This window comes from Pseudomonas sp. C 49-2, assembly GCF_003970195.1.
In the GTDB taxonomy this organism is placed as follows: Bacteria; Pseudomonadota; Gammaproteobacteria; order Pseudomonadales; family Pseudomonadaceae; genus Aquipseudomonas; species Aquipseudomonas canadensis.
Window position 1 is genome coordinate 461,003 of sequence record NZ_RXYG01000002.1, and the last position, 115,343, is coordinate 576,345.

The window sequence follows — 115,343 nt, forward strand, 5'->3', positions numbered from 1 at the left end:
CACTAACGCTCATCGTGATTCGTTGTCATTGAAGTTGGAACGCATTGAACTGGCGCCGTATTTCGAACGATTGATCAGCTCCCATGATTACGGTTTCGCCAAGGAAAACCCGCAGTTCTGGGATGCCCTGCAAGCCGACATCCACTTCGACCCGGCCCGCAGCCTGTTTATTGACGACACACTGCCGATCCTTCGCAGCGCCCGGGACTTTGGCGTGGGGCATTTGCTGGCGGTGAAGGAACCGGACAGCCAGAAGGGGCCAAAGGACACGGCGGAGTTCGCAGCAGTCGAAGACTATCGAGATCTTATTGCCGGACTCTAAACCCATGTGGGAGGGGGCTTGCCCCCGATAACGGTGGATCAGAGACACATTCAGTGACTGACACACCGCCATCGGGGGCAAGCCCCCTCCCACATGTCGTCCTGCGTTTTACTCAGGAATACGCAGAGTCTGCCCAGGGTAAATTTTGTCCGGATGCGACAGCAGCGGTTTGTTGGCTTCGAAGATCTTGTTGTACAGATTCGCATCACCGTAAACGGTTTTGGAGATAGCGCTCAGGGTGTCGCCCTTTTTCACAACGACGAAGGTGGCTGCAGCGACTACAGGGCCGGATACGGTGATCTGGTCATCAACACTGGCCACACCGGCGATATTGCCCAGCGCCAACAGGATCTTCTCTTTCTCTTCCTGGGTGGCGACTTCACCGGTCACCGTCACCTTGTCGCCATCCACTGTGGTCTGCACATTCGGATTACCCAGACCCACTTTGGACACGTGGTCCTTCAACTGCTCGCTGGCGTTTGCATTACCCGGCGTCAACAGGTCGACAATCTTTTCGCCGGCTTCCTTGATAAAGCTGAAAATGCTCATAGTGCGCTCTCCTTGGGATTTGATTTCCAGATGCCCAAGACTAGACCAGTCCTACAGATTTGGGTTCCAGCCCGACCAAAGACCCAAACGCGCTAGAATCCCCCCGCCATTGGAATAAGCCCTGGAGCGAAGATGGACATCAAACAGCTGAAATTCCTCATCGCCCTCGACGAAACCCGTCATTTCGGCCAGGCGGCGGCGCGTTGCCACATCACCCAACCGACGCTGTCGATGCGCTTACGTAACCTTGAAGAAGAGCTTGACCTACCGTTGGTCAATCGCGGCCAGCGCTTCGAAAGCTTTACCGCACCGGGCGAGCGCGTGTTGGCATGGGCACGCACGGTGCTGGCCGCCTATGACGGCTTGCAGGCCGAGGCGGCAGCCTGTCGCGGCAACCTGGTGGGTACGTTGCGCCTGGGCGTGGTGCCGCTGTCGAGCTTTGATCCTTTGGCATTGATGCAGCAACTGCATAAAGAACACCCAAGCCTGCGCTTCGAGCTGTCGGCCCTCAGCTCGGAGCAGATTCTTGAACAACTGGCGAGTAACCGGCTGGACCTGGGCGTGTCTTACCTGGAGCGTCTGGATAACGAGCGCTTCGACTCGCTGGCCTTGGGCGAAACCCGTATGGGCCTGCTCTACGACCAGCGCTTCTTCAGCTTCGGTAATACGCCGTTGAGCTGGGAGGCGCTGATCGAGTTGCCGCTGGGCATGCTCACCAGCGGCATGCACTTTCGCCAGTCCATCGACCACAACTTCCACAGCCGTGGGCTCAACCCGCAACCGCTGCTGCAGACCGACGCCGTCCATCAATTGTTACAAGCCGTGCACGGTGGATTGTGTTGCGCGGTCATGCCGCTAGATGGCGGCCTGGACGCACTCACCGAGCACCTGCGGCTGCAGCCGATCGAAGACGCCCACACCCTCGCGCGCCTGGGGCTGATCATGCGGCGCAGCGCCCCGCGCTCCGCACTGGCCGAGGCGTGTTTCGCGCTGTATCAGAAATCGCAAAACGAACCTTGATCGACGTCATCTATCGGTAGATCAGTACTGGCAATTAGACGCGACGCTTTGTCGCGCCTAGTCTAAACACTGATCAATCCGCCGGTGGTACTGCCCCATGAACGCCAAGCGCCCAGTCTGCGCGGCGCCCGCTCTCGAAACGCCAGCGCCCGCCGCCAGCCAGAGCTACCAGTATTGCAATCTCGAACACACGGAATCCGCCACCACCGCCTTGGCAGAAGAAGTGGCGTTGGCGATTGCCTACAACGACATCAGCCAAGCGGTGATGCTCGTAACGCCGACGGACCTGGAAGACTTTATAGTCGGTTTCAGTATCGGTAGCGGCATTATCGCCGACGTAAGCGATATTTATGACCTGAAACTCAGCGGTTCGGGCTCGACCCAATACGCTCAGGTGCAAATCTCCAGCCGCGCCTTCTGGAACCTCAAGCAGCAGCGCCGCCAGTTGGCCGGCACCAGCGGCTGTGGCTTGTGTGGCGTGGAAGCCGTTGAACAGGCCCTCCCAGACCTCCAGGTATTGCCCGGCGCGCCCTTGCCGCCCGCCGAATGGCTGGATGGCCTGCGCCAACGCATCAGCGCCTTTCAACCCCTGGGCCAATACAGCGGCGCCGTGCATGCAGCGGTGTTCATGAACGGCCAAGGCGAGTTGTTGCTCGGCCGTGAAGACATCGGCCGGCACAACGCCCTGGATAAATTGATCGGCGCCTTGATCCGCCAAGAGATTCCGACCGAAGGCGGCCTGGCGATTGTCACCAGCCGTTGCAGCCTGGAGTTGATCCAGAAAGTCCTGCGCGCGGGCATCCAGACCCTGGTCAGCCTGTCGTCACCCACCGGCCTGGCCCTGCAATGGGCCCGCCGGCATAACCTCAATCTCATCCACCTGCCGCAGAAAAGTGCGCCGCGGGTCTACAGTCCTGCGATGGAGAATCAGCCATGAGCCAGCACCACCAAGCCGACCAAACCCCAACCCCGCGCTACAAGCCCTACAAGGGCCCGGCCGGCGGCTGGGGCGCACTGATCAGCGTGGCGCAGGCCTGGCTGACCAGCGACAACGCGCTGAAAAACCTGCGCATGATGCTCAAGACCAACCAGAACGGCGGCTTCGATTGCCCTGGCTGCGCCTGGGGTGATTCCCCGGAAAGCGGCATGGTCAAGTTCTGCGAAAACGGCGCCAAGGCGGTGAACTGGGAAGCCACCAAGCGCCGCGTCGATGCGGCGTTCTTCGCCAAACACAGCGTGACTGCCCTGCTGGAGCAAAGTGACTACTGGCTGGAATACCAAGGCCGCCTGACCGAGCCGATGCGCTATGACGCCGAAACCGACCGCTACCAGCCCATCAGTTGGGAAGCGGCCTTCGACCTGGTCGGCAAGCACCTCAACGCCCTGCCGAGCCCGGACATGGCCGAGTTCTACACCTCGGGCCGCGCCAGCAACGAAGCGGCGTACCTGTATCAGCTGTTCGTGCGCGCCTACGGCACCAACAACTTTCCCGACTGTTCGAACATGTGTCACGAAGCCAGCGGCGTTGCCCTGGCGCAAAGCGTGGGCGTCGGCAAAGGCACCGTGACCTTTGATGACTTTGAGCATGCCGATGCGATCTTCGTCTGGGGCCAGAACCCCGGCACCAACCACCCACGCATGCTCGAACCGCTGCGCGAGGCGGTCAAACGCGGCGCCCAAGTGGTGTGCATCAACCCGCTGAAAGAGCGCGGCCTGGAACGCTTCCAGCATCCGCAACATCCGCTGGAAATGCTCACCAACGGTGACAAACCGACCAACACCGCCTACTTCCGCCCTGCATTGGGTGGCGACATGGCCATCCTGCGCGGCATGGCCAAGTTCCTGCTGCTGTGGGAGCGCCAGGCCCAGGCCGAAGGCAAAGAAGCCGTGTTCGACCACGACTTCCTCAACGAACACACGGCCAACGTGCTGGAGTACCTGGGCAAGATCGACGACACCTCCTGGGATGAAATCGTCGAACAGTCCGGCCTCACCCTGGTCGAGATCGAGCAAGCGGCGCGCATGTACGCCAAAGGCAAGAACGTGATCATGTGCTGGGCGATGGGCATCACCCAGCACCGCCATTCGGTGCCGACCATCCAGGAAATCGCCAACCTGATGCTGCTGCGCGGCAACATCGGCCGCCCAGGCGCCGGCTTGTGCCCAGTGCGTGGCCACAGCAACGTGCAGGGCGACCGCACCATGGGCATCAACGAACGTCCGCCCGTGGCGTTCCTCGACTCCCTGGAACGTCGCTTCCAGTTCCAGGTGCCGCGCGTCAACGGCCACAACGTGGTCGAAGCGATTCACGCCATGCTTGAAGGCCGCTCCAAAGTGTTTATCGGCCTGGGTGGCAACTTCGCCCAAGCCACGCCGGACAGCCCGCGCACCTTCGAAGCCCTGCGCAATTGCGACCTGACCGTGCAGATCAGCACCAAGCTCAACCGCAGCCACCTGATGCACGGCAAAGACGCGCTGATCCTGCCGTGCCTGGGCCGTACCGACATCGACATCCAGGCCGACGGCCCGCAAGCGGTGACGGTGGAAGACTCGTTCAGCATGGTCCACGGCTCCAACGGCCAGTTGCAGCCGCTGTCGAAGCTGATGAAGTCAGAGCCTGCGATTCTGGCCGGTATCGCTGCCGCCACCCTGGGCAGTAAGCCTGTGGATTGGAACTGGCTGGTGGCCGATTACGGCCGCATCCGCGACCTGATTGCCGATACCATCCCGGGTTTCAAGGACTTCAATGAGAAGATCAAGAATCCGGGTGGTTTCTACCTGGGCAACTCCGCCGGCGCACGCCGCTGGAACACCCCGTCGGGGCGCGCCAACTTCCGTCCGAACATCCTGCCCAAGGACCTGATCCACGAGCGCACCCACGCGACGGGCAAGGTGCCGGACCTGATCATGCAATCGATGCGTTCCCACGATCAGTACAACACCACCATCTATGGCCTGGATGACCGCTACCGTGGGGTCAAGGGCCAGCGTGACGTGCTGTTCGTCAACGAGGCCGACATCATCCGCCTGGGCTTCAAGCCGGGGCAGAAAGCCGACATCGTGTCGCTGTGGGAAGACGGCCGCGAGCGCCGGGTGAAGGGCTTTACCCTGCTGGCGTTTGATATTCCGGCCGGGCAGGCTGCGGCCTATTACCCGGAAGTGAACCCGCTGGTGCCGCTGGAAAGCACCGGGGATGGCAGCCATACGCCGACGTCGAAGTTCGTGGCAATTCGGTTGGAAGCGGCAAGTGACAATGGCCTGATCATGGCGCGCTCTGCATAAACCTTCGGGCACAAAAAAGGCCGCTTTTGCATAAAAGCGGCCTTTCCGAAGTAGTTAAAGACTCACAAAAACCACTTAAGTTCCACAACAAAAACAGTAACTTAGCGAATTGTGTACAACTCGTGTTACTGGTCGGATTTCTGTTGTCACCCTCCCGATACAGCCTCAGGATCGCGCCGTCATCCCCTTGAGGTTTCCCCTAATGAAGTTCTCCTCGATTCTCTTGTTGTCCCTTGGCCTGGTCAGTGGCGCAGCCATGGCCGGTGGCACCACCGAAGCCGGTGTGGGCGGCGCATTGGGCGGGGTTTTAGGTTCGGTAGTCGGCCAGTCGATCGGCGGCAACACCGGCTCGACCATCGGCGCAGCCCTGGGCGGCGCAGGCGGCAGTGCGGTGGGTGCGGACAAACGCAGCCGTGGCGAAGCGGCCATTGGTGGCGCCTTGGGCGCGGCCGGCGGCAACGTAGTGGGCCGCAGTGTCGGCGGCAGCACCGGTGCTCTGATCGGCTCAGCGGCCGGCGGCGGTGCAGGTGGCGCGCTGGGCAACTACATGGGCAACAAGAGCGATGACGATGATCGTCGCTCCCGTGGGCGTGATAACCGTCGTTATGACCGCGATGATCACCCTGGCCGCGGGCATGCCTATGGCCATCGCAAGAACAAGCATCACTACCGTCACCGCTAAGGCCTGAGGGTGTAGGCGTTCGCGCCTACACCACCAACCGCTGCAACGCCTCGCGCAACATCCCCGGAATCGTCATCGGCTGGTTCGAACCCCGATCCACAAACACATGCACAAAGCGCCCCGCCGCACACGCTTCTTCTTCGCCTGCCTTGAACACCGCCAATTCGTACTGCACTGAACTGTTGCCCAGCTTGCCCACCCGCAGGCCGATTTCGATGCGCTCGGGAAAGGCGATCGACGCAAAATAATCACACGCCGAACTCACCACAAACCCCACCACTTCACCGTCATGAATATCCAGCCCACCTTGCTCGATCAGGTAGGTATTCACCGCCGTGTCGAAAAAGCTGTAGTAGGTCACGTTGTTCACATGGCCATACACATCATTGTCGTGCCAGCGCGTGATGATCGGTTGGAAGTGCGGGTAATCGCTGCGTTGAGGCACTGAGTCAGGCATCGGGTCATCTCGTTAAAGTGAGTTACAGGTCATTCAAATGGGCCTGGGCCCACTCGCGTACCTCGGCGTACGGATAATCCTCCAACGCAGCAAAGCCCGGAATGCCCCGCGCCTTCAACTTGGTGAATAACGGCACACTGATGCCGCCGAGGAAACGCGTCAGGCGTTCCGCTCCCGGCAAGTGGCCGGTGTGTTCATGATGCCTGTGGATAAAATCACCGCAAAGCCCCATGAAGTTTTTATCCACAAGCGGCGGCAAATCTGGCGGCGGTGGAAGGTGCGCAACGTTGCCGTGGCACACCGAGCAGTGCCCACAGCGCTGGGGCGCGTTCTCATCGCCGAAATACTGCGCCAGGCGTTGACCCAGGCAGTGTTCGGTGGCGAACAGATCGAGCATTGCGTGAATCCGTGCGACTTCGCCCACCTCATGCTGCTTGAAGCCTGTGTATAACTCTTTGCTCAATACATCAGGGTCAAACGCGGTATCAAGCAAGCTATAGACCTCCGTCATCTGCTTGCTCTCAAGCTCGATCAGGCCTTGCTCCTGGAAGTAATCCAGCGCCTTCACCACCCTGCTGCGTTCGGCATTGTGCTGTTGATAAAGCGCGTCAAAATCCACCGTCGCCCAGGTCTTGGCCCGCTTGCACACCTGGATGATCGCCGCGACGAACTGCTGCCGCTCACCAGAGAAGCGCGCGAGCAAAGCCTCAGGTTCGATCAGGTACTTGAAACGGTACTCTGCATAAAACGCATAGCGCGGCGCAATCACGCCCTTGAGCTCCAACTGCACCAGTAGCGTCTTCAACGGCAGCTCGCGGATGTTGCTGTGGTCCGACAAGGACCTGAGCAAAAACTCCCACTGCCCATCGCCTCGAGCGACCTGCAATTCTTCGAGCACCCGCCGAATGCCCTCCTGCTCCGGCGTATCGCCGTACACGAAGTTTTCCAGCACATTGAGGCTGTCGCGGTTGGCCAACACCAAGCAATCGGACGGTTGCCCATCACGCCCCGCGCGGCCGATTTCCTGGCTGTAGTTCTCGATGGACTTGGGCAGGTCGAAGTGCACCACATTGCGGATATCACTTTTGTCGATGCCCATGCCAAACGCGATGGTCGCGACGATGCAATTGGCGCGCCCGCCCATGAAACGCTGCTGGATACCCTCGCGTTTATCGTGAGGCAAACCGGCGTGATACGCCTCGGCCTGGATGCCGTTGCGGTTCAAATGATCGGCAATCTGCTCGGCGGTTTTCTGCAGGGTGACGTAGACGATACTCGGCTGATCGGCACGCTCGCTCATCCACTGCACCAACCGACGACGCTTGTCCGCGCCGCTGACCGGCTCCACCAACAGGTTGAGATTGGGCCGGTAGAAGCCCGTGGTGACCACATCGTCCGGCGCAATGGCGAACTTGGCCTGCATGTCGGCAATCACCTTGGGCGTCGCTGTAGCCGTCAACAGCAGCGCTTGTGGGATATTGAACTGACGCTGGTAGTCCGGCAGCTTCAAATAGTCCGGACGGAAGTTGTGGCCCCACTCGGAAATACAGTGCGCCTCGTCCACCACCAACAGCGAGATCCGCACGCTTTGCAGGAAGTTACGAAAGCGCTCGTTCTTCAGGCGCTCAACGGAAATCATCAGGATCTTCAACTCGCCCGAACGCGCGCGGGCCATCACCTCATTGGCGTCCTCGCGGCTCTGGGCCGAATCGATACTGCCCGCCGAAATGCCGTGGCGCTGCAGGAAACCCAACTGGTCCTGCATCAGCGCCAACAGCGGCGACACCACCAGCGTCAGGTGCGGCAGCAACACCGCCGACAATTGGTAGCACAGGGACTTGCCCGAACCGGTTGGGAAAATAGCCGCTGCCGAACGGCCGGCCAGTACGGCACTGACTGTCTCTTCCTGGCCCAGACGAAACTGTGGATAACCAAAAACCTGCTGGAGGGTGTCGTGCATAGGCTGTCACTCCGTTGACCGCTGAAGGAATCAAAAACATAGATCAGGGATCAAGAAAAGGTCGGGGATAAACGCTACAAACTGATACAGAGAAAACCAGCAAGCCCGCGCAAAAACGCAGACAGTAACACGCCAGATCACCTACCCCCGACAAGGAGTCGTGGATGTCTCGAAGCGCACTGTTTTCACCGCAACACCTCGCCATGTTCACGCTGCCGCTGTTGCTGCTTGGCTGTGTCGCCGCCCCCGCCCCAATGCCTACCGAACTGGACACACAGCATTTTGAAACGCCCGAATACTTCGAGCAAAAAGCCCTGCCCATTGTGAAAGCGTCCTCCCTATACGCGCGGGGCGGCACCGGCCAGGGCGTTAAAGTCGCGCTGATCGACTCAGGGCTCAACCAGGCACTACCTGAGTTTCATGGGCGCGTGGCCGATCCGGGCTATGACTTTGTGACACAACAGCCAGGCACCCTCGACATAAAGGGCCACGGCACCCAGATGGCCGGTATTCTCGCCGCCAACAAGAATGACCAGGGCATCCACGGCATCGCCTTCAACGCCCAGTTGATCCCCATGCGCTTTGGTGATGACAAGGAGCCGTTCTACTTCGACAGTGAAATCGCCCAGGCCTGGGAGCTCGCCTATACCAAAGGGGCACGCATTTTCAGTAACTCATGGGCGAACCCCATTGAAGCCAACACCAACGAGGTTCCCATCTACGAGCGCCTGATGGGTGACTCGTTGGGCGTGGCAAAAAAACGGGTGGCGGAAGGGGCCGTATTCGTTTTCTCAACAGGTAACGAGGTCAAGCGTGAGCCGCTCGCAGAACCCGGCCTGCCCGCGCTGGTGCCGGAACTGGAGAAAGGCTGGATAGCCGTCATGGCCCTCAAGAACGACGGCACGGCCATCAATCTCAAATCCAATTATTGCGGCCTCGCGGCACGCTGGTGCATCGCGGTGCCAGGAGGCGATGGTGGTGCTGGGTTGTTGACCACCAACAAGGATGGCAGCTACGGACCCACCGCCGGCACATCGCCGGCCGCTGCGTTGGTCAGTGGCGCCTTGGCGGCATTGCAGAGTCGCTTTCCCGAAATGACACCGCAACAAGTGCGTGAGCGCCTGCTCAGTACGGCGAATCGAACCGGAATCTATGCCAACAGCGAAGCCTATGGACGGGGATTGATGGACCTCGACGCAGCCTCGCGACTGTAGCTATCCCCCCAAACAAACAACGCGCCACTGGGGCGCGTTGTCGGTAAACGTGTTGGCTATCGATCAGCGGTTCTGCACCCGCTCAATCGCCGTGTCGTACACCGGGTTGGCCTTTTGCTCCTTGGCCAACTGGTAGTGACGCAACGCATCGGCAAACTGCCCCGCCGCTTCATAGATCCGCGCAATGTTGTAATAGGCGCCAGCACGCACCGTCGCAGCATTCGCACCGGTTGCCAGGGCGATGGCCTTGCGATTGGCCCAGATCGACTCGGCCGTGTTGCCAGCCTTCTGATACGCCAAGCCCAGGTTGCCGTAGGCCTTGCCGAAACCATTGTCCAACTCGATCGCCTGACGGAACAGGTCGATGGCCTGGTCGAGGTTACCCGCCTGGTAGGCCGCTTCACCTTGGACGTTCAGACGTTTCGCATCGGTTTGTGCGGAAGAGCTGACCGCAACAGCGGTCAGGGCCACGCTGTCATCCAGCAGCGGTTTGACTTCGTTCAGCACATTCGCGGCATTCACGGTCACGCCGCTGAAGGTGTTGATGTCCTGGAAGTCGCCGCTGCCAGTCATGCGGAACACGGTCCACAGGTTACCGCTGCGGTTTTTCGGCACGTAGTAGGTGCGTACCAGGGATTGGCCCATGTACACAAACACCTTGGCTTCGCTGTTGGACAGTTGGCGCGAGCTTGGATTGCCGCCGTTGGTGAAGTCATGCACGGCATACACGTAGCTTTCGCCGTAGTGCTTTTTCTGCAGAGTGATGGTTTCCGGGCCGTAACTGTCGACGTCGTCCACATCCAGTTCGGCGTCGGTGCCGGTCTTGTTCTCGAAGTAGATATTGTTGCCGGGGAAGATCATGTGGGAGTCGAGGTCTTCCGGGGTTTTGCCCCAGGTCAGTACCACGCGCAGCCCGTCGAGGTTTTCCATGACCGGGCTGATGGCGTAGGTCATGCCTTTGCACGGGCACTTCACCACCAGGTTGGAGTAGCCGGGTTTCTTGATGATCAGCAGGCTGGTGGCGTCGTCAGCAGCTTCGCTGGTCAGCGTGACCTGGCCCTGGGCGTTGGTGCGGCCCACCACGTTTTGCGCGCCGTTGCGCTGCAGCAGCACTTCGGCGTCGGCGATTTTCTGGTCCTTGACCACCGCACTGAGCACTTCAATCGGCAATTGCTCGGCCTGGACCGAAAACGCCACCGCACACAAAGACATCGCCGAGGCGACACGCAGCAAACCCATGCTTAACTCCCTTTAAGTAGTGGACGGAATCGCCCTACAAGATTTTGCGGTGAAACATACGCTGAAATCCGGCCGCTGGCGGAATTTTTGTACAGAATGTGACGTGGTTTTTATCACGCCTACCTACTGAAGCATTGCGCTACAATCAAGCCTTGCTACCCAGGAGTACGCTGCCATGAGCGAACCGACGTTTGAGCAAAAACAGGATCACTACCACAAGATCCGCCGTTCCAATTACCTGGCCAGCCTGCGCCTCGAAGGGTTCGACACCCAGCCCGCCGACGTCGACAAACCCCTGCCGACCCGCGAAGCCGTCCTCGCCAAGTACCGCAACACCCCACGCTGATGCTCGACAAATACCGGGTGGGCCAGGATCCGTACTGCTATCCCGGTAGCAGCGTCCTGCGCAACCGCCTCGATTTGCACGACGAGACCCGCTTGCACCAGGCCGAGCGGGAGTTATCCGAAATCGCCGTAGGCAACCTTCCCCTCTTCCCACCGCCCTACGACCTCGACCGCCTGCAACATATCCACCGCACCCTGTTCGGCGACCTCTACGACTGGGCCGGCGAATTGCGCAGCGTCAATATCCAGAAAGGCGATACCCTGTTCTGCACCCCGGAACGCATCCCACCGGAAGCGGCAAAGATCATCCGGCGTATGCAAGCGTCCAACTGGTATGTCGGTGTGAGTCAGGCTGAGCTGATCACGCAGATTGCCGAGGCCTACGGCGACCTCAACGTCATCCACCCCTTCCGCGAAGGCAACGGCCGGGCGCAACGGATCTTGTTCGAGCAGATCATCGTCAACGCGGGGTTTTCGGTGAATTGGTGGCTGGTGAAACACGCGGCGTGGATACCGGCGAATATTGATGCGGTGGCGTGTGATTACCGGGGGTTGGAGGCGATTTTTGAGCGGTGTGTGACTCGGCCTGTCGGCAACTGATCGAACCCTGCCAGTTAAACCATCTGTTTATTGCCCGGAAACTGACTCACTTCTAGGGTTCGCTTCGTCGCTGCCAAATCAGCGACCGGGCTTGGTCACCCGAAAAACAGCAGAGACAAAACATGCCAACTCATTTGGCGTATTTCTTTGAATCTGTATTGGAACACTGCAATGACAAAGCCTAACGTTTCAACCAATCGCTATCGCGTTCTTCGCACCAACTTCACCGATACCCATCCGCTTATCATCGACACTCAAGCCAAAGCCGAAGACATCCAGTCCGCCGCCCATCAACGCATCCGCGCCGCTACGGACCTGCTTGAAACCTTTTCCGGCCTGACCTTCGAACACGCCGACCTCAAAGATATTTCCCACATAACCAACGCCTTGTACCTTCTGGTTCAGGACGGCTGTGATCTGCTGGAAGCAGCGCAGCACGTGCAGCTGCAACCTCAACAGCCGTACACCTAAGCTGTAACCTTTCGTAGGAGCGAGCTTGTTCGCGAAGATCGTCAACGATGACACGGTAACTCTGTATAACCGTAGCGTAATTGAGTTCTTCGCGAGCAAGCTCGCTCCTACAACTGAACGCTTTAACAACCGAAAATCACTGCCGACCCAAAAATCCAAGAAAGCCCTGTAAGAAACCTCCAAACACCACGACATCCCCTTCCGAAACTGCTTAAAATTCCTGCCCGCCCCTCTACAAAACTCACCTTTCTCTGACTGAAACTAGCGCCCTTTCAACAGCCCCCGGCAAATACCCGTGAACATCGAAAGGACTCAACATATCAGCCACTACGGGGTTACCTTCACGGTGCTGCGTTTTGTCGTCCTGCCTGCCAATCACTCTGCACTGGTAAACCTCTGCCTGCTGGAAGCAGGTACGTCTGCAAACGAAGTGCGCCAAGAACTCCTAGATCTCTACAGAAAAATGCTTGCTCGCGATCTGCCTTGCAAAATGACGGTTGCGATCTCCAAACCGCTTACCCGGCAACAAGCTGACTTACTCAACACTCGTGGGGAGATCGTTGCAGGATTAATCAGCAGCGCCGTGTCAGCCCCCATGAGCCTGGCATCGCCTGCCGTTGGGTTCGCCGCTGGCGCAGCTGCTGGCCTGATTATTAAAGGGACCATTCGCAGCTATCACGCAGGTGATGTGGTAGTTGGCCTCGACGCCCAGGTCAACGGCGGAATTGGCCCCCAGCGATCACTGTCGGCTATGGTCCGGCAGTTCCAGGGTGGCTAATGCAATGAATGAATACCTTCAGTGGATCAACTTACTGCCTCTTCTCGCACTGGCCATCATAGTCGACAGAATAATAAAGCTGCCTTTACTCAGAAGATGGCTTGGACTCTGCCTATTGGCAGCTGGCCCAACACTCCTGGTATATGCCACCTCTTGGATCAGAGAGGCACGGCTTGAAAGCCTGCCGATAGTCGCCTTCGTGACAGGCATCGGGTTATTGAGCACCCAAAATATCTATCGCAGGGCTAAAACCACGCACCCTTTACTCATCGCCCCGACCTTGAACCTTGCGCCGGACTTTCCTGATGACCCGCTCATGCTCCACCTCTTGCAAATTTTGCATGAGGGCATCGGTCTGCCCAAACACAAAACCATCTCCCTCGAGACGTCAGTCAACCACGATCTCGGGTGTAATCGTGCCGAAGCCAAGCAATTGATGGCCCTCCTGAAGCTGGATTTCGGTTTAAGACCAGGTGACTACAACAGCAACCGCTACTTCAAGCGTCGCGGCTTTGATGCCTATTTGCGATATGTGGAAAAAGGCAGCACGGGAAAGCGCCCTCTAACCATCGACATGCTCTACAAAGCCGTCAAAGCCAAGTACTGGGACACCCGGACACTCGAAGCTAAGGCGTACCAGAAACCATGAATTTCTGCCTGCAATTAGTGTGTTTTCTCGGGTTCTACCTGTTGCTTCATTATCAGATTACCGACCGCACCCTCAGAATGCCCTTCCTCCCTGTCTTCATATTCTTGATAGGCTTGGCACTCTTCATCACTCGAAACAAATACCCGCTTCGCCGCAACCGTTCCCCTCACCCACTCCTGCGTGCCCCCACCATGAACCTCGCCCCCAACTTGCCCGAAGACCCCGTCATGCAGCAACTCCTGCAACTGCTGCACGAGGAAGTCGGCCTGCCAAGACACAAGACGATCCGCTTGCAAACCTCAATCAACTTCGACCTCGGCTGCGACGGCAGTGAGGCCAAGCAACTGATGGAAGCACTGGAGCAGGAATTTGCGCTCGACCTGGGCGACTTCGACACTTATCGTTACTTCAATCCGCCGACGTTCGATGTGTTTCTCAAACGCCGCGCCAAGGGCCGCGGCGAAAAAGTGCCGCTGACGCTGGGCATGCTCTACCTGGCCATCAAGACCCACAGCTGGGACACGCAGACGCTGGAAAACCTGAGCTAACTGTAGGAGCCGGCTTGCCGGCGATGGCGGTCCTGAGGGCCTCCTCGCCGGCAAGCCGGGCTCCTACTGGAAATTGAGCCTTCGAAAAGGACCTTACATGGACGTAATGATGGGCCTGCTGGCCGCCCTGCTCTGGGGTGGTACGGATTTTCTCGTGGGCCTCAACGCCCGAGCCGTGGGCGTTAAACGCGCGGTGTATTTCGGTCAGGCCTTGGGCTTTCTGATCATGACCCTGCTGTTGGTCATTCTCCCAAGCTTGCTGTTCAAATCCCTCGACGCCCCGCTGAGCGTCTGGCTCCTGGGCGTCGCCGCCGCCCTGCTCACCGTCTCCGGCGCCCTTGCGCTGTCCAAGGCCTTCGCCCTTGGCAAAGCCGCCATCGTCGCGCCGCTGGTGACGTCCTACGGCGTGGTGACCACACTGCTGTCCTGGGCCAGCGGCGAGCACATTAGCCTGACGCAACTGGGCTGCATCGCCGTGTGCGTGATCGGCGTGATCCTCTCCAGCATTCATAAGGACAACGGCGCCCCCCACAACAATCCACGCCTGTCCATCGCCTACGCCATGCTCGCCGCCTTGCTGTATGGCATCAGTTTCTGGCTGCAAGGCCGCTACACACTGCCGGCGCTGGGACCGATCACCATGCTCTGGCTCGGTTACCTGGTGGGGCTATGCGTATTGGTGGTGATGGTGCTGAAGGTCAAGGACGGCCTGAAAATCCCACCGCTGAAAAACTGCGCGACGCTGACCGGTGCGAGCTTGATGAACCTGGGTGGGTTCTCGGCGTTTTCCTGGGGGGCGATGGCGGGGTCGGTGTCGGTGGTGACGGTGATCAGTACGTTGTCAGGTGGTATTGCGGCGATTTTGGGGTTTGTGTTTTTCAAGGAGCGGTTGTCGGTGGTGCAGGTATTGGGCGTCGTGCTGGTACTGGTCGGCGCAGTGGTTCTGCACATCGCCGACTAAGCGTTCGCGCACAAAAAAGCCGCCTGCAAGAGGCGGCTTTTTCACAACGCTCGAATCTTACAACTTAGGACCCGCAGCCTTGATCGCATCGCTCACTTCAAACTTCTTGAAGTTCTCGATGAACAGACCCGCCAGTGCCTTCGCCGCTTCGTCGTAGGCAGCCTTGTCAGCCCAGGTGTTACGTGGGTTCAACAGGCCGGTTTCAACGCCCGGTACGGCCAGTGGCACGTCGAGGTTGATCGTGTCGAGGTGTTCGGTTTCTGCACCGATCAACGCGCCGCTCTGGATCGCTGCGATCACGCCGCGAGTGGTCGGGATGTTGAAGCGGTTGCCGACGCCGTAGCCGCCGCCGGTCCAGCCGGTGTTGACCAGGTAGACCTTGGAGCCGAAGCCGCGGATGCGCTTGATCAGCAGCTCAGCGTATTCGCCAGCCGGGCGCGGGAAGAACGGTGCGCCGAAGCAGGTGGAGAAGGTCGACTTGATGCCGCCGCCGGAACCCATTTCGGTCGAGCCCACCAGTGCGGTGTAACCGGACAGGAAGTGGTAGGCCGCTTGTTCTTCGCTGAGGATCGACACAGGCGGCAGTACGCCGGTCAGGTCGCAGGTCAGGAAGATCACCGCGTTTGGCTCGCCGCCCAGGTTCTTCTCGGAACGCTTGGCAACGTGCTCCAGCGGGTAGGCGGCGCGGCTGTTCTGGGTCAGGCTGACGTTGGTGTAGTCGGCGTGCTTGGCCTCGTCGATCACCACGTTTTCCAGCACGGCGCCGTGCTTGATGGCTTTCCAGATGACCGGCTCGTTCTTCTCGGACAGGTCGATGCACTTGGCATAGCAACCGCCTTCGATGTTGAACACCACGCCTTCGCCCCAGCCGTGTTCGTCGTCACCGATCAGGTAACGGCTTTCGTCGGCGGACAGGGTGGTTTTACCGGTGCCCGACAGACCGAAGAACAGGGTCACGTCGCCGGCTTCGCCGATGTTGGCAGCGCAGTGCATCGGCAGCACGTCGGAAGCCGGCAGCAGGAAGTTCTGCACCGAGAACATGGCTTTCTTCATCTCACCGGCGTAACGCATGCCGGCGATCAACACTTTCTTCTGGGCGAAGTTGAGGATCACGCAACCGTCGGAGTTGGTGCCATCACGTTCTGGCACGCACTCGAAGTTGGCCACGTTGAGCACTTGCCATTCTTCACGACCGGCCGGGTTGTACTGGGCCGGATTGATGAACAGGCAACGACCGAACAGGTTCTGCCAGGCAGTCTGGGTGGTCATTTTCACGGCCAGGTAGTGGTCTTCAGCCGCCCCTACGTGAACGTGGGAAACGAAATGCTCTTGCGCGTTGTTGAATGCCTCGACGCGAGCCCACAGGGCATCGAACTTGTCGGCAGGGAACTTGCGGTTGATCGGGCCCCAGGCGATGGAAGCCTGGGTGGAAGGCTCTTCAACGATGAAACGGTCGACCGGCGAACGGCCAGTACGGTGACCGGTTTCGACGACCAGCGCGCCAGTATCGGCGAGCACGCCTTCACCACGCTGCAGGGCTTCTTTAACCAGATCGTCAACACTCAGATCGGTGTATACGGCGTTGTTGGCTTGCGTCATGAGGTTCCCCGTCGGCCTATGGCCGAGTGCTCCAAACGTTTTGTAGTAGAAAGTTGCGCACTACTACCGCGAAAAAAGTGGGCCGGATTATGCCAGAAAAGCCCAAAAAGAGTAGGGCCCTCCCGTCAGAACTGCGCTAATCCGGCGTTTGTCAGGTGATTTACCTGTGCTTAAACGTTTTAGTGGCGGGTGTCGGAAGGGGTGTCGATGCCTGCGCCCGCGAACAATTGGGCGACATCAGCCGCGTCGAACAGGTAGCGCTCGTTGCAGAACTGGCAGTCGATCTCGATATGGCCGCCGTGCTCCACCACCAGGTTTTGCGCATCTTCCAGGCCGAGGCTGACCAAGGCATTGGCCGAACGCTCGCGCGAGCAGCTGCAATTGAAGTGCAGGCCTTGTGCGTCAAACAGTCGCACGGCTTCTTCGTGGTACAGGCGATGCAGGATGGTTTCGTTGTCCAGGCCCAGTTGCTCTTCAGCGGTGAGGGTGCCGGCCAGCGCCGTCAGCTTGCGCCAGCTGTCGGTGCGCTCGTCTTCGTCCTTGATGCGATCTGGTGGCAATTGCTGCAACAGCATCCCGCGTGCGCGTTTGCCGTCGGCGTTGAGCCAGAACTTGGTGCCGACCTGCTGGGACATCACAAAATAGTTGGTGAAGCAGTCCGACAGGGTTTCGCCGTCCAGGTCGACGATACCTTGGTAGCGCTGGCCCTCAGTCGGATCGACGGTGATCGCCAGCACGCCGTTGGCCATCAGGTCGGACAACGTGGCGTCCGGGGCAATCTGGTCGGCTTCATAACGGGCCAAACCACGGATTTCGCGCTCGCTGGAGCATTCGATCATCAGCATCGGCACCGGCCCTTCGGAGCGTGCCTGCAGGATCAACAACCCGTCGAATTTCATGGTGCCCACCAGGAGCGCCGCCGCCGCCATCAGCTCCCCGAGCAGTTGCGCGACCGGCTCCGGATAGGGGTGCTTGGCAAGGACTTCGGCATAGCTGCGCTCCAACGAGACCAGCTCGCCGCGGGCGTCGCTCTCGTCAAAGATGAAGCGTTGGGTGAAGTCGGTATCCGGTAGATCAGTCATAGGTCTGGGTATCTGAATTGATGACAAATTGATTACAAGGTTTATAGAATTAAACGCTTTAGCACCGTTTTGGTGCGGTCTTCTAGAGCCGTGAGGGACAGTTTATGAACAATCCGGGTTTGTTCCAAGCCAAGTGGAACCTCGGGCGATGGGCCTTCTGCAATCTACTGGCTATCGGGCTGCTGTGTTTCTGGCTGTGGCCCACGGGCCAGATGCTGTGTGTGCTTTTCGACGAGTGGCTGTTTCATCTGCTCAATGACCCGCTGGCCAGCAACTCGACCTGGCTGCACGTATGGGCGGTAGCCAGTCTGCGGCCGTTCGATGCGGTGGTCGGGGTCATCCTGCTGGCGCTGTTGATTCGCGGCGACTGGGTGTTCAAGGCCGTGCAGGTGCGCCAGGCACTGTTCGGTTTTGTCGGCATTCTGCTGCTGTTGCTGTTTATCCGCATGCTGTTTTCCAAATTCGCGGCGCACATGGGCTGGCAACACAGCAGCCCATCGATGGTGATCAGCGGAGCGATCCAGATGAGCGACTACTTCCCGGGGCTGGAGAAGACCTGGGAATTGAAGGATCGCTCGAGCCAGAGTTTTCCAGGGGATCACGCATCGGTGCTGTTGATCTGGGGGATGTTCATGACGGTGTTCGCCAAGCGCATCGGCCAGTTGCTCGTGATCTGGGGCCTGGCGCTGCTGTTTATGATGCCGCGCCTGGTTGCGGGTGCGCATTGGGGGCAGGACGACTACATCGGCGGTGTGTTGTTGGCGCTGTTGGCGCTGGGGTGGGGGTATTACACGCCGTTCGCAGCGAAGGTGTCGGCTGGGTTGCTGCGGCTCACGGCGCCGGTGTTCGGGCTGGCTGCACGCCTACCAATCGTCGGGCGAATGAGCGTCGTTAGAACTGCGCAATAATTTGTGGTGAGCGAGCTTGCTCGCGCTAGGCTGCGGAGCGGCCTCAAAAAAGCGGGAGCGCTGCGCACTCCAGCGCGGGGCAAGCCCGCTCACCATAAAGGCCCATTCGACTCAGGCTAGTCGTCATTGCCGCTGTCGCGAAACTTGAACAGATCGCGGCGCTGTTTCTTGCTCGGCTTGCCATCGATGGTCATACCGGTGGCGCCCGCCTTGCGCATGGCCGCCGCGTTTTCGCGCTTGGCGATACTGGCCTCGGTCTCTGTGTACAACGCCTGTGCTTCAGGCGCACCACGGCGCACGATGGAAAGCGCCTGAACCACGACCGTCTTTTCATCAAATCCAACACGAATCTGGAACTCGTCGCCGACACGCGGTTCCTTGCCCGGCTTGCAGCGCTCGCCACGATGATGCACCTTGCCGCTCTCGATAGCGGCCTTCGCCAGGGCACGGGTTTTATAGAAACGCGCCGCCCATAGCCACTTGTCCAGACGGACCTTTTCTTCCTCTTCCTGCTTTTGAGCCACTTGAATTCCTCGCTCTGAAAAATGTCGCAACTTTACCGTTGAAACCCTTCGACGCATAAACCCCAAGGCTCACCTAAGATACGCCAGGTAGTACCCTGTTTTCGCGAGGATATGCTGTGACCGAATTCCCCCTTTCACTCACCTCGCCCAACCAGCGCTGCGTGGGTTGCCAGCAAAGCGAGCCCCTCGGGTTCGATTTTGCATTCGCTTACCAGCCTATCGTAGACCTGCGGGATCATTCGATCTTTGCCCACGAGGCCCTGGTGCGTGGCCCCCACGGCGAAGGGGCTCTGTCGGTGCTCGACCAGGTCAACGAAAGCAACCGCTACCGCTTCGACCAACGCTGTCGAACCCAGGCAATTGCCGGGGCAGCGGCCCTTGGCATGCAAACCCACCTTTCGATCAACTTCATGCCCAACGCCGTGTACCGTCCGGAACTGTGCATCCGTAGCACCCTGGAGGCGGCTCGCGCGCATAATTTTCCGTTGAACCAGCTGATTTTCGAGACCCTCGAAAGCGAGCATGTAGATAACTATCGCCATTTGACGAATATTCTGCGTGAATACCGCGAATTCGGCTTCAAGACCGCCATCGACGATTTCGGCGCGGGCTATTCGGGGCTGAACCTGCTGGCCGATTTCCAACCTGACTTGATCAAACTCGACATGGCGCTGATTCGCGATGTCGATCAGGATCGTGTTCGTCAGGTCATCGTTCAGGGGATTGTCACAATCTGTGAGCAGTTGGGGGTTACTGTCATCGCCGAAGGCATCGAAAGTGCCGGCGAGCGTGACTTCCTGTCCGACTGCGGAATTTTTCTGATGCAGGGCTATTGGTTCGCCAAGCCTGCATTCAAGGCCCTGGCCGAGGTTTCCCCTCAGGCCTGGGCGAATTGATCGGTTACCCATATTGAAGACATTTGACCATTTGACCGTTGTGGGTCTGCGTGAGTGGGTGGCACTTCCCGACTTGGGAGTGGCAGGCCTGCGCGCAAAGATCGACACCGGTGCCAGCACCTCAAGCCTGCACGCTACCGATATCGAGCCGTTTGAGCGCGACGGTGAGAAGTGGGTGCGTTTTACCGCGCACCTGGGCAGCGTTGTGCAACTGCGTCACCGCCGCTGCGAAGCGCCCCTGGTGACGATGAAAACCATCAAGAGCTCCAACGGGCATGCGCAGGTGCGCTATGTCATCAGCACCACCCTGGCGCTGGGTGATCGGGTATGGCGGGTGGAGTTCACCCTGGCCTGCCGCAAAGCCATGCGTTACCGGCTGTTGCTGGGTTCCAAAGCCTTGATTGACGGCCAACTGGTGGTCAACCCCGGCATCAAGTACGTTCAAGACAAGCCGGTGTTTCCGGTCTCTACTCTTTCTGTCCCAGGTGCTGCATGAAGATTGCTGTGCTGTCGCGAAACCCGCGTCTGTATTCCACCCGCCGCCTGGTTGAGGCCGGCACCGAACGTGGCCACGAAATGGTGGTGATCGACACGTTGCGGGCCTATATGAACATTGCCAGCCACAAGCCGCAGATCCACTACCGGGGCAAGCCGCTGGAGGGGTTTGATGCGGTGATCCCACGCATCGGCGCTTCGGTGACGTTCTATGGCTGCGCAGTGTTGCGCCAGTTTGAAATGATGGGGGTGTTCCCCCTCAATGAGTCGGTCGCCATTGCCCGTTCACGGGACAAGTTGCGCTCGCTGCAGTTGCTGTCGCGCCGGGGTATCGGCCTGCCAGTGACGGGCTTTGCCCACTCTCCCGACGACATCCCCGACCTGATCGACATGGTCAACGGCGCACCGCTGGTGATCAAGGTGCTGGAAGGCACCCAAGGTATCGGCGTGGTGCTGTGTGAAACCGCGACAGCGGCCGAATCCGTGATCGAGGCGTTCATGGGCCTCAAGCAGAACATCATGGTGCAGGAATACATCAAGGAAGCCGGCGGCGCGGATATCCGCTGCTTCGTGGTGGGCGACAAGGTGATTGCAGCGATGAAGCGCCAGGCGAAGCCAGGGGAGTTCCGCTCCAACCTGCACCGTGGCGGCAGCGCCAGCCTGATCAAGATCACACCGGAAGAACGCATGACCGCACTGCGGGCCGCCAAGGTGATGGGGTTGAGTGTGGCGGGTGTGGATATCCTGCGCTCCAATCACGGGCCGCTGGTGATGGAGGTGAATTCGTCACCGGGCTTGGAAGGCATTGAAACCACCACGGGCAAGGACGTGGCGGGGATCATCATTCAGCATCTGGAGAAGAATGGTGGGCCGAATATGACCAGGACCAAGGGCAAGGGCTGACACCACCGTAATACCTGAAGGAGCCGGCTTGCCGGCTCCTACACAAGGTCAGACCGCGTCGCGGGGCAACATCAGCCCAAGCGGCAAACGCACGCGCGCCTCCAGGCCACCTTCTTCGCGGTTGCGTAGCTCAACGTTGCCCCCATGCATCGAGGCTATACGCCGCACAATCGCCAACCCCAGGCCTGTCCCCTTGCCACCTCGGGCACGGTCGCCACGGGTAAAGGGGTTGAAGATGCCTTCCAGCTCATCCGGGTCGATGCCCGCGCCACGGTCCATCACGCTCAGCACCACATACGGCGCAGCGCTGTCGCCAGACACATACGCCGCCACTTCCACATCGGAACCGGCGTGGTGCAGGGCGTTGCCGATCAGGTTGTTCAACAGGCGCTTCATCGATACCCGACGCAACGCAAACGGCTGGATCGGCTCCAGGCGCATGCGCACCTGTTCACCGTTCTGGTTATAGGGCGCCACCACCTCTCGCACCAGGTCGGTCAGGTCGACTTCTTCCACCACTTCATCGCGGCCATCGCGGATAAACGCCAGGAACTGGTCGAGAATCGCGTCCATGTCCTCAATGTCGCGGACCATGTCGTCGGTGAGGTCGGTATGGTTGCCCATCAACTCCAGCGACAAACGCAGTCGCGTCAACGGGGTACGCAAGTCGTGGGACACCCCCGCCAGCATCAGCTCGCGCTCGCGGCCGGCCTGTTCGACGTCCTCCGCCATCTGGTTGAACGCGCCGTACACCTCGGTCATCTCACTGGGCGTGTCGCTGACCGGCAGGCGAACGCTGCGCCCCTGGCCCAATTGACGGGCGGCAAACACAAGGCGTTTTAGAGGCTGATTAAGCTGGCGCACGAAAATCCACGCCGACGCCGTTGAAAGCAAACCGATCGCCAGGAACCAGCCCAACACGTTCCAGATCTTCTGCCCCCGCAGCGGATGCGGGTACAGCGGCACTTTCAGCCAATCCTCGCCCAGGCTTGGCGCACGCACCCACAACGCAGGCGACACGTGCATGCGCAGCCGCACCTCAGTGTCTTCACCGAGTTCGGCCTGCATCTGGCGCTGGTAGATCTCACTGTAGGGCCAATGCTGCTCGCCCTCCGGCACTCCCGCGCCGGCGACACGCACCAGGGTCGCGGCCTTGGCGATCTTCTCGCGGTTCTCTGGGTCTGCCGCCCAATAGGCGCGCAGCGTCAGGGCGACACCGTGGCTGTATTGCCGGTCCACCAGCACGTCCTCGTTCATCAACAGATAAACCAGCGTGAGTGCCTTGGAAAACAGAACGACGATCAGCACCAGCCAAAGGGTGCGGGAGAAGAAACTTTGGGGGAACCACAGCGGGGTTTTCATAGAAGACTGCTAGATACCTTGCAGAAACGAGCGGCGCTCGCAGAATTGCAGACGCCGGACACCCCGCCGACTCTTATGGAGTCAAACGCCAGGATGCCCGCCCCTGCAAATCACCGATCAACTGGTTTTATTGCCGTCCGGCACAAACACATAACCCACGCCCCACACCGTCTGGATATACCGCGGCTTGGACGGGTCCGGCTCGATCATCCGACGCAGACGGGAGATCTGCACGTCGATGGAGCGCTCCAGCGCATCCCATTCCCGGCCACGGGCCAGGTTCATCAGCTTGTCGCGGGTCAGCGGCTGGCGAGCGTTCATCACCAGAGCCTTGAGCACGGCGAATTCACCGGTAGTGAGCATGTGTACTTCATCGCCACGCTTGAGCTCACGGGTCGCCAGCGACAGTTCGTAGTCGCCAAAGGTGACACTCTCGTCTTCGCTACCTGGGGCACCTGGAACCGGCGGTGCCTGGCGACGTAGTACGGCTTTGACCCGAGCCATCAGTTCGTCAGGGTTGAACGGCTTGGCCAGGTAGTCATCGGCGCCCAGTTCAAGGCCCTTGATGCGGCTCAGCTCATCGCCCTTGGCGGTGAGCATGATAATTGGAATCTGGTTGTTTGCGCCGCGCAGGCGTTTGCAGGCGGTCAGGCCGTCTTCGCCGGGCAGCATCAGGTCGAGTACGACCAGGTTGAACACCTCACGCCCCAACAGGCGGTCCATCTGCTCGGTGTTCGGCACCGCGCGGGCACGGTAGCCCTTGGAGTTGAAAAAACGCTCCAGCAGGCTACTCAGCCCCGGATCGTCATCAACGATGAGAATTTTTTCGCCTTCAGCAGTTTGTGCAGTGCTGCTCATTAGATGCTCCTCTTATCTCGGCGCGCATTATGGCCTAGCTGCCGTTATACGCACCGTGTGCATTGTTAGCAGATTTTTCCTCTACTGCCAGCGAACCCGCGCCGTACAACCGTTGGCGCAATCCCCCCCTAGGGCAGAACGCTGGTTATAATGCGGCGCCGTCGTGCAGGGCAACGTCCGATCGTTACCGTTTGATGCCGAGGCTTTTTTTACCCGCTTGTGTGATTTTTTCGATTTCGAGGGTCAATAGGCTGCCTCTTGACCCAGGCAGCGGCGCCAGTCGGGCCGCTCAACCAGCCTCCCAGGGCCTTGTTTTCCGGGCCTGCGAGCTGCTTTTCAGAATTTCAGGTGGTTTTATGGACAGCATCAACAGCCGCATCGCCGAGGAACTCGGTGTACGCCCACAACAGGTCGAAGCGGCCGTCGCTCTACTGGATGAAGGCTCCACAGTGCCTTTCATCGCCCGTTACCGTAAAGAAGTGACCGGCAGCCTCGACGACACCCAGTTGCGTCACCTGGAAGAGCGTCTGCGCTACCTGCGAGAACTCGACGAACGGCGCATCAGCATCCTCGCCAGCATCGAGGAACAGGGCAAGCTGACCCCACAGCTTGAGCGCGACATCAAACTCGCCGACACCAAAACCCGCCTCGAAGACCTCTACCTGCCGTACAAGCAGAAGCGCCGCACCAAGGGCCAGATCGCTCTGGAAGCTGGCCTGGGCGAGTTGGCCGACGCCCTCTTCAACGACCCATCGCTGACTCCGGACACCGAAGCCGCCCGCTTCATCGATGCCGAAAAAGGCGTTGCCGACGTCAAGGCCGCCCTCGAAGGTGCCAAGTACATCCTCATGGAGCGCTTCGCCGAAGACGCTAGCCTGCTGGAAAAACTGCGTACTTACCTGAAGCAGGAAGCGATTCTCAGTGCCCGCGTCATCGCCGGCAAAGAGGAGGAAGGCGCCAAGTTCCGCGATTACTTCGAACACGACGAACCGCTGAAAAGCATGCCGTCCCACCGTGCGCTCGCCATTTTCCGTGGTCGCAACGAAGGCATTCTCAGCTCTGCGCTGAAGGTCGGCGACGAGTTGCCGGGCACCATGCATCCCTGCGAAGGCATGATCGGTCAACAATTCGGCATCCAGAATCAGAACCGTCCTGCGGACAAGTGGCTTGGTGAGGTGGTGCGCTGGACCTGGAAGGTAAAGATCTACACCCACCTGGAAACCGACCTGCTCGGCGAGCTGCGCGACGGCGCCGAGACCGAGGCGATCAACGTGTTCGCCCACAACCTGCACGACCTGCTGCTGGCCGCGCCGGCCGGCCCGCGCGCCACCCTGGGCCTTGACCCGGGCCTGCGCACTGGCTGCAAGGTGGCCGTAGTCGACTCCACCGGCAAGCTGTTGGACCACGCCACGGTGTATCCGCATGTGCCGCACAACAAATGGGACCAGACCCTCGCGATCCTGGCCGCCCTGTGCGCCAAGCACGCGGTGGACCTGATCGCCATCGGCAACGGCACCGCCAGCCGTGAAACCGACAAGCTGGCCGCCGAACTGATCAAAAAGTATCCCGCCATGAAGATGACCAAGGTCATGGTCTCCGAGGCCGGCGCTTCGGTGTACTCGGCGTCGGAACTGGCTTCCAAGGAATTCCCGGACCTCGACGTGTCGATCCGTGGCGCGGTGTCCATCGCCCGTCGCCTGCAGGATCCACTGGCCGAACTGGTGAAGATCGACCCTAAATCCATCGGCGTCGGCCAGTACCAGCACGATGTGTCGCAGCTGAAACTGGCACGCGGCCTGGACGCGGTGGTGGAAGACTGCGTAAACGCCGTGGGCGTGGACGTGAATACCGCCTCTGTTGCATTGCTGGCACGTATTTCCGGCCTCAACGCCACCCTGGCACAGAATATCGTGACCCACCGTGACGAAAACGGCGCGTTCAAAACCCGTGCAGCGCTGAAAAAGGTCGCACGCCTGGGCGAGAAAACCTTCGAACAAGCCGCCGGCTTCCTACGCGTAATGAACGGCGACAATCCTCTGGACTCCTCCGCAGTCCACCCGGAAGCCTACCCGCTGGTGCAACGCATCGCCGCCGAGACCGACCGCGATATCCGCTCGCTGATCGGCGATGCCGCGTTCCTCAAGCGCCTGGATCCTAAGAAGTACACCGACGAAACCTTCGGTGTTCCGACCATCACCGACATTCTGCAAGAGTTGGAAAAACCGGGCCGCGACCCGCGTCCCGAGTTCAAGACTGCCGAGTTCCAGGACGGCGTCGAAGACCTCAAGGATCTTGAGCTGGGCATGATCCTCGAAGGCGTGGTCACCAACGTGACCAACTTCGGCGCCTTTGTGGACATCGGCGTGCATCAGGACGGTTTGGTGCATATCTCCGCGCTTTCGGAGAAATTCATCAAGGACCCGCGTGAAGCGGTGAAAGCCGGTGACGTGGTCAAGGTCAAGGTCATGGAAGTCGACATCCCGCGCAAACGCGTTGGCCTGTCGATGCGCATGAGCGACACCCCCGGCGAGAAAATCGACGGTGCCCGTGGCGCGCGTCCGGGTTCGGCGCCGCGCCAGTCGCAGAACAACGCACCGCGCAAGGAAACCGCCACCGCAGCGCCAAGCAACAACGCCATGGCCTCGCTGTTCGCCAACGCCAAACAGTTGAAAAAACGCTGATGGAAATCCCGGCCGGTTTGACCCAGAGCGCGTTCAGCGAACTGATCGGCTGCCGCCTGCAACGCCTTGAAGAGGGCGTTGCCGAGGTGGCCCTGACCCTGGAGCCGCAACTGCGCAACCGCGCGGGCAAGCTCCATGGCGGGGCGATTTTCAGCCTGGTGGACATTACGATGGGGCTGGCGTGTTCCAGCTCCCATGGTTTCGACCAGCAGAGCGCGACCATCGAGTGCAAGATCAACTATATCCGCGCCGTGTCTGACGGTGACGTGCTGTGCACCAGCCGGGTGATTCATGCCGGTCGCCGCACGTTGGTGGTCGAGGCAGACGTGTATCAAGACGAAAGACTTGTCGCAAAAGCGCAGGGCACCTTCGCTGTCCTATAGCTCCCCACCCCCGATTTGAGTTAATTTCGGCGCTGCAATCACGGCGTCGGAATTTTCTCGCTGCGCTGTAGCCAAATTCATGGAGTGAAGTCGGCATTTTCAGAGCGGGTTAAATCGACTCTAAACCAGGCGATCACGCCAGTTTTAACTTCACCCTTGTAGACCGTCCTGCCCACCCCCATATTGGGGCGACTGACGCGTGAAGGAATCCAACTTGAGCGAACTTCTCAACCGCCGCCTGGCCCTGCTCGGCAAGCGCGAACACCTCTCCCTGCTAGAGCAGTGCTTGCACGGCATCGAGCGCGAATGCCTGCGTGTCACCGGTGAGGGTCGACTGGCGCAAACGCCGCACCCTGAAGCCCTGGGCGCCGCGTTGACCCACGAACAGATCACCACCGACTACTCGGAATCGCTGCTGGAGTTCATCACTCCGGCCCTGCCCAACCCGGCCGATACCCTGAGCAGCCTGGACAAGATCCATCGCTTTGCCTACACCAAGCTGGGCAGCGAATACCTGTGGAGCCCCTCGATGCCGTGCCCGTTGCCGGCCGAGGAAGATATTCCGATTGCCTACTACGGCACGTCCAATATCGGACAGCTCAAGTACGTGTATCGCAAGGGTCTGGCCCTGCGTTACGGCAAGACCATGCAGTGCATCGCTGGCATCCACTACAACTTCTCGTTGCCGGAAGCGCTGTGGCCGTTGCTCAAAGAGACGGAAGGGTTTGTCGGCACCGACCGCGATTACCAGTCCACCGCCTATATCGCGCTGATCCGTAACTTCCGTCGCTACAGCTGGCTGTTGATGTACCTGTTTGGTGCCTCCCCAGCGCTGGACGCCGGTTTCCTGCGCGGTCGTTCGCACCAACTGGAAGTGCTCGACGCCGACACGCTGTACCTGCCTTACGCCACCAGCCTGCGCATGAGCGACCTGGGTTATCAGAGCAACGCCCAGGCCGGCCTCACGCCGTGCTACAACGACCTGGCCAGCTACACCGACAGCCTGCGCGAAGCGGTGGCAACGCCCTACGCGCCGTACGTCGAAATCGGCACGCATCAGGACGGTGAGTGGGTGCAGCTCAACACCAACATCCTGCAGATCGAAAACGAGTACTACTCCAACATCCGCCCCAAGCGTGTGACTTACACCGGCGAACGGCCGATCCAGGCGCTGATGGCCCGCGGCATCCAGTACATCGAAGTGCGCTGCCTGGACATCAACCCGTTCCTGCCGATGGGTATCGACCTGCCGGAGTCGCGTTTCCTCGACGCCTTCCTGCTGTACTGCGCGTTGAACGACAGCCCGCTGTTCGCCGACAACGAGTGCGGTAACGCCACCTCCAACTTCCTCAGCGTGGTCAAGGAAGGGCGTCGTCCCGGCCTGCAATTGCAGCGTCAGGGCCAGCCTGTGGACATGAAGGAATGGGCTGCCGAACTGCTGGCGCAGATTGCGCCACTGGCCGCCTTGCTGGATGAGAGCCACGGCATCACCGAGCACAGCCAGGCGCTGGACGCTCAGCTGGCGAAGGTCAAGGATTCGTCCCTGACCCCGTCAGCCCAGGTGTTGGCGGCGATGGCCGAGCGTAAGGAAAGTTTTGCGCAATTCTCCCTGCACCAGAGCCAGTTGCACGCCGAGCATTTCCGTAAGGAGCCGTTGCCGGCTGAAGAGCAGGCACACTTTGAAGAGCTGGCACGTAAGTCGCTGGCGCAACAGGCGGAGCTGGAGCAGAACGAAGTGGGCGATTTTGATGTGTTTGTCGGGTCGTACCAGGCCAGCATCCTCGCCATCAGCAACTAAAGCCTTACGCGGTCCCCTGTGGGAGCTGGCTTGCCTGCGATAGCATCAACTCGGTCTATCTGGAATACCGAGTTGTCTGCATCGCAGGCAAGCCAGCTCCCACAGTTGCTCTCCTCAGCCTGAGGAACGAATTCCACTTTTCTTCTCATAAGCTAATTCGAAAATGTTATTTATTTTCGGATTCTTAGATCATTTAGTCTCCTCACACGCCGACCCTCGGCCGCCTGATTGAGGAGCTTCCCCTTGAAACTGCTTACCCCTCTGCGCCTCTTGGCCGCATTGTCCCTGGCCGGTGCCAGCCTGTTTGCCCAGGCGGCGGATGTGACCATCGCTTACCAGACCACCGTGGACCCGGCCAAAGTCGCCCAGGCCGACGGCGCCTATGAAAAAGCCACCAACGCCAAGATCAACTGGCGCAAATTCGACAATGGCGCCGACATCATCGCCGCCATCGCGTCCGGCGATGTGCAGATCGGCTACCTCGGTTCGAGCCCGCTGACCGCCGCGATCACCCGCAAAGTGCCGGTGGAAACCTTCCTCGTCGCCACTCAGATCGGCGGTGCCGAAGCGCTGGTGGCGCGCAACGGCGCGGGGATTAACGGCCCGCAGGACCTGATCGGCAAAAAAATCGCCGTGCCATTCGTGTCCACCGGCCATTACAGCCTGTTGGCCGCGTTGAAACACTGGAACATCGACCCGTCCAAAGTAACCATCCTCAACCTCGCACCACCCGCCATCATCGCCGCCTGGAAGCGCGGTGATATCGACGCCACCTACGTATGGGACCCCGCCCTGGGCGTGGCCAAGGAAAACGGCAAGGTGCTGATCACCTCCGGCGAACTGGCCAAGTTCGGCGCGCCAACCTTCGATGCCTGGATCGTGCGTAAGGATTTTGCCGAGAAGCACCCGGAAATCGTCACGGCGTTCGCCAAAGTGACGCTGGATGCCTACGCCGCCTACCGCAAAGACCCACAAGCCTGGCTCGCTGACAAAGGCAACGTCGACAAGCTGGTGAAACTCTCCGGCGCCAAGGCCAGCGACATCCCCCTACTGCTGCAAGGCAACGTCTACCCGCTGGCCGCTGACCAAGTGACCCTGCTGGGCGCGCCAACCACCAAGGCCGTGACCGATACCGCCGCGTTCCTCAAGGAGCAAGGCAAGGTCGACGCCGTGCTGCCGGACTACGCCCCTTACGTCAGCGCCAAGTTCATTACTAACTGATCAGGAGTTCATTGCGATGGCCTTGCTACAACTGGAGCGCATCAGCGCACAGTACCCAGGCGCCACAGAACCGGTACTGTCAGACATTTCAATCGACCTGGGGCCCCAGCAATTGCTGGTGGCCCTCGGCCCGTCCGGCAGTGGCAAGACTTCGCTGTTGAACCTGATTGCCGGCTTTGTCGAACCGTCCGTCGGGCGCATTACCCTCGACGGCGTGCCGGTCAAAGGTCCGAGCGCCGAGCGCGGCGTGGTGTTCCAGGACGACGCCCTGCTGCCCTGGCAGGATGTGCTGGCCAACGTGGGCTTCGGCCTGGAGCTGGCCGGTGTGCCCAAGGCGCAACGCGAAGTGCGCGCTCGGGAAATGCTCGCGCTGGTGGACCTGGCCGGTTTCGACAGCCGCCGTATCTGGCAACTTTCCGGTGGGCAGAAGCAACGCGTAGGCCTGGCCCGCGCGCTGGCGGCCGACCCTCGCGTGTTGCTGATGGATGAACCCTTCGGCGCCCTCGATGCCTTCACCCGCGAACAGATGCAGGAGCTGCTGCTGCAAGTCTGGCGGCGCACGGCCAAGCCGGTGTTCCTGATTACCCACGACATCGAAGAAGCGGTCTTCCTGGCCACTGACCTGATCCTGCTGGCGCCCAACCCTGGCCAAATCGTCGAACGCCTGAGCCTGGATTTCGGCCAACGCTACGCCGCCGGTGAGTCGGCGCGGGCGATCAAGTCCGACCCGCGCTTTATCGAAACCCGCGAACACGTGCTGGGCAAAGTGTTCTCCCAACGGCAGGTGTCCGCATGAGCAGCTACGAATTTCCCGTCACGGCCACCAAGCCGGTGGCGCACGCAGTTGTCCCGTTGCGACGCAGCTTGAGCACCCGCTGGATCAGCCTGCTGACCCTGGTCGCCTTGCTGGTCATTTGGTGGGCCGTGACCGCCACCGGTTTGATTGAACCGCTGTTCCTGCCACCGCCGTCCGCCGTACTGCAAAAAGGCTGGCTGCTGGCGACCACGGGCTACATGGATTCCACCCTGTGGCAACACCTGGGCGCGAGCCTCAGCCGTATCGGCCTGGGCCTGGGTTTTGCGGTGCTGACCGCCGTGCCGGTAGGGATCGCCATCGGCTCCAACCGTATCGCCCGGGGCATTCTCGACCCGCTGATCGAGTTCTACCGCCCGATTCCTCCCCTGGCTTACTTGCCGCTGATCGTGATCTGGTGCGGCATTGGCGAGCTGTCCAAGGTGCTGCTGATTTACCTGGCGATTTTTGCGCCGATTGCCATCGCCACCGCGACTGGCGTGCGCACGGTCGACCCGGCCAAGCTGCGCGCGGCGCAGTCGTTGGGCGCTACCCGCGCACAGCTGATCCGGCATGTGATCCTGCCGAGCGCCCTGCCCGACATCCTCACCGGCGTGCGCATCGGCCTGGGCGTGGGCTGGTCGACATTGGTCGCCGCCGAGCTGATCGCGGCCACCAGCGGCCTGGGGTTCATGGTGCAGTCGGCGGCGCAGTTCCTGGTCACTGACGTGGTGGTGCTGGGCATCCTCGTCATCGCCCTGATCGCCTTTGCCATGGAAATGGGCCTGCGTGCCCTGCAGCGTAAATGGGTGCCCTGGCATGGCCAGGCACATTGAGTGAGAACCGCATGAGCAGCCTGACCGTTACCCCCATCAGCACCGCATTGGGCGCCCTGATCAGTGGCGTCGATATCACCCAGCCGCTGAACCTTGAACAGCGCGACGCCATCGAACAGGCGTTGCTCAAGCACTCGGTGCTGTTCTTCCGTGATCAACCGATCAACCCGCAACAGCAGGCACGGTTCGCGGCGAATTTTGGTGACCTGCATATTCACCCGATCTACCCCAACGTGCCGGAACAGCCCGAAGTGCTGATCCTCGACACCGCCGTCACCGACGTGCGCGACAACGCCGTGTGGCACACCGACGTGACCTTCCTGCCGACGCCGGCGTTGGGCGCCGTACTCAGCGCCAAGCTGCTTCCGGCGTTTGGCGGCGATACGCTGTGGGCCAGTGGGATTGCGGCGTATGAGGCGTTGTCCGAGCCGTTGAAGCGCTTGCTCGATGGGCTGACGGCGACCCACGACTTCACTAAGTCATTCCCGCTGGAGCGCTTTGGCAACACCGCTGAAGACCTGGCGCGTTGGGAAGAGGCTCGCAGGAAGAACCCGCCGTTGTCGCATCCGGTGGTGCGCACGCACCCGGTGAGTGGGCGCAAGTCGCTGTTCGTGAGTGATGGGTTCACCACCAAGATCAATGAACTTGAGCCGGCGGAGAGTGAAGCGATCCTGAAGCTCTTGTTCGCCCACGCGACACGCCCGGAATTTACCATTCGCTGGCGTTGGCAGGAAAACGATGTGGCGTTCTGGGATAACCGCGTGACACAGCACTACGCGGTGGACGACTACCGGCCGCAGCGGCGGGTGATGCACCGCGCGACGATTCTGGGGGATGTGCCGTTCTAGCTCTCAAACACGCTGGAAATCACTGTGGGAGCTGGCTTGCCTGCGATAGCGGTGAGTCAGCAACAGATTCATTGACTGACACACCGCTATCGCGGGCAAGCCCGGCTCCCACATTGACCGGGTTACGCCAGGTTATTCAGCCGTGGATGGCTTTTCCCACAGGTTGATCCCGCCTTCCTGGGCAAATCGATCAATCTCTGCCAATTCCTCAGCGCTGAAGCTCAAGTTCTTCAACGCACCAACGTTCTCGATAATCTGCTCCGGCCGGCTCGCACCGATCAGCGCGCTGGTCACCCGTGGATCACGCAGGGTCCAGGCCAACGCCAATTGCGCCAGGCTCTGGCCACGGCGCTGGGCGATTTCATTCAGCGCGCGCACGTGGGCGATGTTGGCTTCGGACAGGTGCTTGGCCTGCAACGAACCACCGCCCGGACGATTCACTCGCGCATCCGCCGGTACGCCGTTGAGGTACTTGTCAGTCAGCAGGCCCTGGGCCAGTGGCGTGAACGCGATCACGCCGGCGCCGAGCTCTTCGGTGGTGTCCAGCAGGTCTTTTTCCACCCAGCGGTTGAGTAGGTTGTAGGCCGGTTGGTGAATCAGCAGCGGTACTTTCCACTCTTGGAGCAGCGCGGCGATTTCGCGGGTTTTCACGCCCGAGTAGGACGAAATGCCGATGTACAACGCCTTGCCTTGTTGGACCGCGGTGGCGAGGGCGCTGGCGGTTTCTTCCAGGGGGGTGTCGGCGTCAAAACGGTGGGAGTAGAAGATGTCCACGTAGTCGACGCCCAGGCGTTGCAGGCTCTGGTCCAGGCTGGCCAGCACGTACTTGCGCGAGCCGCCGCCCTGGCCATAGGGACCGGGCCACATGTCCCAACCCGCCTTGCTGGAGATGATCAGTTCGTCGCGATAGTGCTTGAAGTCTTCGCGCAGTAAACGGCCGAAGTTGATCTCGGCGCTGCCGTAGGGCGGGCCGTAGTTGTTGGCCAGGTCGAAGTGGTTGATGCCCAGGTCAAACGCGGTGCGCAGCAGGGCGCGCTGAGTGTCGATCGGGGTGCTGTCGCCAAAGTTGTGCCACAGGCCCAGGGACAGTGCAGGCAGCACTAATCCACTGCGGCCTACACGGCGGTACGGAATAGATTCATAGCGGTTTTCGGCAGCAATGTAAGTCATCGAATCCTCTCTTGGACGTCGGCAAATAAGGCCCGGGAATAAGGTTATTCCCAGGCCTTTTAACCAGCTGAATCGCTTAAGTCTGCCGTTCCGTTCTACAGCAATTGCCTACCAGAGTGGAACGACATAACTCACATAGAAGCGGTTTTCATCTTGCACGGTGGCACCGCTGATGTCGGGGCTGGCGTGGGCGTTTTTCCAGGTCACACCCAGGCCTTTGAGGGTACCGGTGGGCACTTGATAAGCCACGGCGACGTTACGTTCCCATTCGCTGGTGGTGCCTTGCGCCGTGCGGATGTCATCGCCGTGGGCATAGGCGGCTGAGAACGTCAGGCCCGTGAGGCCAAGCTTACCGAAGTCATACTTGTACTGCGCAAGCCAAGTGCGCTCACCGGCGTGTTGAAATTTATTCAACTGCATGTTGGTCAGCGCCGGGGTGTCGGCGCCTGAGCCTGGGCCCTGGCGGTTGTCGCCGCTGTTCAGGCCGGAATCAAGGTAGGGGAAGTCGCTGTCGCCGCTGTTCTTCTGGATACCCAGGCCGACGGTATGACCGTCGAGGCTGTAGCTCTCAAGCAAGCTGGCGGTGGTCTGGTTGATACGGCCCTTGCCCGTACCGTCACCGTAGAGGCCAGCCGCTGCGAAGTCTTTGTCACCGTCGGCGTTGCCGCCCACACCGAGGCTACGGAACACGCGCACGTCGGTGTCGATGGCGCCCACGGACAACGCGTCGTGGCGTTTGGCGCCGAGGAAGAACTGCTGGTAGTAATCCTCAAGGTTGGAATACCACAGGCTGACCGTAGTGTTCTGGATGCCGGTGTAATCCGCACCGCCAAACAGGAAGCGATCACTCTCTTTGGTGCCGCCGGCGGTGATCATGCCCTGATCGCCGGTTTCGTTGCGGATCTTGGTCTTGAAGATGTCGCCGCCGGTGAAGGTGAAGTCGCTGAGATCCTTGGACACCAGTTGCACACCGGTATTGGTCTGCTGGTACAGACGCCCGTCGGTGTTGGCGAGTATCGGGTTGTTGCCGTAGAGCGTGCCGACACGCAGCTCATCCTTGGCAAAGCGCATCTTGAACGTCGGGCTCAACACGCCGAACTGGTCGGCGGATTTGCCGTTGTCCAGCGGGAACATGCTGCCGGGGTAGCGGCCCTGGTGATCCTTGTCGTTGAGGTCGCCGCCGGAGTCCAGTTTCAACCCGTAGAACGCCTGCAGGTCCAGGCCAAAACCCACTGGGCCTTCGGTGTAGCCGGACTTGAAGTTGAACTCGAACCCCTGGCCCCAATCGCGAATGCTGTGGGCCTTGGCATTGCTGTTCACCACATCCCGCCCCTGCTGGTTGAGGTAGCGGTTGAGCAGGGTCACATCGGCGTGGCTGTCATCGATAAAATCGGCGTGGGCGGACAGCATAAAGCTCGCCATGGCGGCACCCACCATGGGGCTTATCAACGTCTTCATTGTTACCGGTCTCCGTCACTGTTCTGAAATGAAAGCGTCAAACGCTTCACACAATTACGCAGTGGCCAGATGACAGTTGCGCGTCAAAACGCGATGTAGACGGATGAAATTAAATTCATGAAACCCTTTAACTACAGGGGTTAGCGGGCATTTTCGAAGATTTCGGCGAGCCCGTCGACGAACACTCGCCCCCTGGGCGACAGGTGTCGGTTGTGCGGATAAAGCACCGACACCAGCTCCTGATGTCGGAGCTGGTGATCAGGGCCTGAACCTCAACGCACCAGATGCAGGAACTGCAGGTGGCGCTCGTACTGGTCGAGGATGTCGTTGATGATCTGTTCCTTGGTGTAGCCCACCAGGTCGTAGTCCTGGCTGCCCTCGGCCAAGTGCACTTCAGCCCGGTAGTAGCGACGGTTGTTGAGCTCCTTGGAGCCCATCCCGCCACGGGCAAATGACGGCGTGAAGTAGCCGCGCATCTGCACCTGGTAGATGAAGGGACGCTCCTCGCCATGGCCGATTTCCAGGCTGACGCTGTCGTTGGCGGGGTCAGGTTGCGTCACGACATTCAAACCCTTCTCGACAAACACCGCCGTCACTTCTTCGATCGCCGGGCGCACCGTCGAGTCGAGGAAACGGTACACCTCGTCTCGCGACGGGAAGTGCACGGCCTGGCTCAAACGCTGGCGCCAGCCGCCACGTCCTTTGCGCGCCGTCGAAATCGGCGCCAATGAGTGCAGCTGGGCGATCTGCTTTTGCGACTCCAGATAGAACGCCTTGTGCAGCCCCCACATCATCAGCAGCAGGATCATCGAGAACGGCAGCGAGGTCAGCACCACCGCCGACTTGAGCGAGTCGATGCTGCCGGCAAACAGCAAGGCACTGGTGACCAGCGCGGTCATCGCGCCCCAGAACACCCGCAGCCATTTCGGCCCGTCTTCATCAGCGTTGCCGCCTTTGGACGAGAGAGTGGACAGCACCACGGTGCCCGAGTCAGCGGAGGTTACGAAGAACACGAAGCTGATGAACACCGTGACCGCAATGACGGTTTTGCTCCACGGGTAGGTTTCCAGCAGCAGGTAAAGGCTCATCGATGGGTTATCGATGGCCGACTGACCGAGCGCGGCCATACCGTGGTTGAGCACTTGGTCGATGGCGCTATTGCCGAAGATCGACATCCACGCCAGGGTGAAACCCAGCGGGATCAGCAGCACGCCGAACACGAACTCTCGGATGGTGCGGCCACGGGAAATACGCGCGATAAACAGGCCCACGAACGGCGACCATGCGATCCACCAGGCCCAGTAGAACACCGTCCAACCGCCCAGCCAGTCGCTGGGTTTGTCGTAGGCGTACACGTCGAAACTCTTGGTCGGCAAGGCGCCCAGGTAGTCACCAATGTTCTGGATCAGGGTATTGAGCAAGTGCTGGGTGGGCCCGGCGAACAACACGAACAGCAGCAGCGCACAGGCCAGCAGCATGTTGATGTCGGACATCACGCGCACGCCTTTATCGACACCGGCCACGGCGACGATGATCGCGGCGCCCATCATCAGCGTGATCAAACCCACCTGGATCCACTGGGTATGGGCGATGCCGAACAGATAGTCGAGACCGGAGTTGAGGTGCAACACGCCGAAGCCCATGTCGGCGCCCAGGCCGAACACCGTGGCAATGATGCCGAAGCCATCCACCGCGTAACCGATAGGGCCGTTGATGCGCTTGCCGATCAGTGGGTACAGCGCCGAACGCAGTGCCAGCGGCAAGTTATGCCGGTAGGCGAAGTACGCCAGGGCCATGCCGACAAACGCGAACACACCCCAACCGTGCAGGCCCCAGTGCAGAAACAGGATCTGCATGGCCTGGCGCGCGGCGTCGGCGTTCATCGGCGCGCCCTGGGGCGGCTGCACCAGGTGCGTCAGCGGCTCGGAGACGCAGAAGAAAAACAGCGTGATGCTGATCCCGGCGGCGAACAGCATGCCGGCCCAGGACAGGTAACTGAATTCGGGTTCGTCGTGGTCGGCACCGAGTTTTATCTTGCCGTAGCCCGATAACGCGGTGACCACCACGAAGACCAGATACAGGGTCATCGCCAGCATGTAGTACCAGCCGACCGTGTTGGCCGCCCAGTTTTGCGCGGCCAGCAGCCAGGCACCGGCCTGTTGCGGGATAGCGATGACAGTGATGCCGAACAGCAGGATAAACGTCGCGGCGAAGTAGAAGACCGGCGCATTCATGCGCACCAGGCCGCTGGATGGGGTGGACGATGCACTCATGAGCGATGCACCCCGAGGGTATGAGATGTGGCTGTCAATAACGGACTCAGCAAAGGTAAGCCTCCTGTTGTGAGCGGGCAGCGAACCACCGGGTTTAACTTGAACGAGCATTCAAGTTAAACATGGATAGGCGGTTTGGGACTAATTGCAGGGCTGAGTGGTAGGTCATTCCTACACTAGCTCAAGGAAAGGTATGACGGATGGAGATGGCAAATCGTTCAGCGATTTCGGCGTGAAACGCGCACAAACATGTGGGTCCGCGTTCGACTTATTTTTGCGTGCCATCATCATGCTGCAGATTGGCCTGGGTGATATTCGCCCCCGCCGGCACGCTTCGGGTCAGCCACACGTTACCGCCGATGGTCGAACCCTGGCCGATGGTGATGCGCCCCAGGATCGTCGCCCCGGCGTAGATCACCACGTCATCCTCGACGATCGGGTGACGAGGGTGGCCTTTCTGCAACTGCCCGTCTTCGTCCGCCGGGAAGCGTTTGGCGCCCAACGTTACGGCTTGGTAGATGCGCACGCGCTCACCGATGATCGCGGTTTCGCCGATCACCACACCGGTCCCGTGGTCGATAAAGAAGCTTGGGCCGATTTGTGCGCCGGGGTGGATATCGATGCCGGTGGCCGAGTGGGCGATCTCTGCGCTGATCCGCGCCAACAGCGGCAGCCCGGCGCGGTACAGGTGGTGGGCCAGCCGATGATGGATCACCGCCAGGATGCCGGGGTAGCACAACAGCACTTCATCCACGCTGCGCGCGGCCGGGTCGCCGTGGTAGGCCGCCAATACGTCGGTGTCCAACAGGCTGCGCAGCGACGGCAGGGCCAGGGCGAAATCCTGGATCAGGCGGATGGCGAGCGCGTCGACTTCGCTGTCATCTTTAGCGCCTTGGCGTGCGGCGTAGCGAAGCTCCAGGCGGGCCTGGCCGAGCAAGGCATTCAAGGCGACGTCGAGGGTGTGGCCGACGTAGAAGTCTTCACTCTCTTCACGCAGGTCCACCGGCCCCAGGCGCATGGGGAACAGTGCGCCGCACAACGACTCGAGAATCTGCGCCACAGCCTCGCGGGACGGCAGCTCGCGCCCGCCGTGCTCGCCACTCAAGCGGCCATTGCGCGTTCGCCACTGGTCCCGGGCACTGCGCAGTTGGCCGACGATGGTCTGTAATTGCCAATGACTGGAACGCTCACTCACGGTATTCACTCCTGACGAAATGCCCATCACTTTACGGTATGCACCCTGGCCGCCCTTAAGAACCAATGGTGTGATACTAAGAACCATCCGGAATAAGCGATTGCGGTTGCCCGATGAAAAGTGCCTGCCTATAGTCGCCTCATACTCATCAACCGTGCGTAGCCATGATCAAACAACAGCTCGACCGTTTTAACCGCCTGGAACTGCTGGGCGGCGTCACTGCCCTGGAAAAACTCGAGCGGCTGTCGGCCTGGTTGGGCAGGGATATCTACGTCAAGCGCGACGACACCACGCCGCTCGCCATGGGCGGCAACAAGCTGCGCAAACTCGAATACCTCGCCGCCGATGCCATCGCCCAAGGCGCCGACACGCTGGTGACCGCCGGCGCGATCCAGTCCAACCATGTACGCCAGACTGCCGCGCTGGCCGCCAAGCTCGGCCTGGGCTGCGTCGCCCTGCTGGAAAACCCCACCGGCACCCAAGACCCCAATTACCTGGGCAACGGCAACCGCCTGCTGCTGGAACTGTTCGACGCCAAGGTGGAATTGGTGGAGAACCTCGATAACGTCGACGACCAGCTCAACGCCCTCGCCGACCGCCTGCGCAGCAACGGCAAGAAGCCGTACCTGGTGCCTATTGGCGGCTCCAATCCCCTCGGCGCCCTCGGCTATGTCCGCGCCGGGCTGGAGCTGGCCGGGCAGATCGAAGACAGTGGCATCGAATTCGCCGCCGTGGTCTTGGCCTCCGGCAGTGCGGGAACCCACAGTGGATTGGCGCTGGCCTTGAGCGAAGTATTGCCAAACCTGCCCGTGATTGGCGTCACCGTCTCACGCACTGAAGAAGCCCAGCGTCCGAAAGTAGAGGGCCTGGCCGAACGTACCGCCGAGTTGCTGGGAGTCGAGATCCCCGAGGCGTTCAAGGTGATTCTGTGGGACGAATACTTCGGCCCGCGCTATGGCGAACCAAACGCCGGAACCCTGGCGGCGGTCAAGCTGTTGGCGAGCCAGGAAGGCCTGCTGCTGGACCCGGTCTACACTGGCAAGGCCATGGCGGGGTTGCTGGACGGTATCGGACGCCAGCGGTTTGAGGACGGCCCCATCATTTTCCTGCATACCGGCGGCGCGCCAGCGTTGTTTGCCTACAACTCGGTATTCAATTGAATAAACGCGGACTAAAAAATGTGGGAGCTGGCTTGCCTGCGATGGCGGTCTGTCAGCTACAGATGTGCTGACCTTTGCACCGCTATCGCAGGCAAGCCAGCTCCCACATTAAATAGGTCGTATATTCAATAATCGAATAACAATTCACATTTATATTATTTTCAAGTCTTAAAAACCCGCTTTATAGTCACGCCGTAGGCGAAGACGCGCTACGCGCTTTAGGGCAGGATACGACTACTGCGTCACCTGCTTCGCTCAACATAAAAACACAGGGGCTCTTCATGACTATTTCTGTATTCCGTCGCACATTGCTGGTGGGCACTTTGGGCTTGGCACTCGGGGCTGGCCTGATCGGCCAAGCGGTCGCGGGTGAACAGCTGGACAACATCAAGAAAGCAGGCGAGATCAAGATCGGCCTGGAAGGCACCTACCCGCCGTTCAGCTTCGTCGATGAAAGCGGCAAGCTCAGTGGTTTCGAAGTGGAGCTGTCCGAAGCGCTGGCCAAGGAGCTGGGCGTGAAGGTCAAGCTGCAAGCGACGCCATGGGACGGCATCCTCGCCGCCCTGGAATCCAAGCGTCTGGACGCCGTGGTCAACCAAGTGACCATCTCTGAAGAGCGCAAGAAAAAGTACGACTTCTCCAAGCCTTACACCGTGTCCGGTATCCAGGCACTGGTCCTGAAGAAGAACGTTGACGCGATCAAGACCGCCGACGACCTGGCCGGCAAGAAAGTCGGTGTGGGCCTGGGCACCAACTACGAACAATGGCTCAAGGACAACCAACCTAAAGCCATTATCAAGACTTACAACGACGACCCGACCAAGTTCCAGGACCTGCGCATCGGCCGCATCGACGCCATCCTGATCGACCGCCTGGCCGCTCTGGAATACGCCAAGAAAGCGCCAGATACCGCCGCAGCCGGCGAGGCTTTCTCCCGTCAGGAAGCCGGTATTGCCCTGCGCAAAGGCGAGCCAGAACTGCTCGATGCGGTGAACAAGGCTCTCGACAAACTGCGCGCCGATGGCACCTTGAAGAAGCTGTCCGAAAAGTACTTCAACGCTGACGTCACTCAATAATGGAAGCAGGTTTCCAACTCGCGCTGGACTCCGCGCCCTTTCTGCTCAAGGGCGCGTATTACACGGTGATCCTCAGCCTCGGCGGGATGTTTTTTGGCTTGCTGCTGGGCTTCGGCCTGGCCTTGATGCGGTTGTCGCGCTTCAAGCTGGTGAGCTGGCTCGCCCGAGTCTACGTGTCGTTCTTTCGCGGCACGCCCTTGCTGGTACAGCTGTTTTTGATCTACTACGGCTTGCCGCAAGTGGGCATCGAGCTGGATCCGATCCCGGCGGCCATGATCGGCTTTTCGCTGAACATGGCGGCCTACGCCTGTGAAATCCTGCGCGCCGCCATCGGTTCCATCGAGCGTGGCCAGTGGGAAGCCGCCGCCAGTATCGGCATGACCCGTGCGCAGACCTTGCGCCGGGCCATCCTGCCGCAGGCGATGCGCACAGCCCTGCCGCCGCTGGGCAACAGCTTTATTTCGCTGGTCAAGGACACGGCGCTGGCCGCCACTATTCAGGTGCCCGAGCTGTTTCGCCAAGCGCAACTGGTGTCGGCGCGGACCTTCGAAATCTTCACCATGTATCTCTCCGCTGCCCTGATCTACTGGATTTTGGCGAGCATCCTGGCGCATTTGCAGAATCGTCTGGAAGACCGGGTCAACCGGCATGACCTGGAGTCCTGAAGCATGATCGTGGTTGAAAAACTGACCAAACAATTCAAAGGTCAGGTGGTGCTCAACGGCATCGACCTGGAGGTCAAGGAAGGCGAAGTCATCGCCATCATCGGCCCCAGCGGTTCCGGCAAGACCACCTTCCTGCGCTGCCTGAATTTCCTCGAACAACCCACCAGCGGTCGTATCAAGGTGGGTGATATCGAGATCGACAGCAGCAAGCCCGTCAACCAGCAGGCAAGCCTGGTGCGGCGCCTGCGCCAGCACGTGGGCTTTGTGTTCCAGAGCTTCAACCTGTTCCCCCACCGCACTGCGCTGGAAAATGTCATCGAAGGGCCCACCGTGGTCAAGAAGATGCCACGGGAAGCGGCTGACGCCCTCGGCCGCAAGCTGCTGGCCAGGGTCGGCCTGGCGGGCAAGGAGGACGCGTATCCCCGGCGTCTGTCGGGCGGCCAGCAACAGCGCGTGGCGATTGCCCGTGCGTTGGCCATGGAGCCGGAGGTGATTCTGTTCGACGAACCCACCTCGGCCCTCGACCCGGAACTGGTGGGTGAAGTGCTGGCAACCATCCGCAGCCTCGCCGAAGAAAACCGCACTATGGTGATCGTCACCCACGAGATGAGCTTTGCCCGCGACGTAGCCAATCGGGTGATCTTCTTCGACAAGGGCGTGATCGTGGAGCAAGGCGAAGCCAAGGCACTGTTCGCCAACCCCAAGGAAGAGCGTACCAAACAGTTCCTGAGCAAGTTTCTCGCCCACTGACATCCCCCCTGCAGGCGCTGGCTTGCCAGCGAAAAACGACCAGACAACACGGTAAATCTGATGACCGCGTAATCGTTGACGTTCTTCGCTGGCAAGCCAGCTCCTACACGGGAATCGCTGTTCCAACAGGTAAAACACACCCACCGCATCCGCCCGAATATCCCCGCACCAGTCAGACCCTTCTGAATATCTCCAAACCCGCCGTTTAGCCCTTTGCCGCCATTGACGCTCCGTGCCCAACCCTCTTATCTAGCGCCCAGAGGATTGGATCCTATCCCGGCTACTCACTGAATCGTTCTGTTCGGCCCACCGCGCTTGCCTGCGCCAAGGGGCCGGAGCGATTGCTGCTGGCTGCATCAAGGAGATTATTTATGACACACCCCCTGCTCACCGCCCCGACACTGCCCCAGGCCATCGGCGATGGCATCAATGCCCTGGCCGCCACCCACCTGCAGGTCGACATCGCACCCTATCCCGGCATGGACGAAGGCGACTTGATTGAGCTGTTCTGGAATAACTGTTTTGCCGCTTCGCGTCGGATAACCGCCTGTAGGGTCGGCGCGTTCACTCACCTGCGGGTGCCGGAGAGTTTCGTTCTGGATGGCCCGGCCCGGGTGCATTACCAGGTGATGCAAGTCGGCCACTGCGCGGCCCGCTCTGCAGTCAGGCGAGTACGTGTGAAGACCTGTTGCCCGGGCGGCCAGCCTTCGCCCCTGTACCGCGACGAAAACCAGAACCTCGCCCCCGTGGGGTTGCCCGACACCATCCGCCGCTTCGGCGTCAACGCCAGCCAGGTGCGGCGCGGTATCCCGCTGACCATCGCGCCCTACCTGAACATGGACACTGGCGATGCGATCACCCTGCGCTGGGGCGATGTGCGCCTGGACCTGCCGAAGATCCAGGCCCTTGAGATCGGCCTGGCGGTGCAGGTATGGGTGCCCTCCTCGATCATCACCGAAGCCGGCGACGACTGTCGGTTGGAGGTGACGTACTGCATTCTGGATCGCGTCGGCAACAACTCACGCTGGGCGCCCGCCCGGACATTACGCATTGCCGCCGAGGCGCCGCCCCGCCAGGCCGGGGCGGCGCTGACCTATCAACCGCGTCCACTGGGATCGCCCTGCGAGCCTGGGTGACAGACCTTCTATGCATATTCCCAAAAGTTAGTTTATTTAAATATTTAACACGCTTAGGGTATATGCACCGGACCACCGGACATCGCTGATTTTTCTGTTTTTATTTCATTGAATGCGAGGTCGGTATGGTCAGGATTACCCCGGTGCACAACGCCAGGGCATTACGTGCAGCCAAGGAGCGGCGCTGATGTCTAACTTGGCTCAAACACCCCCCCAGAGCGATCTGGACATTGCCCCCCTGCTGTTGCCAGCCGCCGTGCTGCGCAACGATGCAGAGGCGCTGAAGGCTGCCCATGAACTCGCCCAGGCTGCGCGCCTGCAAGCCGCCAAGCGCGACCAGCAACGCAAGCTGCCATGGGCACAGATCGAACAGTTCACCCGCAGTGGGTTGGGCAGTATTTCCATTCCCCGTGAATACGGCGGCCCACAGGTGTCTTTCGTGACCCTGGCCGATGTGTTCGCGATCATCAGTGCGGCAGACCCAGCCCTCGGGCAGATCCCGCAGAACCATTTCGGCATCCTGCACCTGTTGCAGGGCGCCGCCACCGATCGCCAGAAAAAACACCTGTTCCAGAGCGTCCTCGACGGCTGGCGCATCGGCAATGGCGGCCCGGAACGCGGCACCAAAAACACCCTGGAACTCAAGGCGCGCATCACCGCTGAGGGTGACGGCTATGTGATCAGCGGCCAAAAGTTCTATTCCACCGGTGCGCTCTTCGCCCACTGGGTTGCGGTCAAGGCACTCAACGATGACGGCAAGCAGGTCATGGCCTTCGTGCGTCGGGGTGCCGACGGCCTGCGCATCGTCGATGACTGGTCCGGCTTTGGCCAACGCACCACCGCCAGCGGCACCGTGTTGCTGGACCAGGTGCCGGTCGATGCCGAGTTGGTCGTGGAAAACTGGCGCATCGGCGAAACCCCGAATATCCAGGGCGCCGTATCCCAATTGATCCAGGCAGCCATCGACGCCGGCATCGCACGCGGTGCGCTGGATGACACCATCGCCTTCGTACGTGAACGCTCACGCCCATGGATCGATGCCAAGGTCGAACGCGCCAGCGATGACCTGTATGTGATCGCCGATATCGGCAAGCTGAAAATCGAACTGCACGCCGCCGAAGCCCTGCTGCGCAAGGCCGGCCAGGTGCTGGACCAGGTCAGCGCTGCGCCGATCACCGCGCAGTCTGCGGCCCGTGCGTCGATTGCCGTGGCCGAGGCCAAGGTGCTGACGACCGAGGTATCGCTGCTGGTCAGCGAAAAACTCTTCGAGCTGGCCGGTAGCCGCGCGACCCTCGCCGAATTCAACCTCGACCGCCACTGGCGCAACGCCCGCGTGCACACCCTGCACGACCCGGTGCGCTGGAAATATCACGCCATCGGCGCCTATCGACTGAACGGCACGTTGCCGGCTCGTCACTCCTGGATTTAACCGACCAGACCTCTGGAGAACACAATGACTGTCTCTACTCACGTCGCGGTTATCACCAGCGACGAACAAGCCCTTATTGTCGCCAGCGACCTGGCCGAAGACTTCCGCCGCGACAGCGCCCAGCGCGACCGCGAGCGCCGCCTGCCGCTGCCTGAGCTGGATGTATTCTCGCGCTCCGGACTGTGGGGTATCAGCGTGCCCAAGGAGTACGGTGGCGCGGGTGTGTCCAACGTCACCCTGGCCAAGGTCATTGCACTGATCGCCCAGGCGGATGCTTCCCTGGGCCAGATTCCTCAGAACCATTTTTATGCATTGGAAGTGCTGCGCGTAAACGGCAGCCCGGCGCAGCAAAAACGCCTTTACGCCGAAGTCCTCGCCGGCCAACGCTTCGGCAACGCGTTGGCGGAACTGGGCACCAAGACCGCTCACGACCGCGTGACCTCCATCACCCGCGACGGTGACGGTTTCCGTATCAGCGGTCGCAAGTTCTACTCCACCGGCGCGATCTACGCCCAACGCATCCCCACGTCGGTGGTGGATGAACAGGGCGTGCAGCAACTCGCCTTTGTGCCGCGCGATAGCGAAGGCCTGAGCGTGATCGACGACTGGAGCGGCTTCGGCCAGCGCACCACCGGCAGCGGGTCGGTAGTGTTCGACAACGTGTGGGTCGCCGCGCAAGACGTGATCCCGTTCCAGAGCGCCTTTGAACGCCCCACAACCGTCGGCCCCCTGGCGCAGATCCTTCACGCCGCCATCGACACAGGCATCGCGCGTGCGGCCTTTGAGGATGCGTTGCACTTTGTGCGCACCAAGACCCGCCCGTGGATCGACTCCGGCAACGACAAAGCCACCGAAGACCCTCTGACCCTGAAAAGCTTCGGGCACCTGAGCATCCGCCTCCACGCCGCCGAGGCGCTGCTGGAGCGCTCGGGTGAATTCCTCGACCGCGCCCAGGCCGACAGCAATGCCGAGACGGTTGCGGCCGCCTCGATCGCCGTCGCTGAAGTACGCGCCTTGAGTACCGAAATTTCCCTGGCCGCCGGCAGCACCTTGTTCGAACTCGCCGGCAGCCAGGCGACCCTGGCCGAGCACGGTCTGGATCGCCACTGGCGCAACGCCCGCGTGCACACCCTGCACGACCCGGTGCGTTGGAAGTACCACGCGGTGGGCAATTACTACCTCAACGATGAAAACCCACCGCTGCGGGGGACCATCTAATGGCTAAGAAGAAAATCTTGCTCAATGCCTTCAACATGAATTGCATCGGGCACATCAACCACGGCCTGTGGACCCATCCACGGGACACGTCCACCCAATACAAGACCATTGAGTACTGGACCGAGCTGGCCAAGACGCTGGAACGCGGGCTGTTCGATGGTTTATTCATCGCCGATATCGTCGGCGTGTATGACGTTTATCAGAACTCGATAGACGTACCGCTCAAAGAGTCGATCCAGCTGCCGGTGAATGACCCGTTGCTGTTGGTCTCGGCCATGGCGGCCGTCACCCAAAACCTCGGCTTCGGCCTCACCGCCAACCTCACCTACGAGCCGCCGTATCTGTTCGCCCGGCGCATGTCCACGCTGGATCACCTGAGCCGTGGCCGGGTCGGCTGGAACATCGTCACCGGCTACCTCGACAGCGCCGCCAAGGCCATGGGCCTGACCGAGCAGGTCGAGCATGACCGTCGCTACGACCAAGCCGACGAGTACCTGGAGGTGCTGTACAAGCTCTGGGAAGGCAGCTGGGAAGACGGCGCGGTGCTCAACGATCCGCAGGCGCGGGTGTATGCGCAGCCGGGCAAGGTGCACAAGGTCGAGCACCACGGCGAGTTCTACCAGGTGGAGGGTTATCACCTGTGCGAGCCCTCGCCGCAACGTACGCCAGTGCTGTTCCAGGCCGGCAGTTCGGATCGGGGATTGCTGTTCGCCGGCCGGCATGCCGAGTGCGTGTTTATCAGCGGGCAGAACCAGGCAGCGACCAAGGTCCAAGTGGACAAGGTACGCGCCAGCGCCCTGCAAGCCGGACGCAACCCGGATGACATCAAGGTGTTCATGGGCCTCAACGTGATCGTGGGCGCCACCGAAGCGCTGGCCTGGGAGAAGCACGCCGAGTACCTGAGCTACGCCAGTCCGGAGGCGGGCGTGGCGCATTTCTCGGCGTCTACTGCGATTGATTTCGCCCAGTACGAGCTGGACGAACCGATCCAGTACGTGAAAAGCAACGCGATCCAATCGGCCACCAAGAACCTGCAGAACAACGACTGGACCCGGCGCAAGTTGCTGGAACAGCACGCCCTCGGTGGCCGCTACATCACCTTGGTCGGCTCACCAGAGCAGGTCGCCGACGAGCTGGAATCCTGGATCAGCGAAACCGGCCTGGACGGCTTCAACCTCACACGCATCGTCACACCGGAAAGCTACGTGGACTTCATCGACCTGGTGGTGCCGGAGTTGCAGCGCCGTGGCTCGTACAAGACCGCCTATGAGACCGGCACGCTGAGGGAAAAAGTCTTTCACGGCACGGCTCGCCTGCCCGAACAACACACCGGATCCACCTACCGCCACTGACCCCTGTAGGAGCCGGCTTGCCGGCGATGGCGGTAGATCAGACAGACCGCTATCGCCGGCAAGCCGGCTCCCACAGTTGATCGCGTTATTAACAACGACACCTTATGACTGGAAAACCATTATGAAAAAGACGCTCCTCACCCACCCAGTCAAAGCACTGGCCCTGGCTTTCGGATTGTTCAGTTCGGCGGTGTTCGCCGCCGATGCGCCGTTGAAAATCGGCACCACTGCGGCCTTTGCGATTCCTCTTGAAGCCGCCGTGGCCGAAGCCGGCAAGCAAGGCCTGAAGGTCGAGCTGGTGGAATTCACCGACTGGATCGCGCCGAACGTCAGCCTCGCGGCCGGCGATATCGACGTGAACTACTTCCAGCACATCCCGTTCCTGGAAAACGCCAAGGCCGCCGCCGGTTTTGACCTGGTGCCGTACGCGCCGGGGATCATCAACAACGTCGGCCTGTATTCGAAGAAGTACAAGAGCATCAACGACCTGCCCCAAGGCGCCAGCGTGGCGATTGCCAACGACCCGATCAACAGCGGTCGCGGCCTGCAATTGCTGGCCAAGGCCGGGCTGATCACCCTCAAGCCGGGCGTGGGCTACAAAGCCACCGAAGAGGACATCGTTTCCAATCCGAAGAAGATCAAAATCCTGCAGGTTGAGGCCGTGCAGCTGGTACGCGCCTATGACGACGCCGACCTGGTGCAGGGCTACCCAGCGTATATCCGCCTGTCCAAGACCTTCGATGCCGAGGCGGCACTGCTGTTCGACGGCCTCGACCACCCGGAATACGTGATCCAGTTCGTGATCCAGCCGAAAAGCAAAACCGACCCACGGGTGATCAAGTTCGTCGACATCTACCAACATTCGCCGGTCGTGCGCGCTGCGCTGGATAAATCCCTGGGCAAGCTCTACCAGGTCGGCTGGGAAGATAAAAAATGACCGCCGCCAACGCCCAACTGCGCGACCTGGGCCTGCCGCCCAGGGACGCCGAGCAGACCGAGCTGCACCCTGACCTGAACCGTGCCCATGTGCGCTTTATCAACTTGGGCAAGACCTACGACGGCAGCGTACATGCCTTGCAAGGCATCGACCTGGCGATCCAGCGCGGTGAAGTGTTCGGGATCATCGGACGCAGCGGTGCCGGCAAGTCGTCGCTGATCCGCACCATCAACCGCTTGGAGCAACCCAGCAGCGGGCGCGTGCTGATCGATCAGGTGGACATCGGCGGCTTCGATGAAGACCGCCTGGTGGAACTGCGTCGGCGCATCGGCATGATCTTCCAGCACTTCAACCTGATGTCGGCCAAGACGGTGTGGCAGAACGTCGAGTTGCCGTTGAAAGTGGCGGGCGTGCCGAAGCTGCAACGCGAGCAAAAGGTACGCGAGTTGTTGGAGCTGGTGGGCTTGCAGGACAAACACAAGTCTTACCCGGCGCAGCTGTCCGGTGGGCAAAAGCAACGCGTGGGTATCGCCCGTTCGCTGGTGCACGACCCGCAGATTCTGCTGTGTGACGAGGCAACGTCGGCCCTGGATCCGGAAACCACCCAGTCGATCCTCGGCCTGCTGCGCGAGATCAACAAGCGCCTGGGTTTGACCATCGTATTGATTACCCATGAGATGGCAGTAATCCGCGAAATCTGCGACCGCGTGGTGGTGTTGGAACACGGGCATATCGTTGAACAAGGCCCGGTGTGGCAAGTGTTCGGCAACCCGCAGCATGACGTCAGCAAAACCCTGCTGGCGCCGCTGCAACACGGGCTGCCGGATGAATTGCAGAGCCGTTTGCAGGCCACACCGGCATCCGCCGACGCCGCCGTGGTGCTGCGCTTGCAGTTCACCGGCAGCGACACCGACGAGCCGGACCTGGCTGCGCTGTTCAGCGCCCTCGGCGGGCGCGTGCGTTTGCTGCAAGGCGGCGTGGAACGCATCCAGGGACATGCCCTCGGGCAACTGCTGCTGGCGGTGAGTGGCTCGCCCCACAATGCCGACGAGCTGCGCAACCGCGCTGGCAATTGGGCACAACAGGCGGAGGTGTTGGGCTATGTGGTTTGATCGTTTAGTGCAGGGCGCCATCGACACCTTATTGATGGTCGGCGTGTCGTCGCTGATTGCGTTGCTGGTGGGGATTCCGCTGGCGGTGTTCCTGGTGACCAGCGACAAAGGCGGCATCTACCAGGCACCGGCGCTTAACCGCGTGCTGGGGGCGTTCGTCAATCTGTTCCGCTCGATTCCGTTCCTGATCCTGATGGTGGCGTTGATCCCGTTCACCCGGCTGATCGTCGGCACCACCTATGGCGTATGGGCCGCCGTCGTGCCGCTGACCATAGCCGCCACGCCGTTTTTCGCGCGGATCGCCGAGGTGAGCCTGCGCGAAGTCGACCACGGTCTGATCGAGGCTGCGCAAGCCATGGGCTGCCGTCGCTGGCACATCATCTGGCATGTCCTGCTGCCGGAAGCGCTGCCGGGGATTGTCGGCGGGTTCACCATCACGCTGGTCACCATGATCAACTCGTCGGCCATGGCGGGCGCGATTGGCGCGGGCGGCCTGGGTGATATCGCCTACCGCTACGGCTATCAGCGTTTCGATACGCAGATCATGCTGACCGTGATCGTGCTGCTGGTGATTCTGGTGGCAGTGATTCAACTCGGTGGTGATCGCCTGGCCCGAGTGCTGAACAAGAGGTGAGGTATAGTCGGGCCATCTCAGTGCCCGGTATTGCCCACCATGACCCTCAAGCCCGACGACCTCGACCAGATCACGTCCACCACCCTCGGCCACTACAACAAGGTGGCCGAGGACTTCCGTGAAGGCACGCGCGACCACGATGTGAGCCAGAACATCGACGCGCTGCTGCGGCACATCCACGGCACGGCGCCGTTTACCGTGCTGGACTTCGGCTGCGGGCCGGGCCGTGATTTGCAGACTTTTACGCGCATGGGCCATATCGCCGTCGGGCTCGATGGCTCTGAGCGATTTGCGCAGATGGCGCGGGAAGACAGCGGCTGCGAAGTGTTGCAGCAGGACTTCCTCAAGCTGGATCTGCCCGCCGAGCGCTTCGATGGGATCTTCGCCAACGCGGTGCTGTTTCATATCCCCAAGCAGGAATTGCCGCGCGTGCTCAAGCAGTTGCAGGGGGCGTTGAAGCCTGGGGGCGTGCTGTTCAGCTCCAATCCTCGGGGCGAGAATCAGGAGGGCTGGAATGGGCCGCGGTATGGGTCTTATCACGACCTGGAGGCGTGGCAAACGTTGCTCACCGCCGCAGGTTTTGTCGAATTGGAACACTACTACCGCCCCGCCGGGCTGCCTCGTGACCAGCAGCCTTGGCTGGCCAGCGTCTGGCGCAAACCCTGACCGCATTTTGTGGCGAGGGAGCGTGCTCCCTCGCCACAGGTTATTTCACCTGATATACCTCGGCTTTTTCACCCTTCAGTAGCGCCGTCACACTCCGAGCGGCATACCCTGCTTTTTCCTCACTGGAAAAATTCGCCACCAACCGTGTTCCATCGGCAAACGTGGTTTCCTGCACCAACCGATCCGCTGTCAGCCAACGAAACCCGGTCAGTTCCTGCGTGGCCAAACGCTGATGCAGTGGGCGGAAAAAGGCGTCCTGGCGGTGGATCAGTGGCAGTCGCTGCTTCAAGGTCGCAGCACTCAAGTGATACAGCGGCGGTACATTGTAGAGCAGTTGGGTCAGCTCGTTTTCTACCTGCACATTGCTCAGTTTCAGGCTATCGAACAACCAGTGATGGGTCGTGATCACCGAGCCATGGAACACCGCCTGATACAGCGGCAAGCGCATGCTCGGCTCAAAGTACAGCGTGCGAAACGGTTCCTTCAGCGGCACCGGCTTGAAGAACACCGCCGGCTGCTCCGGCGGGAACCAGTTACCGACGTAATAGGGTGACTGCTTGTCCTTGGTCATCGCGTGGTCACCCCAGCCCATCACCGGCGTCTGCATACCATGGGCAAACAGAATGCTTTGGGCTGTGATGGCGTTGCCGTCTTCAGAACCTGTGGGCAACTTGAGCGCGGTATTGATCCAGCGGGAGGCATCGATGTTGCCTTCGGCGTTTTGCGCCTGGGTCATCGGCGCACTGTCGCGGTAGCTGTCAAACACCATGCTGGTGGCGTAGGCATCCAGGAACCAGGCGTTAAAGCCGGCCTTGGCTTGGACGGCCTGCACGCGCGCTTCCAGCAACGGCCGTACACAGCGTGGGTCGGTGTAGTGCCCGGACTGCTGAAAACCGGTCTTGAGCTTGCCGCTCTTCAACACAATCGCGCAGTCGCGGTAGGCATTGCCGCCAAGGTGGGCGGTGGTCCAGTCGGGGTTTTCCGTGGCGGATAACGCGGTTTCATAGGAGTCGTAGGGCGCCATCAGAAAGCCTGCGTCGACCCCGGCGCGAATCGCCTCGGGGTGCCAGAGCCCGCCTTCCCAGCCTTCGCCCAGGGTCAGCAATACACGGGGCAGGCCGGCGTTGCTCAGCGATTGAATCACCGGGTTGCCCCAGGCTGACGGGTTTTCACTGAGGGCGCCGGCAAAGTCCACGGCCAACTCGCCACGCAATTCGCCGTAGCGCGCAGCGAGCCGTGTCATATCGGGTTCTGCTACCTGCCAACTCTGCCGGGCCTTCTTATTGATCGCCGCGTTCAGCCCTCGCAGCAGCACCGCCTGCTCATAACGACTCAACGCCGTGGTCTGCGCCAGTACCTTGGTTGACTCCTTGTCCAGCAAGCCGTTGAGTTCATGCCCACGCAAGCGCTTGAGCAGCAGCGGCCAATCCCGCACATCCTCCAGCGCCAACAGGTCATTGCCCCACAGGTACACATGACTGGCGCCCAGCAACTTCTGCGCCTCGGGCGTCTGGCGCAGCTTGTCCGCCAAAGGCTCGTACCGCCCCTGCTCGACCAACCACTGGCGATAGCGCTTGGCGCCGGCCAAAGGATCGCCATCGCCCAGATGCAACCGCAAGGTCATCGGCGCCCCAGGGTCGAGCGAGGTGAATTCATGGGCCAGGGACAGCGCCCGGTCCTGTTGCCAGCGCAGGCGATTGTTGTAGGGGTTGGTCAGCAACCAGTTGAGGGTAAACGTGCCATGGTCGACACCCCAAAGCGGCAGGCTGAGATCCTGGGTCGTATTGAGGTCGCCTTGCTCCAGCAGAAACGTTTTCCATACGACGTTATCGGCGGGTACGTAATGCCCTTCGGCCAAAGGCCACATAAAGCCTTTGCCCAAGGCACTGGCCGGTTGTTGAAGAATGGGGATTTCACCTGGCTCACGCGCACGGATGGACAGCGCCAGGTCGCGCTGCTCAAGGGTAGCGCTCACAAGAAAGGCACCGTCATCCCACTGCCAATCGGCCTGTTGGTCGCTGTGTGCAAGCTGACTGACAGCACGCACCGCTACGCCGCTGGAAGCTTGTATTGTCGGTTGTCCGCTGGGGGTCACGCGGATCGCAAGGGTGGCCGGGTCGAGTTCGACCCGCCACAGCGCGTTTTCCAGAACGGTGCCGGCCAAAGCCACGGGCGACAGCAACAGGATGCAGATCAACAAACCGTGGCGCAGGAAGTGGGGCATGTTCAGCTCTGTTCGTGTTTGGGCTCGCGAATCTTGTACCAAGCCACGTACAACGCTGGCAAAAACAAAAGTGTAAGTAAAGTCGCAATGATGATCCCGCCAATCATCGCGTAGGCCATCGGCCCCCAGAACACCTCACGGGCGATGGGGATCATGCCCAGGCTCGCCGCCGCCGCCGTCAGCAGGATCGGCCGGCGTCGATGCTCGGTGGCTTCCACCACCGCATCCCACGGCGTATAGCCCGCCACTTCGTACTCATGAATTTGCGTCACCAGAATCACCGAATTACGGATGATGATGCCTATCAGCGCCAGGATCCCCAGGATCGCCACAAAGCCCATGGGCGTGCCGGTGGGGATCAGCGCCAACACCACGCCAATCAAACCGAGCGGCGCAACACTCGCCACCAGGAACATCTTCTGCACGCTGTGCAGTTGGATCATCAGGAACGTCGCCATCAGGAACAGCATCAATGGCACCACGCTGGCAATCGGGCCCTGGGCCTTGCCGCTTTCTTCCACGGTGCCACCGGTGGCGACTTTGTAGCCCACCGGCAGGCCGGCGCTGAATTTGTCGATCTCGGGCTTGAGCTGTTTCACCAGGTCCGTGGGCTGCATCTCATCACGCACCGACGCCTTGATGGTGATCGTCGGTTTACGGTCGCGACGCCACACTAAAGGCTGCTCCAACTCATAGCGCACCGTGGCGAACGCCAGCAGCGGAATCGAGGTGCCGTTAGGCGTGACGATCTGCAGGTTCTGCAAGGTTTCTGGCGTACCGCGCTCGGCATCTTCGGCGCGGCCAACGACATTGATCAGGTAGATATCGTCGTGTACCTGAGTCACCGAGGCACCGCTGACCACGCTGTTCATCAACTGCGCCACGTCTTCCGACGACAGCCCCAGTTGCCGCGCCTTGTCCTGGGCGATGTCGATACGCAGCACTTTGCCCGGCTCGTTCCAGTCGTAGATGATCTCGCCCAGGTGGGTGTTCTTGTCCAGCAAGGTCGCCAATTCGATGGCGTGTTTGCGCACTTGATCAGTGTCTTTGCCCGACACGCGATACTGAATCGGCCTACCTACCGGCGGGCCCATTTCCAGCGGCTGCACAAAGCTGCCAATGCCGACGAAATCATCGCGCAGACGCTTCTGCAGGCGCGCGATCAATTCGCCGCGCTCTTCCAGGCCCTTGCTCACGATGACCAACTGCGCGTAGTAGGGGTTTTCCAGTTGCTGGTCGAGGGGCAGGTAGAACCGGATCGCGCCCTGGCCAATGTAGGTGCTCCAGCGTGCAATGTCCGGGTCGTCCTTGATGATCGCTTCCAGGCGGTCGACGGCCTTGCGCGTCTCATTGATCGAGGCGTTTTGCGGCAGGTTCAGGTCAACCAGGATTTCCGGGCGGTCCGATGACGGGAAGAATTGGTTCTGCACGAACTGCATGGAAAACACCGACGCCACAAACAGCGCCACCGTGATGCCAATCGCCCACCAGCGGTTACGCATGGCCCACAGCATGCCGCCATTGAACGCCCGGCCAATCCGCCCCGGCTCAGCATCGTGAGGCTTCACATTGGCACTGAGGATGTGCACGCCGATTACCGGCGCAAACAGCACCGCCACCACCCACGACACCAGCATCGCCACGGCAATCACCGCGAACAGGGTGAAGGTGTACTCGCCCGCCGAACTGGCGTTGAGGCCGATCGGTACAAAGCCGGCCACGGTCACCAGTGTGCCGGTGAGCATCGGGAACGCCGTGGAGGTGTAGGCGTAGGTCGCCGCCTGCTCCTTGGTTTCGCCTTTTTCCAGGCGCGTGATCATCATCTCGACGGTGATCATCGCGTCATCCACCAACAGGCCGAGGGCGATGATCAACGCGCCCAACGACACCCGCTGCATGGTGATGCCGCTGTATTCCATGAACACGAATACCAGCGCCAGCACCAGCGGAATCGAGCACGCCACCACCAACCCGGCACGCATGCCCAGGCTGATGAAGCTCACCACCAGCACGATGATTACCGCTTCGAACAGCGCGCTGGTAAAGCCGCCGACGGCCTCTTCCACCACCTCTGCCTGGTCGGACACCTTGTGCACGCCAACGCCCACCGGCAGGTCGGCGGTCAGTTCGTCCATTCGCGTGTGCAGGGCCTTGCCGAACGACTGGATATTGCCGCCCTTCTGCATGGCAATCGCCAGGCCGATTGCCGGCTTGCCGTTGAAGCGGAACATCGGACGCGCCGGGTCGACATAGCCTCGACTGATGTCGGCAATGTCCGCCAGGCGATAGAAGCGGTCGTTGAGCCGCAGGTTGACGTTGGCCAGGTCCTTTTCCGAGGCGAACTGCCCCGACGTGCGCACGGAAATCCGCTCCGGCCCGGCCTCGATCACCCCGGCCGGTGTCACCGCGTTCTGCGATTGCAGGCTCTGCACCACCTGGCGCTGGTCAATCCCCAGGGCCGCCAGTTTGCGCGTGGAGAAGTTCAGGTAAATCACTTCGTCCTGCTGGCCGATCATCTCGACCTTGCCCAGCCCCGGTACCGAACGGATCTCGGCGCGCACCTGCTCCACATAGTCACGCAACTGGCGCATCGACAGGCCGTCGCCGGTAAAGGCGTACACCGAGCCGAACACGTCACCGAACTCATCGTTGAACGACGGCCCCTGCAAACCCTGGGGGAAGGTGCCGCGAATGTCGTCGATCTTCTTGCGGACCTGGTACCAGATCTCCGGAATGGCCTTGGCGCTGGTGGTGTCCTTGAGGAACACGAACACCGTGGACTCGCCCGGCCGGGTGTAGCTTTTCACGTAGTCGAGGGAGTCGAGCTCTTCGAGTTTTTTCTCGATGCGGTCGGTGACCTGCTTGAGGGTTTCTTCCTGGGTCGCACCCGGCCAGCGGGTCTGGATCACCATGGTCTTGATGGTGAACGAAGGGTCTTCCTCGCGACCCAGGTTCATGTACGAGAACACGCCCATCAACAGCGCGACGAACATCAGGTACCAGACGAAGGACTGATGCTTGAGGGCCCAGTCGGATAAGTTGAAGCTCCCTTTCATCGCGGGCTGTCCTCGTCGATTTTGACTTTTTGCCCAGGCTTAAGGCTGTTCACGCCGGCGGTGACGATACGCTCGCCGGGTTTGACGCCGCCGTTGAGCAAGGCGCTGTCGGCGTCACGGCTGATCACTGTGATGTCGCGCGGTTGCACGGTCTGGCTTTGGGTGTCGAGCAGCCAGATGCGGGTCTTGCCGTCGACCTCCTGCAAGGCACTCAGGGGCACTTCGATGCGCGGCGCGACGGCGGTGCTCAAGGTCACGCTGATCGCCGTGCCAAGGCGGAACGCGGGCGGTGTTTCGGCCAAGGTCAGGCGCGCACGACGGGTGCGTGTGGCGCTCTGGGCCTGGGGTTCGATCTCGCGCACGATGGCGGTGGTGTTGACACTGGGGTCCAGTTGCCCGGCGACCAGGAACACCACGTCATGGGGCAGGCGCTCGGCCAGGCCGGCGGGCAGGTCGATCACCGCTTCCTTGATGTCCGGGCGGGCCAGGGTCACTACTTGCTGGCCGGCGCTGACTACCTGGCCGGCCTCGGCATTCCAGGCCGTGACGATGCCGGCGTGGTCGGTGCGCAGTTCGGCGTAGTTGAGTTGGTCCTTGGCTTGGTTGACGGACGCTTGCGCCTGGTTGAGAGAGGCCTGGGTGGTTTTCAGATCGGTCTGGGCAATATCCAATTGGGCCTGGGCGCCGACGCCCCGGTTGAACAGTTCCTGCTGGCGCCGGGCGTTGGCCTGCGCGTTGATGAATTGCGCCTGGACGCGGGCCAGGTCGCCCTGGGCTGCGCGCAATTGGTTCTGTTGATCGGTAGGGTCGAGGACGGCGAGCAAGGCGCCCTTCTCCACCTCGGCGCCCACATCCACGGCGCGGCGAGCAATGCGGCCTGGCACACGGAAACCCAGGTTGCTTTCATAGCGGGCCTGGATGGTGCCGGCGAAACGGCCGAGGTTTTCCTGGTCCTCGGCTTTCACTTCCATGGACAGCACGGGGCGCACCGGTTCGGGTGGCGACTCTTCCTTCGAACAAGCCACCAGCAACAGGCTGGCGGCGAGTAACACCGTCAGGCGCTTCATGGCTGGGCTCCTTGCTGGGCGATCTCGACGATCATGCCGGGGTGCAGCAATTGCCCGCCGGCCACCACGACTTTTTCGCCACCTTTGAGGCCATCGCCAATGATGACTTTGCCGGTGAGGTAACGCGCCACCGTGACCTTGTGCAATTGCGCCTTGCCGTCGCTGTCGATCAGCCATACGGCAGGCTCGCTGAGGTCCTTGGTGAGCGCGGCCCAAGGCAATTCAATACTGGCCTTGGCCGGGCCGTTGGCGGTAGCGCTCACTACAGAACCCAACTCCATGCCCTTGGGCAGCGCTTGCAGGGCGATCTTCACCTGCACGGTGCCGGTATTGGCGGCCACGGCAGGCGTGACTTCACGCACCTTGCCCACGGCCTTGATGCTCGGGTTATCCAAGAGGCTGACGGTGATCGGCGCCTCCGGCGGTGGCTCTACCAGCAGCGACTCATAGACGTTGAACACCGCATCGCGCTCGCCATCCCGCGCCAGGCTGAAAATCGGCACGGTGGCTTGCACTACCTGGCCGACTTCTGCCTGACGCGCGGTAATCACTCCCGGCGCTTCAGCGATCAGCGCGGTATAGCCAAGCTGTTCGCGGGCGTTGGCCAGTTGGGCCTGGGCGGCGGCCAGGGCACTCTGGCTGCTGCGCAACGCGGCCTGGGCGGAATCGTATTCGCTGCGGCTGGTGTAGCCCTTGGGCAGGAGCTTTTCCTGGCGCACGAAGGCGGCGGCCGTCTGTTTGACCCGCGCCTGCTCGGCCACGACCTGGGCCTGGGCGGAATCGACGTTGGTCTGCAAGTCTTTGGGATCGAGCTTGGCCAGCACTTGCTTGGCGCTGACGCGATCGCCCACGTCCACCATGCGCTGGATGATCTTGCCGCCCACACGGAAGGACAGATCGGTTTGCACACGGGCCTGGATATCGCCGGTCAACGTGACTGCTGCGGCAAAATCCGCCGGCTGCACGGTCTGCACGAATACCCGCGAGTGCTGCTTGGGCTCAGCCTTTTCCTCGCCACAGCCGCTCAGCAGCGCGAGTAGGCCAAGTCCGAAAATATAGGTGCAAATGCGACCGCCCATGCAGGCTCCTTGTGCGTGATGCCGACGTGCCAGTGTGTATGCGACTGTGAGCTTAGATCAGGGTTCCTTATCTGCATGGAGGCTCCCATACTCCAATGGTTCCCACGCCGACTGAATGCCCATGCTCAAGACCCTCGCGGTGGCCAATTACCGCTCGATCAATAAATTGGTAGTGCCCCTGGACCGACTCAACCTGGTCACCGGCCCCAATGGCAGCGGCAAGTCCAACTTGTACCGCGCCCTGCGCCTGCTGGCGGAAACCGCCCAGGGCGGGGTGATCAATGCGCTGGCCCGTGAGGGTGGACTGGATTCGACCTTCTGGGCCGGGCCGGAGACCATCAGCCGGCGCATGCGCAGCGGTGAGGTGCCGGTCGAGCCCATCGTGCGTCAGGGCGTCAAACGCTTGCGCCTGGGCTTTGCCGGGGAAGATTTCAGCTACGCCATTTCCCTGGGGCTGCCGGAAAAAACGCTGTCCTATTTCTCGCTGGACCCGGAAGTGAAGAAGGAATGCATCTGGGCCGGCCCTATCTACCGCCCGGCCAGCCTGCTGGTGCAGCGTTCCGGGCCGATGGTGCGGGCGCGTGAGGGCCGCGCCTGGGATGTGCTGGCCCAGCACACGCCGAACTACCACAGCCTGTTTGATCAGGTTGGCAGCCTGCGCGGTTCGCCGGAGGTGTTGCTGCTGCGCGAAAGCATCCGTGGCTGGCGCTTTTATGATCACTTTCGCAGCGATGTCGACGCGCCGGTCCGCCAACCTCAACTGGGCACACGTACGCCAGTGCTACATCACGACGGGCGCGACCTGGCGGCGGCGTTGCAGACCATTCGTGAAATCGGCGATCCCGAGGCATTGCAGCGCGCAGTCAGCGACGCTTTCCCCGGCGCACGCCTGAATATCGAGCCCTTGCAGGGCGGGCGCTTTGCGATTGAGTTTTATCAGGAAGGTTTGCTGCGGCCATTGTCGGCGGCGGAGCTGTCGGACGGGACTTTGCGTTATTTACTGCTGATCGCGGCGCTGCTCACTCCTCGACCACCGACCATGATGGTGCTGAACGAGCCGGAAACCAGTTTGCATCCGGACTTGCTGCCGGCGTTGGCGCGCTTGATTATCCAGGCCTCCCGGCAGTGCCAGGTGTGGGTAGTGTCACATGCCAGCCGCTTGATTGCGGCGTTGCAGCAGGATGAGGGGTGCAATTCGATTGTGTTGGAGAAGGTGTTGGGGGAAACGCGGATCGTCGGGCAGGGGATTCTGGATGCGCCCGCGTGGCATTGGCCAGAATAGGCGGTGTCCTTCAGGGCCTCATCGCGGGCAAGCCCGGCTCCCACAGTTTTGATGTGTGAATACTTTTAACTGTGGGAGCTGGCTTGCCTGCGATAGCGGTAGATCAGTCACTCAATAATTAACTGATCAGCCCTGCCACTTCCCGCCTTCAACAATCACACTTTCCGGCTTGGTGTCATCGCTCAGCTCTTTACGCACATACTGGTCGTACAGCTTGAGCAGAAATTTCTCCTCGCCCAACTTCGCCAACTCGGTGTTCACCCAGTCACGCAGTTCGATGTTGCCCTTCTTCACCGCGGGTGCAATCGGCGCTTCGTCACCCAGCTTTTCTTCCAGCACACGGTAGCCCGGGTTCTGCTTGGCCCAGCTGAACAGCACAAGGTTGTCCTGGGCATAGGCATCACCACGGCCGGCAGACAACGCCTGCAACGACTCGGAGTTTTTCTCGAACTTGAGCAGTTTCCAGTCCGGGTGATTCTTGGTCAGCCAGATATCGGCGGTGGTGCCGGTGGTGACGATGGTGGTGCGGGTGGCCAGGTCATCCAGGCTTTTTACCGCGCTGTCGTTTGGTACCAGGGCCTGCACCGCGACTTTCAGGTTGGGGTTGGTGAAGTCGACTGCTTCCTTGCGTTCCGGGGTCACGGTCATGTTGGCGAGGATCAGGTCGACCTTATCGCTTTGCAGGAACGGAATACGGCTGGCCGGCTCGACGGCAACGAACTCGACCTTGTTTTCATCGCCCAGCAGGTCTTTGGCGAATTGGCGACCGATGTCGGTATCGAAGCCTACGTAACGGCCAGCTTCGTTCACAAAACCAAACGGCGGTTTGTCGGTGAAGACACCGACGATCAGTTTGTCACGGGCCTTGATCTTATCGATGTAACTGACAGCGGCAGGTTTTACAGGCTCTTCGGCCTTTTTATCGCAGCCGGCCAGCAGAGCGACGGCAAACAGTGGCAGCAGTAACTTTTTCATATCAGCTCCAGTTCCTTGGTTTTCTTGGGCAGTGTTGAAACAAAGGAGAACTTCTCCAGGAACTGCTGCGCTCGTGCGGTTTGCGGGTTCGTAAAGAATGCCTCGGGGGTGTTTTGTTCGAGGATGCGACCGGCCTCCATGAACACCACGCGGTCGGCGACGGCGCGGGCGAAAGCCATTTCGTGGGTAACGATCAGCAAGGTCATGCCATCGCGGGCCAGGCCCTGGATCACTTCCAGCACTTCCTTGACCATTTCCGGGTCGAGGGCTGCGGTGACTTCGTCAAACAGCATGACCTGAGGGTTCATGCACAACGAGCGGACGATAGCGATGCGTTGCTGTTGGCCACCGGACAGCTGGCGCGGGAAGGCGTCGCGCTTGTCGGCCAAGCCCACGCGTTCCAACAGTTTCTCGGCCTGTTCGCGGGCTTCTCGCGGGTCGCGCTTTTGCACTTTCAGTGGACCGAGCAGAATGTTGTCGAGCACGCTCATGTGCGGGAACAGGTGGTAGCTCTGGAACACCATGCCGATGTCCTGACGCACCTGGCGCCAGTCGGTGTGTTTGTCCAAAAGTTCTTTGCCGGCAAACCGCAGGCTGCCGCTATGCGCCACTTCCAGGCCGTTGAGGCAACGCAGCAAGGTGCTTTTGCCGCAGCCGCTGGGGCCAAGGATCACTAGCACTTCGCCGCTTTGCACGCTCAGGTCGATGCCCTTGAGCACCTGCGCCTCGCCGAAGAATTTGTTGAAACCCTGGAACTCGATCAATGCACTCATGCTTGGGCCCAGCGCCGTTCCAGCACCTTGGAGGCGGCCGACAACGGGTAGCAGATAAAGAAGAAAAACAGGAACAGCACGCCGTAGATCAATACCGACTCATAGGTGCGTTCGATGATTTGCTGGCCGACCTTGATCACGTCCACCACGCCGATCAGCACCGCCAGGGAGCTGGTCTTGATGATGCGTGTGTAGACGTTGATGGTCGGCGGCGTCATGCGTTTCAGGGCTTGGGGCAGCAGCACGTAGCCGTAGAGCTGCGGGTCCGAGAGACCAATCGACAACCCCGCTTCACGTTGCCCGCGTGGCAGCGAATGCAAGGCACCGCGCACCACTTCGCCCACCTCGCTGGCACCCCACAGTGACAGCACCAGCACCGCGCACCAAAAACTCGGAATGCTCAGGCCGAAGAAAATCGGCAGCCCGAAAAACAGCAGGTACAACCACACCAACACCGGGATCGCGCGGAACAGCTCCAGGTACACCCGCAGCACCGCGTTGATCAACCGGTTGTTCAAAGTGCGCAGCACGCCATACAACACGCCGCCGATGGTGCTGAACGCGATGCTCAAGAACGAGATCGACAGGGTTTGCGCAGCGCCCTTGCCCAGTTGCGGCAACGACACCCACAGCAACTCAAGACCCGAACTGGCCATGCTGGAGCCTCCTTTCCAGGCGGCTGAGCAACAGCGACAGCGGCAAGAACAGCAACACGCAGATCAACGTCAGCACGGCGAGCATTTCGTAGGTCTTGTAGTAGAGGGCGATGTAGCTCTTGGTGGTGTAGAGAATCTCCGGCACCGCCACGGCGGAAACCACGGTGGTCTCCTTGAGCAGGAAGATGAAATTGGCGAACAACGCCGGCAGGCTGAGGATGCCGGCCTGAGGCAGGATCACATGGCGCAGCAGTTGCCAGTCGGACAGGCCAATGGACTTGCCCGACTCGATCTGCGCCAGCGGCACGGCCTCCACGCCCGCACGCAACACTTCGGTGAGGTAGGCGCCGCCGAGGAAAGTCATGGTAATGATCGCCGCCCAGAACCCGGAAATATTGAAGCCCAGGGCCGGCAGCGCGAAGTACACGAAGAACAGCTGGATCAACAGCGGCGTATTGCGCGCCAGCTCCACATAGAGCGCCACCAGGCGCGACAGGTACGGCGTGCGAAACACCAGCAGCGCCGCGTTGATCAGCGCCACCAGCATCGAGGTGGCAATGGCGATCAGGCCGACTTGCAGCGTCACGCCCACGGCTTTCAGAAACGCCGGGAGCGTGCTGAGGATAAAAGCGAAATCGAAGGTCATTTCCAGTCCATGACGCCGCAAGGGTAATGCAGCGAGCGCAATCCGATCCGGCGTGGGTAACGCCGGGTAGCGCGAACTTTAAAGGTATAAAAAAGAAAATTTAAATACCCAAATAGCATATTGATATCACCCAAAAAGATAACCCCCGGATTCGCGGGTTTGACGGGTGGCAGCTATGGTTGGAGGGTCTGAGATTCGAGGGATCGAACCATGAAGGAAGTGAAAGCGATGGATCCGCAGGAGTTGGTGAAGTGGTTGATGGCGTTGCGGCGGGCAATCAATAGCCGCGCTCTCTAAAATACACCGCCGACAAAGGTGGGAGCTGGCTTGCCTGCGATAGCGGTGGATCAGCCAGCACGCCATTAGCTGACAAACCGCCATCGCAGGCAAGCCAGCTCCCACAGTTTTAACCGCATTCCAATGCCGAGCATAAAAAAACGCCGACGCTGTAACAGCCGTCGGCGTTCAAACCTTGAAGGGGGTTTTGTCTACATCAGAACGCAGGCACTACCGCGCCGTTGTACTTTTTCTCGATGAACGCTTTGACTTCCGGGCTGGTCAGGGCCTTGGACAGTTTCTGGATAGCATCGCTGTCCTTGTTGTCCGGACGAGCCACCAAGAAGTTCACGTATGGCGACTTGGCGTCTTCGATGATCAGCGCGTCCTTGGCTGGGTTCAGGCCAGCTTCCAGGGCGTAGTTGGTGTTGATCAGGTCCAGGTCAACCTGGTCCAGCACGCGTGGCAGCAGGGCCGATTCCAGCTCCTTGAATTTCAGGTGCTTGGGGTTGTCCTTGATGTCTTTTGGCGTGGCCAGGGCGTTGGTCGGGTCTTTCAGGGTGATCACGCCAGCTTTCTGCAGCAGCAACAGGGCGCGGCCGCTATTGGAGCCTTCGTTCGGGATGGCCACGGTGGCGCCATCTTTGAGCTCAGAAATGTTCTTGATCTTTTTCGAGTAGCCGCCGAAGGGTTCAACGTGCACGCCGACCACAGTCACCAGGTTGGTACCCTTGCCCTTGTTGAAGTTTTCCAGGTACGGCAGGGTCTGGAAGTAGTTGGCGTCCAGGCGTTTCTCGGCAACCTGTACGTTGGGCTGTACGTAGTCGGTGAAGACTTTGATTTCCAGGTCCACGCCTTCTTTGGCGAGGGTAGGCTTGACCAGTTCGAGGATCTCGGCGTGCGGGATCGGGGTGGCGGCCACCACCAGTTTCTCGTTGGCCTGGGCGAAGCTTGCAGTCAGGGCAGCCGCCAGTGCGGTAAACAACAGAACCTTTTTCATGCAGTGTCCTTATCGAAATTCCGGGGCGTCTCTGACGACCGTTTTTTATGAGGTGTGCCAGCGAAGTGCTATCGCGGCGTGGAGGGGACAATACCTAGATTTTTTATTCCCGAACAATATCTTTTATTCACGTTGATATTCCATTTTGTTCATGTAGGAATTTACGCAGCGTTTCCTGCTCGGCGGGGCTGGCACTCTGGAAAATGCGCTGCACCTGTTCCAACGGCGAACCTGCGACCGGCAGGTTCAAATGCTCGGGCAGGATCTCGTCGCCGCTGCTCACCAGCAACGCGAAGTGAATGACGTTTTCCAGCTCACGGGTATTGCCCGGCCAGCTGTGGTGTTCCAGCACACGCTGCGCGGCATCGCTGATCAGCGGCACCGGCAGGTCCAGGCGCTGACTGTAGATGCCCAGGAAGTATTCGGCCAGGGACAAGATGTCACCGACCCGCTCGCGCAGCGCCGGCAAATCCAACCGACCTTCGCTCAGATAGTGGAACAGGCGCTCATGGAACTTGCCGGCCGCCACGGCCTGAGCCAGGTCGATGCTGGTGGCGGCGACCAGGCGCACATCCACCGGGCTCGGCTGATGGGCACCGACACGGGTGACTTCGTGGTTTTCCAGCGCGGCCAATAGTTTTACCTGGATCGGCAACGGCAAATCGCCAATCTCATCCAGATACAAGGTGCCCCCATTCGCCGAACCGAACCAACCGGCCCGGCTGCTGGCTGCACCACTGTGGCTACCGGCGGCGTAGCCGAACAATTCAGCATCGGCATAGGTCGGGCTGATCGCACCGCAATTGACCGAGACAAACAAGCCGGTACGGTCGCTGCCACGGTGGATATGCCGCGCCAGCAACTCTTTACCACTACCGGTTTCGCCACGAATCAATACGGGCAAGGCGCGCGGCGCGAGGCTCTCGAGGTCTTCGCGCAATTGGCGCGAACGGGGATCGACAAACACCAGCGCCTTGGCGCGGATACTCAGCGGGCTTTTTTCCGCGTCGGGAAAGGTCAGCAAGGGCTGGCCGTAGGTTTCATGCAGACTCATGGCAGGCTCCCGCCCCAAATCCACTTAAGGGACGGGGCGTTGAAAAATGTTCAGGCAGTGCGCCGGGCGTGATGCTCAAGGCGACTTTGCAGGCGGTACAGGTAAGCAAATCCCTGCTCCCAGCGTTGGTGGCCGGACTTGACATTGATATGGCCAGCACCGGAGAGAATGCCCGCTTCGGCACCCCAGTTACGCGCCAATTCCAGGGCCCTTGGTGCGCTGACGGCACTGTCGTTATCGGAACTGACCACCTGACTGGGAAACGGCAACAGATCGGTCGGGATCGGCGCGAAATTACGCAATGCCGGAGAGCAAGCAGGACGCTCGACATCGGCCGGCGCCACCAGCAAGGCGCCGCGTACCTGACGCAGAAACTGCACCGGCGCAGTGGCCGCCCAGTGCGCCACGGTGATGCAGCCCAGGCTATGGGCGATCAGGATCACTGGCGTGCTGTCGGCCGCAATGGCCTCGGCCAGCGCGGCGACCCAGTCTTCGCGACGCGGGGTCAGCCAGTCGGCCTGCTCCACGCGGGCGCTATTGGGCAGGCTGTTCTGCCAGTGACTTTGCCAATGATCTTCTGGCGATCCTTGCCAGCCCGGCACGATCAGATAACGAATCGACTCGCTGTGCATGGGTGTGCCCTCCTGCAGCGTTTAACGTTGCTGAACAGTATAGGGACGGGTGTTATATTCGTTAAGGAATAAGAAGCTATTTATTAATAACCAAAAATTCATATGGGTTTTACACAAAAAAAAAGGCCGCACCCTGCCAAGGAGACGGCCAAAAAATTGTCGAGGCTTGTGTAACTTAACGAGCGGTAATCACCGACAGCTTGGTAATGCCCGCGCGTTCGATAGACGCCATGGCTCGCGCCACTTCGCCGTAGTTCACGCCATCGTCAGCCTGCAGTTGCACCCGCACATCGGGGTCCTTGGCCTTGGCCGCCTGCAGGTTGAACTCCAACAGGTCCGGCTGGATTTCGTCCTTGTTGATAAACAGTTTGCCGGCACCGTCGATGCTCACCACCAGCGGGTCTTTCTGCTCCACCGGCGCGACCGCCTCAGTCTTGGGCAGGTTGATCGGGATCGCGTTGGTCAAAAGCGGCGCGGTGACGATAAACACCACCAGCAGCACCAGCATCACGTCCACCAGCGGCGTGACGTTGATCTCGCTCAGTACCTCATCGCTGTCTTGCGTGGAAAAGGCCATCTCAGGACGCCTCCTTCACTTTTTGCGGGTTACTGGCAGTGGTTTTGTTCAGGGTCGGGTGCAGCAGCACACGGAAGGAATTTTTCTGCGCCAGGCTGTAGAAGTCGTGGGCAAAGTCGTCCAGGTCCGCAGCCGTCAGCTTCAGGCGACGCAGGAAATAGTTGTAGACCAGCACCGCAGGCACCGCGACGGCGATACCCACACCGGTGGCGACCAATGCCGCGCCAATCGGGCCGGCCACGGTTTCAAGGCTGGCGGAACCGGCGGCGCTGATGCCCTTGAGGGCTTCCATGATGCCCCACACGGTGCCGAACAGACCGATGAACGGCGAGGTGCTGCCGATACTGGCAACCACGGCCAGGCCGGTTTCCAGGGAGCGGCGCTCACGCACGATCTGCTGACGCAGGGCGCGTTCGAGGCGGTCCTGGTGGTTGATCGCCTGGCTCAGGTCCGCCGCGTGCGGGGTTTCGCCCACCTGGATCGCGGCATAACCGGCCTGGGCCACGCGGGCAGCGGCGCCCGGCTGGGTTTCGGCCAGTTCGGCGGCCGAGTCGAGACTCGACGCCGCCCAGAACTGTTTGTGGAACTTGCGATCCTGCGCCTTGAGGCGACCGAACTGCACGCCCTTGAGCAGGGCCAGGCCCCAGGTGGCGACCGAAAAGACCACCAGCAGCCAGATCACCGCGCTTTCGATGGATTCAAGTGGAGATGCTAATGCCATGATGTTTTCCCTCTGTGCAGGTCGCGGCGTGTTCAACACACCGCAGCCGAATAGTTAGTGAATCTTGAAATCGATCGGTACGCTGACCCAGCCGTCCTGGGCCACATCGCCCTGCTTGGCCGGTACGAAGCTCCAACGCTTCACCGCTGACAACGCGGCGTCGTCGAGTTGCTGGCGACCGCTGCTTTTCTGGACCTGGATTTCGCCCGGCTTGCCACTGGCCAGGACATGCACCCGCAACAACACCGTGCCTTCCCAACCGCGACGCTGGGCCAGTGACGGGTACTCCGGCGCCGGGTTCTTCAGGTACGCGGCGTTGGCCGAAGCAGGCGTTACCGGCGCCGGCGCTGGCGGAGCAACGGGCGCGGGGGCCGGTGGTGCCGGCGTGGGTGGCGCAGGCGGCTGCTCGACCGGCTTCGGTGCGGGCTTGGGCTCAGGCTTTGGAACCGGCTTCGGCTTGGGCTTTGGAATCGGTTTGGGTGGGGCTGGCTTGGCGGCCAACTCATCCACGACCGGCGGCGGTGGCTCGACCACAGGTGGCGGTGGCGGCGGCACAGGCGGCGGCGGTTCCACCACCGGCGGCGCCGGCTGCGAAAATTCGATGGTCATCGGTGGGATTTCCGGCGGCACAATCGGCAGCACCGGCGTCGGCTTCTGGCTCACCCAGTAAATCACCGCTCCGTGCAGGGCCAGCACCAGCAGACCGAGCAGGAGCCCTTCGCGACGGCTAGAGAAACGCTTTGGAGTTTTCTGCGTTCGCAGCTGCCCCAACGGCGCGCGGTGCGGCCGGCCAAGGTCGACCAACTCACCGCTCGGTGCCTGGCGCCATTGCGCCTCGTGTGCACTGGCGGCGGTCTGGACATTGCCCATTGATTCACTCCCTACGGTTTTGAAACAAAAAAACCGACAGGCCTGCATGGGAGGCCGTCGAGGGCTGAATCATCGGGGCCAGACGCTTATCTCTTAAAGTAATCTTTAAAGTTATACATAGATCCAAATTGAATAAATGAAGCATCCTGAAATGGCAAACCCACGTCCTGCGTGGCCTGGCGCCGAGGCACCACTTTTGAATGCCTTTCAGGCATTAAAAATATTCAGTAAAGGCATGGGTCAAGCAGGGCTGTTTGCGCACAAATCGAGCAATTGCCGTTGCAGGCTCTGCCCCGCCGCGCCCAAGCCAGTGCGGCCGTACAACGCCAACCGCACGCCTTGGACCTTCGGCAAACCGCTGTCCGGACCCAGCACGACATGCCCATCCTGCACGACTCGACGGGGCAACAAACTGACACCCAGCCCCGCCGCCACCGCGGAACACACACTGGCCAGGCTCGCGCTGGAGTAACCAATGCGCCAGCGCCAGCCGCCCACTTCCAGGTGTTGCAGCATTTCATTGCGATACAGGCCGCCCACCGGAAATGCCACCAACGGCAATGGGTCGCGCCCCAACGACGGCGTGCTGCGGCTGTCGACCCAGCACAACGGCTCCGGCCACGAGGCCACGCAGTCATCGCTGTCGCCCATCTGCTTGACCAACAATATGTCGAACTCACCGCTGCGGTACTGGCGCTGCAACTCGGGGCCAAGGCCGCTGGTGACTTCCAGGCGCACCCGGGGATAGGCCTGCACAAACGACGAAAGCAGCGGCATCAGGCGCTCGGCGGCAAAGTCCTCCGGCACGCCGAGGCGCAGCACACCGTCGCTTTGCTGGTTGATCAACACATCGGCGGCTTCTTCATGCAGCGCGAGGATGCGTCGCGCATAGGCCAGCAGGCGCTCGCCCTCAGCGGTCGCCACCACCCGGCGCTGATCGCGGTCCAGCAACTGGCACGCTACCGCGTCTTCAAGGCGACGGATCTGCTGGCTGACGGTGGACTGGGTCAGGTGCAGGCGCTCGGCGGCACGGGTGAAATTGCCGCAATCCACCACGGCGACAAAACTGCGCAACAACACAGGATCGAACATGACGCTCACCATTCCATTTGCCACTGGTTGGCATGGTTATATTTAATTTCAGAATACCTCGGCGGCTGCCCATACTTCACCCTCCATCCTGCTCAGAGGGGTTCCCATGACCGACGATCACCCGCACCTGCAACGCGCCATCCGACTGGCCCAGGCCAACGTCGCCAGCGGTGGCCGGCCCTTTGGCGCGGTGTTGACGCGCAACGGCGAAGTGCTGGTGGAGGCCGTGAATGAAATCCACTTGACCCAAGACCCCACCGCCCACGCCGAACTGCTGGCGATCCGCGCAGCAAGCCAGCAGCTCGGCGCGCGCCTGGACGGCTGTGTGATCTATGCCAGCGGCCAGCCCTGCCCCATGTGCCTGAGCGCCATGTACCTGTGCGGTGTGGAGCGAGTGGTGTTTGCCGCCAGCAATGCCATGGCCGAGCCGTTTGGCTTGTCGACGGCGGCGATCGGGCAACAAGTGGGCTTGCCGGTGAGCGAACAGCGCTTGCCGATCCAGCACCTGCCCGACGCCGCCATGACAGCCCTGTATCGCGAATGGAAAACCCTGCATGCCCCAGAATAAGTCCCTCGCTGGCTGGGGCCTGCTGGTGGTCCTGGGTTTGAACCTGCGCCCCATCCTCAGCTCCATCAGCCCGCTGCTCGGCGAGATCCGCCAGGCCACCGGCCTCAGTTTCCAGAGCAGCGCCCTGCTCACCAGTTTGCCGGTGGTGTGCATGGGCCTGGTGGCGCTGGTAGGCGTGCGCGTGGAAGCGCAACTGGGTGAGCGACGCGGCATCGCCCTGGGCCTGGTGATGATCCTGTTGGCGTGCCTGGCCCGCTGGCTGATGGGCCAGGGGTCGACATTGCTGGTGACGGCATTGCTTGGCGGTGCCGGCGTGGCGCTGATCCAGGCGTTGGTGCCGGCGATGATCAAGCGTGAATTCCATCACCGCGTGCCGGTGGCGATGGGCGTGTATTCCGCGTCGTTGATGGCCGGCGGCGGCCTGGCGGCGCTGCTCAGCCCGGTGGCGGCCAGCCACTTCCAGCAATGGCAGGCCGGGCTCGGCGTGTGGCTGTTGCCGGCGTTGGCGGCGTTGCTGCTGTGGGCCTGGTTGCCGCTGGGCGCAGCCAAAAACCTCCAGGTAGCGCCTGCCTTCCAGGGCCTGCGCAATCGCCGCGCCTGGCTGCTGGCGCTGTACTTCGGCCTGGTCAATTGCGGCTACATGAGCATGGTGGCGTGGCTGCCGGCTTACTATCAGCAACTGGGTTGGGGCGTGCTGCCCAGTGGTTCGTTGCTGGCCTTCATGACGATCTTTCAGGTCATCGCCGCGCTGTTGATGCCGGTGCTGGCACAACGCGGAGTCGACCGCCGGCCATTGCTGTGGATCAGCCTGCTGGCCCAGACCATTGGCTACCTCGGCCTATTGATCGCGCCGTTGCAGTTTCCCCACCTGTGGGTAGCGCTGTGCGGCTTCGGCCTGGGCGCGTGTTTCGCCCTGAGCCTGCTGCTGACCCTCGACCACCACCGCGACCCGCGCCAGGCCGGGCAACTGGCGGCGTTCGTGCAGGGCGTGGGCTTTTTGATCAATGCGATTTCGCCGTGGCTGACCGGTTGGCTGCGTGAACTCACCGGCAGTTTTGTCAGCGCCTGGGTAGTGCTGACGGTGACAGCGGTGGCGATGCTGGTGGTGACACGGGTGTTCAGCCCCGCCACCTATCGCACGGCGCCGGCTCTATAGATATGCGTTTAAGATCTAGATAAAACAAACATGCTTCATTGACGGAATAAGCATCACCCTTAAAATCCCGGTTCCCCTACAGGATGCCGGGCACACTATGGATCTTCGCCAACTGCGCTACTTCATCGCGCTCAACGAGCACCGCAGTTTCGTGCGCGCGGCGGACGCCATGGGCATCACGCAACCAGCATTCAGCCGCAGCATCCAGGGCCTGGAACAGGAATTCGGCTGTGTGCTGGTGGACCGCGCGAACAAAGACCTGCGTCCCACCCCCGAAGGCCAGGTGGTGCTGCAACACGCATTGAGCCTGGTGCAAGGCGCGGCATTGTTGAGCCATGAAGTCACGCGCATGACCAAGCTCGACGCCGGCGAAGTGCGCTTCGGCAGCGACGCGGTGGCCGCCGTGAACCTGGTGCCCCAGACGATGGCGCGCTTTGTCTCCACCTACCCCAAGGTGCGCACTGCGTTGCAGGTGGATAACTGGGAAAAACTCGGACGCAGCCTGAACCGTGAAGAGATCGAATTCTTTATCGCCGATGTGCGTCACTTCGAGGCTGACCCGAACTTTCAGACCCAGGCCCTGACGCCTCGGCGCAGCGTGTTTTTCTGCCGCGCCGGGCACCCGCTACTGGCCAAGGACAGCCTGTCCACCAACGACCTGTTCAGCTACCCGCTGGCCACCCCCCTGATCGCGCCCGGCATTCGCAAGCTGCTGGCCAACCTCAGCGGGCGCGTCGACTTTGCGCCTGCCATCGAGCTTGAGCAATTGGCCGCATTGGCCACCATCGTGAAGCAATCCGATGCCATCGGCCTGGGCGCCGAAGAGGCTTTCGTCGAGGCATTCGCCAGTGGTCAATTACGGGTGCTGCATTGGCGTAATCTGCCACATGCGTTGGACAGCCTCAGCAACCGTTGCGGGGTGATCAGCCGCGCTGGGGTGCGCTTGTCGCCTGCGGCGAAGGCGTTGATCGAAACCCTGCTGGCGGTGGAAAACCCAGCCGATTGGCCCGCGCAAACGTCCCGAAATCATTGAAGCGCACGCCCATCTCAGCCATCACTTTGTGCGCCACCTTGGCGGTCATCTGGCGGATGTAAAACGGTTCCTTCACCACAAAATGGTGGATGCCGTGGGTGCTGCCGAAATTGAAGCAGAACGCCTGCAGAGGCCACATCCACCACGGGTTCAACACCTGGGTCTGCTGGATCACATTGCCCAGTTCCACATCGCCGTAGTAGTGCATGTTGGAGCTGACGAAGTGCAGGCAAAAGGTGCGCAGCACATTCGGGCCGATGATCACCACGGCGGCGATATCAATCACCTGCATCATCTGCAGGGTGCCGGCTGACCACTCGATGGGCGCACCGAGCAGACTGGCAATGCCATTGGCGGCATGAAAGCCAAGGAACACGTACCACGCGCCCCAATGCAGCAGCGCCAGCGGTGCATACACCAGCAGCGAGCGCTTGAGGATCGTCAGTTTGTGCTTCCAGGTCTTGGCCCGCAGGATGCGGATAAACGCCGACATGACGTTATCGCCGACCATCAGCAACCGCGCAAAACCCCAGGGCTCGCCGTTAGTGATCGCGCGCTCTTCCATATCGGTCTCGGTGCCGGAGACCTTGTGATGGTTGAGATGCAGGTGCCGGCGCACCCACGGGTTGATCGTGCTCGGCCGCGCCAGCCACACCAGGCCCATCATCAGGTTGTGGGGCAGGCGCTGCTTGCGAAAATACATGCTGTGGATCAGGTCGTGTTCCAACTCGTGGGTCAGTGAAGCCAGGAACGCGTTAAGCAGCAGGCACACCCACCAGGCCATATGGCCCGTGAGATAGAGCGCCGCCGAGCCCAGCATGCCGAGCAGCGCAAACGCCAGAATGCCCGCGCCCAGCGCGTCCTGATGCAGCAGCCAAGGGTGTTGCTGGCGCAGGCGCACGCCTTCGGCCAGCACGACTTCACGGATAAGCGCCGAGCGCTGTTGCGCGTTCATCTGCTGGGGACTTGCAGAAGTACCGTCCATGCTTCCATCCTCTTGTTTATTGATGCTCACATCCTGCCCCAAGCGATCAATCAGGATGCTAGCCCCGGACGCCAACCTGTTGACCGCAAGCGCCAATCGCCATGACCGAACCCACCTCCCTCGCCAGTTGGACGCGCGCCCTGCGCAAGCAGCTCGACGCCCTGGGCCTCGACAGCGCCGCGTTGTGCCAGCAAGCCGGGCTCGACCCGCAGCGGATGGACGATCCCAACGCACGCTACCCGCTGTCGGCCACCACGCGCTTGTGGGAACTGGCAGTGCAGGCCAGCGGCGATCCAGCGATTGGGCTGCGGGTGTCGCGGTTCGTCAGCCCCACCACGTTTCATGCGTTGGGGTATGCGCTGGTGGCCAGTGGCAGCTTGCGGGAAGTGTTCGAGCGCATCGTGCGGTATCACCAGGTGGTCAGCGATGCCTTGAGCCTGGAGCTGAGCGGCGACGGCGAACGCTATCGGTTCCGCTTGCTGCAACTACCGGGAAACCCAGCGCCAGCGTTCGAGGCCATCGATGCGTTTGCGGCGATCTATGTGCGCACTTGTCGCAATCGCCTGGGGCGCGAATACGCGCCGCTGGCGGTGTACCTGCGAAGGCCGGAACCGGCCGATCCCAAGCCATGGCACACGGTGTTTCGCGCGCCGGTGTTTTTCGGCGCTGAGGAAGACCGCCTGGAGTTCGCCGCGCAGGATTTCGACAGCCACCTGGACGACGCCAACCCCGAACTGGCCGAGCACAATGAAACCGTGCTCAAGCGCACCCTCGCCCAACTGCAACCGCTGACCTGGGAGCGCAAAGTACGCGCGGCCATCGAAGCGCAATTGCCGGATGGCGAGCCGAGCGCCGAGCGAATTGCGCAAGCGTTACACCTGAGCTTGCGCAGTTTGCAGCGGCATCTGGCGGATGAGGGCTGCCGGTTTGATGCGCTGCTCAACGAGTGTCGGGAGAACCTGGCGTTGCTGCATTTGCGTGATCCGCAATGCTCATTGGCGGAAATCAGTCATTTGCTGGGGTTTGCTGATACCAGCAGTTTCAACCGTGCGTTCAAACGCTGGACGGGGATGACGCCGGGGCAGTTCAGGGATGGCTTGCGGTAGGTGGATTTGCGGTGTTCGTGATGGCCCCATCGCGGGCAAACCCGGCTCCCACAGGGGGATGCATTCCAAATGTGGGAGCTGGCTTGCCTGCGATGGCGGTGGTCCAGGTATTGAAAATGCCGGATCAATCAGCGCCCACGGTCACGCCGCAACAACTTCTTCACCCGCGCCACCAAGGCCTTGGCTTCAAACGGCTTGAGCAAGTAATCATCCTCATGCAGTTCCAACCCGCGCAGACGGTCCTCGATCCCTTCCGGGGTCGTCAAGAACAACACTGGCGTCTCGCCCTTCTTGCGAATCGCCTGCTGCAACTTCCAGGCATTCAAACCCGGCAACATGACATCCAGGATCACCAAGTCATAGTCAGTGCTTTCCACAAACCGCTGAGCTGCCATGCCATTGGCTGCGACTTCCACTGCGAAGCCGGCCTCACTCAAGCCCAGGGCCATGAGTCGCGCCAATTTCGGCTGGTCTTCCACTAACAACACCTGCATGCCTACCTCTTGGTTCATTACAAACCTGTAATCGAATTGTTCGGCTTTTGACCGAGACCGCTGGGTAAGGTAGCGGCCTGCTTTCTGGAGCCGTTTCCATGTACCGCAATGCCTTGTTCTTGAGCTTCGCTATCAGCGCCAGCGTCCTGGCAGCACCACCGCTGCCGCGCCACGCCGACCTGGATTTGCACACCGCACGCCAACTGGCAGACGCCAGCCTGGCGCAGTGCACGGCGGCACTTACCGTACTCGACCGGGGCGGCAATCCATTGCTGAGCCTGCGGGCCGACGGCGTAGGTCCGCACAACAGCATCGCCAGCCAACGCAAAGCGTACACGGCGTTGTCGACTAAAACCCCCACTCGGTTGTTTGCCGAGCGTGCGCGCAACAACCCCGAGGCCGCCAACCTTAACAGCTTGTCCGAATTGCTGTTGCTCGGGGGCGGCGTGCCGCTGTTCGCCGACACTGAACTGGTAGGCGCGCTTGGCATTGCCGGTGCCGGCGGTGCCGAGCAGGACGACGCGTGCGCGGCAAAGGCGGCCAATCAACTTGGCCTGACAATCACCCCTTGAGGAAACCTCGATGAAAAACCTGACTATGACCCTCGCCGCCCTCAGCCTGAGCGGCCTGAGCAGCCTGGCCCTGGCGGCCGGCAACCCGCTGAGCGTGCATGTGCTGAACCTGGAAAACGGTCTGCCGTCTGCCGGTGTCAGCGTCACCCTGGAGCAACACGTAGGCGATCACTGGCAGTCGCTGTCCGAAGGTGTTACCAACCAGCAGGGGCGCATCGCCGAACTGTTCCCGGCCAACCAAGCCATGAAGCCGGGCGAGTATCGCGTGGTGTTCAAGACCGGTGACTACTACAAGAAAGCCAATCGCGAGACGTTTTTCCCGGAAGTCCCGGTGATATTCGAGGTCAAGCAGGCCGACCAGCACTACCACATCCCGCTGCTGCTTAGCCCTTACGGCTTTTCGACGTATCGCGGTTCCTAGCCAGCCCCCGCGGCCTGCCGCAAGCGCGGCAGGTCGAGCACTTCAATCGCGCCGTAACTCAGCTTGATGATCTCCTGCTGCTCTAACGCCTTGAGCAAACTGTTGGTGGTCTGGCGCGACAGGCTCAGCATCGCGGCCAGATCTTCCTGGGGCAGTTGCAGGACGCGACGGGAATGCTCTATCTCGCCGTACCCGCCGGCAATCATCAGCAGCCGGTGAGCAATACGTGTCGACGCCGGCATCAGGCTCATCTGTTCGATATTGATCAGCGACAGGCGCAACTTCTGGCTCATCAACAACGCCATGTCGCGCCAATACGCCGGGCTTTGGTCAAGAATCTCGAGCATCGCCGATTGCGGTACCTGCAACAGCGTGCACGGCCCAACCGACAAGGCGTCGTGGGTACGCGGCAAACCGTCGAACAGGCAGATCTCGCCGAACCAGTAAGGCGTTTCAACCAGGCTCAGAATAGCTTCCTTGCCCTGCGCATTGACCGCGCTGACCCGCACCGCCCCCTCCAATACCGCATACACCCCACAGGGCGGATCACCGCGCCTGAACAGGTACTGCCCCGCCGTCAGCTGACGCAGCCGAGCCGCCGCCAGCAAACTATCCTGTAGCGGTACAGGCAGGTGGCTGAACCACTGGCCGGTGGCCAATCGGGCATGCCATGTTGCCGCAATCATGAGAACTCCAGAGATTGTCGCCCAGTTGACAGTCAGTCGCCGGCTGACGGGAGATGATTAAACATCCTACAGGAGGAATAACAATGAAAAGCCTCGTCGACCACCTCAGTCAATACGCTGCCTACCACCGCGACCCGCGCAATATCGCCAGCCACTTTATCGGCATTCCACTGATTGTGGTTGCGGTGGCCGTGCTGCTGTCGCGCCCGGAATGGGCGATCGGTGGGGTGTGGATTTCACCAGCGGTGATCGTCGCACTGCTGTCGGCGTGGTTTTACCTACGCCTGGAACTGGCGCTGGGTGTGTTGATGACGCTGCTGATGGGCTTGTCGGTATGGGCCGGGCATGTGCTGGCGGCGCAGAGCACGTTGGTGTGGCTCAGCAGCGGCATTGGGATGTTTGTGGTGGGTTGGGTGATTCAGTTCGTCGGGCATTACTACGAAGGCAAGAAGCCGGCGTTTGTGGATGACGTGTCGGGGCTGATCGTGGGGCCGTTGTTTGTGGTGGCGGAGTTGGCGTTTTTGTTGGGGCTGCGCCATGACCTCAAGCAACAGATCGAGGAGCGTTCGGGGCCGGTGGCCGTTAGAGGAAAACGCGCCACGGTCTGAAGATTAATGAAGATCCACGGTGGGAGCCGGGCTTGCCCGCGATAGCATCACCTCGGTCTAATAGTCATACCGAGGTGTTGCTATCGCAGGCAAGCCAGCTCCCACATTGATCTCCATGGGTACTTAGGCTTTTTGCCAGACCTTGGGTTTGAAGAACAGCGTCTCGCCGCGTGCCAAGTTGGTCAGGCTGTCGTGGTCTTTCACCACTTCGGCTTCGATCAATTCGCTCTGGCCTTCGACCTTCAAGGTCACACGCGTGGTCGCGCCCAGCGGGCGAATATCACGCACTTCAGCCGCGTGATGGTCTTCCAGCTCATGCCGTGACAGCGACACTTCGTGGGGACGGAACAGCACGTGTTTGTCTTCACCCAGGTGCAGGCGGTTCGAGTCACCCAGGAAGTGATAAACGAAATCGCTGGCCGGATTTTCGTAGACCTCACCCGGTGAACCGATCTGCTCGATCACGCCCTTGTTCATCACCACGATACGGTCGGCGACTTCCATGGCCTCTTCCTGGTCGTGGGTCACGAACACCGACGTCAGGTTGATGTCTTCGTGCAGGCGTGCCAGCCAGCGACGCAGCTCTTTACGCACCTTGGCGTCGAGGGCGCCGAAGGGTTCGTCCAGCAGCAGCACTTTGGGTTCGACCGCCAGGGCGCGGGCCAGGGCGATACGTTGGCGCTGACCACCGGACAACTGCTCCGGGTAGCGATCCGACAACCAATCCAGCTGCACCATGTTCAACAGCTCATGCACCTTGACCGCGATCTGGCTTTCGTTCGGGCGCTGGTTCTTCGGTTTCATGCGCAGGCCGAACGCCACGTTGTCGAACACGGTCATGTGGCGGAACAGCGCGTAGTGCTGGAATACAAAGCCGACATTGCGATCACGCACGTCGTGGCCGGACACGTCTTCACCGTGGAACACGATGCTGCCGTCATCCGGGGTTTCCAGGCCGGCGATGATGCGCAGCAAGGTGGTCTTGCCGCAGCCGGACGGGCCAAGCAACGCCACCAGCTCGCCACTCTGGATGTCCAGGTTGATGCTGTTCAGGGCCTTGAAGGCGTTGAAGTTCTTGCTGACATTACGGACTTCGATCGACATGACTTATTCCTCAGCCGCACCGGCGCGCAGGCGGTTAATACGGTTCTCGCTCCACTGCTTGAGCAGCAGGATGAAGAGCGCCAGGATCAGCAGCAGACTCGCCACCGCAAACGCGGCAACGTGGTTGTATTCGTTGTAGAGAATCTCGACGTGCAGCGGCAGGGTGTTGGTTACGCCGCGAATGTGGCCGGACACCACCGACACCGCGCCGAACTCACCCATGGCCCGTGCGGTACACAGCACCACGCCGTAGATCAGGCCCCATTTGATGTTCGGCACGGTCACGTGCCAGAACATCTGCCAGCCGTTGGCACCGAGCAGGCGCGCGGCCTCTTCCTCCTGGGTGCCCTGCTCCTGCATCAGCGGGATCAGTTCACGGGCCACGAAGGGCACGGTGACGAAGATGGTTGCCAGCACGATACCGGGCAAGGCGAACACGATCTGGATGTCATGGTCCTGCAGCCACGGCCCAAAAAAGCCCTGGGCGCCGAACATCAGCACATAGACCAGGCCGGCGATCACCGGCGACACCGAGAACGGCAAATCGATGAGCGTCACCAGGATGCTTTTGCCACGGAACGAGTACTTGCTCACGCACCAGGCGGCGCTGACGCCGAACACCAGGTTGAGCGGCACCGAAATCACCACGGCGATCACCGTGAGTTTCAACGCCGATAGCGCATCGGGTTCGAGGATCGCGGTGAAGAACGCGCCGAGGCCGTTCTTCAAGCCCTGGGTCACCACGATAAACAGCGGCAACAGCAGGAACAGCGCAAACACCAGCCAGCCAAGGCCGATCAGGATACGTCGCGATGCAGCGCTGCCACGACGGGCAGCGTTGGCCGAGGACGCGGCGGAAATAGACGATTGGGACATGTTCCGCGCCTCCTTATGGACGTTCGATGCGCCGCTGCAACAAGTTGATCAGCAGCAGCAGGACAAAGGAAACCACCAGCATCAACACGCCGATGGACGTGGCGCCGCGGTAATCGTATTGGTCGAGCTTGACCATGATCAGCAGCGGCAGGATCTCGGTTTTCATCGGCATGTTGCCGGCGATGAAGATCACCGAGCCGTACTCACCGACGCCACGCGCGAACGCCAGGGCGAAACCGGTCAACCAGGCAGGCAGCAACGCGGGCACCAGGATGTGACGGAACACCTGCAACGGCTTGGCGCCCAGGCAGGCGGCGGCTTCTTCGACTTCCCGGGGGATATCGGCCAGTACCGGCTGCACGGTGCGCACCACGAACGGCAGCGTGACGAAGGTCAGCGCCAGGGTGATACCCAAGGGGGTGTAGGCGATCTTGAAGCCCAGGTCCGCGGCGAACTGGCCGACCAGGCCGTTAGGCGTGTACAGCGCGGTCAACGCGATACCGGCAACGGCGGTGGGCAGGGCGAACGGCAGGTCGATCATCGCGTCGATGATCTTGCGACCGGGGAAGGTGTAGCGCACCAGCACCCAGGCCAGCAGCGTACCGATCACGCCGTTGATCAGCGCGGCGTACAGCGCGGTGCTGAAGCTCAGTTGCAACGCCGCCAGCACGCGCGGTGCGGAGATGATGTTCCAGAACTGATCCCAGGTAAGTTGAGCGGCGTGTACAAACATCGCCGCGAGGGGGATGAGTACGATCAGGCTGAGGTACACCACGGTGTAGCCCAGCGTCAGCCCGAAGCCGGGTATGACGGGGGAGATACGACGCGACATAAGAGTCCTTGGTTAAGGGAAAACCACTGGAGACAGACACGTCCTGTGGGAGCTGGCTTGCCTGCGATGCAAGCACCTCGGTATGTCAGTTACACCGCGGTGATGCTATCGCAGGCAAGCCAGCTCCCACAGGGCAAAGCGTGCGCCGCCAGATTGTATGGGTTACTGCGCGGTGTAAATCTGGTCGAACACGCCACCGTCGTTAAAGAATTTTGGTTGGGCAGTTTTCCAGCCGCCGAAGTCTTTGTCGATAGTCACCAGGTCCAGTTTCGGGAACTGCTGGGCGTATTTGGCGGCCACTTTTGCATCGCGTGGGCGGTAGAAGTTCTTCGCCGCAATCTCCTGGCCAGCCGGGCTGTACAGGTGTTTAAGGTATTCGGTGGCGATCTCGGTGTTACCCTTTTTCTCGGCATTCTTGTCGACCACGGCCACTGGCGGCTCCGCGAGGATCGACAGGGAAGGCACGACGATATCGAACTTGTCAGCACCGCCGTCTTCTTTCAGGGCCAAGAAGGCTTCGTTTTCCCAGGCCAACAACACGTCACCCTGACCGTTGTTGACGAAGGTGATGGTCGAACCGCGAGCGCCGGTGTCCAGCACAGGCACGTGCTTGAACAGCTCTTTCACGTATTCCTGGGCCTTGGCTTCGCTGCCACCGGTTTTCAGGCCGTAGGCCCAGGCGGCGAGGAAGTTCCAGCGGGCGCCGCCGGAGGTTTTCGGGTTAGGGGTAATCACGGACACGTCTTTCTTGATCAGGTCGCCCCAGTCCTTGATGCCTTTAGGGTTGCCCTTGCGCACCAGGAACACGATAGTCGAGGTGTACGGAGTGCTGGCGTCTGGCAGGCGAGTCTGCCAGTTTTCCGGCAGGGTCTTGCCCAGCTTGGCGATTTCGTCGATGTCACCGGCCAGGGCCAGGGTGACCACGTCGGCGCGCAGGCCGTCGATCACCGCGCGGCCTTGCTTGCCCGAACCACCGTGGGATTGCTGGATCTTGACGTTGTCACCGGGGTGGGACTGTTTCCAGAAGTTGGTGAACTCAGCGTTGTAGTCCTGGTACAGCTCACGGGTCGGGTCGTACGAGACGTTGAGCAACTCGTAGTCCTTGGCAACGGCTGAACCTGCAAACACGGCGCTGGCCAGGGCGGCCAAGGCATAACGGCGAATCGACGACATAGAAGCTCCTGAAATTCTGGGGTGTTGGCTTTTTCTTATTAAGTGCGGGTCTATCGCCGTCAGTGCTTAGCTCGGTTTGTTACCCGGGTTCTGCAAACGGAATTTTTCTTTGCGTTCGATCTGTACCACTTGAGCGTTGTGCACAGTGATTTCCACCGCGCCAAACCGCAGATCGCGCAAGGCGCTCTGGATCTCACGCAAAATGGCTGCTTCGTCCTGGCCGTCGACGCTACGTAGAGATGCGCTCATGGTCTCGCTCCTGAAATGAATAGTGCCTCGCAGTGGCGGCACTGCTTGCGGCGTGAGGGCGATAGTAGATAAGCGCGGATATTCTTAAAAATACTATTTAAGAATGTTTATATAACCAGAAAGAATTTTCTGGTGGGACGTGGGGTTGCGAGCAGGTTTGGTGCCCAAGTACGTAAATAAAGCCTAGAGAAGATCCAATTGTGGGAGCGGGCTTGCCCGCGAAAGCGGTGTGTCAGCTTAAAATGTGTTAACTGATCCACCGCATTCTCGGGCAAGCCCGCTCCCACCTTTTGACTGCATTTCAGGTCTGGATTGGGGGGGCTCGGTGCCAATCAATTTCGTGGACCGGCATCGGCCTGCCAAACCAATACCCCTGCCCCATATCGCAGTCCTGACCCAACAGAAACCGCGCCTGTTCAACCTGCTCGATCCCCTCGGCATGCACCTGCATGCCCATGCTTTTAGCGAGGGCGATCACCACGCGCACGATGGCCGCGTCATCTTCGTCCCAGGGCAAACCGGCAACAAAGCCCTGGTCGATCTTGAGCTTCTGCACCGGCAGGCGCTTGAGGCGCAGCAGTGACGAGTAACCAGTGCCAAAATCATCGATCGCCAGACGCAACCCCAACTCTCGGAGACGGTGCATCTGCTCCAGCGCGACTTCCGGGTCTTCCATCACCGCGCTTTCGGTGACTTCCAGCTCGAGAAAGGCCGGATCCAGGCCCGTGTCATGCAGCACCTGGGCGACCTGTTCATACAGCTCACGCCGCGCAAACAGGCGGCTGGACACATTGATGGCGATAAAACTCAACGGTGCCCCCTCGGCCAGCCATTGGCACATCTGCCGACACGCCTGGTTCATCACCCAGGCATCAATCTCGGCAATCAGCCCGGTGCGCTCGGCGATCGGGATAAATTCCCCCGGCGGCACCAGGCCGCGTTCCGGGTGCTGCCAGCGCACCAGCGCTTCGACGCCGATCAGACGGCTATTGTGCAGGTCGTGCACGGGTTGGTAATAGACGCAGAGTTCCTGCTGTTCGAGGGCGCGGCGCAGTTCGCTGGCGACTTCCACGCGATTCTGCGCGTGGGCGGTCAGTTCCTCGGTGTACAAGGCGTAGCCTTCGCGCCCGGCGCTCTTGGCCTTGAACAGCGCGGAGTCGGCGTTTCGCAGCAACTGCTCGGCGCTCAGGGCATCGTTGGGGAACAGGCTGATCCCGATACTGGCGCTGATAAACAGCTGGTGGCCATCAAAGATGAAGGGCTGTTTCATCGCCTCCAGCATGCGCTGCGCCAGACCCGCGGCCTGGGCCACCTGTGGACAACTTTCCACCAGCACCGCGAACTCATCCCCACCCAGGCGCGCCAGGGTCACGCCGGGGCCAAACAGTGCCTTGAGCCGCTCGCCCACCAGCTTGAGCAATTGGTCTCCGACGTTATGGCCCAGGCTGTCGTTGATGATCTTGAAGTGGTCCAGGTCCAGCAACAGCAAGGCGCAGCCACGCTTGTGGATCTGCGCCGAGGCCAGCGCCTGCTCGGCGCGGTCGGTGAATAGCAGGCGGTTGGGCAAGTCGGTCAGCGGATCGTGGTGCGCGAGGTGGGCCAGTTCGTGCTCGGAGTCCTTGATGGCGCTGATGTCGGAAAACACCGCCACATAATGGCTGACCTTGCCCTGGTCATCGTGAATCACCCGAATGGTTTGCCACTGTGGATAAATCTCACCGCTTTTGCGTCGGTTCCAGATTTCACCGCTCCATTCGCCGGTGCGTTCCAGGCTCTGGAACATCTGTTGATAGAAATTCGACGAATGGCGACCGGATTTGAACAGGCTGGGCTGATGCCCCATGACGTCTTCGCGGCTGTAGCCAGTGATTTCCATGAACGCCCGGTTGACGTGCACGATCAGCCCCTGTGCGTCGGTGACCAACACGCCTTCGCGGGTGCAATCAAACACGGCGGCGGCCTGGCGCAGGCGTTCACGGTTTTCTTTCAGGGGCTGTTGCAGCTGGTTGGCCCGGGCAAACCGGGCGCAGATCAGGTAAATCGCCAGGGCGCTGAGCGCCACCCACACATAGCCGCGCACCTGCAGCCAGTGGGTCAGCTCACTCGGGTTATCGAGAAACTCGATCAATACGCGCTGGGTTACGCCGATCCACAGAACGGAAACCAGCAGGTATACCAGCCCAGCACGCAGGGCACCTCGGTATGAAAACAGCATATGGTCAGTAATCCTTACCAAAAAACAGAATCGCCCTACAAAGGCTGCGGATTATAGAATAAGAAACATCCAGTCACTCCTATCTGAAAGGGCGGCTGGTTTTCTCTGTAGGCTTAGTGATAATGCGTGAGCTGTTCTTTTCTTTATCTGAGGGCCATACAGCCTATGTGGTACAACGGTTTTCTTGACCTGTCAGCCTGGCAACTGGTGGCGGTCACTCTGTTGATGACCCACGTGACCATCGTTGCGGTCACAGTCTATCTGCATCGCTATTCAGCCCATCGCTCCCTGGAGCTCAATGCCGGCCTGAAACACTTTTTCCGCTTCTGGCTGTGGTTGACCACGGCGCAGAACACCCGCGAGTGGACCGCCATCCACCGCAAGCACCACGCCAAGTGCGAAACCGTCGACGACCCGCACAGCCCGGTCATCAAGGGCTTGTCCACCGTGATGCGCAAAGGTGCCGAGCTGTACCGCGCCGAGGCCGAAAACCCCGAGACCCTGCGCATCTACGGCAAGAACTGCCCGGAAGACTGGATCGAACGCAAAATCTACACGCCCTACCCGTTGCTGGGCGTGGCGATCATGGGTGTGATCGACCTGCTGCTGTTCGGCACCATCGGCATCACCATCTGGGCGATCCAGATGATGTGGATCCCGTTCTGGGCCGCCGGCGTGATCAACGGCCTGGGGCATGCCGTGGGTTATCGCAACTTCGAATGCCGTGACGCGGCGACCAACCTGGTGCCGTGGGGCATCATCGTCGGTGGCGAAGAGCTGCATAACAACCATCACACCTACCCCAACTCCGCCAAGCTGTCGGTGAAGAAGTGGGAATTCGACATGGGCTGGGCATGGATCAAAGTCTTCAGCTTCCTGCGCCTGGCCAAGGTGCAACGCGTCGCGCCCATCGCCCACCGTGTGGAAGGCAAGGGCCATCTGGACATGGACACTGCCATGGCGATCCTCAATAACCGTTTCCAGATCATGGCCCAGTACCGCAAGTTGGTGATCGCCCCCCTGGTCAAGCAGGAGCTGGAAAAGGTCGATCACTCCGTTCGCCACCAATTCCACCGTGCCAAGCGCCTGCTATCGCGAGAAACCAGTTTGCTGGATGACCGCCACCATGTGCGTATCCAGAGCATGCTGGAACACAGCCAGGCGCTGAAAGTGATCTACGAAAAGCGCCTGGCGCTGCAGCAGATCTGGCTGAAGACCAGTTCCAATGGCCACGATATGCTCGCGGCCATCAAGGAATGGGTGCATGAGGCCGAGGCCAGCGGCATCCAGTCCCTGCGGGATTTTGCCCACCAATTGAAGACCTATTCACTGCGTCCTGCAGCGGTCTGACAGTGCGCTGGGAGGGCCTGCCCTCCCAGCCATCGGCTTTTTGGCGTCATTTCTCGGACACCGGCAATCGGTCCTGTTGACGGAACTTCACTGCAATTCGCCTCTCTCAATGAACACTTCGCCATCATGGTGGCCCCTTGTAGTGACCGCTGTTCCAACTTGCGGCGCGCCCAGAGAGAGTTGTGCCGATGGTTCACGAAAATCCATACTTGCCCGATCCTCCCACCGCTGAACATCCGCGTCCGGCTGCCGCCGCGACCCTGTTGGCGCTGGTGCATGCCCAGGGTGAAGTCGAGCGGTTGAGCGAGCGTGAGCAACTGTTGAGTTCGATGCTGGTGAGCGTGAACGCCGTGCTGTGGGCCATGGATTGGGAAACGCGCCGCGTGCTGTACGTGAGCCCGGCCTATGAACGCGTTTTCGGACGTTCCGCCGGACTGCTGCTGGCCGACCATCGGGAATGGCGCAACAGTATTCACCCCGAAGACCTCGACTACGCCGAGCACAGCCTGGCCCGCGTGCTGGAACAGGGTGCCGTGGAGGACCGCGAGTATCGCATCATCACCGCCGACGGGCAGATCCGCTGGCTGAGCGACAAGTGCTACATCAACCAGCAGGTCGAACCCGGCGAACCGTTGATCGTGGTGGGCATGGCCGAAGACATCACTGAAAAGAAGCAACTGGAACTGGAGCTGCACCGCCTGGCCACCACCGACGTGCTGACCCAGAGCAGCAACCGCCGGCACTTCTTCGAATGCGCCAACCAGGCCTTCGATACGGCCTGTGCCCAAGGTGCGCCGTTGGCTTTCCTGCTGCTGGACATCGATGACTTCAAGGACGTCAACGACAGCTATGGCCACCTGGAAGGTGATCAGGTGTTGCGCCGTATCGCCGAGAGCGGTCGCGGAGTATTGCGCCGTGGCGACCTGTTCGGGCGCATTGGCGGCGAAGAATTCGCAGCCGTCCTGCCCGGCTGCGCGCCGGAGATGGCCTTGCAAGTGGCGGAGCGGCTGGGCAGGGAAATTCAGGAACTGAGTTTCAGCTATGAAGGCCAGGTTTTCAGCGTGACTATCAGTCAGGGACTGGCCAGCCTCACCGAAAAAGACTCGACACTGGACAGCCTGTTCGCCCGCGCCGATGCGGCGATGTATGAGGCTAAGCGCCAGGGCAAGAACCGTGTCATAGCGGGCTAACACCAGCTCCTACAGGGGTTCGGTGTGGACTTCAGGCCTTGCGGATCCGCGTCAGTTCCGCCAGGCCGACCTTGAGCAATCGCGCAGTCTTGCCCCTGGCCAGCTCTTCCAAACCTTCATGCTCAGTCAAACGCGCCATCTGCGCCGCCAGGTTCACCACCAATGCATCCCTGGCATACACACCGCCCTCCAACGAGTAAATCGCCGCGATCAACTGGCGCAGTTCCAGCGGTAAACGCCAACGCGCGCGCAGTGCCGAACCATAGGCTGCGCCGAAGGTGTAGAGCGACTCACCAATCGCTTCCTCATCCAATGCACCACCGCCCTGACGCCAATCTTCCAGGCAGCGCAACAGCGCCAGGTCACCGAGCCGATGGAGGATACCAGCGCTGTAGCAGCGTTCGTGGTCCAACTCCAGCATGCGTGCCAGCCGGCGAGCGTAGTCGGCGGTGTCCTGGGACAATTGCCAATGGCGCTCCGCATAGGCCACCAAGGCCGGGTCGCCCAATACCACGTTGTGCTTGAGCGCCAGGCCAAGAATAAGGTTCATGCTTTGCCCCGGCACCAGCTTTTGCAACGCAGCAGGCAAGGTTTGCACGGGGGTACCGTGATGGCCGGCGCTGTTGGCGGCGGCGATCAGCACGGCGGTGATTTGCGGGTCCATGCGCACCTGGTCTTCAAGCCGCTTGAGGTCCAAGCCATCGGGGCCGAGACTGTGTTGCACGGCGGCTTTCACATCGACTCGCAAGGGTGCGCCATCGGACGCTTCGCGGCGGCGCTCAAGGAACACTGGCAAGGTCATGCCCGGCGCCAGCGGCGGAATCTCGCAGTACACCGTTTCGCCTTCATTGAGCAGCAGGTCTTGCAGGCGCTGGGTCAGGCCTTCCATGTTCAGGGGTTTGGTCAGGTACGCCGTGGGCGCCAGTGGCAAGGCTTCGCGCACGCTGGCGCTGTCATTGCGACTGCTCAGCAGAATGAACGGCAGACCGGGCGAGCGACGCTTCTGGCGTACAGTGCGCAACAGGCTCAAGCCGTCGACACCCGGCAGCTCCCAATCGGCCAGGATCAGATCGTAGGCTTTCTCTCGCAGCAACGTCGCCGCCTGTTGCCCATCGGCACACACATCCAGCCGCGCGTCGCAGCGCACATTCAACAGCACTTGCTTGAGCAAATCCCGTGACCAAGGGTCCGCCTCGGCAATCAACACACGGGGTACAGCGGGTAAATCAACAGCAGTCATCCAGCACGCTCCATCGGCAATGCTTGCACCTTAGACAATGGAGCGGCCTACGTACAATGAACACGGCCTGAATGTGTGGTGATGGGTATAAAAAAACCCGCCGAAGCGGGTTTTTTCTGTCGATCAGGTCAGCATCCGCTTACAGCTCGGAGAAGCACTCTTCGATGATCGCCAGGCCTTTGTCCAACTGCTCGTCCGGCGAGGTCAACGGAACCAGTACGCGCAACACGTTGCCGTAGGTGCCGCAGCTCAACAGGATCAGGCCCTTGTCACGTGCCTTGGCTACCACGGCGGCAACCGCAGCGGCGTTTGGCTTGTGGCTGTCGCCACCTTCGAACAGCTCGACCGCGATCATTGCGCCCAAAGCGCGCACTTCGCCGATCACCGGGTACTTGGCCTGGATAGCTTTCAGACCGGTCACCAGACGCTCGCCGACAGCCTTGCAGCGGTCCAGCAGGTGCTCTTCTTCGAACACTTCCATCACGGCCAGGGCCGCGGCGCAAGCGATCGGGCTACCAGCGTAGGTGCCGCCCAGGCCGCCTGGCGCGATGGCGTCCATGTACTCGGCCTTGCCGCACACACCAGCCAGCGGGAAGCCGCCGGCGATGGACTTGGCGAAGGTGGTCAGATCGGCGGCAACGCCCATCTGCTCCATGGCGAAGAAAGTACCAGTACGGCCGGCACCGGTTTGCACTTCGTCAGCGATCAGCAGGATGCCGTGCTTGTCGCACAGTTCACGCAGGCGCTTCATGAAGGATTTAGGCGCGACGTAGAACCCACCTTCGCCCTGCACCGGCTCGATGATGATGGCAGCGATATCACGCGGCTCGGCATCGTTCTTGAAGATGCGTTCGATGCTGGCGATGGCGTCGTCGTCGCTCACGCCGTGCAGTTCGTTCGGGAACAGCGCGCGGAACACGCCGCCTGGCATCAGGCCCATGCCGGCCGAATAAGGCACGACTTTACCCGTGAGACCCAGGGTCATCATGGTGCGGCCGTGGTAGGCGCCGGTGAAGGCGATCACACCGGCACGGCCAGTGGCGGCGCGGGCGATTTTCACGGCGTTTTCGACGGCTTCGGAACCGGTGGTGACCAGCAGGGTTTTCTTGGCGAAATCACCTGGGACCTTGGCGTTGATTTTTTCGCACAGTTCCACGTAAGGCTCGTAGGCCAGTACCTGGAAGCAGGTGTGCGTCAGCTTGTTCAGTTGCTCGGTCACGGCGGCGATGATTTTCGGGTGCACGTGGCCGGTGTTCAGCACGGCGATACCGCCGGCGAAGTCGATGAACTCGCGACCTTCAACGTCGGTCACGGTGGCGTTCTTCGCGGATTCGGCGAAGATCGGGTGAATCTGGCCAACACCGCGCGGGACAGCGGCTTCGCGGCGTTTCATCAGGGATGCGTTGGTCTTGCTCATAAAGTCCTCATTCGCCACTCATCGGGTGGCGTGGTCCAAGGAATACGTGGCGGGGAGGCAACTGCGGCAGCATGCGATGATCGACTGCCACAGCTTTCCCGGCCACTACGAATTACGGGGTGAAACACGCAAAGGGTCAGCGCTCTCGTGCCCTCTGCGTTTGCCGCGATCTCTTGCTGAGCTTAGATGCCCAGGCAGAGGTATTTGATTTCCAGGTAATCCTCGATCCCGTACTTGGAGCCTTCACGGCCCAGGCCCGAGGCCTTGATGCCGCCAAACGGCGCCACTTCGTTGGAGATCAACCCAGTGTTGACGCCGACCATGCCGTATTCCAGGGCTTCGGCCACACGGAACACACGGCCCAGGTCGCGGGCATAGAAGTAGGAGGCCAGGCCGAACTCGGTGTCGTTGGACATCGCGATCACTTCGGCTTCGTCCTTGAAACGGAACAGCGGCGCCAGCGGGCCGAAGGTTTCTTCCTTCGCCACGGCAGCGTCCTTCGGCACGTCGACCAGGATAGTCGGCTCGAAGAAGTTGCCTTCCATCACCTTGCCACCGGCCAACAGCTTGGCGCCTTTGCTCAGGGCATCAGCAATGTGTTCCTGGACCTTGGCCACGGCTTTTTCGTCGATCAGCGGGCCAGTGGTAGTGCCGTCTTCCAGACCGTTGCCGATCTTCAACTTGGCGACTGCCACTTTGAGTTTTTCGGCAAAGGCGTCGTACACCGAATCCTGAATGTACAGGCGGTTGGCACAGACGCAGGTCTGACCGTTGTTGCGGTACTTGGAAATGATCGCGCCTTCGACGGCCTTATCCAGGTCCGCGTCGTCGAACACGATGAACGGCGCGTTGCCGCCCAGTTCCAGGGAGACTTTCTTGATGTCCTTGGCGCATTCGGCCATCAGTTGGCGACCGATTTCGGTCGAGCCGGTGAAGGACAATTTGCGCACAATCGGGTTGCTGGTCAGCTCGCCGCCGATGTCGCCAGCGCTGCCGGTCACAACGCTCAGCACGCCTTTCGGGATACCGGCACGGTGCGCCAGCTCAACCAGGGCCAGGGCCGAGAACGGAGTTTGCGAAGCCGGCTTGATCACCATGGTGCAACCGGCGGCCAGGGCCGGGCCGGCTTTACGGGTGATCATCGCGGCCGGGAAGTTCCACGGGGTGATCGCAGCGGTCACGCCGATCGGCTGCTTGATCACAATCAGGCGCTTGTCAGGCTGGTGCCCAGGAATCACGTCGCCGTAGATGCGCTTGGCTTCTTCGGCGAACCACTCGATAAAGGAGGCGGCGTAGACAATTTCGCCCTTGGCTTCGGCCAGTGGTTTGCCTTGCTCGAGGGTCATCAGGCGGCCGAGGTCGTCCTGGTTTTCGATCAACAGTTCGAACCAGCGGCGCAGCTTGTTGGCGCGCTCCTTGGCGGTCAGTGCACGCCAGGCCGGCAGCGCCTTGTCGGCGGCTTCGATGGCGCGGCGTGTTTCAGCGGCGCCCATCTTCGGCACGGTGCCAAGAATCTCACCCGTGGCCGGGTTGTTGACCTTGATGGTCTGACCGTTGTCCGCATCGACCCAAGCGCCATCGATAAAGGCTTGCTGGCGGAACAACTGGGTATCTTTGAGCTGCATGTCGGCTTTCCTTAACAGCACCGCGCGCACGCGGAGCGAATTAGAGTTGTTGAAAGGCGCCTTGTGGGCTGCCGTCAGGGAAATCAGCCCCAGCGCGCAAGAGAAGTGGAAGCGTGCGCGGGAGACAGAGCGTTTGAAATCTCAAACGAATCCTAGGATCAATGGGGGTGCAGGGCAATAGTCTGTTCGAAAAAAAGAACGAAAACGACGCATCTATCGGATTTATCAGATCAGCGTAGTTGGGCCGGGTTCCTGCGCCCTGATCGGTGGCGCCCGGCTTAGGGCCTCTGTAAGGCAAATTCCTACACATGAACGCCCAAAGACCGGCATGGACGCCCAAGGTCGACATGGGTATGATGTCGCCCGCACAAGCATCCGTAGCTCAGCTGGATAGAGTACTGCCCTCCGAAGGCAGGGGTCGTGGGTTCGAATCCCGCCGGGTGCACCAGATATGATGAGAAAGCCCCAGGTCGAAAGGCCTGGGGCTTTTTTGTGGGCGATTTTTTGTAAGCCTTGGGGCGCAACTTTCTGGAATTTCCGGATAGTTGCATCTCATATGGCTCTTGTGATCTCAGGGCAGCAGTTGGCATTGCTCCTAGCCTGCAATCCTGCGTTAGGTGTGTTGTCACGCAATGAATAGGGCTTTGGTCTGAACGTAAATAAATCTGTCCCCATTTTCCCCTAAATAAATCTGTCCCCATTTTCACTCTGCAAGGATGCTCTCTCTAAGAATACGGGCGTCATCGAGACAAAACGTGCCCTCAATAAACCCTTCAAAACCCTGCACCTAAAGTTACCGAATAGGAGTATTCAAAGGAGTGGAGAGTCGCTACTCTCAATCGGCACGCTTGTAAGCGTTCAGATGGAGCTTGGTCGGCCTTGAGTGTGCTTTACGCAGCTTGCTAGAGAGCTTACAGATAAGGAGAAAGGGATGCCCGATTTAGCACGGTCAGTGATTGACGATATTGAGAAACGTCTCATTACCTACCTTCAACAACGGGGTGGGTACGACTTACCGGAATATATTGCCGCCGGGGGGTCCGCAGCAGTCTTTAAAGCGAACGGACCAAATGGATACAGAGCTTTTAAAGTATTTGATCCTGTGCTGATAGCAGATGAAGCCGACAGTCCAGACAAGCGACGGTTAGAGCTTCAACGCAGGCTGATAGGTCATGACTGTCCATACTTAGTTCAAACTTATGCTGTAGACATCGCACTAGGCACCGCCTTTATTGAAATGGAGTACGTAGACTGGCCGCAACTTAAGAAAGAGCTAAGTAACGTACCGGACAGCCAGGTTACTTGCCTAATATCAAAACTTGTAGATGCAGTTCGCTATTTAGAATCAAAAGACATAGTTCACCGCGACATTAAACCAGAAAATATACACATTTCACCTAAATTTGATAACTTAAAACTCCTAGACCTTGGCGTTGCTAGGGAATTTGAAAGTTCCAGTGAAGCTGCGAATACAGATGGCAATAATAAGCGCCCCTTCTTAGCTACCGCACAATACAGCTCACCCGAATATCTATTTAGGCTTGACCAGCCGTCCAAGGAGCTATGGCAAGGATTAAATTTCTATCAAGTAGGCGCAGTACTTCATGACATAATAATGAAAACACCTATATTCCAGCAAGAAATAGAGCTGGACAACCGATGGCTAGTAGCCCGCGCAGTCCTAACTAAAACCCCTTCTTTTGACGACTCCCAACCGCACCGACTACTACAACATAAAGCCCTAGCATCAAGATGTTTAACGAAAGATCTGTTTCGCCGCTTAAAAACTGTATCTTGGGATGATTTCTTATTTGAAAACACAGAACCTCCTCTTAAACAGCTTCGCAGGCTAGTGGTAAAAACAACTTCTTGTAGCGGCGCGATAGAGCGTGAATCCGAAGATGCAAAAATAGCATTTGATCGTACAGAGTTTTGGAACAGAATTTCTGAGCGTCTTAGAACGGAATTAATTGAAGCCTGCGGAGTTGAGCTACCTGCAAAATTTAAAATGCCGTCAAACTCGACAGATGACATTATATTTTCTTGCAGTCCGCAAAAGAACGTTTCAATCATGTGCTATCTTTCTATAAATTGGATGCGTGAGCTATATGCTAGAAGCGCAGAAATAACCCTCTCATCCACAATATTAATCAATAAATTAGATTCTACAACCAAGAACCTAACCAAACTCATTATCTGCGAATGTAATATTAATGGCGCAGAGCAAGAAGCCGTCACCAATATCTCCAATGCAATAGCAACATCGGTATCAAATGGAATCAATTTAACCAATAACGCGAATGAGCTAGCTGACCTACATCAGTTAGACATTCTAGTTAAACAAGGAAGATAAACATGAACACAAGCTGGTGGCGCACTATTGGACAAATTTCAGATGCACAGAGAGAGCTTATACGCCTGCCGCCTCACGGCAAGCACCTCTTTGAAGGCCCACCTGGATCAGGTAAAACCAACCTTCTTCTGCTACGCGCAGAGTATATGGCGGTTGCCGCTGCGTGCAAAAACAGCTTAATCCTGACATATACTGGCTCTTTAGCTAATTTCATTCGCAGCGGAATTGGATCTAAGCAGCTAATATCCAAAAATCAGATTAAGACGTATCACTCTTGGGCCTACGACCATATTATTAATCACCTAGGAGAACGACCTCTCCCCGACAATGCTGATTTTGACGAGAAAGCACGACTAGAAATATTAAGACTGGTTGTTGAAGCAAATAAAAATCTACCTTCGCCAAAGCTATACGATGCCATATTTGTAGATGAAGCCCAAGACTTGACCGTCCCCGAACTTAGAGAGCTATTACGACTAAGCGATAACATCTGCATATGTGGTGACACTCGGCAAGGGATTTACAATCGCAACGGCCTAGACATTGCCGAAGAACTTGATCTAGAAAAGCACACTCTTACAGAACACTTTCGAATTGGCCACAAAATTGCGAAAGTTGCTGACAAGCTACTTCCACCAATGGAAGGACAAGACTCTTTAGAGAGCACATCAAAATACAATTCAAAAATCCAGGGCGACTCGAGTGCCAAATTACATCCTTGCAAAAGTAGAGATGAGCAATTTGACATCATGCTTGGGTTAATAAAAATACAACTCGAAGCATTCAACAATGATTCAATTGGTATCTTTTGCGGAAATCGGTCGACTCGACAAGAGCTTCGAGACCGTTTCGACGAAACGGAATTGTCTGATAAGGTATGCGTACATGGTATCGACCAAGACCCTGACTTTTTAAAGTATCCCATTCACATTCTGACAATACATGGAGCTAAAGGAACAGAGTTCCGCGCGGTCCATATTTTTGGTACAGAAGAGTTAAAAAAAGGCCCTCTGAAAAGAACGAAGTTAAGCTACACGGCCGTGACTCGCGCCAAAACAGCCTTAAATGCTTATAAAACAGGTGATACAACTCCGGCACTTGAAAGCGCATTTGCTGAGCCAGTTCATATTGACCTCCAGGATCTGTTCGAAGGTGCACAATGAAAAATGAATTATCATGGTACTCTCTAGAAAGAGACTACTTACCTGAGCTTATGCTTGGGGAAAACAAATTAAATATCTTCGGAAATTCAAGCTTCTCTACTTTCCAGCTTGATAGAATAAAAGTCGCTGTAGGTTTTGTACTTGATGGAAAAGGCATACGGCGTGATAACCCTTCAGTCATCGTTCTCGACGATAATAGCAGCGCTGATATTATGTCGTGGCTGCGGGTATACGCACCGGAAACATCCCCAATAAGCCAGATAGTTAGAGTGGTAAGTTACGAAGATTGGGAAGTTTGCAGGAGGGCGGAGCGTGCTCGAACAAGCGCTAATATCACCTATCATTGGGCATGCCTCACACTAGGCGAAGTTCTTGCTCAAAGCGAAAATGAAACTGAAATACGAAACGTACCTTTGTCAAGGGCGCAAGCCTCTTATACGAACACGGTAGCAAAGGCACATACCTTACACACCAACGATAGAATAAATAGAATCACTATTGACAGACTGAAGTCACTAGAGCGGGAAAGTAGATTCGTTAAACGATCAGTGTCTGTTGAGGCGCTTCAGCCAATGTGGACTCTCCTAGAGGACTTTGTTCCTAAAAGAGCAACTGGTGCAGAATCAATACCATATCTAGTTGATCATATTGAAAAAACACACTACACATCTACTCGTTCGCTAATTGGTCCTAGACTAAGAAATTTTCCCGGACTTCAAAGTGACTCCATTGAAGAAAGAGTTATTACATTTCATAAAATCGCTAATGAGATATTAGATTCACCAGATCATAGATCACTGTCAGTAATAAATGCAGCGACGCTTTCCGCAGCAGCTTTTTTGGTTGGACGCGGAACATCTCATATATTTCTACTGCGTAAATTCACCAAAGAATTTCCGACATCTCTAGCATGGTTCGGACTGTTCGCAGCTTATGGAGGGATAAATTGCTGGGATCCAGAATGGGCTCGAGCAGTTAGAAGTATTGAGCGGTCCTTCCAGTCTAAATTTGAGTGGTCTGACCCCTCACAAGTTGACCTTTGCTGGACAGAGTACTCTTGGCTTACTAAAACGTATGATAGTAATGATGTTTTTTCAGACATACCAAAAATGTATCCACACGTTTTATCAGTGGAGGTAATTCCTGGAGCGGCTTGTCAGTTCAGACTATTGAGTACTACCACATCTTCTGAATCGGATAATAAAAAACAAGCAATTGAAAATCTAAAAGATAAAGAGCTACAACTTACAATATCTGAGCTGCTCAACTTAGCAGTTAAGGCAAAAAATCTTATGTCTTATAAGCTTCCTGAGCTCTCAGCTGGCATGGAATCTTTTGAACTAGACGGTTCCAGTAGAGGGAGAGATCCTCGCTCAAAGCGCGGAAGCCGCTATCCTTCGGGTAAATAGAGGTCAATGCAGGGGGGGGATGCATCCCTCCTTGTATCCCTAACCCAACCCACATAAAAATATTCCATGTATTTCAACAAGCTACAATTATGGTTATAAGCCCGCCGGGGCACCAGATATGATGAGAAAGCCCCAGGCCGAAAGGCCTGGGGCTTTTTTGTGGACGACGATTCAGTGTTTCTGCAACGCCTCCAACCGCGCCGGCAAGTCCTCCTCAGGAAAGCGCTGATGCAAGGCCAACAATTTCTCATCCGCCGCTCTGGTCTCCCCAACCTCACGCAGGTTGAGGATCTCCTGCAACCCCTCCTCCAACGAAGGCAACGCCACCGGCGCGCGCTTGCTGAGTTTGGCGCTCGACTCATCCGCCATCGAGCCCATGACTTGCGCACTTTCGGCCTTAGGCGCGATGGCCAGTCGGGCCACGGGCGCCGGCGCGGACATCGGTGGCGCAGCGGCAGGGGCGGCTTGCTCATGCAGCGCAGAGAAGGTCGCGGTGGAGATTTCAGGTTGCGGTACAGGTGAGCGCATTACCACGCCGATCATGAGCGCCAAGCCTGCAACCGTGGCGAACGCCATTTGCCAGCGTGGCCGTTGGCAGGCGTGCAGCCAGCGTTGCCACAGGTTCGGTTGCGGTGCTGGGGCTTCGCGGCGGGCGGCGTTGAGGATGAAGGCGTCGAGGGACGCTGGCGGCTCGCCGGTGCTGTGTTGACGCATGTGCTGGAGCAGCACGTCGTCGGGGTCCGGGGTGTGTCGGGAGTCGGTCATGCGGGTATCTCCTCGGCCAGCAGGCGGCGCAGTTTCTGCTGGGCGTAACGCAGGCGGCTTTTGACGGTTTCCAGCGGGGTGCCGGTGAGGGCGGCGATTTGCGGGACTTCGAGGTCGCCATGCAGGCGCAGCAGGAAGACTTCGCGCTGGTCTTCGGGCAAGTCTTGCAGCGCAGCATCGAGCCGCGCCTGGTCACGGCTCAGGCTCAGTTGCTGCTCGGGGCCGGCGCTGTCGTCGGCCTGGGCGTGCAGTTGCTCGTCGTAGCTGTCGTGCAGCGGGTTGTGGATGCCGTGCTTGCGCCAGTAATCGATCAGGCGGTTGCGGGCGATCTGGAACAACCATGTACGAAAACTCGCCCGGCCTTGTGGCTGGGTGGCGCTGCGGATCAGGCTGAGCCAGGTCTCCTGGTAGATTTCCTCGGCCAGTTCGGCCTTGTTGCTCAAGGACACGAGGAACCGGTACAAGCCCTGGCGGTGCCGGGCGTACAGGGCTTCGAACGCGGCGCTGTCGCCGGTTCGGTAGCGGGCCAGCAGCGATTCGTCGCTGGGTGAATCATCGGGTACGGCCATGTAGGTGGCGAACTCCTTTCGATGGATCAATGCAGATTTCCTGTGGGAGCCGGGCTTGCCCGCGATGCAGACGCTTCGGTGTTTCAGTCACACCGCATTGATGCTATCGCAGGCAAGCCAGCTCCCACATTGGATCGATGCTGCAGGCAAATTCAGTGTTTGAGGCTTTGAGCCAGCTCCACCAACTGCACGAACTCGTTACGCAAGCCGAACGGGTCATTGCCTCGGGCTGAGCGGGCCAGTGCGGCAGTGTCCTGCAGGCTCATGCTGCCAGTGTAGCGGCCATCGCCCTTGAGCTGTTGGGCGAAAGCGGCCACGGCTGCCGCGAAGCGCAGATCATCGCTGGCTTTGGTGGACTCATTGCTGATGGGCCGCTCGATCAGTTGGCTTTCACCACCCGCCGCAGGCTTGTAGCGCACACGCAGCATCGCCAGCTCTGTGGATTTATCTTCGGCGGTCGACGCAGCAGCGTAGCGTAAGGGTTCCAGCCAACCCTTCTGGCCCTTCGGCACAATTTCGTACAGTGCAGTGACCGTATGCCCTGCGCCAATTTCACCCGCGTCGACCTTGTCGTTGTTGAAATCCTCACGCTTCAGGGCGCGGTTTTCATAGCCCAGCAGGCGATATTCGCTGACACGCGCAGGGTTGAATTCCACCTGCAGTTTCACGTCCCGAGCCACAATCGCCAGGGTCGAACTGAGTTGGTCCACCAGTACCTTGCGCGCTTCGCGCAGGTTGTCGATGTAGGCGTAGTTACCGTCGCCCGCATCGGCCAGCTGTTCCATCAGGTGTTCGTTATAGTTATCCACACCGAACCCCAGGGTGGTGAGGGACACGCCGCTTTTACGCTGTTCAGCCGCCATCTGCTTGAGGCTGTCGAAGTCGCTGATGCCGACGTTGAAGTCACCGTCGGTCGCCAGCAGGATGCGGTTGATGCCCTTGTCGATAAACCCTTCGCGGGCCATCTGGTAGGCCAGTTCGATGCCGGATGCGCCCGCCGTTGAACCGCCGGCAGTGAGTTGGTCGATCGCGTTGCGGATCTTCACCTTGTCCCGTCCGGACGTGGGCTTGAGTACCACACGGGATTCCCCGGCGTAGACCACCAATGAAACGCGGTCCTGTTCACGCAACTGATCGACCAGCAATTTCAGCGTACTTTTCACCAGTGGCAAGCCTTCGCGGCGATCCATGGAACCGGACACATCCACCAGGAACACAAGGTTGGCCGGCGCCAACTGCGCCACGGCGCGGTCGGAGGCCTTGATGCCGATGCGCAGCAATTGTGTGTGAGGGTTCCAAGGTGTGGCGGCGACTTCGGTGGTCACGCCAAAGGGCGAGCCGTCGGTGGGCAGCGCGTAGTAGTAGGGGAAATAGTTGACCATTTCCTCCAGTCGTACAGCGCCGTCGGGCGGCAGGCTGCCTTGGTTGAGGAAACGTCTTACATTGGCGTAACTGCCGGTGTCGACGTCGACACTGAAGGTAGACACCGGCGTTTCAGCCACGCGATGCACCGGGTTGTCCGGCAGGTTTTCGTAGTGTTCGCGAGGTTCGCTGCGGTAATCCATCGCCGCGGACTCCTGCATCACCATTCTGGCGCTCATGGGTGCGGGCATGGGCATGCGTTTAGCTAACGCGCCTTGCACGGGAATGCTTTGCAACTCGGAAACAGGCGCCGCTTCGTCACGCTTGGCCACATCATGGGAAGAGGACAGCCCACAACCGGTCAGCGTCACCAGCAAGGTAACCGCAAAGCCCTGGGCAGCAGGACGCAGGAAGAGTAGAGGACGGGACATGGGCTAAACCTCGTGAATGAATGATCCGTTCACAAGGTCAGACGCAAGGCGATGGTTGTTCGGGTTAAACCGTTCGGCGGGACAGAAATACCTGCCCCGCCGAACCGCTCAATCAGTCAGTACCGTATTTCGGGTTACGCGGACCGTACAGGATCCCCGCACGCTGCCCCGGCGACAGCAGGCGCGCACTGGTGATACCGGCAATCGGGTGCGCCGCGTCGGTGGAGCTGTTGATCACTTGCTTGACCGCCGCCGTGATCAGCATGCCGACGATGCCGCCGCCGTTGTTGTTGCCTTCCTCGCTGGACGCATGCGCCGAACCGGTCCACAGGGTGGTGCCGGTGCGCAGGTCGACCAGTTTGGCCGAGGCCGTCACGGAGGTATCGCTGGAGATCAGCATGTACTTGGTGCCGTAATCAGTCACGGTGATGTACAACGCTGAATCCGCGCCAAAGATGTCATGCAGCTTGGCCGGGGGCACGGCCTGGATATCGTTGGCAGTGGTCAGGCCATTCTGGCGGAACGTTTCATCCACCAGGGCAATCGGCAACACGTAGTAACCGGCTTCGGCCAACGGGTAGGTCACTTGCGAGACCATGCTGTAGGAAGCCTGCACTTCCGGCGACTCATTGAGCGGCGGCAGTACCAGGATCGACTTGGGCCGCGCCTGCTTGTACGCCGTGTAGTCGATGGTCTTGGGGGCCGCGCAACCGCCGAGCAAGGCCAGGGCCAGCAAGGCGCCGGTGAGTTTCAACAGGCTCATTTAGTGGCGACTCCAGTCTTGGCATTTTTCAGCAGGAAATCCATGTACGCAGCGGACTCAGGGAACAGTGCCTTCTCGGTGCGGAATTCCTGCACCATCTGGTCATCCTTGCCCATGCTCAGGTACAGCATGCCCAAGTGAGCGTGGTAACCCGGCGGGGCCTTGCGGCCACTGGCGTTGATCTTCTGCAGATCCCGCTCCAGCGCTTCGACCTGCGCTTCCTTGGGCTCGCCCTTGAAGTACTCGTAGACCTGCGGCTGGTAGCTTTCCCACTGATACAGGGGTTGGGGCGCGGTCTGGCACCCCGCGACCGTCGCCACTGCTGTCAGCACCAGCGCCAACTTGACTGCCTTGCTCATCCTTGTACTGCTCCTTAAGGTGCTGCTGATCAGTTGCGTGGGTTCCAGGCGCCGGCGTTGATGCCGTCGACGAGGCGGTTGATGGCTTCACGCATGGCCAGGTCGAGGACCTTGCCATTGAGGGTGGAGTCGTAGCTGGCGGTGCCGCCGAAGCCGATCACTTCACGGTTGGACAGCGCGTACTCACCGGCGCCCTGGGTGGAATACACCACTTCGGAGGTGCTGATGTTGACGATATTCAACGCGACTTTGGCGTAAGCCACTTGGGTCTTGCCACGGCCAAGGATGCCAAACAGCTGGCGGTCGCCGGTTTCTTTGCGGCCGAACTCGGTCACGTCGCCCGTCACCACGTAGTCAGCGCCCTTGAGCTTCTGCACGGTGCCTTTGATCGCGGCTTCCTGGGAGATCTCGCCCATGTTGTCGCGGTCGAGCACGCTGAAGCGGTTGGTCTGCTGCAGGTGGGTGATCAGGATGGTCTTGGCCTGGCCGCCGAGGCGGTCAACGCCGTCGGAGAAGATGCCGCGCATGTAGCTGGAGCGGTTGTCGAACTTGCCCACGGCAATCGGTACACGCACGCCCGAATAGGCGACGTTGGCGCTGGCAACTTGTTCCACCGGCATGGCGCGGTTGCTCTCCGTGGCGCAACCGGCCACGGTCAACAGCGCTGCGGCGGTGAGGCCGGACAGCAGGATTTTTGACAGTGTTTTCACAGGGTGCTCCTGGGGTGATACAGCGGTTAAGGCAGATGAAACTAGCGGGACGGGATGTTGCGTAGATCGGTGGCGATGAAACCGCTCAAATGACTGGTATAGAAACCCTCGACATTTGAATTGCCGCTACGGGTCAAGATACCGCCAACCGTCTTCCAGTGTTGCCACTGTCCCGGCCCCATGCTCGGCATCAGGCCCTCGCGTGTTTGCGCAAAGTGCAGGACTTCAGCATCGCCTTTCTTGACCTTGACCTCATAGTTGAAATCAACCGAGACCAAGTATTTGTTGTCTTCGATGATCGTGCTGACGAGAGCACCCTGCGTGTCCTGGATGAGTCGCTTGTAGACGACTTTCACATCGAGCAAGTAGTCGGCGGCAGCCTTGCTGGTGGCGTATCGCTTGGCTTTGAGCAGGCGGTTTACCAGGTCAACGCCCAACTGCTCGCGAACTTTATCGTCGGACATGAAGCGTTCGTTCTGCCCACCCACCTCAACATCAAAGGTGTCGAGCCAGTAAGTAGCCGTCTTGGGAATGGTCACTGGCGCCGGAGAGATGTAGTAGTCCGGCTTGGAGGCACAGCCCGCCATGAGGCAGGCCGCGAGAAACACGGCAAGTATGCGCATGTCTGAATTCGTCCCTGAAAAGTATCGTGCTTTAAACAATCGCGGCATTTTACGGGGTTGAGAGCGGTTCTCAAGGTGTTTCGACAGGTTTCGTGCAGTGACGAATACGCCTCAAGTTATCCGCCGCCCAGTCGAGACACTGACTTGGCCTGCTCACTTATAGGGATATTGCGTGTTTAAAGTACTGCTTCGGGCTGCGGCCCTGCTTACGGCGTTGTCGATGACCGGATGTGTCTCCTACACCGTCACCGGCCCTATCGGCGCCCCACTCCACCCAGCATCCGTCAGCAGCGCGCGCAGTGCCCAAGTCGCCGATGTGACGGTGAATGCCAGCGACGTCAACGAGGCCAACAAAACGGCCATCAGCCGCTCCCTGACGGCCCAGATCAATCAGTACGTACGCTCGGCGGGTTATTTCAAGCAGGTGACCGAGTATCCGGTACGCCTGGGCGAACACGACGTCACCCTCAAATTCAATATGACTTCCCTCAAGGGGCATCGCGCCCCGCACCCGGCCTATGTACCCGGCGCGCTGCTGACGCTGACCATTTGGATCTGGGTCAACGGACCGATCTACGTCGACAGCTTTGACGTCGCCGGCGACCTGGTCATCGTCGATCGCGATGGCAAGGAACTGGCGTCGGCGAAGGAGTCGATCAAGTTCGAACACAACGTCGGGTTGTACAGCGGCCAGTATTGGGCGCCGTCGATGGGCGGCCAGCAACTGACCAAACTGGTCACGCAACTGCTCGACACCGCTACCGCCAACCTGGCGAAACCTTAGTTTCAGGAGCAACACATGAAAGGATTGATCAAACACTGCCTGGTACTCGCGGCCGTCTTGCTGACCGGCTGTGTGTCCTATTCACAACACGAACTGCCAGCGGTCCAGACCTGGCCTCCGACGGCTAACGCGCCGGCGCAAAAACCGACGGTGTATGTGCGCACCACGGCGCAAAACCACGTCAACGGCGGCCCAGGCAATGCGGCGGTCGGGGCCCCGGTCGTACTGTGGGAAAAGGCGGTGTCCGACACTTTCCAACAGTCCAATCGCTTTTCGCGGGTCAGCACCGACAAGGTCGACTCGGACCTCTATGTGGATGCCACGCTGCACAACAATGAAGAGTACAGCCCGGTGTCGGCGTTCATCACCGGCTTCACGTTCTGCATCATCCCCACCACCGCAAAGAACATCTTCACCCTTGAAACGGTGTTCAAGGACAAGGACGGCAAGGAATTGGGCCGGGTCAAAAAGAGTGAGTCGGTACGCACCTGGGTGCACCTGGTGTTGATCGTGGGCCTGCCGTTCCAGACCGACACGCGGGAAGTGGTCGAAGCGTTGACGCGCAGTACGCTGGATGAGGCGGTGCAGCGTAAGTTGTTCTGATGAAACCGGTGGCGACGGAGCGGGCTCCCTCGCCACCGGTACAGCGTAATGCCTTAACCGAGCTTAAAACGCATACCGCGCCTTGAGCATCACACCATCGGCATCAAACCCACTGCGCGCCTGACGGGTGTAGCTGGCGCCTACGGTGAAGTCTGAAACCTGGTAGTTCACACCCACACTGGCCTCATAGCTATCACGTGCCACTGACGCGCCGGTCACGGTAAATGCCGAACCACCGAGCATGTAGCTCGAGGTTTGCGCCACGCGATCGCCCATCAAGTCGTGATACGCCATCAACGTCGCTTCCGGCTGCAGGCTGCCTGCGCCCATCGGCAGGTTGCCAGCCAGACGCACACCGGCGCCCAACTCGCCCACTTCATAACGCTGCGAACGTGTGCTCAGGGCGGCCGAGGACCCTTTCTCGTCGTAGCCATCCATGCGTACGTTGGCGTAACGCGCAGCCACACGAGGCTCGATCACGACCGTCTCGGACGGCTTGAAGCTGTAGCCGCCGATCACGCTGGCCGACAACACGTTGCTGTCGTAACTGCCCTTGGCCGTGGTGCCAGCAATGTGGCGCTTGCTGTCGTTGTCGTTATGACCGTAGCTGAGGCTGCCGTCGACAAACCAGTTCTGCAGCGCCCAGTTGCCGTACAGCGACAGCGCGTGGCCCTCGACATCGGTTTTGTTGCCAAGGTCGGAATGGATGTTGGAATTGAGGTAGCTGTATGCCACACCCAACGTGGTGGTGTCGTTCACACGGCTGTCCACACCCACCGCCATGCCGCTGCTGTTGGCCGAGTAGCCGTTGTCACCGCCACGGCCGTCCTGGTCCATGTTGCTGCTCAGACCCTGCACCCACACGCCACCGGCCTGGCGGCTTTCGCGTTGGTCAGTGAGGCGATTGAAGATCGCGCCGTTGATGACGGTTTGCCCGGACAACGCCACATCCAGGGCGCCACGGTTGACGTCAGGCTTGAGCTGGTCACCGATCTGCGCCAGTTGCTGCGCCGTACCGGCGTTGGCCAGGGCCTGGAACACCTGATCGTTTTGGCCGAGTCGGCTCAATACGTCGTTCTTGAAGGTGTTGACCGCCGTGGCCGAAGCCGCGCTCGCGCCTACGCCAGCCAGTTCCTGCTGCACTTGCTGGTTGTCTTTGACCGCCACCACGGCCTTGACCGTCTGTGCGTCGGCCGAATAGCTGAGCACGTCCAGCAGCGACGAAGAACTGGCCACGGACAGCCCGCCATCTTGCACGCTGGTGGCTTGCAGCAGGGTGTATTGGGTGCCGCTGTTGGTGCTGGCGAAATCACCTGGGTTGGCGCTTACCGTCAGCTTCGAGGCTTGGGCAAAGTTGGCTGCGCCGTTGACGGTCAGGTACGGCGTGGTCGGCACTACGCTGTCGGAAAGGTGCATATCAATACCGGCGCCACTGGCTACGTTGAGGTTGCCGGTAATGGCAGTGCCTGGCGCGGAGAGGTTCAGGGAACCTGAGTTGATCGACACCGGCGCGATGATGCGGCTGCCAGTGAAACCCGCCTGGCCGTCAATGTTCACCGCGTTCAGGTTCAGCACGTCACCGATGATGTTGCCACCCGTCCAATTCAGCGTCGCAAGGTTGGCTGCATCAATCGCGGTGCCGGAATTACTGCGGATTTCACCGGCCTGCTGGTTGATTTCAAAGGTCGAGACCTGATCGGCCGGGTTGACGCTGATGGCGGTGCCATCCGCGCGGATGATCCCGCGGTTAACGATACCGCGTGAGCCCGCCGCGCTGTTTTGCGCGAAGTCGGCGCCGGAGAATTCGAAAGCCCCAGCATCGGTGCCCAGGCCTTCGATGGTGCCGGTATTGAGGATGTAATCGAAGGTGCCCTGGTACACCAACATGCCACGAGCGCCCAAGCCATTGGCCGAGATCAAGCCACTGTTTTCGATTCGCAGCGGGCTGGTATCGGTTTCAACTTCGATGCCCCAGGCGCCTTCGCCTGTCGCCTTGATGGTGCCGGAGTTGAGGATCTTGCCGCCGATGGTGGTCGGGGTGTTGTTGTCACGGTCCAGTATGATGCCGATCGCGCCTTCACCCGCCATGTCGATCAGGCCAGTGTTGGAAACATCCCCGGCGATGGTGGTGCCATGCAGGTAAATACCCTCGCCCCCACCGATGAAGGAGGGAAACGGTGCCGGTGTCGAAGGCGGTGTCGAACGGATCGTACCGGAGTTGATCACACTGCCGCCAATGACCGTCTTGCCGATCTCCATGCCTTCGTCGCCGCCATTGTTCATCGAAATGATACCGGCCTGCTCTACGTTACCCGTGACAGAACCAGGGCTCAGGTTCTGAGGACCGGTCCAGTACATCGGGTCCAGCGCAATGCCACGGATGGTACGGCCATCGGCATTCAGCGTAATGTCCGCGCGGTTGATCAACGAGCCCTGGATGTGGGTATTGGCGACACCCAGCCCTGCAGCGGCCGTGCTGTTCTGATCGACCACCTGGGTGGTCTGCCCGGTGAGCACCAACGACTCATTGTAGGTTTCGCTGATGAACATCGTTTTGCCCGCTCCAAGGTCGACATCCACCGCCAGCACCTGGGTGCTGATTGCGCCGACCATGACTGCCAACAGGCTTTTCTGGAACTGCTTGCGCTTCATTTCTAACTCCATGAACTACAGATCAAAGCCGCCAATAGGCCCGGCGGCCGTAGAGGTACTAAACGGAGGATCAAAGGATCCGAGTGCATACCCTTGTCGCGCGTGCCGGACGCGCAGGTGCAACCCTTCGCACCGCGAAAGGCAGTGACGAGGCAGGGAATAAGGGGGAAAGGCTCACATTAATCCTTAATGCTGTTGAAAACGTTGCAGTCCATGCAGCCCAACCGGATGTGGTTGGGCGGGGTAAAGACATTGGGATCTACGAAAAGGTTCGGGGCTGTATCGGCAAGATGCGTAGTCGAGCACAGAAATCAAGATCTACCCGCGTCGCCATCACATCACACCCGTGGTCCGACTTTTCTCTAAAACAGGTAGCAACTGGAGGTACGGGGCACGCGCGAGCAAAGACTGTAAACAGGCGACTCAACGGTCGTTCCATCGTTGCTGGAGACCCAGCGCACAGCCGGCCAGGAACACCAGAACAACGATTACCCCATTCAGTCGTTTACCCCTCCCCACTGTCAGACTTACTTCTCTTACGATCTTTCAACCATGACTGCACCAAAATGCCTGCGCCAACAGGAAGTGCGTAAGCGAAAACACCCGGAAAGAGATCAACAATATCAGCCCAACCAAAGCGCCATACATCACTCTTTGAATAATTAATCAACGCCCCCAAAAATTTTGCAACAACCCCCATCAACAAAAACAACAAAAACACATAAATCAATAACAATATAAATGCCTGCACCCTTGATCTCGGCTTGATCACTTCTTCTCTCCAGCAGTAGTTATAACGCCGTTAATAACTTCAGAACCGTAGGCACCCAGACTGCTTCCAAGAACTTCTGACGAGCCACCTATATAGGGTTTCAATTGCCCCGTTATGACTTTCCCACCTGCAAAACCGGCAGATCCACCCACTGCCGCGCCCAAAAGAGAATATGTCGGATCCTCCCCTTTAATCAGACTACCCAGATAAGCTCCGCTCAGTCCGTATCCTTGCGTTAAGAGAAAGCCTTTCCCTTGGGTCAGGGCACCTACACCGCTGGCAATGGATACATCGGTATAGTTAATGGGTTTCCCCGTAGACAATTGATAACTAAAGTTAGCACCGCCAGAAATCAAACCACCCATTGCTAGACTCCCGGCACCTATCGCAGGAGCCTCGATGGCGGCTAATGGAAGGCCAACCATCATTGTCCACGCTTGAACAAGTGCGTTGGCGGGCATCCACCCATCATAACCATCACCGTGATTTTGCGATCTTATTGCTGTAGACACCTGATTTGCATCGGCGCCATCTTGAACCATTTTTTCGCCCAAACTTGCCGACGCTGCCCCCCAACCTCCATCAATGTGCATCATGTCGTTATAACGCTGAGCATTACCTGCGACCCAACTGGCAGTTTCAGGATCACCATCGACTGCCGCACCCGCCAAAATCCCTATGATCTGGGCCGTACCCACCTTGAACTGATCATTGGTTGCAAACTGGGAATCCAGATACTTGCTCAAATTTTCAGTTGCTCCAGCCGTCAAGCCCTCCGCTGCGGCACCGGCTAGCGCTCCAGTTTTGAAGTCGCCGCCCCTGGCGGCAGACAGCGCGCCACCCAAAATAGCGTGTAGAAACACTTTCTCTGCCGAGCCATTGCTCAGTTTCATGTAATCCGCGAAGTCCCCAAGGTTCTTGTTGCCGACAGCGGCGGCGAGGTCAAAGCCTTCTGATACCAGGCTATTACCCAGGTTGTCTTTAAAGCTACCACCGTTAACGGCCGTAGAAATGCCACTTTTGATGACTGCGTGCGTGCCGCTGCGCAGGACCGTATCTTGCGCTTTCGACCAGTTGAGCCATTCACTGCTGTAACCCGGATTTTGCACAGAGCCTGCGGTGGTGACTTGCGGACCGGCACCGTTAGCCGGACTCGCGCCCTGGAACCAATTGCTGTCTGCGTAATTCAACACACCCGTTGTCATCGCACCGATGGCAGCGTTTTTCAAGCTGTCGCTGCTAAAGGTGTCCTTGAGTGCCGTACCCAGGTTGCCCTTATTGTTGATGACGCTGACAGCACCGGTGCTGGCCATTGAGGTCAATGCAGCGGTCGCCATCATGTTTCCAAAACCTGCTGCAGTGGCTGCTGTTCCCGCAGTCGTCGCTGTAGCAGCAGTCGCTGCGGTGCCGGCGGCCATGGCGGTCCCTGAGCCTGCTGTCGCTCCTGCGGCACCTCCCGCCAGAGCACTCGCCCCCCCTGCCGTCAACACAGTGACGATGATGATGATCGCCAACATGGCCGCCTGGCCCATGCCCGAGTTGCTGTACTTGAACGACTCGTGAATCTCCTTCACTTGCCGCCAATCGACATCCCCGCGCTTCTCGGCCTCCTTAAGCCAAGCCAATTGCGGGTCGGCCTTGACCATCGTGTCGATGGTCTGGCTCACGGTTTGCTGGTCAACTTGCTTGATGTCGATTTTCAGACCGTTCACGGCCTGTATGACGGTCTGCCCCTGAGAAACCAGTTCGCTTTGACGCAGGGTTTCGTCGGTATTGCCTTTGCCCTTCATCGAGAACCAAGCCATGTTGCTCTTGCTCTTGGTATGGCTCTCGTCGTGATAGTCCTTCACGCCTTCAAAAGTGATGGCGCCGCCGCTTTTCAGAATCAGGTCGTTGCCGCTGTTGAGCTTGGCGACTTGATAAAGCTGGTCGCCTTTGCTGACCATAGTCAGGTTACCCGCGGTCCTGATTTCGGTGCCTACGTTGGTGACCTGGGTGACTTCATCACGCTTGGCTTTTTTGGCGCCCCAGCCACCGTTCTCCTTCATGTCATACAACGTATGGGTGCTGTTCTGCGCCGCCAACACACTCAACTTATCCCCGCTATACAGATAAGCCTCATTCCCCGCACTGATCTTGCTCGCCACGATCGTGGTGTCACGCTCCGCCCGGCTGACAAAGTTCCCACCCGCCGTCAGTACGCTCGCCACTTGCGTGGTCTGCTCGTCTGCAGTCTTGATGCGTTTCTTGCCGTCCTTCTCCTTGCCCTCGACGTTGTGCACATCGCTGACCGACGCCACGTTGAAATCACGCCCGGCGTCGACATTGATATCTTTGCCAGCAGTGGCGGTGCTGCCGATGATGTTTACATCCTGGCCCGCCTTCATGTTCAGGTTGCCCCCCGCCGTGACGGTGGCGGCAAGGTTTTTGACGTCGGTGGTGATCGTGGACTTGTGCCCGCCGTCGCTGAACTCGTGTTTCACGCTGGTATCGCTGACGGCAATGAGGCTGAGGTCGCGGCCGGCGACGAGGTTGGCGTCGTTGCCGGCGACCAGGGCGCCGCGGTTGGTGAGATCGCGGTGGGCGTCCATGGCCAGGTTTTCGCGGGCGACGATGGTGCCGGCGCTGGTGTCAGTGAGGGTGCGCATGCCGGCGCCGTCACGCACCTGGATGGCGGTGGTGTCGTTGGTGATATCGCCTTTGAGCGTGGCGAGGCTGACTTGCTTGCCGCGAATTTCGCCGGCCATGGCGTTGCGGATACTGTCGTCGGCCAGCAGGCTCAGGTTGTTGCCAGCTTCGACCAGGCCGCCGGTGTAGATGCTGCCGCCAGTGCTGGCTGCAGAGAGGTTGTTGCTGGCGCGCAGGGTGCCGACGTTGACCAGGTCGCCACCGGTGACCAGGTTGAGGTCGCGCCCCTGGATCAGGCTGTTGCCGCGTACATTGCGCGATTCGGCCTGGGCCAGGTACAGCACTGGGACGAGGACTGTCTGGCCGTCGACCACGCGGTTTTCCATCCACACGATGTCGTGGGTCAGGGCGCCGACCTGCTGGCTGGTAAGCGTCACACCGAGGCTCAGACGCAGGGCGTCTTTGCTCGCGAGGGCGTTGTCCATCAAGTAGCGGAATTGGTCGGCGTCGCTGTACAGGCCGCCAGCGAGGAAGCGCTGGCCGGTCTGGGCGAGCACCGCGTCGCGGATCAGGCGGGTTTCGTATTGGCCGTCACCGAGGCGACGCCAGGCGTTGTCGGCGCTGAAACCGAGCTTGCCGAGCATGTAGTCGGAGCTGAAGAAGCCCGTTAACGAGGTGAACTCGGGGTTGGTTTCGATCAAGTAATGGCTGGTGGGGTCGGCGTTTTTAACGAACAGACCGTATTCGCCCTTGGGCAGCTGGAAGTTGGGCGCAGTGGTGGGGTCGACCGGTGCGAACGGTGTGCCCGTGTAGTCCACGGGTACGAATCCACCGCCGGGCGCGACACCGGCCACTGGCAGCACGGTGCCGGGCGCCTGGGCGCTGGCGTCGTTGGCGTGCTTGCTCAGGTTGATGTTGATGCCACCGACAGGGATGCCAGTCTGGTCATCGCCCAAGGTGCCGGTCAGTTGCGCCAGGGTGTTTTCGTGCAGCGTGCCGTTTTGCAGGGTACGGGCGACGTTGAGGTTGACGGTGCCGCCGGCTTGCAGGGTTGCGCCATAGCCCGGGCCGGCATTGTCGGTCCAGGTGGTGACGTTGCTCACCTCAGCGAAACGCGCATCCGAAGACCGCGCCTTGAGTGCTTCGAAACGTGCCAGGTCAAAGTTACCCGCAGCGACAGCGGCGTTGAACGCCGGAATTTCGACGTACTCCGTCTGGTCCCAATAGCCAAGGTTGATCCTGCCCGGCGTACCGATGACGATGGTGTTTTGACCCGTGCGCGTACCCGCGCCCTGGTTGAGCAGGTCATTGGCGACGATGCCCAGGTTGCCATTGGCGGCCAGCAGGCTGTAGCGGTTCTGCACCATGTCTGCCTGGATCAGCAGATCCTTGCCCGCCACAAGACGAGCGGGTGCCGAATCCTTGATCGCTGATTCGAGGTAGGTCTGGTAGATGTTGATTTGGCCGCGCTTGAACGAATCATGCCCGTCGCAATGCTGGCCACATAGCCACTCCACACGCCCACCCTGCAGGGTTTGCCCGAGTTCGAATTCGGCCTTGGCGTTTTCCACAAATGCCGCATTGATGCTGATATTGCCGGCACTTTCTACGGTGCCGGACAGGTTGCTGAAACCGGCAGCAGGTCCGCCATTAATGGCGGCAAAGCTGAGGTTGCCCTGGCTATAAACGTCACCGTAGGTATTGCCGAAGCTGTTGCCACGCAAGATCATTTCGCCGCCACTGAACAACAGTGAATCGGCAGCATTGGTGATGCCGTTCGACGCCAGCAGGTTCACCGCACCCTGAGCGCCCAGGGTTCCGCGGTTATTGATCTGCGTCGCCGCAATATCCAGTTGCTGACGTGCGGTCAGGAAACCGAGGTTATCCAGCGTACCGCCCAGGTTCAGTTGAGTGTGGCTGCCCGCCAGGCGCCCGCCGTTCTGGCTGAGGTTATTCGCCGTCACGCTGAGATTTTTCAACGCCGACACACGACCACTGTTGGTGATGTCGCCAGCAGTGGTGATGCTCAAATCACCATCGCTGAGCAGTTCGCCGCCGTTGTCGAGGCTGGCGACGTCGAGGATCAAACCCTTGCCGCTGGCCATGCGGTCGCCAGCCTTGAGGGTCAGGCCCTGGGCGCTTTTGTAGGTAAGGACTTCGTTGAGTTGTACCCGACCGAGGCTTTCGACTTTACCGAATGCCCAGTCAGCGGTGCCCATGCCCTGGATGTTGCCTTGGCTGCCAGTGAGTCCGGCAGTGTTGATATGGAACAGGCCACTGCCGGCGTGCTGCAACATGCCGCCCTGGTTATTGAGGTTCACGGCGTCGAGGCTGAAAGCCTGGCTGGCGAACTCCAACGTACCGTTCTGGTTGTTTACCTGGCCGCTGAAGTCGAGGCTGCTGTTGGGACCACCCAATGCGCGCACCTGGCCGCCGGCGCTGTTGTCGAGATTACCGCCGACGAGGGTCAGGCCTTGGTTGGCTTCGATCAGGCCGCCCTGGTTGGTGAGGGTGTCGCGTGAGGTCAGGTTGAGCAGGTTGCCGCTGATCTGACCGCTGGCGCTGTTGTCGAGGGTCGCACCACTGACGGTGACCTGTTCTTTGCCGAACAATTTGCCGCCACGGTTGGTCAGGGCTTCGACTGTCAGTTGCAGGTCGCCCAGCAAGCTCGCCATCAGGCCACCGCTGCCGTTGTCGGCCTTGCCGGCGGTGACAGTCAAGGTATCGCCTTGCACGGTGCCGCCCTGGTTATCCAGGCTTGCGGTGTTCAGTTCGGTGTGCGCCCCGCCGCTGAGGATCAGGCCTTTACGGTTGGTCACACTTTGGCCGCTGTAGCCCAGGCCCAGGTTGCCGGCCAGCAGTTGGCCGTTGTCGTTGTTCAAATGCTGGGCCGCGATGTCCAGGCGCTTGCCGCGCAGGGTGCCGCTGTCGTTGTTGAGCGTGGTGAGGGCCTTGACCAGAATACTGCGCTCGCCGGCGTCGATCACGCCGTCGACGTTGGTCAGCAGGTCGCTGACATTGAAGGTGATGTCACCGCCATCGCTGACCAACGCGCCTTTGCTGCTGTTGTTAAGGCTTTGCGCGGTCACCTCGACCGTTTTACCGAGCAGGGTACCGGCGCTGTTGTCGAGACGCTCGCCTTGCAGGTGCAAGAGGCCTTCGCTTTGAATGCGACCTTGGGCGTTGAGCAACTGGCCCGGGCCTTTGAGCAGCAAGCTCACGCCTTCGGTGCCACCGGCCAGCAGGCCGGCGTTGCGGTTATCCAGGCCGGAGGCACGCACGTCCAGCTTGTCGCCCAGTACGCGGCCGGCGCGGTTGTCGATGTCCCCTGCTTTGACGTCAAGCAGCAGTTGCTTACCGACGATCACGCCGCTCTGGTTGTCCAGGTTCGCGGCGTGCAGCTCGACATCGCCCTGCCCGGCTTGCAAGCGGCCCTGGGCGTTGTTGAGCTGTTGCGCAGCGGTCAGCGTCAGCTTGCCAGTGTTGGCGCTCAGTACGCCGCCTGCGTTGCTGCTGAGGTTGCCGGTTTTGACGGTGAGGTCGGTGTTGGCCTGGGCAAAACCCTGGTTGTTGTTGAAGCCGTTGGAGACGGTGAGGTTGAGCGCGCCACCGTCGGCCTGGATCAGGCCTTTAAGGCTGTTGTCGAGATCGATGGCATTGACTGTGGCGGTCTTGGCCACCAGCACGCCATTCTGGTTGTTCAGCTTGCCGGCGTTGACCGTCAGGTCGTTGGCGATGACTTGGCCGCCACTGTTGTTCAGGTCCGCACTGCTCAGCACCAAGCTGCCACCAGCCATTTCGATACGGCCCTGGCGGTTGTCCAGGGACGCGCTGTCGAGCGTGGCTGCCTGGCCATCACCGAAGCGGATCAGGCCGCCGAGGTTGACGATGGCCGGGGAGTTGATCGCCAGGTTTTGTTCGCCGAACAGGCGCGCGTTGGCACCCTGGTTGGTCAGTTTGGCGCTACTGACGTTGACGCTCTTGGCTTGGATGATTGCACCCTGGTTGGTCAGCGCTTGCGCGGCGGTGATCGCCAGGGCGCGACTGGCCAGCAAGTTGCCAGTGGTGTTGACGGTTTGCGCATTGATCACCAGGTCGCCGGTGGTGTTTCGACTGTTGTCGGGCGCGACACCCGCTTCGATGATGCCTGGGTTGGTGACCGTGGCCGCGTTGATCTCGATACGTTGGCCAGCAGCCACACTCTTCTGGTTGACCAGGGCTTGGGCGCTGGTCACCTGCACAGTGCCGGTGGCGTACACCTTGTCGGTGAGGTCGACGTTCTTCGCGGCGACCTTGACGTTACCGGTGGCCTGCGTTTGCGCCATGCTCAGACGCCCATTGGCATCGATCTGGATATCGCCGCCGCTGGCCGCGAGCGTGCCGTCAAGCTTCACCCCCACACCGGCTTCGGTGCCCACCAGCTTGATCGCACCGGCATACATGCCGCCCAAGGCCGAGGAATCAATCGCCAGCTCTGGCTTGGTGCTGCCGTCATCGGCGCGCGGAGTCGCATTCAGTGTTCGTGCGTCCACGTCATTGCGACCGGCGATCACGGTCAGTTCGCGTGCGTTGATCTGCGCATTGATCTTGGCCGAGCGGGTGATGATTTCGAAGCGATCGACGTTGCTCGCGTTCAAACCCTGGCCATCGATGGTCACGGCGCCGCCATCCACCTGGTAGCGCTGCAACTGGCCGTTCGCGTCGAGTACCGGCTTACCGGTGGTCAGGGTGACATTTGGCGTGTTGATGAAACCACAACCGCTGCAGGTGATGCCGTGGGGGTTGGCCACGATGACCTTGGCCGATTGCCCCGCCACTTCGGTAAAGCCGCGCAACTGGCTGGGGTTGCCGCCGTTGACTTCGTTAAGGATGACGCTGGCTGCACCGCCCTTGAGGTTGGGGTTGCCGACGATATAGCCGCCCAACTGGGTATTGGTCACGGCACCCGTGGCATTGTTGAGAATCACCCCGTTGGGGCCGACGTTGTAGTCCTTGAACTGGTTGTGGGACAGCCCACTGCCGTTAGGCGTTGCGATGTTCACCACCGGCACGCCATTGCCCGCCGCGCCAACGGTGGTCCCCGGCGCACTGACTACGATCCCCTCAGCCTGGGCCAGCAGCGGCTGCCAGAACAGCGCGTTGGCAAGGACCAGCACCAGCCCGCGCTTGGGCAGGCCGAAGAACGAGTTGCGCGGCATCAATGCAGCGGAAGGTTGGCGGGCCAGGAAGGCAAATTGGCGAACATCCATTTTCAGATTCTCGTTGCTGCGGGGCGTTTAATTACAGGAAGAAATCCATACGGAAGTAGATCGGCGCTTCGCGCTCGCTCATCACTGCCGGGCGTTCCAAAGAATGCGCAAAGGTCACGCTGGTGCTCAGGTTCTTGCCGCGGGCGAACAGCTCCAGGGAGTTACTCGACACCCGGCCGTGTACACCGCCGTTATAGCGATCATTACTGATCACCCCTTGGTCGTAGCCGACGCTGGCGCCGTATTCAGCAAAAGCCGGGCGCAACCAGTCGACGGTCACCGCACGGGCCCAGCGCACTTCGTTGCGCCAGTAGCCGCCGCTATCGCCAATCAACTGCTGATCCTTGAAACCACGCACCGAGGCCGAACCACCCAGGCTCATGCGCTGCGGGCTGAACAGAATGTCTTCACTGCGTTGGCCGGTGGCCAGGCTGGAAAAACTGAACGACTCGCCCCACAAGGCGAACGGTTGCAGGTAGCTGACGGTGGCGGTGTATTTGCGGTAGCGCGCATTGGGTTGGCGATTACCGAACGGGTCGCGCTCATCTTGAGATTGCGCGTCGAACAAGCCGATGCCGTTCTGCATGCCCAGGTCGACGTTGACGAACGCATTGCCGATACGCCGCCCGTGGTTGATGCCCAGTTGCAATTCGCTGAGGCGGTTGCTGCTTGGCTTTGTACGGGTGTCGAGGATGTAGTTGTTGGTGCGCAGGTGCGCAAGGCCCACGTTCACCGATGTCTTGCTCACGTCGTCACGGTGGATCACCCGCTCAGCGCGCAGTTGGTGGTTCTGGTTGTCGCCGTTCTGTTTGAATTTGAAGTCGTCGACCCTGCCATAGGTGCGGTAGTCGCTCTCGCTGTAGGTGTAGCTGAAGTTCCACCAGCCCCACGGCACGTTGTAGTAGAGCATGCTGTTTTTTGAAGTTTTCTGGTGGTCACTCACGGCGTCGTGGCCGCCACGCAGTACCAGTTGATCGGCCAGGCCCAGCGGGCTGTCCCACTCTAGGCCGGCTCCCCACTGCTGCTCGCCGGTACTTTTCTGCCCATCGTTATTGCGTGACAGGCTGGCGCGCCAGGGCTTTTGCGGGGTGTTCTTGACCACCACTTCACTGCCGCCGATCTGCGTGCCGGGGGTCAGCTCCATCTGAGCCTGCTTGGAGGGTAACCGGTTGAGTTGGTCCACCAGTTGCTCGACTTCACGCAGGTTGAGCGCCTCGCCAACCTTGCCGGGAAAGGCCATCGCCAGCTCACGGTCGGTAACGGTACTGCCTTGTGCGCCTTTCAAGCCTTCGAGCTTGCCTTCCACCACCAACACTTGGAGGTGACCGCTGGAGAGGTCTTGCTGCGGCAGATAGGCACGGCTGGTAACGCGGCCTTTTTCGATGTAGTAGTCGGTAATGACCCTGAGCAGTTCATTGAGCTGCGACACGCCCAGGCATTGGCCCGTGTAGGGTTTGAGCAGGCGTGCGCGGTCGTCGGCAGACAGGCTGTCAGCGCCCTTGAGTTCGATGTCTTTGATCGGGAAGCAACGTGTGTCGGTAGGCGTCGCCGGGGCCTGGGGCCTGGATTCTTTACCGGGCAGGTCCTTGAGTTCTTCGAGACGCCGGCGCTGCTCTTCAAGCAGGCGGTTCTGCCGATCGCGGATCAGGTCCTGATCCCCGGGCGTGGGGGCGGCCATGGCACTGTTCAGGCCCAAATAAGCGAGCATGAAAGTGCATAGCAGTAACCGAGTCCGTGGCAATAACAAAGACATATTCGATCCATCGAAAATCAAGGGGCGGCAAACTAACACCTAACTTCCAACAACTCAAAAAGCTGAGCTAGTTGGACATTAGTACTAATTAGTCATGCAACATGTTGATTTATAACAACTAAAAATTACCAAAGAGAAAAGCTGACTGGCCATGGGATTTTTATTCCGACAGGCGGCAGCACTCTTGATAGCGATTCATCGGAGAACTTGAAGATTGCCATTACTTGGCCATCAACTTCTTGCCGAGTTAGGTTAGTATCGGAAAAAGCAGAAAAGTTCGCGGCATTTTTGTGAATTGGATCCCATTTGTCGGGATTAAACCAAATCGTTCCCACCTTGCATGGGAACGATCCTCCAGCGTTCGCCTTAACTGGCGTCTTTGCTCTGATCCTTGGCCGGCACCAGGGTCAGCCCCGGCTTCTCGACATCGCGGGAGACATGGGACTTCACTTCCGCCACACCACCCTCCTCGTCGTTATGGATCACCAGCACCCCAGGCTTACGCAACTGCTCCAGATCCCCTTCAGCCAGGCTGAAACTCTCGCTCAGGTTCTGGTCGGTCAACGCCTTGGCCTCGGCGCGACGCTGGGCGAACTTGCGGCCCCGGCGCTGCTGGTAGCGCGCCCAGCTGATCAGGATCACAGCGTTGAACAGCGCAATCCACAGGTAGATCTGCAGGGTGTTGAGCGCGGCAAAAATCGGCGCATCGATACGCGGACCATCATGGGTCTCCAGCATCGAACTGATCCCACGTGCCAGCAACCAAATCAGGCCGGCCCAGGCCATCAGGGTCAACAACACGTCGATGATCCACATCACCGTACGTTGGCGAGTTCTGACCAATTTCATGATCACGCCTCCTCTTCAGTAGGTTTGATGCCGCGATCGGGACTGACCCAGCGCGCACGCTTCTGATGCTGGTTGAACAGCACCTTGGGAAAACTGACCAGGGTGGTGAACAAACTGACCAGCCAGAACACCATCGGGTACCACACGGTCCAGAACAGGGTTTTCCACAGG

The 115,343-nt window shown here is 59.9% G+C and carries 104 protein-coding genes, 1 tRNA gene and 1 pseudogene (2 of these 106 running past the window's edge); 52 read left to right on the forward strand and 54 right to left on the reverse strand.

Annotated features, from left to right (window positions below; translation table 11 throughout):
• Positions 1-322, forward strand: the end of a protein-coding gene (yrfG, locus tag EJ576_RS05600; RefSeq protein WP_126569735.1) for a GMP/IMP nucleotidase. Its footprint begins 341 nt before the window's first position; only the last 322 of its 663 coding nucleotides appear in the window; the start codon falls outside the window, past its left edge; its stop codon occupies positions 320-322.
• Between the two features lie 108 nt (positions 323-430).
• Here yrfG and lysM read toward each other — a convergent pair whose 3' ends face one another.
• Complete coding sequence (gene lysM, locus EJ576_RS05605; RefSeq protein WP_123475307.1) at positions 431-871, reverse strand: peptidoglycan-binding protein LysM; 441 nt, start codon at positions 869-871, stop codon at positions 431-433.
• Positions 872-1,003: 132 nt separating this feature from the next.
• On the opposite strand from lysM, the gene EJ576_RS05610 reads away from it, so the two are divergent.
• The 4 genes from EJ576_RS05610 (at position 1,004) to EJ576_RS05625 (ending at position 5,855) form a co-directional block, all read left to right on the forward strand.
• On the forward strand, positions 1,004-1,891 hold the full coding sequence (locus EJ576_RS05610; RefSeq protein WP_122554715.1) for a LysR family transcriptional regulator: 888 nt from the start codon (positions 1,004-1,006) through the stop codon (positions 1,889-1,891).
• A 97-nt stretch (positions 1,892-1,988) separates the two neighbouring features.
• Positions 1,989-2,828 carry a formate dehydrogenase accessory sulfurtransferase FdhD gene (gene fdhD, locus EJ576_RS05615; protein ID WP_126569737.1) on the forward strand — a complete coding sequence of 280 codons (840 nt, stop codon included), beginning with the start codon at positions 1,989-1,991 and terminating at the stop codon, positions 2,826-2,828.
• The gene (locus tag EJ576_RS05620) at positions 2,825-5,173 is read left to right on the forward strand and encodes an FdhF/YdeP family oxidoreductase (RefSeq protein WP_028615315.1); all 2,349 of its coding nucleotides are present in this window, start codon (positions 2,825-2,827) and stop codon (positions 5,171-5,173) included. The genes fdhD and EJ576_RS05620 overlap by 4 nt, the downstream gene beginning before the upstream one ends.
• Positions 5,174-5,375: 202 nt before the next feature.
• The gene (locus EJ576_RS05625) at positions 5,376-5,855 is read left to right on the forward strand and encodes a glycine zipper domain-containing protein (RefSeq protein ID WP_028615314.1); all 480 of its coding nucleotides are present in this window, start codon (positions 5,376-5,378) and stop codon (positions 5,853-5,855) included.
• 25 nt (positions 5,856-5,880) lie between these two features.
• Here the strand turns inward: EJ576_RS05625 and EJ576_RS05630 are convergent, their stop codons facing one another.
• Complete coding sequence (locus EJ576_RS05630) at positions 5,881-6,312, reverse strand: thioesterase family protein (RefSeq protein ID WP_028615313.1); 432 nt, start codon at positions 6,310-6,312, stop codon at positions 5,881-5,883.
• A 22-nt stretch (positions 6,313-6,334) separates the two neighbouring features.
• Positions 6,335-8,272, reverse strand: a complete 1,938-nt coding sequence (locus EJ576_RS05635) for an ATP-dependent DNA helicase RecQ (protein ID WP_126569739.1) — start codon at positions 8,270-8,272, stop codon at positions 6,335-6,337.
• 203 nt (positions 8,273-8,475) lie between these two features.
• Between EJ576_RS05635 and EJ576_RS05640 the strand changes: the two genes are divergently transcribed.
• Positions 8,476-9,486 carry a S8 family peptidase gene (locus tag EJ576_RS05640; protein WP_371923930.1) on the forward strand — a complete coding sequence of 337 codons (1,011 nt, stop codon included), beginning with the start codon at positions 8,476-8,478 and terminating at the stop codon, positions 9,484-9,486.
• 63 nt (positions 9,487-9,549) lie between these two features.
• Here EJ576_RS05640 and EJ576_RS05645 read toward each other — a convergent pair whose 3' ends face one another.
• Positions 9,550-10,725, reverse strand: a complete 1,176-nt coding sequence (locus EJ576_RS05645) for a tetratricopeptide repeat protein (protein WP_122685692.1) — start codon at positions 10,723-10,725, stop codon at positions 9,550-9,552.
• Positions 10,726-10,900: 175 nt separating this feature from the next.
• Here EJ576_RS05645 and EJ576_RS05650 point away from each other — a divergent pair, with 175 nt between their 5' ends.
• From EJ576_RS05650 to EJ576_RS05680, 7 genes are all read left to right on the forward strand, one after another.
• Positions 10,901-11,071, forward strand: coding sequence for a YhfG family protein (locus tag EJ576_RS05650; protein WP_016979054.1), 171 nt, complete (start codon positions 10,901-10,903; stop codon positions 11,069-11,071).
• On the forward strand, positions 11,071-11,670 hold the full coding sequence (locus tag EJ576_RS05655) for a putative adenosine monophosphate-protein transferase Fic (protein WP_126569743.1): 600 nt from the start codon (positions 11,071-11,073) through the stop codon (positions 11,668-11,670). The genes EJ576_RS05650 and EJ576_RS05655 overlap by 1 nt, the downstream gene beginning before the upstream one ends.
• A 171-nt stretch (positions 11,671-11,841) precedes the next feature.
• Positions 11,842-12,141, forward strand: coding sequence for a hypothetical protein (locus tag EJ576_RS05660; RefSeq protein WP_126569744.1), 300 nt, complete (start codon positions 11,842-11,844; stop codon positions 12,139-12,141).
• Between the two features lie 295 nt (positions 12,142-12,436).
• Complete coding sequence (locus EJ576_RS05665) at positions 12,437-12,919, forward strand: hypothetical protein (RefSeq protein ID WP_122685686.1); 483 nt, start codon at positions 12,437-12,439, stop codon at positions 12,917-12,919.
• Between the two features lie 4 nt (positions 12,920-12,923).
• The gene (locus EJ576_RS05670) at positions 12,924-13,568 is read left to right on the forward strand and encodes a DUF1493 family protein (protein WP_122685684.1); all 645 of its coding nucleotides are present in this window, start codon (positions 12,924-12,926) and stop codon (positions 13,566-13,568) included.
• A 191-nt stretch (positions 13,569-13,759) separates the two neighbouring features.
• Positions 13,760-14,116 (forward strand): DUF1493 family protein, encoded by a 357-nt coding sequence (locus tag EJ576_RS05675; RefSeq protein ID WP_126569745.1) that lies wholly within the window; start codon positions 13,760-13,762, stop codon positions 14,114-14,116.
• 97 nt (positions 14,117-14,213) lie between these two features.
• Complete coding sequence (locus EJ576_RS05680; RefSeq protein WP_236317622.1) at positions 14,214-15,077, forward strand: EamA family transporter; 864 nt, start codon at positions 14,214-14,216, stop codon at positions 15,075-15,077.
• 57 nt (positions 15,078-15,134) lie between these two features.
• Here EJ576_RS05680 and EJ576_RS05685 read toward each other — a convergent pair whose 3' ends face one another.
• A complete protein-coding gene (locus EJ576_RS05685; protein WP_016979047.1) occupies positions 15,135-16,676 on the reverse strand; it encodes a phosphoenolpyruvate carboxykinase in 1,542 nt (513 codons plus the stop codon).
• 179 nt (positions 16,677-16,855) lie between these two features.
• Positions 16,856-17,758 (reverse strand): Hsp33 family molecular chaperone HslO, encoded by a 903-nt coding sequence (gene hslO, locus EJ576_RS05690; RefSeq protein WP_016979046.1) that lies wholly within the window; start codon positions 17,756-17,758, stop codon positions 16,856-16,858.
• A gap of 104 nt (positions 17,759-17,862) precedes the next feature.
• Between hslO and EJ576_RS05695 the strand changes: the two genes are divergently transcribed.
• Positions 17,863-18,666 carry a phosphatase PAP2 family protein gene (locus EJ576_RS05695; RefSeq protein ID WP_122730324.1) on the forward strand — a complete coding sequence of 268 codons (804 nt, stop codon included), beginning with the start codon at positions 17,863-17,865 and terminating at the stop codon, positions 18,664-18,666.
• 116 nt (positions 18,667-18,782) lie between these two features.
• On the opposite strand, the gene EJ576_RS05700 is transcribed toward EJ576_RS05695, so the two are convergent.
• Positions 18,783-19,190 carry an RNA-binding S4 domain-containing protein gene (locus tag EJ576_RS05700; RefSeq protein WP_126569747.1) on the reverse strand — a complete coding sequence of 136 codons (408 nt, stop codon included), beginning with the start codon at positions 19,188-19,190 and terminating at the stop codon, positions 18,783-18,785.
• A gap of 116 nt (positions 19,191-19,306) precedes the next feature.
• Between EJ576_RS05700 and EJ576_RS05705 the strand changes: the two genes are divergently transcribed.
• Genes EJ576_RS05705 through rimK form a run of 3 tightly spaced genes read left to right on the forward strand, consistent with a single transcriptional unit; the run spans position 19,307 to position 21,484 of the window.
• Positions 19,307-20,086, forward strand: coding sequence for an EAL domain-containing protein (locus EJ576_RS05705; protein ID WP_028615304.1), 780 nt, complete (start codon positions 19,307-19,309; stop codon positions 20,084-20,086).
• Between the two features lie 46 nt (positions 20,087-20,132).
• Positions 20,133-20,582 carry an ATP-dependent zinc protease gene (locus tag EJ576_RS05710; RefSeq protein ID WP_170949822.1) on the forward strand — a complete coding sequence of 150 codons (450 nt, stop codon included), beginning with the start codon at positions 20,133-20,135 and terminating at the stop codon, positions 20,580-20,582.
• A complete protein-coding gene (gene rimK / locus EJ576_RS05715; RefSeq protein ID WP_010214091.1) occupies positions 20,579-21,484 on the forward strand; it encodes a 30S ribosomal protein S6--L-glutamate ligase in 906 nt (301 codons plus the stop codon). The genes EJ576_RS05710 and rimK overlap by 4 nt, the downstream gene beginning before the upstream one ends.
• 48 nt (positions 21,485-21,532) lie before the next feature.
• On the opposite strand, the gene EJ576_RS05720 is transcribed toward rimK, so the two are convergent.
• Positions 21,533-22,846 carry an ATP-binding protein gene (locus EJ576_RS05720; protein ID WP_021491614.1) on the reverse strand — a complete coding sequence of 438 codons (1,314 nt, stop codon included), beginning with the start codon at positions 22,844-22,846 and terminating at the stop codon, positions 21,533-21,535.
• Positions 22,847-22,963: 117 nt separating this feature from the next.
• Complete coding sequence (gene ompR, locus EJ576_RS05725; protein ID WP_016979041.1) at positions 22,964-23,704, reverse strand: two-component system response regulator OmpR; 741 nt, start codon at positions 23,702-23,704, stop codon at positions 22,964-22,966.
• 356 nt (positions 23,705-24,060) lie between these two features.
• Between ompR and EJ576_RS05730 the strand changes: the two genes are divergently transcribed.
• From EJ576_RS05730 to tauD, 7 genes are all read left to right on the forward strand, one after another.
• Complete coding sequence (locus EJ576_RS05730; protein WP_126569749.1) at positions 24,061-26,385, forward strand: Tex family protein; 2,325 nt, start codon at positions 24,061-24,063, stop codon at positions 26,383-26,385.
• Positions 26,385-26,768: a PaaI family thioesterase gene (locus EJ576_RS05735; protein WP_016979039.1), complete on the forward strand. Its 384-nt coding sequence runs from the start codon at positions 26,385-26,387 to the stop codon at positions 26,766-26,768. The genes EJ576_RS05730 and EJ576_RS05735 overlap by 1 nt, the downstream gene beginning before the upstream one ends.
• Before the next feature lie 214 nt (positions 26,769-26,982).
• Positions 26,983-28,566: a glutamate--cysteine ligase gene (gshA, locus tag EJ576_RS05740; protein ID WP_126569750.1), complete on the forward strand. Its 1,584-nt coding sequence runs from the start codon at positions 26,983-26,985 to the stop codon at positions 28,564-28,566.
• A 243-nt stretch (positions 28,567-28,809) separates the two neighbouring features.
• On the forward strand, positions 28,810-29,787 hold the full coding sequence (tauA, locus tag EJ576_RS05745; protein ID WP_095014272.1) for a taurine ABC transporter substrate-binding protein: 978 nt from the start codon (positions 28,810-28,812) through the stop codon (positions 29,785-29,787).
• 16 nt (positions 29,788-29,803) lie between these two features.
• Positions 29,804-30,583 (forward strand): taurine ABC transporter ATP-binding subunit, encoded by a 780-nt coding sequence (tauB, locus tag EJ576_RS05750; protein ID WP_126569752.1) that lies wholly within the window; start codon positions 29,804-29,806, stop codon positions 30,581-30,583.
• Positions 30,580-31,416, forward strand: coding sequence for a taurine ABC transporter permease TauC (tauC, locus tag EJ576_RS05755; RefSeq protein WP_126569754.1), 837 nt, complete (start codon positions 30,580-30,582; stop codon positions 31,414-31,416). The genes tauB and tauC overlap by 4 nt, the downstream gene beginning before the upstream one ends.
• An 11-nt stretch (positions 31,417-31,427) precedes the next feature.
• On the forward strand, positions 31,428-32,264 hold the full coding sequence (gene tauD, locus EJ576_RS05760) for a taurine dioxygenase (protein ID WP_126569756.1): 837 nt from the start codon (positions 31,428-31,430) through the stop codon (positions 32,262-32,264).
• Positions 32,265-32,396: 132 nt separating this feature from the next.
• Here tauD and mgrA read toward each other — a convergent pair whose 3' ends face one another.
• From mgrA to epsC, 5 genes and pseudogenes are all read right to left on the reverse strand, one after another.
• Positions 32,397-33,434 carry an L-glyceraldehyde 3-phosphate reductase gene (gene mgrA / locus EJ576_RS05765; RefSeq protein ID WP_123475334.1) on the reverse strand — a complete coding sequence of 346 codons (1,038 nt, stop codon included), beginning with the start codon at positions 33,432-33,434 and terminating at the stop codon, positions 32,397-32,399.
• A gap of 108 nt (positions 33,435-33,542) precedes the next feature.
• Positions 33,543-34,871 carry an OprD family outer membrane porin gene (locus tag EJ576_RS05770; RefSeq protein ID WP_122730308.1) on the reverse strand — a complete coding sequence of 443 codons (1,329 nt, stop codon included), beginning with the start codon at positions 34,869-34,871 and terminating at the stop codon, positions 33,543-33,545.
• 161 nt (positions 34,872-35,032) lie between these two features.
• Positions 35,033-35,125: pseudogene (locus tag EJ576_RS29915) on the reverse strand (LysR family transcriptional regulator); the annotation flags it as partial.
• Positions 35,126-35,164: 39 nt separating this feature from the next.
• Positions 35,165-37,126 carry a choline transporter BetT gene (gene betT / locus EJ576_RS05780; RefSeq protein ID WP_162834914.1) on the reverse strand — a complete coding sequence of 654 codons (1,962 nt, stop codon included), beginning with the start codon at positions 37,124-37,126 and terminating at the stop codon, positions 35,165-35,167.
• A 307-nt stretch (positions 37,127-37,433) separates the two neighbouring features.
• Positions 37,434-38,360, reverse strand: a complete 927-nt coding sequence (gene epsC, locus EJ576_RS05785; RefSeq protein ID WP_028615293.1) for a serine O-acetyltransferase EpsC — start codon at positions 38,358-38,360, stop codon at positions 37,434-37,436.
• A 164-nt stretch (positions 38,361-38,524) separates the two neighbouring features.
• Between epsC and EJ576_RS05790 the strand changes: the two genes are divergently transcribed.
• The 12 genes from EJ576_RS05790 (at position 38,525) to EJ576_RS05845 (ending at position 50,495) form a co-directional block, all read left to right on the forward strand.
• On the forward strand, positions 38,525-39,520 hold the full coding sequence (locus EJ576_RS05790) for a D-cysteine desulfhydrase (RefSeq protein WP_126569757.1): 996 nt from the start codon (positions 38,525-38,527) through the stop codon (positions 39,518-39,520).
• A 281-nt stretch (positions 39,521-39,801) separates the two neighbouring features.
• Complete coding sequence (gene tcyJ / locus EJ576_RS05795) at positions 39,802-40,596, forward strand: cystine ABC transporter substrate-binding protein (protein ID WP_126569759.1); 795 nt, start codon at positions 39,802-39,804, stop codon at positions 40,594-40,596.
• Entirely contained in the window at positions 40,596-41,261 is a 666-nt protein-coding gene (tcyL, locus tag EJ576_RS05800) for a cystine ABC transporter permease (RefSeq protein WP_010214112.1), read from the forward strand. Before tcyJ ends, tcyL begins: the two co-directional genes overlap by 1 nt.
• A 3-nt stretch (positions 41,262-41,264) precedes the next feature.
• The gene (tcyN, locus tag EJ576_RS05805; protein ID WP_126569761.1) at positions 41,265-42,011 is read left to right on the forward strand and encodes an L-cystine ABC transporter ATP-binding protein TcyN; all 747 of its coding nucleotides are present in this window, start codon (positions 41,265-41,267) and stop codon (positions 42,009-42,011) included.
• 371 nt (positions 42,012-42,382) lie between these two features.
• Positions 42,383-43,147 carry a hypothetical protein gene (locus EJ576_RS05810; protein ID WP_126569763.1) on the forward strand — a complete coding sequence of 255 codons (765 nt, stop codon included), beginning with the start codon at positions 42,383-42,385 and terminating at the stop codon, positions 43,145-43,147.
• A 187-nt stretch (positions 43,148-43,334) separates the two neighbouring features.
• A complete protein-coding gene (locus EJ576_RS05815; RefSeq protein ID WP_122730300.1) occupies positions 43,335-44,576 on the forward strand; it encodes an SfnB family sulfur acquisition oxidoreductase in 1,242 nt (413 codons plus the stop codon).
• Positions 44,577-44,600: 24 nt separating this feature from the next.
• Positions 44,601-45,794, forward strand: coding sequence for an SfnB family sulfur acquisition oxidoreductase (locus EJ576_RS05820; protein WP_028615288.1), 1,194 nt, complete (start codon positions 44,601-44,603; stop codon positions 45,792-45,794).
• Complete coding sequence (locus EJ576_RS05825) at positions 45,794-47,146, forward strand: LLM class flavin-dependent oxidoreductase (protein WP_126569764.1); 1,353 nt, start codon at positions 45,794-45,796, stop codon at positions 47,144-47,146. The genes EJ576_RS05820 and EJ576_RS05825 overlap by 1 nt, the downstream gene beginning before the upstream one ends.
• 121 nt (positions 47,147-47,267) lie before the next feature.
• Positions 47,268-48,083, forward strand: a complete 816-nt coding sequence (locus tag EJ576_RS05830) for a MetQ/NlpA family ABC transporter substrate-binding protein (RefSeq protein WP_126569766.1) — start codon at positions 47,268-47,270, stop codon at positions 48,081-48,083.
• Positions 48,080-49,195 (forward strand): methionine ABC transporter ATP-binding protein, encoded by a 1,116-nt coding sequence (locus tag EJ576_RS05835; RefSeq protein ID WP_126569768.1) that lies wholly within the window; start codon positions 48,080-48,082, stop codon positions 49,193-49,195. The genes EJ576_RS05830 and EJ576_RS05835 overlap by 4 nt, the downstream gene beginning before the upstream one ends.
• The gene (locus tag EJ576_RS05840) at positions 49,185-49,829 is read left to right on the forward strand and encodes a methionine ABC transporter permease (RefSeq protein WP_016974994.1); all 645 of its coding nucleotides are present in this window, start codon (positions 49,185-49,187) and stop codon (positions 49,827-49,829) included. The genes EJ576_RS05835 and EJ576_RS05840 overlap by 11 nt, the downstream gene beginning before the upstream one ends.
• Before the next feature lie 39 nt (positions 49,830-49,868).
• Positions 49,869-50,495 (forward strand): bifunctional 2-polyprenyl-6-hydroxyphenol methylase/3-demethylubiquinol 3-O-methyltransferase UbiG, encoded by a 627-nt coding sequence (locus tag EJ576_RS05845; protein WP_122730290.1) that lies wholly within the window; start codon positions 49,869-49,871, stop codon positions 50,493-50,495.
• 40 nt (positions 50,496-50,535) lie between these two features.
• On the opposite strand, the gene EJ576_RS05850 is transcribed toward EJ576_RS05845, so the two are convergent.
• The 4 genes from EJ576_RS05850 to EJ576_RS05865 are packed head-to-tail and all read right to left on the reverse strand — an operon-like array spanning position 50,536 to position 57,921.
• Positions 50,536-52,719 carry a glycoside hydrolase gene (locus EJ576_RS05850; RefSeq protein WP_126569770.1) on the reverse strand — a complete coding sequence of 728 codons (2,184 nt, stop codon included), beginning with the start codon at positions 52,717-52,719 and terminating at the stop codon, positions 50,536-50,538.
• A gap of 2 nt (positions 52,720-52,721) precedes the next feature.
• Complete coding sequence (locus EJ576_RS05855) at positions 52,722-55,775, reverse strand: efflux RND transporter permease subunit (protein WP_016974998.1); 3,054 nt, start codon at positions 55,773-55,775, stop codon at positions 52,722-52,724.
• Entirely contained in the window at positions 55,772-56,842 is a 1,071-nt protein-coding gene (locus tag EJ576_RS05860; protein ID WP_126569772.1) for an efflux RND transporter periplasmic adaptor subunit, read from the reverse strand. Before EJ576_RS05860 ends, EJ576_RS05855 begins: the two co-directional genes overlap by 4 nt.
• Complete coding sequence (locus EJ576_RS05865) at positions 56,839-57,921, reverse strand: efflux RND transporter periplasmic adaptor subunit (RefSeq protein WP_122730284.1); 1,083 nt, start codon at positions 57,919-57,921, stop codon at positions 56,839-56,841. The genes EJ576_RS05860 and EJ576_RS05865 overlap by 4 nt, the downstream gene beginning before the upstream one ends.
• A 121-nt stretch (positions 57,922-58,042) precedes the next feature.
• Here EJ576_RS05865 and EJ576_RS05870 point away from each other — a divergent pair, with 121 nt between their 5' ends.
• Positions 58,043-59,203: an AAA family ATPase gene (locus EJ576_RS05870; protein WP_123475477.1), complete on the forward strand. Its 1,161-nt coding sequence runs from the start codon at positions 58,043-58,045 to the stop codon at positions 59,201-59,203.
• 126 nt (positions 59,204-59,329) lie between these two features.
• Here the strand turns inward: EJ576_RS05870 and EJ576_RS05875 are convergent, their stop codons facing one another.
• The 11 genes from EJ576_RS05875 to EJ576_RS05925 form a co-directional block, all read right to left on the reverse strand.
• Positions 59,330-60,178, reverse strand: a complete 849-nt coding sequence (locus tag EJ576_RS05875) for a transporter substrate-binding domain-containing protein (RefSeq protein ID WP_068937731.1) — start codon at positions 60,176-60,178, stop codon at positions 59,330-59,332.
• Positions 60,175-60,951, reverse strand: coding sequence for an amino acid ABC transporter ATP-binding protein (locus EJ576_RS05880; protein WP_068937730.1), 777 nt, complete (start codon positions 60,949-60,951; stop codon positions 60,175-60,177). Before EJ576_RS05880 ends, EJ576_RS05875 begins: the two co-directional genes overlap by 4 nt.
• Positions 60,948-61,607 carry an amino acid ABC transporter permease gene (locus EJ576_RS05885; RefSeq protein ID WP_016975004.1) on the reverse strand — a complete coding sequence of 220 codons (660 nt, stop codon included), beginning with the start codon at positions 61,605-61,607 and terminating at the stop codon, positions 60,948-60,950. Before EJ576_RS05885 ends, EJ576_RS05880 begins: the two co-directional genes overlap by 4 nt.
• Positions 61,588-62,253, reverse strand: coding sequence for an amino acid ABC transporter permease (locus EJ576_RS05890; protein WP_123475361.1), 666 nt, complete (start codon positions 62,251-62,253; stop codon positions 61,588-61,590). Before EJ576_RS05890 ends, EJ576_RS05885 begins: the two co-directional genes overlap by 20 nt.
• 493 nt (positions 62,254-62,746) lie before the next feature.
• Positions 62,747-63,529 carry a MetQ/NlpA family ABC transporter substrate-binding protein gene (locus EJ576_RS05895; protein ID WP_028615272.1) on the reverse strand — a complete coding sequence of 261 codons (783 nt, stop codon included), beginning with the start codon at positions 63,527-63,529 and terminating at the stop codon, positions 62,747-62,749.
• Between the two features lie 127 nt (positions 63,530-63,656).
• Entirely contained in the window at positions 63,657-64,583 is a 927-nt protein-coding gene (locus tag EJ576_RS05900) for a sigma 54-interacting transcriptional regulator (RefSeq protein ID WP_028615271.1), read from the reverse strand.
• Between the two features lie 50 nt (positions 64,584-64,633).
• Positions 64,634-65,215: an alpha/beta hydrolase gene (locus EJ576_RS05905; protein WP_016975008.1), complete on the reverse strand. Its 582-nt coding sequence runs from the start codon at positions 65,213-65,215 to the stop codon at positions 64,634-64,636.
• 175 nt (positions 65,216-65,390) lie between these two features.
• Positions 65,391-65,792 (reverse strand): biopolymer transporter ExbD, encoded by a 402-nt coding sequence (locus tag EJ576_RS05910; RefSeq protein WP_010565408.1) that lies wholly within the window; start codon positions 65,790-65,792, stop codon positions 65,391-65,393.
• A gap of 1 nt (position 65,793) precedes the next feature.
• Positions 65,794-66,516 (reverse strand): MotA/TolQ/ExbB proton channel family protein, encoded by a 723-nt coding sequence (locus tag EJ576_RS05915; protein WP_099491561.1) that lies wholly within the window; start codon positions 66,514-66,516, stop codon positions 65,794-65,796.
• 51 nt (positions 66,517-66,567) lie between these two features.
• Positions 66,568-67,383: an energy transducer TonB gene (locus EJ576_RS05920; RefSeq protein WP_126569774.1), complete on the reverse strand. Its 816-nt coding sequence runs from the start codon at positions 67,381-67,383 to the stop codon at positions 66,568-66,570.
• A gap of 240 nt (positions 67,384-67,623) precedes the next feature.
• The gene (locus EJ576_RS05925; protein ID WP_126569776.1) at positions 67,624-68,475 is read right to left on the reverse strand and encodes a LysR family transcriptional regulator; all 852 of its coding nucleotides are present in this window, start codon (positions 68,473-68,475) and stop codon (positions 67,624-67,626) included.
• 106 nt (positions 68,476-68,581) lie between these two features.
• On the opposite strand from EJ576_RS05925, the gene EJ576_RS05930 reads away from it, so the two are divergent.
• From EJ576_RS05930 to EJ576_RS05940, 3 genes are all read left to right on the forward strand, one after another.
• On the forward strand, positions 68,582-69,043 hold the full coding sequence (locus tag EJ576_RS05930) for a nucleoside deaminase (protein WP_126569777.1): 462 nt from the start codon (positions 68,582-68,584) through the stop codon (positions 69,041-69,043).
• On the forward strand, positions 69,030-70,199 hold the full coding sequence (locus EJ576_RS05935; protein ID WP_078046349.1) for a CynX/NimT family MFS transporter: 1,170 nt from the start codon (positions 69,030-69,032) through the stop codon (positions 70,197-70,199). The genes EJ576_RS05930 and EJ576_RS05935 overlap by 14 nt, the downstream gene beginning before the upstream one ends.
• Before the next feature lie 97 nt (positions 70,200-70,296).
• Positions 70,297-71,232 carry a LysR family transcriptional regulator gene (locus tag EJ576_RS05940; RefSeq protein WP_123475373.1) on the forward strand — a complete coding sequence of 312 codons (936 nt, stop codon included), beginning with the start codon at positions 70,297-70,299 and terminating at the stop codon, positions 71,230-71,232.
• On the opposite strand, the gene EJ576_RS05945 is transcribed toward EJ576_RS05940, so the two are convergent.
• Positions 71,123-72,217, reverse strand: a complete 1,095-nt coding sequence (locus tag EJ576_RS05945; protein ID WP_126569779.1) for a fatty acid desaturase — start codon at positions 72,215-72,217, stop codon at positions 71,123-71,125. The genes EJ576_RS05940 and EJ576_RS05945 overlap by 110 nt on opposite strands.
• Before the next feature lie 101 nt (positions 72,218-72,318).
• Between EJ576_RS05945 and EJ576_RS05950 the strand changes: the two genes are divergently transcribed.
• Positions 72,319-73,323, forward strand: a complete 1,005-nt coding sequence (locus EJ576_RS05950) for an AraC family transcriptional regulator (protein ID WP_126569781.1) — start codon at positions 72,319-72,321, stop codon at positions 73,321-73,323.
• Between the two features lie 128 nt (positions 73,324-73,451).
• On the opposite strand, the gene EJ576_RS05955 is transcribed toward EJ576_RS05950, so the two are convergent.
• Positions 73,452-73,817, reverse strand: coding sequence for a response regulator (locus EJ576_RS05955; RefSeq protein WP_126569783.1), 366 nt, complete (start codon positions 73,815-73,817; stop codon positions 73,452-73,454).
• Between the two features lie 98 nt (positions 73,818-73,915).
• On the opposite strand from EJ576_RS05955, the gene EJ576_RS05960 reads away from it, so the two are divergent.
• Together EJ576_RS05960 and uraH are read left to right on the forward strand one after the other, a co-directional pair.
• Complete coding sequence (locus EJ576_RS05960) at positions 73,916-74,389, forward strand: heme-binding protein (RefSeq protein WP_126569784.1); 474 nt, start codon at positions 73,916-73,918, stop codon at positions 74,387-74,389.
• 10 nt (positions 74,390-74,399) lie between these two features.
• Entirely contained in the window at positions 74,400-74,810 is a 411-nt protein-coding gene (gene uraH / locus EJ576_RS05965) for a hydroxyisourate hydrolase (protein ID WP_126569786.1), read from the forward strand.
• Here uraH and EJ576_RS05970 read toward each other — a convergent pair.
• Positions 74,807-75,496, reverse strand: a complete 690-nt coding sequence (locus EJ576_RS05970) for a Crp/Fnr family transcriptional regulator (protein WP_071489768.1) — start codon at positions 75,494-75,496, stop codon at positions 74,807-74,809. The two genes, uraH and EJ576_RS05970, sit on opposite strands and share 4 nt — an antisense overlap.
• Before the next feature lie 83 nt (positions 75,497-75,579).
• On the opposite strand from EJ576_RS05970, the gene EJ576_RS05975 reads away from it, so the two are divergent.
• Positions 75,580-76,104, forward strand: coding sequence for a DUF962 domain-containing protein (locus tag EJ576_RS05975; RefSeq protein WP_122730259.1), 525 nt, complete (start codon positions 75,580-75,582; stop codon positions 76,102-76,104).
• Positions 76,105-76,227: 123 nt separating this feature from the next.
• Here the strand turns inward: EJ576_RS05975 and EJ576_RS05980 are convergent, their stop codons facing one another.
• From EJ576_RS05980 to dibA, 6 genes are all read right to left on the reverse strand, one after another.
• On the reverse strand, positions 76,228-77,208 hold the full coding sequence (locus EJ576_RS05980; protein WP_122730257.1) for a sulfate/molybdate ABC transporter ATP-binding protein: 981 nt from the start codon (positions 77,206-77,208) through the stop codon (positions 76,228-76,230).
• Between the two features lie 3 nt (positions 77,209-77,211).
• The gene (cysW, locus tag EJ576_RS05985; RefSeq protein ID WP_010214166.1) at positions 77,212-78,084 is read right to left on the reverse strand and encodes a sulfate ABC transporter permease subunit CysW; all 873 of its coding nucleotides are present in this window, start codon (positions 78,082-78,084) and stop codon (positions 77,212-77,214) included.
• A 13-nt stretch (positions 78,085-78,097) separates the two neighbouring features.
• Positions 78,098-78,916, reverse strand: coding sequence for a sulfate ABC transporter permease subunit CysT (gene cysT, locus EJ576_RS05990; protein ID WP_010214167.1), 819 nt, complete (start codon positions 78,914-78,916; stop codon positions 78,098-78,100).
• 162 nt (positions 78,917-79,078) lie between these two features.
• Entirely contained in the window at positions 79,079-80,089 is a 1,011-nt protein-coding gene (locus EJ576_RS06000; protein WP_028615255.1) for a sulfate ABC transporter substrate-binding protein, read from the reverse strand.
• Between the two features lie 66 nt (positions 80,090-80,155).
• Complete coding sequence (oscA, locus tag EJ576_RS06005) at positions 80,156-80,338, reverse strand: sulfur starvation response protein OscA (protein ID WP_003170956.1); 183 nt, start codon at positions 80,336-80,338, stop codon at positions 80,156-80,158.
• Between the two features lie 301 nt (positions 80,339-80,639).
• Positions 80,640-82,553 carry a phosphodiesterase DibA gene (gene dibA, locus EJ576_RS06010; protein ID WP_123475387.1) on the reverse strand — a complete coding sequence of 638 codons (1,914 nt, stop codon included), beginning with the start codon at positions 82,551-82,553 and terminating at the stop codon, positions 80,640-80,642.
• Between the two features lie 165 nt (positions 82,554-82,718).
• Between dibA and desA the strand changes: the two genes are divergently transcribed.
• Together desA and EJ576_RS06020 are read left to right on the forward strand one after the other, a co-directional pair.
• A complete protein-coding gene (desA, locus tag EJ576_RS06015) occupies positions 82,719-83,903 on the forward strand; it encodes a delta-9 fatty acid desaturase DesA (protein ID WP_028615253.1) in 1,185 nt (394 codons plus the stop codon).
• A 188-nt stretch (positions 83,904-84,091) separates the two neighbouring features.
• Complete coding sequence (locus EJ576_RS06020) at positions 84,092-85,093, forward strand: sensor domain-containing diguanylate cyclase (RefSeq protein ID WP_126569788.1); 1,002 nt, start codon at positions 84,092-84,094, stop codon at positions 85,091-85,093.
• Positions 85,094-85,124: 31 nt separating this feature from the next.
• Here the strand turns inward: EJ576_RS06020 and EJ576_RS06025 are convergent, their stop codons facing one another.
• The 3 genes from EJ576_RS06025 to gabD form a co-directional block, all read right to left on the reverse strand.
• On the reverse strand, positions 85,125-86,333 hold the full coding sequence (locus tag EJ576_RS06025; RefSeq protein ID WP_126569790.1) for an HDOD domain-containing protein: 1,209 nt from the start codon (positions 86,331-86,333) through the stop codon (positions 85,125-85,127).
• Positions 86,334-86,472: 139 nt separating this feature from the next.
• A complete protein-coding gene (gene gabT, locus EJ576_RS06030; RefSeq protein ID WP_028615250.1) occupies positions 86,473-87,750 on the reverse strand; it encodes a 4-aminobutyrate--2-oxoglutarate transaminase in 1,278 nt (425 codons plus the stop codon).
• 182 nt (positions 87,751-87,932) lie between these two features.
• Positions 87,933-89,375: an NADP-dependent succinate-semialdehyde dehydrogenase gene (gabD, locus tag EJ576_RS06035; protein WP_126569792.1), complete on the reverse strand. Its 1,443-nt coding sequence runs from the start codon at positions 89,373-89,375 to the stop codon at positions 87,933-87,935.
• A gap of 371 nt (positions 89,376-89,746) precedes the next feature.
• Between gabD and EJ576_RS06040 the strand changes: the two genes are divergently transcribed.
• The 4 genes from EJ576_RS06040 to EJ576_RS06055 all read left to right on the forward strand — a co-directional run bounded on the left by EJ576_RS06040 (position 89,747) and on the right by EJ576_RS06055 (position 94,300).
• Positions 89,747-89,823: transfer RNA gene (locus EJ576_RS06040), tRNA-Arg, on the forward strand.
• Between the two features lie 483 nt (positions 89,824-90,306).
• Positions 90,307-91,728 carry a protein kinase gene (locus EJ576_RS06045; RefSeq protein WP_126569794.1) on the forward strand — a complete coding sequence of 474 codons (1,422 nt, stop codon included), beginning with the start codon at positions 90,307-90,309 and terminating at the stop codon, positions 91,726-91,728.
• A 2-nt stretch (positions 91,729-91,730) separates the two neighbouring features.
• Complete coding sequence (locus tag EJ576_RS06050; RefSeq protein ID WP_126569796.1) at positions 91,731-92,891, forward strand: UvrD-helicase domain-containing protein; 1,161 nt, start codon at positions 91,731-91,733, stop codon at positions 92,889-92,891.
• Positions 92,888-94,300, forward strand: coding sequence for a hypothetical protein (locus EJ576_RS06055; protein WP_126569799.1), 1,413 nt, complete (start codon positions 92,888-92,890; stop codon positions 94,298-94,300). Before EJ576_RS06050 ends, EJ576_RS06055 begins: the two co-directional genes overlap by 4 nt.
• 171 nt (positions 94,301-94,471) lie before the next feature.
• On the opposite strand, the gene EJ576_RS06060 is transcribed toward EJ576_RS06055, so the two are convergent.
• From EJ576_RS06060 to EJ576_RS06090, 7 genes are all read right to left on the reverse strand, one after another.
• Positions 94,472-95,065 (reverse strand): hypothetical protein, encoded by a 594-nt coding sequence (locus tag EJ576_RS06060; RefSeq protein WP_122730228.1) that lies wholly within the window; start codon positions 95,063-95,065, stop codon positions 94,472-94,474.
• On the reverse strand, positions 95,062-95,634 hold the full coding sequence (locus EJ576_RS06065; RefSeq protein WP_126569800.1) for an RNA polymerase sigma factor: 573 nt from the start codon (positions 95,632-95,634) through the stop codon (positions 95,062-95,064). Before EJ576_RS06065 ends, EJ576_RS06060 begins: the two co-directional genes overlap by 4 nt.
• 152 nt (positions 95,635-95,786) lie before the next feature.
• Positions 95,787-97,427: a VWA domain-containing protein gene (locus tag EJ576_RS06070; RefSeq protein ID WP_126569802.1), complete on the reverse strand. Its 1,641-nt coding sequence runs from the start codon at positions 97,425-97,427 to the stop codon at positions 95,787-95,789.
• A 112-nt stretch (positions 97,428-97,539) separates the two neighbouring features.
• Positions 97,540-98,190, reverse strand: coding sequence for a DUF799 domain-containing protein (locus tag EJ576_RS06075; protein ID WP_028615242.1), 651 nt, complete (start codon positions 98,188-98,190; stop codon positions 97,540-97,542).
• Positions 98,187-98,549 (reverse strand): DUF4810 domain-containing protein, encoded by a 363-nt coding sequence (locus tag EJ576_RS06080; RefSeq protein ID WP_028615241.1) that lies wholly within the window; start codon positions 98,547-98,549, stop codon positions 98,187-98,189. Before EJ576_RS06080 ends, EJ576_RS06075 begins: the two co-directional genes overlap by 4 nt.
• A 29-nt stretch (positions 98,550-98,578) precedes the next feature.
• Positions 98,579-99,259, reverse strand: a complete 681-nt coding sequence (locus EJ576_RS06085) for a CsgG/HfaB family protein (protein ID WP_010214228.1) — start codon at positions 99,257-99,259, stop codon at positions 98,579-98,581.
• A gap of 41 nt (positions 99,260-99,300) precedes the next feature.
• A complete protein-coding gene (locus EJ576_RS06090) occupies positions 99,301-99,882 on the reverse strand; it encodes a hypothetical protein (RefSeq protein ID WP_122730224.1) in 582 nt (193 codons plus the stop codon).
• A 172-nt stretch (positions 99,883-100,054) separates the two neighbouring features.
• Here EJ576_RS06090 and EJ576_RS06095 point away from each other — a divergent pair, with 172 nt between their 5' ends.
• Both EJ576_RS06095 and EJ576_RS06100 read left to right on the forward strand, forming a co-directional pair.
• Positions 100,055-100,666, forward strand: a complete 612-nt coding sequence (locus tag EJ576_RS06095; protein ID WP_028615239.1) for a hypothetical protein — start codon at positions 100,055-100,057, stop codon at positions 100,664-100,666.
• 15 nt (positions 100,667-100,681) lie between these two features.
• A complete protein-coding gene (locus EJ576_RS06100) occupies positions 100,682-101,269 on the forward strand; it encodes a hypothetical protein (protein ID WP_068937705.1) in 588 nt (195 codons plus the stop codon).
• Between the two features lie 63 nt (positions 101,270-101,332).
• Here the strand turns inward: EJ576_RS06100 and EJ576_RS06105 are convergent, their stop codons facing one another.
• The 6 genes from EJ576_RS06105 to pgaC all read right to left on the reverse strand — a co-directional run.
• Positions 101,333-103,921 carry an autotransporter outer membrane beta-barrel domain-containing protein gene (locus tag EJ576_RS06105; RefSeq protein ID WP_126569803.1) on the reverse strand — a complete coding sequence of 863 codons (2,589 nt, stop codon included), beginning with the start codon at positions 103,919-103,921 and terminating at the stop codon, positions 101,333-101,335.
• A 505-nt stretch (positions 103,922-104,426) separates the two neighbouring features.
• Positions 104,427-104,693, reverse strand: coding sequence for a hypothetical protein (locus EJ576_RS06110; protein ID WP_126569805.1), 267 nt, complete (start codon positions 104,691-104,693; stop codon positions 104,427-104,429).
• Complete coding sequence (locus EJ576_RS06115; protein WP_256656588.1) at positions 104,690-112,570, reverse strand: DUF637 domain-containing protein; 7,881 nt, start codon at positions 112,568-112,570, stop codon at positions 104,690-104,692. Before EJ576_RS06115 ends, EJ576_RS06110 begins: the two co-directional genes overlap by 4 nt.
• 31 nt (positions 112,571-112,601) lie before the next feature.
• The gene (locus tag EJ576_RS06120) at positions 112,602-114,323 is read right to left on the reverse strand and encodes a ShlB/FhaC/HecB family hemolysin secretion/activation protein (RefSeq protein WP_126569807.1); all 1,722 of its coding nucleotides are present in this window, start codon (positions 114,321-114,323) and stop codon (positions 112,602-112,604) included.
• A 366-nt stretch (positions 114,324-114,689) separates the two neighbouring features.
• Entirely contained in the window at positions 114,690-115,172 is a 483-nt protein-coding gene (gene pgaD, locus EJ576_RS06125) for a poly-beta-1,6-N-acetyl-D-glucosamine biosynthesis protein PgaD (protein ID WP_068937701.1), read from the reverse strand.
• 2 nt (positions 115,173-115,174) lie between these two features.
• Positions 115,175-115,343, reverse strand: partial view of a poly-beta-1,6-N-acetyl-D-glucosamine synthase gene (gene pgaC, locus EJ576_RS06130; protein WP_028615232.1) — the 3' portion only. The gene runs 1,172 nt beyond the window's last position; only the last 169 of its 1,341 coding nucleotides appear in the window; the start codon falls outside the window, past its right edge — the gene reads right to left on this strand; its stop codon occupies positions 115,175-115,177.

Coding starts and splice junctions, on each gene's coding strand:
- EJ576_RS05970 (WP_071489768.1), bottom strand. CDS start 75,496: ATGATTGCGGCAACATGGCATGCCCGATTGGCCACCGGCCAGTGGTTC.
- EJ576_RS05810 (WP_126569763.1), top strand. CDS start 42,383: ATGACACACCCCCTGCTCACCGCCCCGACACTGCCCCAGGCCATCGGC.
- lysM (WP_123475307.1), bottom strand. CDS start 871: ATGAGCATTTTCAGCTTTATCAAGGAAGCCGGCGAAAAGATTGTCGAC.
- EJ576_RS05830 (WP_126569766.1), top strand. CDS start 47,268: ATGAAAAAGACGCTCCTCACCCACCCAGTCAAAGCACTGGCCCTGGCT.
- oscA (WP_003170956.1), bottom strand. CDS start 80,338: ATGAGCGCATCTCTACGTAGCGTCGACGGCCAGGACGAAGCAGCCATT.
- EJ576_RS05945 (WP_126569779.1), bottom strand. CDS start 72,217: ATGGACGGTACTTCTGCAAGTCCCCAGCAGATGAACGCGCAACAGCGC.
- EJ576_RS06105 (WP_126569803.1), bottom strand. CDS start 103,921: ATGAAGCGCAAGCAGTTCCAGAAAAGCCTGTTGGCAGTCATGGTCGGC.
- cysT (WP_010214167.1), bottom strand. CDS start 78,916: ATGTCGCGTCGTATCTCCCCCGTCATACCCGGCTTCGGGCTGACGCTG.
- rimK (WP_010214091.1), top strand. CDS start 20,579: ATGAAGATTGCTGTGCTGTCGCGAAACCCGCGTCTGTATTCCACCCGC.
- gabT (WP_028615250.1), bottom strand. CDS start 87,750: ATGAGCAAGACCAACGCATCCCTGATGAAACGCCGCGAAGCCGCTGTC.
- EJ576_RS05670 (WP_122685684.1), top strand. CDS start 12,924: ATGAATGAATACCTTCAGTGGATCAACTTACTGCCTCTTCTCGCACTG.
- EJ576_RS05610 (WP_122554715.1), top strand. CDS start 1,004: ATGGACATCAAACAGCTGAAATTCCTCATCGCCCTCGACGAAACCCGT.
- EJ576_RS05840 (WP_016974994.1), top strand. CDS start 49,185: ATGTGGTTTGATCGTTTAGTGCAGGGCGCCATCGACACCTTATTGATG.
- EJ576_RS06055 (WP_126569799.1), top strand. CDS start 92,888: ATGAAAAATGAATTATCATGGTACTCTCTAGAAAGAGACTACTTACCT.
- EJ576_RS05675 (WP_126569745.1), top strand. CDS start 13,760: ATGAACCTCGCCCCCAACTTGCCCGAAGACCCCGTCATGCAGCAACTC.
- EJ576_RS05870 (WP_123475477.1), top strand. CDS start 58,043: ATGCTCAAGACCCTCGCGGTGGCCAATTACCGCTCGATCAATAAATTG.
- fdhD (WP_126569737.1), top strand. CDS start 1,989: ATGAACGCCAAGCGCCCAGTCTGCGCGGCGCCCGCTCTCGAAACGCCA.
- tauC (WP_126569754.1), top strand. CDS start 30,580: ATGAGCAGCTACGAATTTCCCGTCACGGCCACCAAGCCGGTGGCGCAC.
- ompR (WP_016979041.1), bottom strand. CDS start 23,704: ATGAGCAGCACTGCACAAACTGCTGAAGGCGAAAAAATTCTCATCGTT.
- EJ576_RS05980 (WP_122730257.1), bottom strand. CDS start 77,208: ATGTCGATCGAAGTCCGTAATGTCAGCAAGAACTTCAACGCCTTCAAG.
- pgaD (WP_068937701.1), bottom strand. CDS start 115,172: ATGAAATTGGTCAGAACTCGCCAACGTACGGTGATGTGGATCATCGAC.
- EJ576_RS05930 (WP_126569777.1), top strand. CDS start 68,582: ATGACCGACGATCACCCGCACCTGCAACGCGCCATCCGACTGGCCCAG.
- EJ576_RS06115 (WP_256656588.1), bottom strand. CDS start 112,570: ATGGATGTTCGCCAATTTGCCTTCCTGGCCCGCCAACCTTCCGCTGCA.
- tcyL (WP_010214112.1), top strand. CDS start 40,596: ATGGAAGCAGGTTTCCAACTCGCGCTGGACTCCGCGCCCTTTCTGCTC.
- tauD (WP_126569756.1), top strand. CDS start 31,428: ATGAGCAGCCTGACCGTTACCCCCATCAGCACCGCATTGGGCGCCCTG.
- betT (WP_162834914.1), bottom strand. CDS start 37,126: ATGAATGCGCCGGTCTTCTACTTCGCCGCGACGTTTATCCTGCTGTTC.
- EJ576_RS05860 (WP_126569772.1), bottom strand. CDS start 56,842: ATGAAGCGCCTGACGGTGTTACTCGCCGCCAGCCTGTTGCTGGTGGCT.
- EJ576_RS06100 (WP_068937705.1), top strand. CDS start 100,682: ATGAAAGGATTGATCAAACACTGCCTGGTACTCGCGGCCGTCTTGCTG.
- EJ576_RS05620 (WP_028615315.1), top strand. CDS start 2,825: ATGAGCCAGCACCACCAAGCCGACCAAACCCCAACCCCGCGCTACAAG.
- EJ576_RS06000 (WP_028615255.1), bottom strand. CDS start 80,089: ATGTCGTCGATTCGCCGTTATGCCTTGGCCGCCCTGGCCAGCGCCGTG.
- EJ576_RS05875 (WP_068937731.1), bottom strand. CDS start 60,178: ATGAAAAAGTTACTGCTGCCACTGTTTGCCGTCGCTCTGCTGGCCGGC.
- EJ576_RS05925 (WP_126569776.1), bottom strand. CDS start 68,475: ATGTTCGATCCTGTGTTGTTGCGCAGTTTTGTCGCCGTGGTGGATTGC.
- EJ576_RS05655 (WP_126569743.1), top strand. CDS start 11,071: ATGCTCGACAAATACCGGGTGGGCCAGGATCCGTACTGCTATCCCGGT.
- EJ576_RS05880 (WP_068937730.1), bottom strand. CDS start 60,951: ATGAGTGCATTGATCGAGTTCCAGGGTTTCAACAAATTCTTCGGCGAG.
- EJ576_RS05650 (WP_016979054.1), top strand. CDS start 10,901: ATGAGCGAACCGACGTTTGAGCAAAAACAGGATCACTACCACAAGATC.
- EJ576_RS06050 (WP_126569796.1), top strand. CDS start 91,731: ATGAACACAAGCTGGTGGCGCACTATTGGACAAATTTCAGATGCACAG.
- EJ576_RS05695 (WP_122730324.1), top strand. CDS start 17,863: ATGAACAATCCGGGTTTGTTCCAAGCCAAGTGGAACCTCGGGCGATGG.
- EJ576_RS05720 (WP_021491614.1), bottom strand. CDS start 22,846: ATGAAAACCCCGCTGTGGTTCCCCCAAAGTTTCTTCTCCCGCACCCTT.
- EJ576_RS05845 (WP_122730290.1), top strand. CDS start 49,869: ATGACCCTCAAGCCCGACGACCTCGACCAGATCACGTCCACCACCCTC.
- dibA (WP_123475387.1), bottom strand. CDS start 82,553: ATGCTGTTTTCATACCGAGGTGCCCTGCGTGCTGGGCTGGTATACCTG.
- EJ576_RS06045 (WP_126569794.1), top strand. CDS start 90,307: ATGCCCGATTTAGCACGGTCAGTGATTGACGATATTGAGAAACGTCTC.
- EJ576_RS05835 (WP_126569768.1), top strand. CDS start 48,080: ATGACCGCCGCCAACGCCCAACTGCGCGACCTGGGCCTGCCGCCCAGG.
- EJ576_RS06025 (WP_126569790.1), bottom strand. CDS start 86,333: ATGACTGCTGTTGATTTACCCGCTGTACCCCGTGTGTTGATTGCCGAG.
- EJ576_RS06070 (WP_126569802.1), bottom strand. CDS start 97,427: ATGTCCCGTCCTCTACTCTTCCTGCGTCCTGCTGCCCAGGGCTTTGCG.
- EJ576_RS05855 (WP_016974998.1), bottom strand. CDS start 55,775: ATGAAAGGGAGCTTCAACTTATCCGACTGGGCCCTCAAGCATCAGTCC.
- EJ576_RS06065 (WP_126569800.1), bottom strand. CDS start 95,634: ATGGCCGTACCCGATGATTCACCCAGCGACGAATCGCTGCTGGCCCGC.
- EJ576_RS05630 (WP_028615313.1), bottom strand. CDS start 6,312: ATGCCTGACTCAGTGCCTCAACGCAGCGATTACCCGCACTTCCAACCG.
- uraH (WP_126569786.1), top strand. CDS start 74,400: ATGAAAAACCTGACTATGACCCTCGCCGCCCTCAGCCTGAGCGGCCTG.
- EJ576_RS05825 (WP_126569764.1), top strand. CDS start 45,794: ATGGCTAAGAAGAAAATCTTGCTCAATGCCTTCAACATGAATTGCATC.
- EJ576_RS05770 (WP_122730308.1), bottom strand. CDS start 34,871: ATGGTGGGTGCCGCCATGGCGAGCTTTATGCTGTCCGCCCACGCCGAT.
- EJ576_RS05865 (WP_122730284.1), bottom strand. CDS start 57,921: ATGGGCGGTCGCATTTGCACCTATATTTTCGGACTTGGCCTACTCGCG.
- EJ576_RS06090 (WP_122730224.1), bottom strand. CDS start 99,882: ATGCGCATACTTGCCGTGTTTCTCGCGGCCTGCCTCATGGCGGGCTGT.
- EJ576_RS05950 (WP_126569781.1), top strand. CDS start 72,319: ATGACCGAACCCACCTCCCTCGCCAGTTGGACGCGCGCCCTGCGCAAG.
- EJ576_RS05895 (WP_028615272.1), bottom strand. CDS start 63,529: ATGAAAAAGGTTCTGTTGTTTACCGCACTGGCGGCTGCCCTGACTGCA.
- tauB (WP_126569752.1), top strand. CDS start 29,804: ATGGCCTTGCTACAACTGGAGCGCATCAGCGCACAGTACCCAGGCGCC.
- EJ576_RS05935 (WP_078046349.1), top strand. CDS start 69,030: ATGCCCCAGAATAAGTCCCTCGCTGGCTGGGGCCTGCTGGTGGTCCTG.
- EJ576_RS05900 (WP_028615271.1), bottom strand. CDS start 64,583: ATGAGTCTGCATGAAACCTACGGCCAGCCCTTGCTGACCTTTCCCGAC.
- cysW (WP_010214166.1), bottom strand. CDS start 78,084: ATGTCCCAATCGTCTATTTCCGCCGCGTCCTCGGCCAACGCTGCCCGT.
- tcyJ (WP_126569759.1), top strand. CDS start 39,802: ATGACTATTTCTGTATTCCGTCGCACATTGCTGGTGGGCACTTTGGGC.
- desA (WP_028615253.1), top strand. CDS start 82,719: ATGTGGTACAACGGTTTTCTTGACCTGTCAGCCTGGCAACTGGTGGCG.
- EJ576_RS05940 (WP_123475373.1), top strand. CDS start 70,297: ATGGATCTTCGCCAACTGCGCTACTTCATCGCGCTCAACGAGCACCGC.
- EJ576_RS05890 (WP_123475361.1), bottom strand. CDS start 62,253: ATGACCTTCGATTTCGCTTTTATCCTCAGCACGCTCCCGGCGTTTCTG.
- EJ576_RS05960 (WP_126569784.1), top strand. CDS start 73,916: ATGTACCGCAATGCCTTGTTCTTGAGCTTCGCTATCAGCGCCAGCGTC.
- hslO (WP_016979046.1), bottom strand. CDS start 17,758: ATGACTGATCTACCGGATACCGACTTCACCCAACGCTTCATCTTTGAC.
- EJ576_RS05920 (WP_126569774.1), bottom strand. CDS start 67,383: ATGGGCAATGTCCAGACCGCCGCCAGTGCACACGAGGCGCAATGGCGC.
- EJ576_RS05910 (WP_010565408.1), bottom strand. CDS start 65,792: ATGGCCTTTTCCACGCAAGACAGCGATGAGGTACTGAGCGAGATCAAC.
- EJ576_RS06020 (WP_126569788.1), top strand. CDS start 84,092: ATGGTTCACGAAAATCCATACTTGCCCGATCCTCCCACCGCTGAACAT.
- EJ576_RS06080 (WP_028615241.1), bottom strand. CDS start 98,549: ATGAGCAAGGCAGTCAAGTTGGCGCTGGTGCTGACAGCAGTGGCGACG.
- gabD (WP_126569792.1), bottom strand. CDS start 89,375: ATGCAGCTCAAAGATACCCAGTTGTTCCGCCAGCAAGCCTTTATCGAT.
- EJ576_RS05850 (WP_126569770.1), bottom strand. CDS start 52,719: ATGCCCCACTTCCTGCGCCACGGTTTGTTGATCTGCATCCTGTTGCTG.
- EJ576_RS05680 (WP_236317622.1), top strand. CDS start 14,214: ATGGACGTAATGATGGGCCTGCTGGCCGCCCTGCTCTGGGGTGGTACG.
- EJ576_RS06060 (WP_122730228.1), bottom strand. CDS start 95,065: ATGACCGACTCCCGACACACCCCGGACCCCGACGACGTGCTGCTCCAG.
- EJ576_RS06075 (WP_028615242.1), bottom strand. CDS start 98,190: ATGAGCCTGTTGAAACTCACCGGCGCCTTGCTGGCCCTGGCCTTGCTC.
- EJ576_RS05645 (WP_122685692.1), bottom strand. CDS start 10,725: ATGGGTTTGCTGCGTGTCGCCTCGGCGATGTCTTTGTGTGCGGTGGCG.
- EJ576_RS06120 (WP_126569807.1), bottom strand. CDS start 114,323: ATGTCTTTGTTATTGCCACGGACTCGGTTACTGCTATGCACTTTCATG.
- mgrA (WP_123475334.1), bottom strand. CDS start 33,434: ATGACTTACATTGCTGCCGAAAACCGCTATGAATCTATTCCGTACCGC.
- EJ576_RS05735 (WP_016979039.1), top strand. CDS start 26,385: ATGGAAATCCCGGCCGGTTTGACCCAGAGCGCGTTCAGCGAACTGATC.
- EJ576_RS05660 (WP_126569744.1), top strand. CDS start 11,842: ATGACAAAGCCTAACGTTTCAACCAATCGCTATCGCGTTCTTCGCACC.
- EJ576_RS05790 (WP_126569757.1), top strand. CDS start 38,525: ATGATCAAACAACAGCTCGACCGTTTTAACCGCCTGGAACTGCTGGGC.
- EJ576_RS05885 (WP_016975004.1), bottom strand. CDS start 61,607: ATGGCCAGTTCGGGTCTTGAGTTGCTGTGGGTGTCGTTGCCGCAACTG.
- EJ576_RS05625 (WP_028615314.1), top strand. CDS start 5,376: ATGAAGTTCTCCTCGATTCTCTTGTTGTCCCTTGGCCTGGTCAGTGGC.
- EJ576_RS05955 (WP_126569783.1), bottom strand. CDS start 73,817: ATGCAGGTGTTGTTAGTGGAAGACCAGCCGAAATTGGCGCGACTCATG.
- EJ576_RS05635 (WP_126569739.1), bottom strand. CDS start 8,272: ATGCACGACACCCTCCAGCAGGTTTTTGGTTATCCACAGTTTCGTCTG.
- EJ576_RS05820 (WP_028615288.1), top strand. CDS start 44,601: ATGACTGTCTCTACTCACGTCGCGGTTATCACCAGCGACGAACAAGCC.
- EJ576_RS05905 (WP_016975008.1), bottom strand. CDS start 65,215: ATGCACAGCGAGTCGATTCGTTATCTGATCGTGCCGGGCTGGCAAGGA.
- tcyN (WP_126569761.1), top strand. CDS start 41,265: ATGATCGTGGTTGAAAAACTGACCAAACAATTCAAAGGTCAGGTGGTG.
- EJ576_RS05685 (WP_016979047.1), bottom strand. CDS start 16,676: ATGACGCAAGCCAACAACGCCGTATACACCGATCTGAGTGTTGACGAT.
- EJ576_RS05730 (WP_126569749.1), top strand. CDS start 24,061: ATGGACAGCATCAACAGCCGCATCGCCGAGGAACTCGGTGTACGCCCA.
- EJ576_RS05640 (WP_371923930.1), top strand. CDS start 8,476: ATGTTCACGCTGCCGCTGTTGCTGCTTGGCTGTGTCGCCGCCCCCGCC.
- EJ576_RS05815 (WP_122730300.1), top strand. CDS start 43,335: ATGTCTAACTTGGCTCAAACACCCCCCCAGAGCGATCTGGACATTGCC.
- EJ576_RS05975 (WP_122730259.1), top strand. CDS start 75,580: ATGAAAAGCCTCGTCGACCACCTCAGTCAATACGCTGCCTACCACCGC.